This is a genomic window from Rhodanobacter sp. OK091 (genome assembly GCF_900142825.1).
In the GTDB taxonomy this organism is placed as follows: Bacteria; Pseudomonadota; Gammaproteobacteria; order Xanthomonadales; family Rhodanobacteraceae; genus Rhodanobacter.
In genome coordinates this window covers 229490-340129 of the sequence record NZ_FRCH01000003.1, presented here as the reverse complement: position 1 = coordinate 340129, position 110640 = coordinate 229490, and the positions used below count along the sequence as shown (strand labels likewise).

The following is a 110640-nucleotide window of genomic DNA, read 5'->3' as shown; positions in this document are numbered from 1 at the left end:
CAGCGTTCAAGGCACTCGGTGGTGGTTGGCAACCTCGTGAAGCCGAAGCGGTCGCCATCAAATAGAACTGTAGGCGTAGAACTAGGGTGGCACCAGTTGCGTCCCGATTGTGCGCTTCGTCCCAGGCCGCGAACCAGGAAAGCCCCAGTTCATGAGTCACCTACTCTGACGGGCGATGAATGGCCCGGTCGTCGCCGACTTCGGCTGTTCTCCGTGGTCGACGACCGCTCGCGTTGCAGCATGGTAGTCCACGGGGACCGGCTCGAATGACAGCTATGGGTGGTGGAAGCAGACGTCCCGCATGATACATCTCACGCAAAGCCGTCAGTCAGCTTGGTAGCGCTCCAGTCCGCAGTGTGGGCAGCTGCGTCCTTTGGTCAAACGAAGTGCGGTGGTGATATGAAACCGGTGACTGCAGCTTGGGCATCGAAAGAAAATGAAGTGCGTGGCCGCCCAAATCGTCGCGCACATTAGGGCAGCGGCCGGCATTACAACCAGGCTGTCGGAGTCGGTCACTCGTTCGATCCCCAACCCAATCAGGAAAACCAACGGAAGGAACCCGATAAATAGAAGCCCTGCAAGCCACTGTCGACGTCGATAGTCTGCCCAGCCGTGCGCAAGACGCTGAATCCTTTGGTCTGAGCTCACTACGCTGTCCAACACTGTCCCCTTTATGCATTGCGGGAGGTCTGCCGCGGATCGGCATGAGACCTCCGGTCGGATGGTCAACGGGTTGGCGATGTCGGTCAAGTTATGCGGCGAACCTGGTCAGCTGCGCTGGCAATGATTCGTCAACAAGCTGGCGTTCTGCAACAGGCAAACGCACTGGCCCGGCATGGTATGTGGCCCGCTCTTCGCCCACGTGGGTTTGCGAACCGCGCGCCTGCCCAAGCCTCTGCAATTCCACTTGGCGGATGATCTCGCGCACCGCCCTCGCGTCGTTGAAGATGGCATCCCCCAGCACCGACAGCGTGTGGTCGGCGAACTCGGCCTCATCACTGGCGATCACCACATCGCCATGGGCCACGATCATGTCGATCAGCCGGTTGAGCGTATCGATCTGCTCCATGGTCATGCCGAAGCGGTAGCGCTCATCCGCATTGCCGGGCATCTCCTCGGCGGCTTCAGGCTCCGCGCCGGCACCCAGCGCAGCCTCCCTTTCGGACCGGTAGGCCGGCCAAGACATCTCGTCCAGCACCAGCCCCACCTGCTCGGCCAACCATTCCAGGCAGACCGCCACTTCCCCCACGTTAATCTCGGGGATCCATTCCTGCTGCACGTCCGCCGTTCGCGGTTGCGCTATATGCGACAGGAATTCGACGTACTCACGTAGCTTCTTCAGCCGCAGCTGGCTGTCCTCCGGCAGGAAATAGCCCATCGTTGCCAAATCATCCGAATCGAACGTCGACATGGTCGCCTCCTGGTTCCATAGAAGTGCCCGTCCACGGCATGACGACGGACGGGGTGTCGGGAGGTTAGAAACCGCTCATAGACTTAGGGCGTTTTTCCCCGAAGGGTGTTTATTCGACGCAGGTATCGCATCGGTCCATGCCCGCAGCAACCACAGCGCATCTCCCAGACCCGATCCTAATATGTGTCGCCGAATTTGTCACTTATAGAGCGTGATCTTATAAGACGTGGCCTCATAACGCCCCACTCCCTAGGCTCGTCTACGACGAAGGAGGACAGCCCAAGATGGCCACAGATCCCAGAACAATCTTCGGCCAGCGCTTGGCAGAAGTCCGCAAGGCAAAGGGTTTTTCCCAGGAGAGCCTTGCACTCGAAAGCGGGCTCGCCCGCAGCTATCTCGGTGGCGTCGAGCGCGGTCAGCGCAACATTGCGCTACTGAACATTTATAAGCTTGCAAAAGCCCTGAAGGTCAGTCCTGCTCACCTGTTGGAGCCGGCTTCCGGACTCAAGCGAGCACAGGCTAAGGTCTAGCTTTGTAGAACTTGATTGCCCTCTGCCGCTGCGCAAAGGGCGCAAAGGGGACGGAAGTAGTTAATTCACCATCGCCCGCGCAGTAGGCACACCGTGTGCGGGCCAGGATGGCCCGCCGCTCTACCGGGGGCCCCTGTGCGGCGGCGAGCTGGGGACGACAGGCCGCGTAGCGGGCATCGACAGGGATGTCGATGCCTTTTCGCCCGGACAGGAGTCCGGTCGAAAAGCCCGGCCACAGCTCACGGACTTGCTGCCCATGGATGAGCGGCAAGCGCCAAGCGGGGTGGCCTTTTTCTTTGGTTACTTTCTCTTTGGCCACACAAAGAGAAAGTGACTCGGGCCGTGCAGCGGCACGAAAGCTCTTGCCTGTGGGTGCCGATGCAACAGCGAGCATAGAGCCAAAGGCACTGGACCCCAGCCTACGCTGGGGTGACGGACAGGTAGGATTCGAGCGAGTGCTTTACCGATTACGTTCCAGCGAACAAAGCCTGGATCCGCCCGTACGGCATCGCGCCATTGGCCAGCGACTCAGAGCACCCATTCTCGAGAAAATCCCGCGCCAGTGCTTCCGCCTCGCCCCACAGCATCTGCGAAATGCCGGAGCCTGCACTGAAGCGCCGCACGCCGAGCCGACCCAGTTCGTCGACCGGCATCAGGCCCGGCCACGCCATCACGTTGAGCGGCAAACCCACCCCGGCCACGATGGCCTTGATCTCCGCCGGATCATTCAGGCCGGGAACGAACAAGCCATCGGCACCGGCCGCGCGATAGATCGCACCGCGCGACAGCGTTTCATCGACCCGCCGCGAGGCATCGGCTAGGTTGGCCAGGTACACGTCGGTGCGTGCATTCACGAAGATGTCCGAACCCGCCTTGGCGACGGCGTTCCTGATCGCTTCGATTTTCGCGGCGAGCACGGCCGGCGCGTTGGCGCCATCCTCGATATTGATGCCGGCGACGCCGACATCGAGCAGTCGCCGTATCGTCTCGCCTACCGTCGCGGCATCGTCGGAGTAGCCGTTCTCCATGTCGACCGACAACGGTACCGTGAGGACGCGTGCGATGCAGGCGGCGGCGTGGACCGCGGCGTCCACCGGCAGCTTTCCCCCATCCGCGTAACCAAGCGCCCAGGCCAGACCCGCGCTGGTGGTGGCGATGGCCGCGGCGCCGAGGCTTTCGAACAACCTGGCACTGCCGGCGTCCCAGGCATTGGGCAGCCGCAACGGCTGCGGGCCACCATGCAGTTGACGGAAGATGGCTGCGTTCGCTGACATGTCGGGCTCCGATGCATCGCCAATGCGGATCGTGCATTCTGCTTGAAGTTTCATCGCGGCAACAGGCGCGTCCTTGGCTAACCTGGAGTGACGAACGGCGGAATTCTCGCGAGCACCCGCCCCTCACCGCAGCCCTCCTCCACCCGCAAGGAGACTCCCTTCGGTCGCCCATAGGGAGAGGGAGTAAAGAGACGAGCATTTAAACCGCTTGCCGTTGTCGCGCATCGAAGCGCGGGTCAGCCACGATTGGACGTGGCCGCGCAAGGGAGAAAGCCGCAATGACGTCGATACGCTGGTTGGCCGCTGTTGCGGCCTTTTGTTTGCTTGCGCTGGGGATGAGCGCTGCCGCTGCGAGCGAGGTGACCGCTAGACCGACCGCGTCCTCGGTGGACATAGACCATTTTTGGGAGGCCTATGACGCCGCGGTCAAGGTGGGCGATCCCGCGCGGCAGTTGCTGATCATGCAGCAGCAGTACATCGATCGCGGTACGCCGGGCTTGCACGCTTTCATGCAAGCCAAGGGGTATACCGCGCAGTCTTACGTTGACGCCATTCGCAGCTACCCGCACTACTGGATATCCATACGTCCGCATACGCTGCGCGCGCCCTCGGCCATTGCTGCGTTGGAGCCGCAGTTGCGCAGGTTTCAGGCGCTCTATCCGGCGATGCGTCCGGCCAGCATCTACTTCGCGATCGGTGCGCTGAAATCGGGCGGCACCACTCAGCGCGACAAGGTGCTGATCGGCGCTGAGCTGGCCACCGGCGACGATACCGTCGATATCAGCGAGATGACGCCGAAGACACAGGCCTGGTTGCGGACTTATTTTCACAGCCGCCCGTTCGACCATATGGAACTGCTGGTCGTGCATGAGTTCGTGCACACCCAGGAGCACGGCCAGGCAAAGGACTTGCTCGGTCAGTCGCTCTACGAAGGTATTGCCGACTTCGTCGCCGAGCAGGTCACCGGCCATCTGCCGCCCCTCGACTATGTAACCTACGGCCCCGGGCACGACGCCGTCATCCGCGACGCTTTCGTCCGTGACATGGACAAGGAAGACACCGGTGGCTGGCTCTACGCCAGCACGGGCGCTCCGTTCGGCGTGCGCGATCTCGGCTATTACGTGGGTTATGCGATCTGCCAGGCCTACTACCGCCAGTCCGCCGACAAGCGGCTGGCTATCAAGCAGATGATCGAACTCAACTTCGACGACAAGAAGGCCGTACGGGCCTTTGTAGACAGCTCGGGTTACCTGGGCAAGGCAGCGTCTCGATGATGGATTTGTGGCTGAGATGCACGCTCGACAGGGAGTGGAAGACGCTGGGTCCCAGCTTTCGCTGGGATGACGGATAGGTAGGATCCTGGCGAGCACGCGCCGCCCTCCCCTCTCATCAAGGGGAAGTGGGAGAAAAGAAAAGGCCCGCCGGATGGCGGGCCTTTTCATATCAGCAAGGCGCGCCGCGCCTTACCCCAGCAACACTCGATTCAACCTCTGCACGAACGCCGAGGGATCCGGCAACTGCGCGCCGGCGGCAATCTCCGCCTGCTCCAGCAGCAGCGTGGCCAGATCTTTCGCCTTCGCCTCATCGGCTTCGGCTTCCACGCGCTTGAGCAACGCGTGCTGCGGATTGATCTCCAGCGTCGGCTTGTTGTCGGGCATGTCGTGGCCGGCTTCGCGCAGCAGGCGGGCCAGATGCGGAGCCATTTCGTAATCGCTCAGCGCGAGGCAGGACGGCGAGTCGGTGAGGCGGGCGGAGACGCGCACGTCGCCGACGCGGTCGCCCAGCAGATCCTTGAGCTTCTTGACCAGCGGCTCGGCCTCCTTCGCGGACTCCTCCTGCTTTTTCTTGTCTGCTTCGTCCAGCGGCAGTTCGCCCTTGGCGACGTTCTGCAGTTTCTTGCCGCTGTATTCGCTTAAAGACCCGAGCATCCATTCGTCGATGCGGTCGGACATCAGCAGCACTTCGGTGCCCTTGGCCTTGAATGCTTCGAGCTGCGGGCTGCCGATGGCGGCGGCGTAGCTGTCGGCGGTGATGAACCAGATGGTGTCCTGGCCCACCGGCATGCGGCCAATGTAGTCGTCGAACGAGACGGTCTGTGCGCTGCCCTCGCCTTTCGTGGAAGCGAAGCGCAGCAGCCTGGCGATGCGCTCGCGGTTGTTGGCGTCTTCGCTGATGCCTTCCTTGAGGGTGTTGCCGAACGCCTTGTAGAAGGTGGCGAATTTCTCCGGCTCGTCCTTGGCCAGCTTCTCGATCAGGTCGAGCACGCGCTTGACGCAGGCGGACTTGATGCGGTCGAGCTGGCGGTTCTGCTGCAGGATCTCGCGGCTGACGTTGAGCGGCAGGTCGTCGGCGTCGACCACACCGCGCACGAAGCGCAGGTAGTTCGGCAGCAGCTCCTCGGCCGCATCCATGATGAAGACGCGCTTGATGTAGAGCTTGAGCCCCTTGCGCTCGTCGCGGCCGCCCATCATTAGATCGAACGGTGGCTGCGAGGGGATGTACAGCAAAGTGGTGAAGCTCTGGCTGCCTTCGACGCGGTTGTGCGTCCACGCCAGCGCGTCGTTGAAGTCGTGGCCTAGCGACTTGTAGAAGCTCTGGTAGTCCGCGTCGCTGATCTCCGACTTCGGCTTGGTCCACAGCGCCGAGGCGGCATTGATGGTTTCGAATTCGTCGGTGGGCTTGCCGTCTTTCTCTGTCGGCATGCGGATCGGGAAGGCGACGTGGTCGGAGTACTTGGTGATCAGCGAGCGCAGCTGCCAGCGCTTGAGGAATTCGTCTTCATCGGCCTTCAGGTGCAGGATGACGGCCGTGCCGCGCTCGGCCAGTTCGACCTGCTCCAGCGAATACTCGCCCTTGCCGTCGCTCTCCCACTTCACGCCATCACTCGCCGGCGCATCGGCGCGGCGCGTGATGACGGTGACCTTGTCGGCCACCACGAAGGCGGAATAGAAGCCCACGCCGAACTGGCCAATCAGCCGTGCATCGGCCTTCTGCTGGCCGGACATCGCTTCAAGGAAGCGCCTGGTGCCGGAGCTGGCGATGGTGCCGATGTTCGCCACCACTTCGTCGCGATTCATGCCGACGCCGTTGTCGCGGATGGTGACGGTGCGCGCGTCCGGATTCCAGCTCACGTCGATATGCAGCTCGCTGTCGCCGGCCATCAGCTCAGGCTTGGCGATCGACTCGAAGCGCAGCTTGTCGCAGGCGTCGGAGGCGTTGGAGATCAGCTCGCGCAGGAAGATCTCCTTGTGCGAGTAAAGCGAATGTGTGACCAGGTGCAGCACCTGGGCGACTTCGGCTTCGAATTTGCGGGTTTCGACGGGTGCGTTCATGCGTGGATGTTCCGTTGTTGCGTGGATGTTGAATTCTCTTGATCGTCATGCCGACGCAGGCCGGAATGACGAATCAGGGAAGTTTACGGTGCAATCGCGCCTATGCGGCGTTCCGCAGCGCGGCGATGCGCTCGTCCAGCGGCGGGTGGCTCATGAACAGTTTCTTCATCCCCTCGGCCAGCGGACCGGAGATGCCGAACGCGGCGATGGTGCTGGGCAAGGTGCTTTCGCCGTGATTGGCCTGCAGGCGTTGCAGCGCGGAGATCATCGCGCCGCGACCGGCGAACTGCGCGCCCGCGGCATCGGCGCGGAATTCGCGCCAGCGCGAGAACGCGGCCACGATCATCGAGGCGAACAGGCCGAACACCACTTGCAGCACCATCACCACCACGAAGTAGCCGATGCCGCCGCCGTCGCGACTGTCGCGACCGCCGGACAGCCAGCTGTCCACTACCCGGCCGACGATGCGCGCGGCCAGGATCACCAGCGTGTTGAGCACGCCCTGGATCAGGGTCAGCGTGACCATGTCGCCATTCGCCACGTGGCCGATCTCGTGACCGAGCACGGCGGTAATCTGCTCGCGATCCATCTGCTGCAACAGGCCGGAACTCACCGCGACCAGCGCGTGGTTCTTGCTCATGCCGGTGGCGAACGCGTTCATCTCCGGCGCGTCGTAGATCGCCACCTCGGGCATGCCGATGCCGGCTTGCTGCGCGTGGCGGCGCACGGTGTCGACCAGCCAGCGCTCGGTCTCGTTCTGCGGCTGGGTAATCACCTGCGCGCCGGTGGTCCACTTGGCGATCATCTTGGACATCGCCAGCGAGATGAAGGCGCCGCCCATGCCGAACACGGCGGCAAACGCCAGCAGGCCGCCCATGCCGCCATAGCCGCGACTGGCGGCCATCTGGTCGATGCCGAACAGGTGGCAGACGATGCTCAGCAGGAGCAGGACGGCGAGGTTGGTACCGATGAACAGTGCAATGCGACGCATGGCTGTCTCTCTCTTGGGTGTGGCAGTCATGAATGGGATACGCGCCGATGTCGACACTGGCACGTGAATGAAAATTCGGGGCACGGGTGCACAGTTTCAAGGGTCCACGGTGTCCGTCGACGGCCGATGTGTGGCTTAAAATGGCCGCATGACCTACTGCGGCCGCTTCGCCCCCTCGCCCACCGGGCAACTGCATTTTGGCTCGCTGGTGGCTGCCGTGGGCAGCTGGCTGTATGCGCGACACGCTGGCGGGCAATGGCTGGTACGGATGGAGGATATCGACCCGCCGCGCGAGGTCGCCGGCGCGGCGGCCGGCATCCTCGCGGCGCTTCCGGCGTTCGGGCTGCTGGCCGATGCGCCGCCGCTGTTTCAATCGCAGCGCATCGCGGCGTATGACGTGGCGTTCGAGCAGTTGCGAGCTGCGAGCCAGCTGTTTCCGTGCTGGTGCAGCCGCAGCGAGCTGGCGGCCGGAGGCGGTTTGCATCGGGATGGCCAGTGCATTGCCGCCGCCGACCCCGAGCGGCCGCCGGCGTGGCGCCTGCGCGTGCCGGATATCGAGGTGGATTTCAACGACGCTCTGCGGGGGCCACAGCATGAGAATCTGCGCGAGAGCGTCGGCGACTTCGTGATACGCCGCGCCGAGGGTTTCTATTCCTATCAGCTGGCCTGCGTGGTGGACGATGCGTTCCAGGGCGTCACCGAGGTGGTACGCGGCAGCGATCTGCTCGATTCCACCGCGCGCCAGATCTGGCTGCAGCGCTGCCTGAGCCTGCCGACGCCAGCTTATCGGCACCTGCCGCTGGTGATGGGGGCGGACGGTCGCAAGCTGTCCAAGTCCGAGCAGGCCAGCCCGGTCGATCCCGCCAATCCACTGCCCGCTTTGCGGCAGGCGCTGACCTTTCTGTCAGTACCGACTCTGGCAGCCGCGACGGACGTGCAGAATCTGCTGGCGCATGCGCTGGCGAATTTCGATCCCGCACTTTTGCCGCATTGCAGCGGTCACTCTGTCGCCTGAAACGCTATAAAGCAGGTTAGGTATCGGCATGCCGTGCGATTGCAGCAATGCCTTGGCATGATGCCGATATAACAGCCCTCTGCTTCACCTCACAGGAGATCAAGGATATGACCCAGCGTACGGCATTGGTCACCGGCGGCACCGGTGGTATCGGCAGCGCGATCGTTCGTTACCTGGCCGGCCAGGGACACAAGGTCGCCACCAACTACCGCGACGCGGCCAAGGCCGAGACATGGCGCCAAGCGATGGCGAAGGACGGTATCGAGGTGTGCATGGTGCCGGGCGACGTCTCCGATCCGGAAAGCAGCGAGACGATGATCCGGGCGATCGAGAAGCAGTGCGGGCCGGTGGATATCCTGATCAACAACGCCGGCATCACCCGCGATACCACCTTCCACAAGATGACCTATCAGCAGTGGATGGACGTGGTGAACACCAACTTGAACGCCTGCTTCAACGTTACCCGCCCGGTGATCGAAGGCATGCGCGCGCGCAAGTGGGGCCGCATCGTGCAGATCAGCTCGATCAACGGCCAGAAGGGACAGTACGGCCAGGCCAACTACGCGGCCGCCAAGGCTGGCATGCACGGCTTCTCGATTTCGCTGGCGCAGGAGAACGCGAAGTTCGGCATCACGGTGAACACGGTGTCGCCCGGCTACGTCGGCACCGACATGGTGATGGCGGTGCCAGAAGAGGTGCGCGAGAAGATTGTGGCGCAGATCCCGGTGGGACGTCTCGGCCGGCCGGACGAGATCGCGCATGCAGTGGCGTTCTTCACCGGCGACCAGGCGAGCTGGATCACCGGGGCGAACCTGGCGATCAATGGTGGGCATTACATGGGTTGGTGAGGAAGCAGGGGTGAGTGGAGAGGAGTGAGAAATGAGTAGAAGCTCGCTTTCTCTCTTTATCTCTCTCCTCTTCACTCACTTCTCGCCCTTCCCCAGCAGCTTCTCCAGCACCTTGCCCACCGCCGCGAAGGCGAATGCCCCGGTGACATGCGTGGCCGCACCAAGCCCGCCGCCGCAGGCGAGATTCAACGCGTCACCACCCGGCGGACGATTGCCGCACACCGTGCCGTCCGGCTGCGGGTATTGCACGTTCTGCAGCGAGTACACCGCCGACACGCCGAAGTAGCGATCGGGATTGCGCGGAAAGTTGAAGTCGGTGCGGAGCTTTTTGCGGATCAGGCTGAACATCGCGTCGTGTTCGGTGCGCGACAGATCGCGCACCCGGATCTGGGTGGAGTCGGTACGCCCGCCGGCCGATCCCACGCTGACGATGGGCAGTTTGCGCCGGCGGCACCAGGCGATCGTCTCCAGCTTCACGCGGAATGCGTCGCAAGCGTCGAGCACGACGTCGTAGCCGCGGTCGAGCAGTTCGTCCAGTGTCGATGGGGTGAGGAAGCGCTCGATCGCTTCCAGCCGGATCGTCGGATTGATCGCATGCGCGCGCGCCGCGATCACGCCTACCTTGGGCTTGCCGTATTCGCCGTCCAGCGCATGCAGCTGGCGGTTGGTGTTGGACACGCAGACCTCGTCGGCGTCGATCAGGGTGAGCCGGCCCACACCGCTGCGCGCCAGCGCCTCGGCGGCCCATGAGCCGACGCCGCCGATGCCGATCACGCAGACATGTGCCTGCGCCAGCGTAGCCACGCTGCCGTTGCCGTAGAGACGTTCGACGCCGGCAAAGCGCTCGGCCGGAAATGCCAGCTCGCTCATGCCGGCATGCTGCCGACGGGGAGCTTGATCGTGTTCGTGAGTATCACTGGCTTGGCCTGCTGCGGTGTGGCGGTCATTTTATCGTGCGCGGCATCGACGCGGGTTATTCTTGCGGTTCTCTTCGTCTGCCATGGAACCGAACCGATGCGCGTTGCTCTCATGATCTTGCTGGGACTGGTGGTTGGCGTGCTCGGCACAGCTCAAGTCATGAACGTGCTGGCTGCACGCAATCCGATGCCGAAGGCGGTGATGGAGACGATGGGCTACCACATGGGCGAACTGAGCCACGCGTTGAAGGCCAAGCAGTGCGACGCCGCAAAGATCCAGCATCACCTGGAGCGCGTGCAGTCCACTGCCACCGATATCGTGCCGGTGTTCGGGATCGGCGAAAAGTCGTTTACCGACAAGGCGGGTGAGTTGCAGACCCACCTGCAGCAGGCCGTGCAAGCGGCGCCTGCGGACTGCGCGGCACTGGCCGCGGCGGTCAAGCCCATCGGCGAAACCTGCAAGAGCTGCCATCAGCAATACCGCTGAAGCAACTGATACGCACACCGCAGAACCCGCCATTTCGGCGGGGAAAAACGCCATTTTCTGTGCCCTGCGCACGAGCCAAGCCGGGCTATGCTCGCCTCATTCCGCCCATCCGGCGTCCATGAGGATCACCCATGCGAGCGACCTTGCTGATCGTGCTGGGACTGGCCATCGGCATCATCAGCGCAGCCTTCGCAACCAGCGTGTTCCGGTCGCGCAACCCGCTGCCCAAGGCGTTGATGAACGTGATGGAATATCACATCGACGGGCTCAAGCAGTCCGTCGCTTCCGGTCAGTGCGAAGCCGGTGCGAGCCGCCTCAAACTGCAGCAGATGTCCATGGCCTCGATCGATGTGGCGCCGGCCTTCGCAGGCGCCGATCCGGATTTTCTGCACCTCGCGGGCAGACTGCGCGGCGTACTGGCGGATGCCGCACAGGCGTCGCCGGCCGACTGCCACGCGCTCGACGCCACCATCAAGCCGGTGCTGCAGGCCTGCCACGACTGCCATCGGAAATACGATTAAGGCTCGAGGGAGCCTCGCCGTTAGCGGTTTTTTCGAGATTCCCTAGAACTTGATCTTCCCGCTCAGCACCTGCCAATACATCACCCAGTCACCCATCAGGCTGTACAGCGGATGGCGGAACGTCGCGGGGCGATTCTTCTCGTAGACGTAATGCCCGACCCAGGCAAAGCCGTAGCCCGCGACCGGCGCCAACCACAGCCAGCGCGGCTCGCCGCTGACGATCGCCAGCAGCACTATCAGGATCACCAGTGTGCTGCCGATGAAATGCAGCCGCCGGCACATGCGGTTGCGGTGCTCGCCGAGGTAGTACGGATAGAACTCATGGAAACGGGTGAATTCGGACATGCGAACCTCCAGATGAAGCCGCTGCAACCAGCTCGGTGCGCAGAAGATCAGCGCTCCGGCAACGGAATGAACTCGACCTCGTCACCGGGGACCTTGCCGAAACGCTGCTCCCGCCATTCCGCCTTGGCCTGCTCGATGCGCTCGCGTGTGCTGGCGACGAAGTTCCACCACAGATGGCGCTCGCCATCCAGCGGCGCGCCGCCGAACAGCATCACTCGGCTCTCCGCGCGCGCGCGCAACGATGGCGCCGAGGATCCGGCCTGCACCGCCATCTGGGTGGCACCGACGTCCAGCGCGCCCCAGCTGACCGCACCTTCGACGACATGCACGCCGCGTTCGGCGTGCTCCTGCGGCAGCGCGAGTTCGGCACCAGCGGCCAAACGCGCTTCCAGAAAAAACATCGGCGCGAACACCTTCACCGGCGAGTGCTCGCCGTAGGCACTGCCGGCGATCAGCACGGCCTCGACACCGGGCTGACGTATCTGCGGCAACGCGGCGCGGTCGTGGTGATGAAATTCCGGCTCCACCTCGGCATCGGCCTGCGGCAGCGCCACCCAGACCTGGATGCCGTGAAGCTGCTGTCCGCTCTGGCGCTCTTCCGGCGGCGTGCGTTCCGAATGCACGATGCCGCGGCCGGCCGTCATCCAATTCACTTCGCCGGGATAGATGTCGGCCAGACTGCCCAGGCTGTCGCGATGACGGATCGCACCATCGAACAGCCAGGTCACCGTGGCCAGGCCGATATGCGGATGCGGTCGCACGTCCATGCCTTTGCCGGCAGTGAACTGGGCGGGCCCGATATGATCGAAGAACACGAACGGACCGACGTGGCGTACCTGCAGCACGGGCAGCATGCGTCGAACCATGAAGCCATCGCCGAGATCGTGCACGCGAGCGTCGGCAATCAGTGTGGGGGTGATTTCCATCAAGCTCTCCTTCGGCTCACCAGGCACGCTGATACTGCACCGGCGCGGTGATCTGCGCATCAAGCAACTGCGCTGCACGGCGCGGGAAATACGGATCGCGCAGACTTTCGCGAGCCATCAGCACGACATCGGCTTCGCCGTTGGCGACTATCGCGGCGGCCTGCTCGACTTCGGTGATCAGACCCACCGCACCGGTGGCGATGCCGGCTTCGCGCCGGATGCGCGCGGCGAACGGCACCTGGTAGCCCGGCCCCAGCGGAATCTTCACGTGCGGCAGCAGGCCGCCGCTGGAGACGTCGATCAGATCCACGCCGAGGGACTTCACTTCTTCCGCCAGCCGCACGCTCTGTTCGATGTCCCAGCCACCCGCATCGGCCCAGTCCGTGGCCGAGATGCGCAGCCACAGCGGCAGCTCGGCCGGCCATACCTCGCGTACGGCGACGATGATTTCGCGCACGATGCGGCTGCGATTCTCGAAACTGCCGCCGTAGTTGTCGCTGCGCTGGTTGCTCAGTGGCGACAGGAACTGGTGCAGCAGGTAGCCGTGTGCCGCATGCAGCTCGATCAACTCGAAGCCGGCCGCCAGCGACCGCTGCGCGGCGGCACGGAAGTCCGCCACCACCGCGCGGATCCCGGCTTCGTCCAGCGCCTGCGGTACGTTCCAACCCTTATCGAACGGCAATGCCGACGGCGCCACGGTCAGCCAGTCGCCGTGCCCGGCCGGCACCGGGCCATGGCCTTGCCACGGCCGCAGCGTGCTGGCCTTGCGCCCGGCGTGGGCCAATTGAATACCGGGGACCGCACCCTCCGCCTTGATGAAGCGGGCGATCGGTCGCCACGCTTCCAGCTGGGCCTGATTCCACAGGCCAGTGTCCTGCGGCGAAATGCGTCCCTGCGCCGACACCGCGGTGGCTTCGGCGATCACCACCGCCGCGCCACCGACGGCGCGGCTGCCCAGATGCACCATATGCCAGTCATTCGGCATGCCGTCGCTGGCCGAGTACTGGCACATCGGCGACACCACCAAGCGATTGCGCAAGCCGAGGCTGCGCTGGGCGAACGATTCAAACAGATTCATCTGTACATTCCAGCAGGGACAGCCCATCCAGATGCAGGCGGATGTCCCTGGAATCAAGCGACCGTGCCGGCGTGTGCGGTGACCACGGCATCTTGCGCCACGAGCCAGCGGGCGATGCGGGCAGCGATAGGGGCAGGCGTTTTCATCCAGCCAAAATGATCGGCCGGACCGCCCAGATCCTGCGGCGTGATCACGTCCACGCTGCGTTCGCCTGGCCCCAGCTTGCCCAGTAGCCAGTCCAGCGACGCCTGCGGTGCGAGCCAGTCGTCACGCAGGCGCAATGCCAGCAACGGCAGTTGCAGTAACGCCAGTTGCTGTTCGAAATCCTGGGGCATGCCGGCCGCCGCGTAGCGGCCGGTGCGCCCCGTGCGCGACCAGTCGGCAATCACGCCACGGGCCTCGTTGCCGCCAAAGCCGATCCGGCGGCCGGGCAGATAACCCAGCAGACCGGCCAGCCATGGTGCCAACACGTAAGCCGCACCGATCAGCCAGCGATGCCGGAACCGGCGCCAGTACGGCGCGCCGCTGGCCACCAGCAGCAGTCCGGCAAATTCGGCCGGATGCAGGCTGGCGTATAGCGAACCCAGTTGACCGCCCAGACTGTGCCCGCCCAGCCAGCAGGTTGCCTGCGGCCAGCGTGCGCGCAACACCGCCAACCCGGCGGGAAGGTCGTCCTGCAGCAGTTCGCGATAACCCCAGTCGCAGGCACGGCCGGCGCGCCGATTGCTGGATCCGATGCCGCGCCACTCGTGCACGGCCACCGCCACTCCGTGCGCCGCCAGCGCCTCGGCGAGCGGCAGATAATGCCGGGCCGGTATACCCATGGCGGGAATCCAATACAACAATCGACGCCAGTCGCCGGTGGGCTGCGCGCACAGCAATTCGGAACGGGAACCGTCGGCAACCGCAACCGGAATCACCACCGGTTGAATTCCTGCGGCAATGACATTTTCAGCAGAATGATCGGACATTCCGACAGGCTAGCGAATTGACGCGGCCACTACAAAAAAAGGCCGGCATATGCCGGCCTCTTCAAACAGGTTCCGCCACCGCAATCAAACGGGCGTGACGTCCTCAGCCTGCAAGCCCTTCTGGCCGTCGACGACCTTGAAGCTCACCTTCTGCCCTTCCTGCAGGCTTTTGAAACCCGAACCCGTGATGGCGCGGAAATGTACAAACACGTCAGGGCCATTATCACGGCTGATGAAGCCGAAACCCTTGGCGTCGTTGAACCACTTGACTGTACCTACTTCACGATCCGACATGACTCACTCCGATCCATTACCAGACGCTGAGACAAACCGGCCCCAATGGGCCGACGGTTTACTGAGCATGCAGGGGCGGGTGCAACGGCGGATTCAGGAAACCCTTACGGGGCACGCACGTAGCCAAGCAGACACAGTGGGCCAAGCATAACGGATTTCATGCCCGCAAGTGATTTGTCAAGCAGATTGTCATGGCCATTATCCGGGCAAGATAAAATCGGGCGACGCCGCCCGATTTTCCTTACAAAACGTGACGATCAGGCGGGGGTCACTTCGTCGGCCTGCAAGCCTTTCTGGCCTTGCACCACCTTGAAGGAGACCTGCTGGCCTTCCTGCAGGCTCTTGAAGCCGCCACCGGTAATCGCCCGAAAGTGCACAAAAACGTCCGGGCCATTGTCACGGGCAATGAAACCAAAGCCTTTGGCGTCGTTGAACCACTTGACGGTGCCAAGCTGACGATCAGACATATTTAATCACTCCACTGGGTTTATAGACCCGGTCCGCACCATGCGGCGGACCGGCTTACTGGCGTGCAAGGAAACAACCCTGGGGGTGAACGATGAGGCAGATCGCGGATCGGCTGCATCGGGTCACAAACTATGCTGACCCCGGCAAACTCAGTGGGCGGATCATAACGACAGAATGGAACCGAAGCGAGATCACGGAACCGGACATTGAAACGGGTCGATTCGCTCGATTTTGTCGATCGGGCGGTAAATTCAGATTTCCTTTACCTCAAACCTTGTTTAGTGTGGATAAATTCCACGATCCACTACCGGTATGCCCTTTTGGCCGCCGGCAAGGTCGCCAAGCTTGAGGAGTGCCGATAATGCCTATCCTGACCCGTCTGACCCTGGCTGCCATGGTCGGTGGTCTGTTGCTGACTGGTTGTGCCGAGCAAAAGGCCACCCGCACGACGACCACATCGACCGCCGAAACCTCATCCACTACCACCTCGAATGCCGCCGCCGGCGGCAAGACGACCCAGCGCCGGACCGTGAACGCCAAAGGCCATATCACCGTCACGGACGTCAACCTGCCCGACCACACCGGCATTCCCGCTTGCGACGATTATCTGTCCAGCTATCTCGCCTGCCATCGTGCAGCGGCCATTTATGCGCCGGATCAATTGCAGTCGCGTTACGATGCGATGCGCACCAGTCTGTTGCGCGACTCGGAGAATCCCGATATCCGGCCACAACTGGCGGCACGCTGCAATTCGCTGGCCAGCCAATTGCACGAGGCCCTGCACGGCAAGTCGTGCGCAGAGGCTCCCGCCACGAACAGCAGCGGCACCCCCTGATCCCAGGTACGCTTTGGGAATGGTCCGATCAATGGTCGCCGTCGCTCACTGATCCTTCAAGGCGGCGCGCAATGCCTTCGCCACCATCACCGGCTGGGTGCGGCCCAGCCGGATTTCCGGTGTGCCGTGCCAGCGGGCCGTGTCGACAATCGCCTTGGCCACCGCCTGCACCAGCGCCGGCGCGGGTGTCACGCCGGGTTCCAGGAACAAGGCCTTGATCTCGAAGACGCTGTCGCTGCGATGGGCCTTCGCGTCGAGCCGACCGATCAATTGGCCACGATGCAGGATCGGCAGCACGAAGTAGCCGTAGCGGCGCTTCGCCGCCGGTGTGTAGCACTCGATGGTGTACTCGAAATCGAACATCGCCAGTGTCCGCGCGCGATCCCATACCAGCGGATCGAACGGCGACAGCAACGCCGTATGCGTGGCGCGCAAGCGGCCCTGCCGCGCCTTGTCCAGCGCATCGCGGTGGTCACGGTGCACGTACCCCGGCGTGGCCCAGCCCTGCACCGGCACCGCCAGCAGTTCGCCGCTGGCCAGCAGCGGCGCCAGTTCGCGGTCGGTGACCTTCGGCTTCAGGCGAAAATAGTCGGCGATCCAGCCGGCCGGCGTCACGCCCAGCGCACGTACGCTGTCGATGATGAAGCGTCGCCGAAGGTCCGCCGCCGAGAATGCTTCGGCCGCGGGATCGAACGGTGGATCGAGCCGCGCCAGTACACGTTCGGCGAGGTCGTATACGCGCTGGAAGTTCTCGCGTCGCGCCACCATCAGCTCGCCCAGTGCGAACCATGCCTCCAGCCAGCGCTTCTCCGGCTTCCATTCCCACCAGCCCGGCTTGGCCACGCCGTCCTTGCGCACAAAGTCCGCCGCGCGCACCGGACCGGATTCGCGAATGCCTGCCAGCAGCGCATCCATGTCGGTGCGTTGTTCGCGATGCATGCGTGCCGCGTGCCGCTGCGCCCAATGATGCATGCGTTGATCGTGTCCGCCGCGATGCCATGCCACATCGGCGGCGCTGATGAAGCATGCCTCGTGCGCCCAGCATTCGGCCAGCCGACCTTGGGCCAGGGCCTCGTCCAGCCAGCTCATCGGGTAGTCGCCCAGCCGTGCATGCAGTACCAGATACGGGCTTCGCGCCACCACATGGATGGTGTCGATCTGCAGCAGGCGCATGCGCTCGATCATCGCCACGACATCGCTGCGCCGCGGGCGCCGCCGCAACGGCTGTAGCAGGCCTTGTGCGGCCAGTTGCAGCAGACGCGCCTGCGCCTGGCTCAACACCCTGCCATCACCTGAAGCTGGGCTCAACGACACGGCAGCTTCACGGCGTCGTGACCAAGATATTGAGCCGGCATTTACAAAGTCCCTGTTAGCGTGACCCCGAGTTGGGCACCGGCAACGGGGGTCCCGCCCGATGGATTGCGGATATCCGCACAACCTCACGCTATATATTCTGGCATGGAGTCTCGATCATGAAATCTCGCAAGCCACTGTTGTCCGCTCTTGCTACCGGCGCTTTTCTGCTCAGCGGTACGCTGATCGCCCAGAACGCACCGCCACCCCCGCAACCCCCGCCTAGCGGACAGGATGTAGCCCCCGCTCCGCCGCCTCCGCCGACCGGGCAGGATATGCCTATGCCTCCGGCCCCGCCGCCCGCGCCGGGCGGACAGAATATGCCGCCCGCCCCGGCGACCTCGACGCCACCCGCGCCCTCTGCCCAACCGATGCCCCCTCCTGCAGGGACGCCAACTAGCGATCAGGGTCAGGCGACGTCCCAGTCAGCGCAGGGTCAAGTGGTCGTGCGGAGCGTTCCGCCACCGGCGCCTACGATCGGCCCGGCGCCTCCGTTCGAACAGCTGTCCGGCGGCAAGAAGTCGATTTCGGAGGAACAAGCCGCCGCCTATCCACCGCTGGCCAACGATTTCATCCACGCCGACACCAACCGCGACGGTCACATCAGCAAGACCGAATACACCAACTGGACCAAGCAACCCTGACGGTCATCACCCGATCGAGCCGACCATGATCGCATCATGGCCGGCTCTCTTTTTGCCGGTCCCGGCCATGCTGTCCCGCCTCAGTTGCGGTGCATGACCTAGACTCCCGCCTCGATCGCCCGGGAACCCTGCTCTTGATGAAGCCTCATTCCGCTGTCCTGCCGCTGGCACTCATCGCCAGTCTGCTTTCCCCACCCAGCCACGCGCAGAATCCAGACCCTACCGATATCCGCGCCTGCACCGCGATCGAGAGCGACGCGCAAAGGCTTGCCTGCTACGACCATGCGACGGGACGGGTGAATCTGCCTGCCGCGCAGAAACGGGTGAACACGGCGACGGCCGCGCCGAACATTTTCAGCCGTGACCGCAAGGACACGACGGCCGCGGTGGAAACCAACAGCGAAGTGGCGCGACCGCTCTCGCTGCTCGACAGCCGCTGGGAACTGTCGCCCGAGAGCAAGCTCGGCACCTTCAACATCCGTGGCTACCAGCCGGTGTATGTGTTGCCGGTGTTCGCCACCAGCGACCAGAACAAGCAGCCGCACAGCCCCAACCGCGACAACACGGTGGCGCACAGCGAGCAGTTGGACAACGCCGAGATGAAATTCCAGCTCAGCCTGAAAACCAAGGTGTGGCAGGGGGTATTCGGCGATGCCGGCGACGTGTGGGTCGGCTACACCCAGTCCTCGCGCTGGCAGGTCTACAACACAAAGCAGTCGCGACCGTTCCGTGAAACCAATTACGAGCCCGAGGCGATGCTGGTGTTCAACACCGACTATCACCTGCTCGGCTGGGATGGCCGCTTGCTTGGCGTCGGCTTCGACCATCAGTCCAACGGGCGCGGCAACCCGCAATCGCGCGGCTGGAACCGGGTGATCGCAAACATCGGTTTCGAACGCAACGGCTGGACGGTGATGATTCGGCCATGGTGGCGCATACCCGAAGCGCGCATCACCGACGACAATCCCGACATCAGCGACTATGTGGGACGGGGCGAGATCCAGATCGTCCACGAATGGCGCGGCCAGGAGTTCGGCATGATGCTGCGCGACTCGTTCCGCGGCGGCAGCCGCCAGCACGGCGCCGCCAAATTCAGCTGGAGCTTCCCGATCGCGGGCAATCTGCGCGGCTATGCGGAAGTGTTCAAGGGCTACGGCGAAAGCCTGATCGACTACAACCACAACGCCACCTATGCCGGCGTGGGTATCTCGCTGCTCGACTGGTATTGAGCCCTACGGCTCAGCGCAACCAACTGGTTTTCATGCCGGCCAGGATCTTCAGCATCTGCCCCCTGGCCAACGGCATCCGGCCGAGCGGCCCGAAGGTGATGTCGCGCAATCGGGCCAGGCCATCGCGTTCGGACTGAAACAGCGGCGTCAGCCAGCGGCTGAGCCGCTGGTACACCGCCACGTGGTGCCGACGCGCGCGCGGATACAGTTGGAGTGCTGCCTCGATATCGTCGCTGGCGGCCAGTGCGTCGGCCAAAGCATGAGCATCCAGGAGTGCCATGTTTACACCCTGCCCCAGTTGAGGACTCATCGCATGTGCAGCGTCGCCGATGAATACCGTGCGTCCCTGCACCGGCGTGCGCAATACCACGTCACGATAGCGTGCCCGCTGCAATTGCTGAGGCACGCCAATCGACGCAAGCAGCGGTAACGCTTCAGGCCACAATACCGTTACGCGCTCGCGCAAACGCACCAGCGCCGCGTCATCGAACGCATCTATCTGTTCGCCAGGCAGGCTGAAATAAAAAGTGAGCCAGCGACCATCGCGATCGGGCCGCCGCCCTACCGGCAACAGTCCGATCATCTCGCGGGTGCCGCCGTAGCGTTGCTGAAGTACGTCGTGATACGGCCACTTCTCTGCCGGCAGCAGGCACCATATCGCACCCCACGGATAGGTCCGCTGGCGGCGCACCAGCTGCGGCACCGATGCGCGCAGCCGCGAATGTGCGCCATCCGCAGCCACGATCAGGTCGAACGGGCCATATCGCTCACCGGCACTATCGCGAAGGTGTCGACCATCCGCATCGATGGTTTCGATGCACGCCCCCGTACGGATCTGGGCGGAATCCGCATAAGCATCCCGCAACAGAGTGAAGAGGCTGCCGCGCGTCAGCCCAAGGCCGAAGCAATCGGCAGCGTGATCGGCGTAACGCATGTCCATCACACAATGACCGCTCACATTGCAGCCGTGCAGCCGCTCGATGCGCTGCCCCTGCGCCAAGGCCTGCTCATGCAGGCCGAGCCGGGCCAGCACACTCAGTCCGGTCGGCTGCAGCAGGAAGCCTGCGCCGACCGGACCAGGCGCCGCAGCCTGTTCGAACACAGTCAACCGATGGCCTTGCTCTGCCAGAAACAGCGATGCCGCCTGACCGGCGGCACCGTAGCCCACAATCGCAATATGCCAGCGTCCATGCATGGCGTAGACGTCAGTGGTGATGGCCGCCCGCGCCGTGCACGTGACCGTGTGCCAGCTCTTCTTCCGTGGCGGCGCGCAGATCGGTTATTTCGATCGCGAAATGCAAGGTCTTGCCGGCCAACGGGTGATTGCCGTCGATGAATACCTTGTCGTTTTCGACCTTGGTCACAGTGACGTTGATCTCACCCTGCGGGCCACGGCCCTGGAACTGCATGCCGGGCTGGATGTCCGTCACGCCCTGAAAGGCCTCGCGCGGCACTTCCTGCATCAGCTCGGCGTGATGCACGCCGTAACCCTCTTCGGGGCTTACGTCGGCGATGAATTTGTCGCCGACCGCACGGCCTTCCATCTGCTTTTCCAGGCCCGGCACGATCTGGCCACTGCCGTGCAGATAGGTCAACGGCTCGCGGCCTTCGGAACTGTCGATGACCTGGCCCTCGTCATCGGTCAGCGTGTAATGGAAGGCAGCAACGGAATTCTGGGCAATCTGCATGTGGATCTCGCGAATAGGTTCAAGTCCGCCGGCCAGGTGCCGACACGAACGCGCAAGGTTACCAGAACACGGCAAAACGCCTCCGGGCGCGGCGGAGTTGGCGATCGCCTACCCCTCAACCGCCCAACCGCACCAGCGTGTCCTTGCCGATCTTCTCCGGCGTATCGGTGGAGGCGTAGCGCTTCACCACCTGGCCGTCCGCGTCGACCAGGAACTTGGTGAAGTTCCACTTGATCGACTCGCTGCCCAGGATGCCCTTGCCCTCGCTCTTCAGCCACTTGTAAAGCGGATCGGCCTGTTCGCCGTTCACCTCGATCTTGGCGAACATCGGGAAAGTCACGTCGTATTGCGTGCTGCAGAACGTCTTGATCTCGATCTCATCGCCCGGCTCCTGATGGCCGAACTGGTCGCACGGAAAGCCCAGCACCACCAGCCCACGATCGCGCTGATCCTGCCACAACGTCTCCAGCCCCTTGTATTGCGGGGTGAAACCGCACTTGGACGCAACGTTGACGATCAGCAGGGTCTTGCCGCGCCATTCGGCGAGCGAGCGCTGATTGCCGTCGATATCGCGGGCGCTGAAATCGTAGACACTGGACATGGCCGGACTCCCTCTGATTGGATCAATCAGGCAGTCTACGCCATTGCGCGTGACGCCCGTGGCATAGAATGGCGCTCCCAGCCGCAGGCCAAGGTCCGTCGTGATCCGCTTTGTCGATGTCCACAAGTCCTACCGTGTCGACGGCAGGGACATTCCCGCGCTGCAACCCTTCAGCCTCGAGATTGCCGATGGCGAGGTGTTCGGCATCATCGGTCTGTCCGGCGCCGGTAAATCGACGCTTATACGGCTGATCAACCTGCTCGAACGGCCCAGCGGCGGCAGCATCTTCATCAATGACGTCGAGATGACCGCGCTGGCCGAACCGGCGCTGCGCGCGCAGCGGCGCAAAATCGGCATGATCTTCCAGCACTTCAACCTGCTCGCATCGCAAACCGTGGCGGACAACGTCGCGTTCCCGATGCGGCTGGCGGGCGAACGCGACCCGGCCGTCCTGCGTGCCCGTGTCGACGAACTGCTGGCAAGGGTCGGGCTCACTGCGCACGCCAACAAGTATCCGTCGCAGCTTTCCGGCGGCCAGAAGCAACGCGTCGGCATTGCCCGCGCGCTGGCCAACCGGCCCTCGATCCTGCTGTGCGACGAGGCCACCAGCGCACTCGACCCGCAGACCACTGCCTCGGTGCTCGATCTGCTGGCCGAGATCAACCGCGAACTGAAGCTCACCATCGTGCTGATCACCCACGAGATGGACGTGGTACGGCGCGTCTGCGATCGAGTGGCGGTACTGGATGCCGGCGTGATCGTGGAGCGTGGCGCGGTGGCCGATGTGTTCCTGCATCCGCAACACGCCACCACCAAGCGCTTCGTCAACGAGGCATTACCCGAGGAAGCGGCGAGCGAACTGGCGCCGTTCGCGCAGGTACCTGGACGCATCCTGCGGTTGAGCTTCCGCGGCGATACCACGTTGACCCCGGCACTGGGTCGGGTCGCGCGCGAGACCGGCATCGACTTCAATATCCTCGCCGGCCGCATCGACCGCATCAAGGACCTGCCTTATGGCCAGCTCACCCTGGCGATGCAAGGCGCCGGCGTGGATACCGCCCTGGTGGCGCTGCGCGAGGCCGGCATCGAGATCGAGGAGTTGAGCCGATGAACATGCTGCAAACGCTGTTTCCCAACATCGACGACTGGGGCGAGATCGGCCACGCCTGTATCGACACCTTGCTGATGCTTGGCGGCTCGCTGCTGCTCACCATCCTGATCGGCCTGCCGCTGGGCGTGCTGCTGTACCTCACCGGCAAGGGCCAGCTGCGTCCGATGCCCAAGCTCTATGCGGTCACCTCGCTGCTGGTGAACATCCTGCGCTCGGTGCCATTCATCATCTTGATGATCGTGTTGATGCCGGTGACGTATTTCCTGGTCGGCACCAAGCTCGGCATCCGCGGTGCGATTCCGCCGCTGGTGATCGGCGCCGCGCCGTTCTTCGCACGGCTGGTGGAAACCGCGCTGCGTGAAGTGCAGCAGGGCGTGATCGAGGCCAGCCAGGCGATGGGCGCCAGCTTGTGGCAGATCGTGCGCCATGTGCTGCTGCCCGAGGCTCGCGGCGGCCTGTTCGCCGGCGTCACGGTCACCGCAATCGCCCTGGTCGGCTACACCGCCATGGGCGGCGCGATCGGCTCCGGTGGCCTCGGCGACCTCGCCTATCGCTACGGCTACCTCAGCTACAAGTCCGACTACATGCTGGTCACCGTGGCGCTATTGATCGTTCTGGTGCAGCTGCTGCAGATGATCGGCGATCGCATCGTGACTCGTTATAAGCGAAGCTGATTTGGTTATTTGCGTTCGGCGGTGTCCGCGGCCAACCTTTGTTGGCCGTATATGAGAAATCGCCGCCATGAGTTTGCTGCTTGCCGCTGTCGCCTCCGTCCTGGCCCTGCTCCTGCTGGCAGGCTATGCCGCACCGAAAGCGTGAGGCATTGCTGGCAACGCCTGTCCCATCAGGTTGAGCCCATCGGTTTGTGTTTGGCGGTATAGACGGCTTATCATTGTGCACCGCACAAGCGAATATTCATCATGAGACTGCTGTTTGCCGCCACAGCCCTGACCCTGCTCTTGCTCACGGGCTGTTCCGCGCCGAAGGAGGATGGCCAGACGCTTCGCGTGGCTGCCACCGCGATTCCGCATGCCGAAATCCTCAAGCAGGCCAAGCCTCTGCTGGCGAAGGAAGGCGTGGATCTGCAGATCAAAGTGTTCGCCGACTACGTGCAGCCGAACACGCAACTGGTCGAGAAGAACATCGACCTGAACTATTTCCAGACCAAGCCCTTCCTGGACACGTTCAACCGAGAGCACAGCGCCCATCTCGTCACCATTACCGGTGTGCACATCGAGCCGTTCGGTGCGTATTCGCACAAATTCAAAAGCATCGATCAGCTGCCCGACGGCGCCAGCGTGACCATCCCGAACGATGCCAGCAACGGCGGCCGCGCGCTGCTGCTGTTGGCGAAGCACGGCCTGATTACGCTGAAAGACCCGAACAACGAGCTGTCCACGCCGAAGGACATCGCGGCGAACCCGAAGCATCTGCAGTTCCGCGAACTGGAGGCCGCGATGCTGCCGCGTACGCTGGACGAGGTGGACCTGGCGTTGATCAATACCAACTACGCGCTGGCGGCCGGCCTGAACCCCACCAAGGACGCACTGCTGATCGAAGACGGCAACTCGCCCTACGTGAACTATCTGGTCGGCCGCCTCGACAACCAGAACGACCCGCGCGTGCAGAAGCTGTCCAAGGTGCTGAACGGCCCGGAGATCAAGGCATTCATCGAGCAGAAGTACCGCGGCGCCGTGTTGCCGGCTTTCTGAGCGCCGCTGGCTTCCCAGAGAACGAACGAACTAAAGCCCCTGCGTCGCAGGTATCTGGAATACCTGGCGCAGATAGGCCACGTACGCCGTGTCCTCGCACATGTTCTTGCCCGCCGAGTCGCTGAGCTTGGCCACCGGCTGGCCGTTGCAGCGGATCATCTTGATCACGATCTGCAGCGGCGTCGGCCCCACATCGTTCGTCAGGTTGGTGCCGACACCGAACGCAAGCTGGCAGCGGTCGCGGAAATAGGCATACAGCTGCATCACCTTCGGAATATCGAGGCCGTCGCTGAACACCAGCACCTTGCTGCGCGGATCGACCCGGTTCGCGCGGTAATGCGCCAGCACCTTGTCGCCCCACGCGAACGGGTCACCGGAATCGTGGCGGGTACCGTCGAACAGCTTGCAGAAGTACATGTCGAAATCGCGCAGGAACGCGTCGAGTCCGTAGACATCGGACAAGGCGATGCCGAGATCGCCACGGTATTCCTTCGCCCATGCTTCCAGCGCCGCCACCTGCGAATCGCGCAGGCGCGGGCCGAGCGCCTGATGCGCTTGCAGGTATTCGTGCGCCAGCGTGCCCAGTGGAGTCAGGTTGAGCTGGCGTGCCAGCCATACATTGCTGGTGCCGGCCAGCTGTGCGCCCAGTCCGTCACGCAGCTCGGTTACCACTTCGCGCTGCCACACCCGTGAGTAGCGCCGGCGCGTACCGTAATCGGCGATCTTGCAGCCGGCGTAATCCGGCGCATCGCGCAACAACGCCATCTTCGCCTGCAGCCGCCGCCTGCCTTCGGCCAGATCGAGACCGGTGCTGGTATGGCGGAAATACACTTCGTTGATGATGGCCAGCAGCGGCACTTCGAACAGGATCGTATGCAGCCAAGGCCCGCGGATGCGGATCTCGATCTCGCCGTTGCCCGCCGCGGCCGGTGCGATCTCGACGTACTTCTCATTGAGCTGGAACAGCCCCAGGAAATCGACGAAGTCGCTCTTGATGAAGCGCCAGCCGCGCAGATAGTCCAGTTCGTCCGCTGCGAAGCGCAGCTGGCACAGCGCGGCCAGTTCGGCGCGGATCTCCTCGATGTACGGCACCAGATCGATGCCCGGGTTGCGGCACTTGAAGCGGTACTCGACCTGGGCGGCCGGATACTGGTGCAGCACCACCTGCATCATCGAGAATTTGTACAGGTCGGTATCGAGCAGCGAATCGATGATCATCAGTGGCCCAGGCGCGATAGTAGAGGTGCGCGTGAGCCATTATCCATGTCGAAGCGCATTCCACACGAACTGCTGACGGTTTCGCGCAAAAAAAAACTCCATCCGCCAGGGGAGGACGGATGGAGTTTGTCAGGTGGCCTCCAGGGGAGGTAAGGCCAGCCCCTCAGTGACACGATGTACTGTGCCACTTCCTGTCGCCATCACGGCGATACATGTGCTTAGTGTAGCCAGCGCGGCGTGAGTTCAACATGCAGGCTGTGATTTGTTCAGCTCTCCGACAGGCTCGCTGGACGATCACGGGAATGCACGTCATCGCCGCGGCGGCCCTTACAATTTATTTACGTCTTCGCCGGAACCCGCCATGAAGTTGCTCGTCCTTTACCTGCTCACGCTGTGCCTGATCTTCATGAGCATGATCCTGCCCGTGCAGGCCGCCGAGCTGAAGGTAGACCTCGGCCGCGGTGTCACCACTTACCGTACCGAAGCCCTGCTGAAACGCCACGACGTGCGCACGATCGACGTGCCCGGAGATGTCGCGTTCCATCGCACGATGCACTACCGCGCGGTGCCACTGACCGCACTGCTCGAGGGCATCGACACCAGCGATCACCTGCAGTTCGTCGCTGGCGATGGTTTTGCGGCCGAGATTCCCGCCGCATTGCTGTTGAACAAACAGGGCAGCGAAGCGTGGCTAGCGATCGAGGACCCGGCACAACCGTGGCCTGCGTTGGACAAGGGCCATGGCCACGCCGGGCCGTTCTACATCGTGTGGACCCAGCCGCAGGCCGCCCATGTGAATCCGGAACAATGGCCGTACCAGCTGGCAACGATCCGCAAGCTGGGTGGCGTGGCCGCGCGCTTCCCTGCGATCCTGCCCGATCCATCATTGCCTGCGAACAATCAGGTGCAGCGCGGCTTCGTGGTGTTCCAGCACACTTGTTTCGCCTGTCACACGCTCAACGGCGAGGGCGACGCGAGACTCGGACCGGACTTGAACCTCCCGCACAATCCCACCGAATATCTGCGTGCCGATCTGCTGCGCGCCTTCATCCGCAATCCGCAGTCATTGCGGCAATGGCCGCAGGCGAAGATGCAAGGATTCGACGCGAAGGCACTATCCGACGCCGATCTCGACGCCGTGCTCGCCTACCTGCGGCATATGGCCAAGCACAAGGCCGCCCATTGACGCCAGGCCAGCGGCTCAGCGGCGATTATCGGCCTTCGGAGTCATCTCACGGGTCAACCAGCGCCTGCAGCGATTTCTCGCGCTGTGCTTCCGGTTTGCGCGCCAGCTCGCGCACGCTGGCGTAAAACGCCGGCCATTGGCGTTCCGCTCGCTGGAACAGCACCGCGAACGCCGGCGTCCACTGTTCGTACAGGCCAAACGGCAGCAGCCGCGCGTTGTTGATCGGTTGCGCAACCCAGCTGTCGTAACGGTGATCTTGCGGCCAGCAGCGCTCGCGCCACTGCGAGTAGCGCGTACGGAACGCCTCGATCTCACGCTGCTTGCCGGCTGCCATTGCCGGCTCGTCCACGCCGCTGGCATAGAGCGTTTTCAGGCGTTCGCGCAAGTCCAGCACCAATCGGGTGAATCCGGCCTCCATCGTCTGCATGCGATCGTCCTGCGGCGGCAGGCCGCGTGACTGCCGCCACTCGCGCAAGCCCTCCGTCTGCACGAAGGTGGCGAAGGACTCGTTGAACGCCGTGTCGCCTTTCACGTAGATCAGCTGGTGCGCCAGCTCGTGGAAGATCGTGCCGTCCAGTTCGTCGTCGTCCCAGCGCAGCATGCTGGAGAGGATCGGGTCGGCGAACCAGCCCAGGGTGGAATACGCCGGCACGCCGCCGACCCAGACATCATCGCCACGCGCCTGCAGCCGCGCTGCATCTGTCTTGGCATCGACCTCGCTAAACCAGCCTCGGTAGGCTACGCATCCGGCGATCGGGAAACACTGCGGCACCGCCTTCACCGAATAGCGCGGTGCGGCAAACACATTCCACACTACGTAACGCCGATGCAGTTCGACGTAGCCGGTATAGCTGCGATTGTCCGGCAGCGCCAGTCGCTGCGAAGCGAACTGGCGTGCTTGCTGGGCCAGTTGCAAACGCGCGGCGAGCTTCGGATCGGTAGCTGGATCGCGCACCAGCTCATTCAGTGCGCGGCGGTGAACGATCAGCTCGCCCTGCCCGCGCGCCGCCTGCGCGTAGTAACGCAAGCTGCCGCACGCACACAGCACAAGGCCCATCGCCACGATGACGATGGGCCTTGGAAAGCGAATGCGCAAGGGCACGAAGCGGAATCGGGACATCCCGCGATTGTGCCCGAAGTGTCAGCGATACTCAGCGATGCTCAATGATGATCATCATGGCGGCGGGTATCGCCGCGACGACCACTCCCGCCGGACGATTGATGCCAACCATCGTGGCCTCGGTGGTCGCCACCGTGGTAGCCGCCACCATATCCGTGGTAACCGCCGTGGTAACCACCGCCGCCATAGTAGCGATAGCGCGGGCCACTGTAGTAGTCGATGCTCACGCCCGGCGCGTAGCAGCAGCCGTAATAGCCGCTACCGTAGTAATAATTGTCGTAGTAGCCCGGCGCCACATAGTAGGCGTTGCCACCGTAACCATAATAGGCGTCGCCGCTATAACCGCCGCCGCGCACGTAGCTGTAGCCCGGATCGTAATAGCAGCCTGACAACACCGCGGTGGCGGCGATCAGGGCAAAGCTGGCCAACAGGCGTTTCATGATCCGTCTCCACTGAGTGACGGTACTACGCTAGGACGCCGTGCTTGAACGCCTACTGAGCTTTCGGGGCATGGCCGACGGGCATTTACCTGCCAGCCATGTGGGATTGCCGAAGAGTCATCGTCCCAGGAGTGTTGTCGAGTGGAAGCGCCGATCAGTCCTTGCGCTTGCTCTGCTCGCCACGCTGTGGCGCCAGCACACGGCCACCGCCCGCGCCGCCTTCGGCCGATATCGGCGGATGCAACTCCGCGCCATTCGAGGCCGGATGCGCCTGATCGGCGTCCGGCCAGTTCGGCCCTTGCCGGACCCGCTCCTGCTTGGCTTCCAGCAACGCCTGGATCTTCGCTACCGCATCTTCCTGACTGATGTGCTGGATCGGCGCTTCCACCGGCATGACCGGTACGGGTTTGCGAACAGCGGACCTCGGACTGGCGGCAGCAGGCTTCCCGGACGGACGCTTGACGACGGCTTTGGGAGCCACCGGCCTGCTGGCTGCGGCCTTCTTCGCGACGGCTTTTTTCGTGGCAGTCTTCTTTGCGGCAACTTTCTTTGCCACAACCTTCTTGGCGACAGGCTTTTTGGTGACGGCCTTCTTCGCGGCAGGCTTCCCGGTCGCGGCCTTTTTCGCCACCACTTTCTTCGCAGCCGCCTTTTTCACCGCAGGCTTCTTCGCCGCGGGTTTGCGTACTGCCGCCTTCTTTGTCGCTGGTTTCCTGGCGGCGACCTTCTTCGCTGCCGCCTTGCGCGGCACCGTCTTGGTCGCGCTGCGTGGGGCTGCTTTCTGCGCAGACGTTTTCTTCTTGGCGGGTGCCTTCTTTGCCGCGGACTTCTTCGCAGCCGACTTGCGGGTCATAGCCATGCGTTCGTTCTCCTGCGGTGATCGATGGGACCGGACCAGTATGCGCGCATGCGCCACGGCAGGCACCCATCGCCGCAGGATTCATTCATCATCGGCGCATCGAAACGGCGGCCTCCGCCATGGACAGACGGCTCATCGCATGCCGGGATGCATCAGCGCGTCGAGAAAATGCGGCAATACCCGCTGGTTCACCAGCAGGGTGAAGACCACGCCGTACGCCGCACCCCACAGATGCGCGCTGTGGTTGATGTTGCCGTGCCCGCGCCGGTCCATGTAGATCGAGTAGCCGGTGTACAGCAAGGCATAGATGATCGCGGGAATGGGAATCGCGAAGAAGACGTTGATGGTTGCCCACGGCGCCAGCAGGATGAACGCGAACAGCACGGCCGATACTGCGCCGGAAGCGCCCAGGCTGCGGTAGTTCGGGTTGTCGCGATTCTTCAGATAGGTCGGCAGGATCGATACCACCAGGCCGCCGAGATAGAACAGCGCAAACCCGAAGATGCCCAGTGCCCGGGCGAAGAATCCTTCCATCGCCTGGCCGAAGAAATACAGCGTCAGCATGTTGACGAACAGATGCGAGAAGTCCGCGTGCACGACCCCGTAGGTCACCAGCCGGTGGTATTCGCGCTGACGGGTAATCGCCGGCGGCCATAGGATCAGGTCGTTCATCAACCGCATGTTCTTGAATGCCATGAACGAGACGATGCTGGTGATGGCGATGATGACCAGGGTAATAGGCATGAACATTTCCGGCGGCAGGTGCGCAAAGCTCGGCATCTTGGCGTGCCGGCTTGCGCTTGTCGACTTTCCACCTGCACCCCGCTGGCAATCGCTTATGTCCCGCCTACCGTGCTGATATTCCGAAAGATCACTGCCCAGAACACCATCACACCGCTATGATCAGGCGTTTTACGCGGCCGCTTGCCGCCCGACGGACCTATCGATGGCTTCGCTCCGTTACCTGCACCTGGACGTCTTTGCCGCCACTCTTGGCGGTGGCAATCATCTCGGCGTGGTGATCGGCGCGGATGGCTGGAGCGACCAGGCGATGCAGCGTTTCGCGCGCTGGACGGCGCTGGTCGAGACCACTTTCCTGCTGCCGCCGACCGACCCGAAAGCGAGCTATCGGGTGCGCATCTTCACCCCGTACAAGGAAATTCCGTTCGCCGGCCATCCCAGCATCGGCAGCGCCCATGCCGTGCTGGCCTGCGGACTGGCCGAAACGCGCGATGGCCTGCTGTGGCAGGAATGCGGCGCCGGCGTGCTGCCGATCCGCGTCGAAGGTAACGGCCCCGGCCGCGAGCTGCTGCTGCAGTCGCCCGGCGAACGCGTGCTGGACACCGGCCCCGCAGCGCATCCGCTGCTGCCGGCGGCACTCTCCGGCATCGAACTTGGCACATTGCCGCCGGCATTGGTCGACGGTGGCCGGCGCTGGTGGCTGGCCGAGGTCGCCGACGAAGCCAGCCTGCGGGCATGGCAGCCCGATCATGCAGCGATCGGTGCGCTGGCGCAGGCCAGCGACAGCATGGGGTTGTGCGCCTTCGCAAGAAGCGGCCATCCCGGCTATCAACTCGTCGTACGCGCGCTCCCATCTGGCGTCGGTATCGTCGAAGATCCCGCCTCCGGCGCCGCCAACGGCCTGATCGCCGCGTATATCGTGCATGCCGAACCGCACGGCACGCTGGCACGCGGTTATCAGGTCAGCCAGGGGCGCGAGATCGGCCATGATGCGCGGCTGATCGTGCGGATCGACGATACGTCGATCTGGGTTGGCGGACGCAGCCATACCGTAGTCGACGGTACGCTGGAGTGGGACCCGCAAGGCTGAGCGGCCGGTTCGCCCGACGACACCCGCCTCCATCTCGCCGTCGCAGGAGCGCACCCTGTGCGCGATCGCCGTTGACCAGGGTTCGGCCAACAGCTTTCGCGCACAAGGTGCGCTCCTACAGGGATTCGTCCAGGTGAGCGCGGCGCGCGGCCACCAACGCCAGCGCCGACCAGTCCAACTCCGCGTCACCGGCGGCCAGCGCCTCCAGCAAGCTGTCGCGCAACACGCCGGCGAACGGCAACGGCACCCGTGCCGCCGATCCCGCCGTCAATGCCAGCTCGACATCTTTCAGGCCCAGCGGCAGCGGGAATCCGGCAGGTTTGAAGCGCTGCTCGGCAATCAGCTTGCCGTAGCCCTGGTAAGCCGGCGCGGCGAACAGCGTATTCGTCATCACTTCGAGGAAATCCGCCGCGCTGACGCCGTGGGCGCGGGTGAGCGCGGTCGCCTCGGCCATGCTCTCGATCGCTGCCGCCAGCATGAAGTTGCCGGCGATCTTCGCCACGTTCGCGCGCTCCGGCGCGTCACCCAGCGGCCACAGCTTGCTGCCCATCGCCTCCAGCAACGGCCGCACTCTTTCGATGGCGGCTGGCTGGCCGGCGACAAGAATATTCAGCTTCGCCGCGGCCGCCATGTCCGGACGTCCGAACACCGGTGCAGCGACGTACTCCAGCCCCCGCTTCGCATGTTCCTCCGCCAGCTCTCGTGCCAGCGCCACCGAGATCGTTGCGTGATTTACATGCACCGTACCGGGATCCATCGCATCGAGCAGGCCGCCGTCGAGGAACACCTCGCGCACCGCCTGATCGTTCGCCAGCATGCTGCACAGCACCTCGCCCTGCGCGGCCCGATCGGCCGTGCGCGCCACCTTGGCGCCGAGCGAAGCCAATGGTTCGGTCGCAGCTTCGGAACGATTCCACACGGTCAGCGCATGGCCGGCCGCCAGCAGGTTGCTAGCCATCGCACTGCCCATCGATCCAAGGCCGATAAATCCGACTTTCATGCAGCTCTCCTCGTCGTCGACTGCCGCGCAGTGAAACATGCGACGTGTTCATGACGCGCGAAGCCGCGAGCTAAACCACTTCACCTGCAGCCTGCCCCGACGCCCACGCCCACTGGAAGTTGTAGCCGCCCAGCCAGCCGGTGACATCGACCACTTCGCCGATGAAATAAAGCCCCGGCATCAGCTTCGACTGCATCGTGCTGGAGGACAGGCCGTCAGTATCGACGCCGCCCAGGGTGACCTCGGCGGTGCGGTAGCCTTCGGTGCCGCTGGCGGTGATCGGCCACGCGTTGAGTTGCGCGCCAATCTGCTCCAGCTCGGTCTCGCGGTACTGGCGCATCGGTCGGCTCTCGAACCATTGCTCGCACAGGCGCTGCGCCAGCCGCTTCGGCAGCACGTCGCCGAGTACGGTTTTCAATTCCGCCAACGGCCGTGCCGTGCGCTGGTCGATCAGCCATTCGCCGACATGTTGATCCGGCAGCAGGTCGATGCGCAAATCGTCACCGGGTTTCCAGTACGAGGAAATCTGCAGGATCGCCGGCCCGCTGATGCCGCGGTGGGTGAACAGCAGGCCGGCGCGGAAGCCTTGCTTGCCGACACGCGTTTCCACCGCAGGCAGCGCCACGCCGGCCAGGTCCTGGTAATGCTCTTGATGCTTGCCGCTCAAGGTCAGCGGCACCAGTCCGGCACGTGTTGGCAGCACGGCATGTCCGAACTGGCGGGCCAGTTCGTAACCGAAACCGCTGGCGCCCATGCTGGGAATCGACAGGCCGCCGCTGGCCACCACCAGCGACTCGGCATGTACTTCGCCGCGCGCGGTGAGCACGCTGAAACCTTCCTGTGTCTTGCGTACGCGCTGTACCCCGCAGTTCGCTTCCACCGTAACCCCGGCGGCGGCACATTCGTCCAGCAGCATGCGCACGATCTGCTTGGACGAGTCGTCACAGAACAGTTGGCCCAGCTCCTTTTCGTGATACGCGATGCGGTGTTTCTCGACCAGCGCGATGAAGTCGGCCGGGGTGTAGCGCGCCAGCGCGGATTTGGCGAAATGCGGATTCGCCGAGAGATAGTTCGCCGGGCTCGCACCCGTATTGGTGAAATTGCAGCGGCCGCCGCCGGACATCAGGATCTTCTTGCCGACCTTGTTGGCGTGATCGACGACCAGCACGCGGCGCCCCCGCTGGCCCGCGGCGATCGCGCACATCAGCCCGGCGGCGCCGGCGCCGATGACGAGCACGTCGATTTTCACGAATCCGCATCCTCACGCCACACAAGTCGCGCATTATCGCCTAGCCGCATCGCTTACACTTTGCCCTTGTTTCCAGTGAGCCGCCGCCATGCCTTCTTTTGACGTGATTTCCGAAGTCGACAAGCACGAACTGACCAATGCGGTCGATCAGGCCAACCGCGAGCTGTCCACCCGCTTCGACTTCAAGGGGCAGGACGCGTCGTACGCGCTGGACGAGTTCGTCATCACGCAGAGCGCACCCAGCGAATTCCAGCTCCAGCAGATGCTGGATATCCTGCGTGCCCGGCTGGTGGCGCGGAAGATCGACATTCGCGCACTCGACGTCGGCGATCCGGAAACCAACCTGGGCGGCTCGCGGCAGAAGATCACCGTCAAGCAGGGCATCGAGCAGCCGATCGCGAAGAAACTGGTCGCCTCGCTGAAAGCTGCCAAGCTCAAGGTCGAGGCACAGATCAACGGCGACAAGCTGCGCGTCACCGGCAAGAAGCGCGATGACTTGCAGGACGCCATGGCCGTGCTGCGCAAGGCGGATGTCGAGCTGCCGCTGCAGTTCGACAATTTCCGCGATTGAGCCGGAGCGGGATCAGGCCTTCGAAAGCAGCCTGCCACCCATCGCGGCGTTGACTGCCACCACCACGGCCACCGCCAGCGCGTGCGTCAGCAAATCAGTGGCGGCGGCATCGAACGAGTGACAGATTTCCAGCAGGCTGGCCGACGCTGCCGCGCTGGCCAGGCCGATCAGCACCGCGGTGAGCACCGGCCGCAACGGGCAGGCGCGGCGCAGCAGCACGATCAGCAGCGCGGACAGCGGGATCGAGAAGCTGATGATGAAGATCAGGCAATCGGCAGATTGATGCATGCTGGCGACCTGGGTGCCTGGTGCGATCCAAGTGCGCAGGCAGCCGAGGCCGCTGGCACCGATCCACAGCAAGGCACCCGGCAGCGGCAGCCATGCCCACGCCGCGCGCCGTCCCGGCACACCCAGCGCGAAGGCGGCCCACGCCGCGGTGACCGCGGTGATTACCGCGCCCATGCCAGCCCAGCCAAGATCCGGCGTGCCAGCCCAGCGCCGCAACATCGGCTCCGCGCCGTAATGCATCAGCAGCACGGCAGCGACGGCCGCCACCACCAGCATCCAACCGACGGTGCGCAGCCACGGCGGCAGCAGACGCCGCACCGGCACCAGGTCGGTGCCAAGGCGGTCGATCAGTGCCTCATGGGATCGCAGGTCGGACATGGTCTCAGGATTCTCCATGGAAACGTTCGCGCAACGCCTTCAGCGCGCGATGCAGGTTCACTTTCAGAGCACCGGCGTTGCGCCCGGTCAGTTCGGCTGCCTCGCTCAGCGAGCGCTCGCGCAGGCCAAGCTGTTCCACCGCCTCGCGCTGCCCCGGCGGCAATTCGGCGATCGCCTCACGCAGACGTTGCGCGCGTTGCCCGCTTTCGGTGGCGGCGCTGGCATCGTCGACGTCGGGATGGCTGTCGAGCGCGAATTCGTCGTGCAACTCGCGACTGTCGCGACGACCGCGGCTGCGCAGCGCGTCGATCGCCCGGCGGTTGGCGATCGCGGTGATCCAGGCATCGTAGGAACGCGCCGGATCGTAGGTGTGACGCACGCGGTGCACGGTGATCAAGGTTTCCTGCACCACATCGTCCAGATGATCCTGCGCCACGCCCTGCCGCCGCGCCGCTGCGCGGATCAATGCCACCGAATCGGCCAGCAGCTTTTCGTAGGCACGCCGGTCGCCTGCCTGCGCAGCAGCCATCCACGCCGCCCGACGCTGATCGGGCGTTTCGCTGCTGCTGGCGGTGGCGGATGCAACAGGCATGGTCCAGACGAGACTCACCCCTTGGGAAAGTCCACTATCTAGACCCATGAAGCCGGTGGCGGTCAAGGGTTGCGACATGCTCGGTCCATAACGGAACACTTACATGACCTTCGCTGCATCCGCAGCCAGCGTTACTTCATGCCGGCAAGTAACCGCTGCCGGCGTGCCGGCGAATAACCAGACAACCTCCCTCGTGATGACGCTCCCATGCTCGTGTTGATCCTCGCCTACCTCGGCGGCGTACTGACCATCCTCAGCCCGTGCATCCTGCCAGTGCTGCCGTTCGTGTTCGCCCGCTCGGACCGCCCGTTCATGCGCAACGGCCTGCCGATGCTGCTGGGCATGGCGATCACCTTTGCCGCGGTGGCCACGCTGGCCGCACTGGGCGGTGGCTGGGCGGTGCATGCGAACCAGTACGGCCGCTACGTCGCGATGGTGGTGCTGGCCTTCCTCGGCCTGACCCTGCTGTCGACTCATCTGGCCGAATGGATCAGCCGCCCGTTCGTGGCACTGGGCAACCGGCTGTCGCAACGCTCGGCCGGCGATGGCGAATCGATCTGGGGCGCCGCCGGTCTCGGCGTGGCCACCGGTCTGCTGTGGGCACCATGCGCCGGCCCCATCCTTGGCCTGCTGCTGACCGGCGCGGCACTGAACGGCGCCAGCGTGCAGACCACCTTGCTGCTGCTCACCTACGCGGCCGGCGCGGCGACTTCGCTGGGGTTGGCGCTGCTGATCGGCGGCAAGGTATTCGGCTTGATGAAGCGCTCGCTCGGCGCCGGCGAATGGGTCCGCCGCGCGCTCGGCGTACTGGTGCTGTGCGGTGTCGCCGCGATCGCGCTAGGGCTGGATACCGGCCTGCTCACCCGCGTCTCGCTGGCCAGCACCGGCGGTATCGAACAGAAGCTGATCAATGCAGTGCGCCCGGCACCAGCGCCCGAAGCAGCATTGAAAGCCGGTGAGCCGCTGCCGGTGGAAGGCCAGATCCCGTCGCTGGCCGGCGCCACGCAGTGGCTCAACAGTCCGCCGCTGAGCACCGAATCGCTGCACGGCAAGGTGGTACTGGTCGATTTCTGGACGTACTCCTGCATCAACTGCATCCGCTCGCTGCCGTATGTGCGCGGCTGGGCCGACAAGTACAAGGATCACGGCTTGGTGGTGATCGGCGTGCACGCACCGGAATTCGCGTTCGAGAAGGATCCGGTCAACGTGGCCAAGGCGGTCAAGGATCTCGGCGTCGATTACCCGGTGGCGCTGGACAACGACTACGCGATCTGGAAGGGCTTCAACAACGAGTACTGGCCGGCGCATTACTTCATCGACCCCGCCGGACAAATCCGCCACCACCATTTCGGCGAAGGCAACTACCGGGAGAGCGAGGACGTGATCCGCCAGCTGCTGACCGCCGCGGGCCAGAAGGACCTGCCAGGCGGCTACGTCAGCGATGACCATCATGGCGTGGAAGCCGCCGCGTCGAACGATCCCACCCGCTCGCCGGAAACATACGTCGGTTATGCCCGCGCGCAGAACTTCGTCGGCGGACGCGTAGCGAATGACGAGGAGCAGGATTACCGCGCCCCCGGCACGCTGGCGGCCGACCAGTGGTCGCTGGGCGGACACTGGACCGTGCATGGCGAAAATGCGCAGCTGGGCCGGGCCGGCGGTGGCATCGTCTATCGCTTCCGCGGCCGCGACCTGCACCTGGTGCTTGGTCCCGCCGGCGACGGCAAGCCGATCCGCTTCCGCGTCACCATCGACGGCAAAACGCCTGGCGCGAACCACGGCATGGATACCGACGCCGACGGCAACGGCACCATCACCAGCCAGCGCCTGTATCAGCTGGTGCGTCAGGCCAACGGCAGCGGCGAGCGGCTGTTCCAGATCACCTTCCTCGATCCCGGCGTGCAGGCCTATGCATTCACGTTCGGCTGATCGCCTTGCTCATTGGCTCTTAAGCTCTTGTGGGAGCGACTTCAGTCGCGATGCTCTCCGCGACTCCAACGGCGATCGCGACTGAAGTCGCTCCCACAGAAACACGACCCCGGAGGTTGCCATGTCACGCATTGATGAAACCCTCGCAATGGATCGCCGCCGCTTCCTGCGCGCAACGCTCACTGGCGGCACGCTGCTCGTCGTCGGCGGCGGCCTGGTCATTCCGCGCCTGTTCGCGGCCGACAACACGCCGGTCGGTCGGCCCGGGAACGTGCTGCTGGAAATCTTCGGCGACGATGGCCGCGACCTCGGCCCGCGCCAGGTACCCAAACTGGTTCTGACCGACGCGCAATGGCGCCAGCGGCTGTCGCCGGCGTCGTACGAGATCATGCGCCGCGACGGCACCGAGCCAGCGTTCAGTGGCGAGCACGAAAAGCCCGCCGTCCCCGGCCTGTTTCGCTGCATGGCCTGTTCCACGGCGCTGTATGACGCCGCTACCGAATTCGATTCCGGCACCGGCTGGCCCAGCTTCTGGCAGCCGATCGCCAGACGCAACGTGATCGAGCGCAGCGACCGCATGTTCGGCATGGAACGCACCGCGATCAGCTGCGCCGGCTGCGACAGCCACTTAGGCCACGTCTTCGACGACGGCCCGCCCCCGACCGGGTTGCGCTACTGCATGAACTCAGTGGCGTTGCGGTTTGTGGCGCGGAAGACAGGCTGAGTAAACCATGAGGTAACCGCACCTGACCGGGCCCGATTCCATTGGCACTTCGCCAACGATTTCGTCACGTAGGCACGCGCATAAGTGAGGGCGACATCCACCCGCTGGAGATCGCCCGCATGAAACGTCTGACCCGGCTTGCTCTTGCATCACTGTCGCTGGCGTCAATGTCGCTGGCCTTCCCCGCGCTCGCGCAGGCGGCGGATGCCTATGTCACCGGCAACGTCTACCTGCGCGCCGGACCAGACCCGGACTACCCTCTGATCGACCAGATTCCGGCCGGCACCGAGGTCGACGTGCTGGGCTGCACCGACGGCTGGGAGTGGTGCGACGTGATCGTCTTCGGCGATCGCGGCTGGATCGCCGGCAACTACATCGAATACGAGTACGAGGACCGGCCGGTGCTGGTGCCGGAGTACGGACCGCAGATCGGCATCCCGATCGTCACCTTCGTGATCGGTGACTACTGGGACCACTATTACCGCAGCCGCCCGTTCTATCGCGACCGTGATCGGTGGTACAGCCGTCCCATGAGTCGCCGTCCACCGCCGCCGCCGATGAGTCACCCGTACTCGGGGCGGCCACTGCCCCCCGGGCAGCGGCGTGATCGCGACGAGGGCCGGCCTGCACCGCAATACCAGCGTCCTGAGCAAGCCGTTGAACGCGAGCAACCCCGGCGCGGCCCCAACGAGAATCGGCCAGCCCCGCCGTACCAGCGAGACCAGCGGGATCAGCGGGACCAGCGAGCGGAACAGGCCGGTGTACCGCAGCAACGTGGTCCGAACCCCGGCGCCCGCCCGCAGGAGCGCGCTGCCCCGGCGCATGGTGAGGCACAGGCACACGGTCACGAGGCCAAACCTGCCCAGCGCAAGAAGGACGATCACGACGACAACAACGGTCATTGATCACTGATCACGCGACGCGAACGTCGACCAGTCACGGGATCACAGCCAGACCCTCGACCACGCACTCGGCGATAGCGGCACCATTACCCGCTGGAACGGGGCGGCCCATGCCGCCCTTCCCGTAGCGCCCTCGGCGATCAATACTCCAGCATCGCAACTGACTGGCGTACTGCCCGATGGCCGACCTGTTTTCCCCCGACGTGCTTGCCGCGCAACCGCTCGATCATGCGCTGGCACTTTCCGCGCGTTACTACACCGACCCGCGCATGCCGCAACTCGACGCCACCGCGGTGTTCGCGCGGAGCTGGCAGCTGGTGTGTCATCAATCTCAGCTGAGCGGCGTGGGCGATCACGTGGTGACCCAGATCGCGGGTCTGCCGCTGCTGGTCATACGCAGCGATGAATCCACCATCCGCGCGTTCCACAACGTTTGCCGGCATCGCGCCGGCCCGATCGCCAGCTGCGACGGCCGCGGTGCCACCGCCCTGCGCTGCCGCTATCACGGCTGGACCTACGGACTGGACGGCATGCTCCGTGGCGCACCGGAAATGGGCCGCACGCCGGACTTCGATCCATCCACGATCCGCCTGCCGGAAGTACGCGTGCAGGTATGGCAGGGGTTGGTATTTGTCGCCACCGGCGAAGCGCCTCCCTTCGAGGATTTCGTCGCCGGCATCGATGAGCGGCTGGGGCCGGATCGTTCGCTCGCGGGCTACGAATTCCATCATCGCGCCAGCTGGGAAGTGGCATGCAACTGGAAGGTCTACGTGGACAACTACCTGGAGGGTTACCACGTCCCCCACATCCATCCCGGCCTCAACAGCGTGCTCGATTACCGCAGCTATATCACCGAAACGGCGGACTGGTATTCGTTCCAGTTCAGTCCGCTGGATAGCGGCGACGATCTCTACGGCAGCGGCGAAGCGCTGTACTACTTCCTGTATCCGAACGCGATGCTCAACATCCTGCCCGGCCGCCTGCAGACCAACCGAGTACTGCCGCTGGGCCTGGATCGCTGCCAGGTGGAGTTCGATTTCTACTACGCACCGGCAACCTCGCCCGAAGCACTGGCACGCCGCGCCAAGGACATCGCATTCAGCGATGAGGTGCAGGACGAGGACGTGACGATCTGCCAGGACGTGCAGCGCGGCCTCGCCTCCGGTTCGTACGAAGCTGGCCGCTTGAATCCGCTGCGCGAAAACGCGGTGCATCACTTTCACGAACTGCTGCGTCGCGCGTATCGCGGGCATGCATGAGTAGCCGCACGCGGCCGCTCGGGCTGTGGATGTTGATTGCGCTGGTGGTCGGCAACATGATCGGCTCCGGCGTGTTCCTGCTGCCCGCCGCACTGGCGCCGTACGGCGCGGCCAGTGTGCTCGGCTGGGCGTTCACCCTCGGCGGTGCCCTGCTGCTTGCGCTGGTCTACGCATGGCTGGCGCAGGCGATGCGCAATCACGGCGGCGGTTACGGCTATGCGCGCAAGGCGTTCGGTGACGGCATCGGCTTCGTCGCAGCGTGGAGTTACTGGGTCAGCGTCTGGACGGCCAACGCGGCAATCGCGGTGGCCTTCGCGGGCAGCCTCGGCGCGGTATGGCCGGCGGCAACCGCCACGCCGCTGCGCGGCGCATGCTGCGCGCTCGGTGCGTTGTGGTTCTGCACCGCGGTAAATCTGGCCGGCGTGCGCGAGGCCGCCCGCATGCAACTAGTCGCCACCGTACTCAAGCTGGTACCGCTGGTGCTGTTCGGCGTGATCGGCTTGGGCTGGATCCACGCCGGCGCTTACCAGCCGTTCAATCCCAGCGGGAAGCCCTTGCTGCAGACCACCACCGCGGTAGCCGCGTTGACGCTGTGGGCGCTGCTCGGCCTGGAATCGGCGACGGTGCCGACCGGCGTGGTGCACGATCCCGAACGCACGGTGCCGCGCGCTACCGTGATCGGCATGCTGATCGCCGGACTTACCACCATGCTGGCCTGCACCGTGGTGATCGGTCTCTTGCCAGTCGACGTGCTGCGAAATTCGGCGGCGCCGATGGCGGAGGCGGCGAGCCGATTGTGGGGGCCGCTGGCCGGTATCGGCGTCGGCGTGGTCGCCACGGTCTCCTGTTTCGGTGCGCTCAACGGCTGGGTGTTGCTTCAGGCGCAGACGCCGCTGGCGGCAGCGCAGGATCGGGTGTTTCCTGTGGCGTTCGCGCGAATGGATCGTCACGGCACGCCGCGTTTCGGCCTGCTGCTCAGCAGCGTGCTGGCCAGCGCCTTGATCGCCGCCAACTACAGCCGCGACCTGGTCGCGCTGTTCACATTCTCGATCCTGCTGTCCACCGCCACCTGCCTGCTGCCGTATCTGATCAGCGTGCTGGCATGGTGGCGCATCGATGTCAGTGCCGCCATCGTGCGCAAGCTGGTGGCCGCGGGGGCTTTGCTTTACAGCGCATGGGCGTTGTTCGGAACGGGTGTGGAGTCGTTGCTGTGGGGCGGCGTGCTGGTGCTGGCCGGGCTGCCGATTTATGCGTGGCAGCGTTACAACACAACGCTCAGGGAGGTTTAGGGACACTCTGCTTTTTTGCTCGTCATCCCGGAATCGCGAAGCGATATCCGGGATCCAGTGCCTTTGTGCATCAACGCGTTACACGAAGACAGGGATTGGTCAGACCATCCGTGGTGCTTGCGCGATTACTGCGGCAGGCTCAAGGTGGCGGAACGTGCGTGAACGCGAGTACAGACCCGGATCGTTACTGGACGGCACTTCAGGAGATGTCATCGATGAAACGTCTTGCATGGCTGGTTGTTTCTTCACTTGCACTGGTTGTACCCGCCCTGGCCCAGGCCGCCGACGGTTTTGTCACCGGCAACGTCAATCTGCGCGCCGGACCCGACTCGGAATACCCACTCATTCTTACGATTCCCGTCGGTACCCCGGTCAATATCCAGGGTTGCACCAGCGGCTGGGAATGGTGCGATGTGACCACCATGGGCGCGCGTGGCTGGGTCGCCGGCACCTTCATCGAATACCTGTATCAAAACCGGCCCGTGGTGGTGCAGGAGTACGGCGGAAGCATCGGCATTCCGATCATCAGCTTCGTGATCGGTACTTACTGGGGCAACTACTACAGCAACCGCCCGTTCTATCGCCAACGCAACTATTGGTATCGCCGGCCGATCATCAGTCGCCCGCCGCCGCGACCCATCCACCGACCGCCGCCGCGCCCGCAGCCGGGTAACGGAAACAGGCCACCGCCGCCGCGTCCCGGCATCGGTCATCCAGGCAATGGTCATCGGCCACCGCCCGGGCAGGGCAATCGCCCGCCACCGAATCAGGGCAACCGCCCCTCGCCAGGTCAAGGCAATCGTCCGTCACCGGGACAGGGCAATCGGCCTGGCCAAGGCCAGCGCCCCAAGCCACAGACCAAGCCGGCCCCTGCTGACAAGAGCAACAGCGGCAACTGACGGGTTCCTACGTGGTTGTCCTTGTGAAGCGCCGCGGACAAGCTGCGGTGCTTCACCGTTATCTATCCCACCAAGGCGAGATCAAGGCCACTGCGCCTGATCAGTCATGACCAGCCCATGGCCACCAGCCCCGCCCGCTTTGGGCATAGCGGTCTGCTGAGCGCTCGAACGGATTACGCGCGCTGACGCCGCCACATACTAGATACAACGGCAGAAACAACGGCCCCAGCAGCATGTACTGATAAACGTGGGCGCGCTCGTGATCGGCCAATGACACCGGCGGCTCCACGCCGTGGCCGGCGCGATGCGCATAGGTAAGGCACGTCGTATCCAACTGCTCACCCGTGTGCACGATCACGTTGCCGAGCGTCAGCGCGCCGCCCGTTCCCCATGGCCACCGGCGCACCACCAACGCCAGCTCGCGTCGCTGCCAGCGCATGCGCGCGCCGAACGCGAGCCCGATCAGCGCTGCCACCAAACCGATCAACGTGTTTGGAAGTGTCCAGCACATGCCTAGTGCGACGACGCCACGCCATATCGGGGGCGATAGCGGCGCGTTGGGTTCATGGAAATGTTTCTGTGTGCTCAACGGCTTTGGCCATCTGCCGACGGCTTGGGTTTGCGGACCGGCGCCGCCATCTTGTCGGCCATGGCGCTCGTGCGCCACCCATTGTCGGAGTCTGCCATGAGTACGCCGCTGACCATCCCTTGTCCGCATTGCAACGCGCTCAACCGCGTGCCGGCCGAGCGTGTCGGCGAACATCCGAACTGCGGCCGCTGCAAGCAGGCGCTGTTCGATGGCCACCCGGTGGAACTGACCACCGCGAATTTCGAGACGATCACCGCCCGCGGCGATCTGCCGGTACTGGTGGATTTCTGGGCACCGTGGTGCGGGCCGTGCGTCGGTTTTGCGCCGGTGTTCGTCCAGGCTGCTGGCAAGTTCGAACCGCGCCTGCGGCTGGCCAAGCTCGATACCGAAGCGCAGCCGCAACTGGCCCAGCGCTTCAACATCCGCAGCATCCCCACCTTGGTCATGCTGAAGCAGGGGCGCGAGATCGCGCGGCAGTCCGGCGCGCTGAGCGCGGCGCAGTTGCAGCAGTTCATCGAAGGATCGCTGGCGCGCGGCTGATCCGCGCCTTCAGTCCTCGGTCCTCAGTTCTTGCCCGCCGCAGGCTGCCGGGCGATCGGTCCGGCACCCGCCGCCTGCCAGTGCAGCCAGTCGATCACCGCCGCCACCGCCGCGCGCGGCTTCGCCGGCGGGCGCACGATCCAGTAGGACGGTCCCAGCGACAGGCTGAGATCGCCGAATGGCCGCACCAGACTGCCATTCGCCACGTCGTCCGCGGCCAGCCGGTGGCGCGCCAGCGCCACGCCCTGCCCCTGCATCGCCGCACGCAGCACCAAGTCGGACGAGGTGTAGCGCGCGCCGCCTTGCAACGCGAGCTTCGCCGGCCCATACGCCTGTCGCCACAGCTCCCATGCCGCCTGCGGGTCGCGGTCGTGCAGCAGGCGCAGACCGGCCAGTTTCGCCGGGTTCGATGGCCGTCCAGACGCCTGCCATAGCACCGGACTCATCACCGGGTAAAGCGCGTCGTCCATCAACGGTTCGACATGCAGTAGAGGCCATGGGCCCAGGCCCATGCGAATGGTCAGATCGATGCGGCCGTCATCCAGCGCGTCCAGCCGTTGCTCCACCTGCACCGACAGCTCGATCTTCGGATGCGCCTTCTCCAGCGCGGGCAATCGCGGCAGCAGCCAGCGGATCGCGAACGATGGCGAGGTGGACAAAGTCACCGCATGCGCGGGACGGGTTTCACGCAGCATCGCCACCGCCTGTTCCATCTCGCGCAGGCCGGCCAGCACGGCACGGCCCAGCGCCTCGCCCTGCGGCGTGAAGACAAGTGCACCACGACCGGCCGAAGCACGCAGCAGCGGCACGCCCAGCCAGCGATCCAACTCGCCAAGGTGCCGGCTCACCGAGGAATGCGCCATGCCGAGCTCGCGTGCGGCCGCACGTACGCCGCCATGCGCATAGACCATGGCAAACGCACGCAAGGCGTTCAGCGGCAGCTCGTTCATGGTCGGAATTCTAGACCATAAAACACCACGCACCGACCAGCCAACCGTTCGATCATGCACGCCATCCGACCCTACCCAAGGAGACATCACGATGGATCGCCTGCTCGCCCTGTGCGGCCTGCTATGCATAGCCGCCATCACGCCCGGCCCAAACAATCTGGTGGTGCTGCGCGCTGCGGGACGCGCGGGTGTGCGCGGGGCCATGCCAGCCATCCTCGGCATCGTGCTCGGTGGCTTGTCGCTGCTCGCCGTGATGATGCTGGGTGCCGGCACGGTGTTAGCGTCGCATCCGCCGCTGCGGCAATGGATCGGTCTGGGTGGCTCGCTTTATCTGGTCTGGCTGGGTATGTCGCTGTGCGCGGGCGGCATCAAGCCCCTGAGTACCAGCACCACAGCCCGGGAACCGACCCTGCCCGCGGGCACCCTTGGCCTGATCGGCTTTCAATTCCTCAACCCGAAGAGCTGGGTGATGGTGCTGACCGCGCTGGCGACGCTGCCGGGAAACGCCGTGCGCGACTACTTGCCGCTGGCTGGCCTGTTCGTGCTGATACCCACCTTTTGCCTGCTGCTATGGGCCGCGCTTGGCGCGTGGCTTGCGCAATGGCTGCTCCGACCCACGGTCCGCCGTAGCACCGACATTGTGATGGGCGCCCTGCTGGTCGCCTGTGCCGGCCTGCTGCTGACCGGACTTTGACCACCCATTCCCGGAGATATCGAACATGACCACCCATGCAACTCCTGTCCGTAACGTCCTGTGCCTTGCCGGCAGCCTGCGCCGCGACTCCTGGAACCGTCGCCTGCTGCGTGCCGCCGTAACCCAGGCACCCGCAACGCTGCATCTGGCCGTTTACGAAGAACTGCCCGCCGTGCCGCTGTTCGACGAAGATGTGGAGCAGAGCGAACCCACCGGTCCGGCTGGCGTGCAGGCCTTGCGCAAGGCGATCGCGAGGGCGGACGGCTTGATCATCGCCACGCCCGAGTACAACCACGCCATCCCAGGAGTACTGAAGAACGCGCTGGACTGGCTTTCGCGCGAAAGTCCCCAGGGCGAAGTACTGCTGGAGAAACCGGTAGCCGTGCTGGGAGCCAGCAGCGGCCCATGGGGCACCCGGTTGGCGCAGGCGTCCGTACGGCAGGTCCTGCATACCTGTGGCGCGCTGGTGATGCCGACCCCGACCCTGTTCATGGCCAATGCCGGCGCCCGTTTCGACCCGGATGGCATGTTGACCGATCCGGCCGCTACACAGTCGCTGCAGCGCTTCATGCAGGCGTTCTGGCATTGGATGGAGCGGGTGGCGCCTGCGGCAGGCGAACCGCAAGCCGCCGCGGCGGTGCTGCCTTGATCGCCAAGCTCCACCCATGCCTTTACGCACACTCCCACGGCCGCGCGGCCGGTTAGGCTTGGCGCTTTCGCCGACGAGGAGATCTCTGTGCGCAAGTCCCTGCAAACCGCCTTGCTGGCAGCCTTCGTGCTGACAGGGTTCGGCACCACGTCGATCTTCGCGGCCGATACCCACAAGCCTGCAGCGACCCAGGATGCTCCCAACAGCAACGGCTTCCATCTGCCGCCGTTCCCAGCCGATGCGCAGGTGTCGCAATCCACGACGGTGGATGGCAAGACGCTGAAGTACACCGTCACCGTGGGTTCGCTGCCGGTACGCGACGAGAAGGGCGAGATCACCGGCGAAGTGGTGTTCACCGCTTACCGCATGCCCGGCAAGGATAGGCCGGTGACGTTCGCACTCAACGGTGGCCCGGGCGCGTCGTCGGTGTATCTGAACTTCGGGGCGATCGGGCCGAAGAAGGTGAACTTTGGCGTCGAGGGCGACACGCCGTCGGCACCGGCGACGCTGCGCGACAATCCGGGCACCTGGCTGGGCTTCACCGACCTAGTGTTCATCGATCCGGTCGGCACCGGCTACAGCCGCGCCCTGGTCGACGACAAGGAAGCGACCAAGCAGTTCTACAGCACCGATAGCGACATCAAGTACCTCTCGCGCATCGTCTACGACTGGCTGGTCAAGAACGGTCGCATGACCTCGCGCAAATATCTGGTCGGAGAAAGCTACGGCGGCTTCCGCGGCCCGCGCATCACCGACTATCTGCAGACCCAGCTTGGCGTGGCGATGAACGGCGTGGTGCTGCTATCGCCGTACCTCGATCCGACCGCATCGGACGACGAGAACGTGTCACCGCTGCCGTGGATGCTCACCCTGCCATCGATCGCCGCCGCGCACCTGGAGCGCGAGCACAAGCTCACCCCCGAGACGATGGCGTCGATCGTCGAATACACCCGAGGCGAATACGCCAGCGACCTGATGCGTGGCCGCTCCGACTTGCAGGCGACCGATCGCGTGGTGAACAAGGTCACCGCACTGACCGGGCTCGATCCGCTGTTCGTGAAGCGCTCGGGCGGCCGGCTGGAGACTCAGGCCTATCTGCGCGAGGTGTATCGCGCCGAAGGCCGGCTCGGCAGCCGCTATGACTCCAACGTCACCGCTTGGGACCCGTTCCCGTACGCGCCGCATCAACAGACCGGCGATCCCATCCTGAACGGCATCATCGCGCCGACCACCAGTGCGATGGTCAATTTCGTCACCCAGACGGTGGGCTGGAAATTCGAAGGCCGCTATAACGCGCTCAGTTACGCCGTGAACAAGCTGTGGCACGAGGACGACGACGCCCGCCAGGGTTCGGTGTCGCAGCTGCGCGAAGCGGTAGCCAACGATCCGGGGCTGCGCGTACTGATCGCGCACGGTTGGGATGACCTGTCCTGCCCCTTCATGGCCTCGGTGCTGATCGTCGACCAGATGCCGGCCATGGGCGATCCGACCCGAGTGCAGGTGAAGAACTATCCGGGCGGCCACATGTTCTATGCGCGGGCCGATAGCCAAGCCGCACTGACCGCGGACGTGCGGGTGCTATACGGCGTGAAATAAACGGGGCAGACAAAGCACGCTCCATCACCATCCCGGCCCGCCATACGGGAAAGCCGACCGCACGTCGGCTTCCCAGCCGCAACTGGCTCAGCGGCCCAACGCCACCGCACTGGCGCGCACCAGATACTGCACGCTGAACATCTGTTCCGCATCGGTCCATACGCGCTGAACCGCCAGGCCGGCCCTTGCGGCCAGTGCGGCAAAATCCTCGAGCGAGTACTTGCAGCTGTATTCGACCTGGATCGCCTCGTCCGCGCGGAACGCCACGTTCACCCGGCCGACTTTGACCTGTTGCTGGCGGCGGCTGACGATATGCGTCTCGATGCGCCCGGCCATCGGGTTGTAATGCGCGCGATGCGCAAACGCCGACAAGTCGAAGTTGCTGCCGATCTCCCGATTCAACCGTGCCAGCATGTTGAGGGTGAACTCGGCGGTGACGCCGGCACGGTCGTTGTAGGCCGCCTCGATCACCGCCGGATCTTTCTTCAGGTCCACCCCGATCAGGATGCCGCCGGCGTCGCCCATCTCGTTGCGCATCTTGCGCAGCAGCGCGGCCGCTTCACGGTTCTCGAAATTGCCGATGGTGGAACCCGGGAAATACACCACAGTGCGGCGCGGCGCACGCGGCGGAATCGGCAGCCGCAACGGCTTGCTGAAATCCGCACATAGCGGCTGCAGCGGCAGCTGGGGAAACGCTCCCGCCAGCCGCTCGACACTCTGCCGCAACGGCTCGGACGAAATCTCCACCGGCACATAGGCGACCGGCGCTTGGAGATGATCCAGCAACATGCCGGTCTTGCGCGCATTGCCGCTACCGTATTCGACCAGCCGCACATCGCTGCCGAGCGTGTCGGCGATGCTCGCCGCATGCTCGTCCATCAGCGCGATTTCGCAACGGGTGAGGTAGTACTCGGGTTGCTCACAGATTTCGTCGAACAGAGCGGAACCGCGCTCGTCGTAGAACAGCCACGACGGCAACCGCTTGGGTTTGGCGCTGAGGCCACGCTGGGCGACTTCCAGCAAATCGTTTATCGGCGGACGACGATCGTCGTCGCTGACACAGGGTTGCACACTGCTCATCGGTCCTGTCCCAATCGCAGCCCGGCAAACTGCCAGCGGGCATGGGGTGGAAAGAAATTGCGGTAACTGGCGCGGATATGATCCCGCGGCGTGACGCAGGAGCCGCCACGCAACACCCACTGGCCGCACATGAATTTGCCGTTGTATTCGCCCAGTGAACCGGGCAGCGGGCGGAAGCCCGGATAATTGATGTAAGGCGAGGCCGTCCATTCCCACACATCGCCGTACAACTGCAGCAGAGCCGCGTCACCGCTCGCGGCACGCGGATGGAACCGTTGCCCGTCCTGCAGGTTACCGTCGATCACGACGTGCTGCGCCGCCGATTCCCATTCGGCCTCGGTCGGCAGCCGCGCGCCAGCCCAGCGGGCGAATGCCTCCGCCTCGTAATAGCTCAGGTGGCACACCGGCTCGTGCGGATCGAGTCCGCGCACGCCGGCAAGCGTGAACTCGCTGGCCAGGTCGTCCTGCCAGTAGATCGGGTGCTGCCAGCCCTCGCGCTGCACCGTGGCCCAGCCGTCGGACAACCACAGGCCCGGTTCGCGATAACCGCCCTCGCGCACGAACGCCAGGTACTCGGCGTTGGTCACCAGCCGGTTGGCCAGGGCGTGAGGATGCAGCAGGCTGCGGTGGCGCGGGGTTTCGTTGTCGAACGCAAACCCGTCACCGCGATGACCGATCTCGACAATGCCTTCCCGGCCGTTGACGAAGCGCAGCGGCACCGTTTTTGTGTTTGCCGCATCCGCCAGCTTGGCGCGGTACGCCGGCTGCAACGGATTGCACCAGAACGCGTGCTTGATGTCGGTCAGCAGCAGTTCCTGATGCTGTTGTTCATGCTGAAGGCCCAGCTCGACCAACGCGGTCAGCTCCGCGTCGTCATCTCGGTTCAGCAGCTCATTCACTGCGTCGTCGATGTATTGCCGGTAGTCGCGCACTTCGTCCAACGAGGGTCGCGACAACAGGCCGCGCAGCGGCCTCGCGTGCATCGGGCCGACCGACTGGTAGTAGGAGTTGAACAAGTAATGCCACGCCGGATCGCGCGGCCGGTAAGACGGGTCGCGCCCCAGCACGAACTGCTCGAAGAACCAGCTTGAGTGCGCCAGATGCCATTTGCCGGGGCTGGCGTCGGGCATCGACTGCAGCAGCATGTCCTCGGCGCTCAGGCCGCGGCAAAGTGCCAGCGTCTGCCGCCGCACCTGCCGGAAACGCGCCATCACGCTGGCTGGCGCTGTCGACTGCCAATTCGTCATCGCCGACTCTCCGGCACAGCCAGCAAGGCGGCCGCTATGCGGAGGGTCTCGCGGCAGGGATGGTTCAAAAACATGCCCGGCAGCATGCCGTGCCGACCGTTCACTTCTTGTGATATGTAGATGGCAGATACTTTGCAGCGACGCCTCCCCCCATGCCGGTGCAGATGCGGGTCGGCACGTAGATCGCCTGACTGCTGCAACGCGGTATGCGTATTACCCGAACCGAACGAGGTGACACCCATGAAAACGCTTATTCCCATCCTGTTGCTTGCCCTGACCGCCGGTGCTGGAGTCGCGCAGGCCGCCGAGACACCTTCGGCACTCACGCCGCTACCGCGCACTCCTTTACATACGTCCGACTGCATCGATACGAGCCAGATCAACGAATGGCATATCGTCGACGCGCGCACCGCCATCGTGCGTACCGGCCCGAAGCGTTATCTGGTGAAATTGCAGAGTGAGTGCCCGCGACTCGGGATGTCCCCCCCGGGCCTGATCTTCCGACCCAACAGGTCCAACGCCGTCGTCAACCAGGGGCGTATCTGCGGCGAAGTAGGCGAGACCGTGCGCTCACGCAATCAGCCGCCCTGCCCGATCGAGTCGGTCAGCAAGATCGACAAACCGCGCTTCGATGAGTTGAGTGCCCACGCGATGCGCCATGGCAGCGGTGCAGACCAGCCGACAACCATGCCTGCCCATTGAATCCGGGACACCTGAATAGCAAAGAGCCCGACAAATGCCGGGCTCTTTGTTTTTGTGTGCCGCCTACTGCAGCGATGACTGATCAGTCGTCGTCGTCATCACGCACGTAGCGCGTGGGGTAGCCGTTGTCGTACACCACGGTGCGGGTGACCACGCGATGTGTGACGATCGGCGCATCCTCGTAGATCACCGTGGGCTCGCGATAGACCACTCGCGGCTGCTCGTAGTAGACCGGCTCCGGGCGCAGCGAATCGGCGACGATGCCCGCCACTGCACCGGTGATGATCGCACCGGCAATCCAGCGACCGCCGCTCCAGTGGCCACCGCCGTGCCGATAGTAGCCACCGCGATCCCAGCCACCGCCGCGATCCCAGCCATGCCCACCACCGTGACCCCAGCCCCCATGACCGCCCCAGCCATCATGCGCAGACGCACTCAGCGGCATCGCCACTGCTGCTGCGACCGCCAGACTGATGGCTGCCAGCTTGCCTGCACCACTGAAACGTTTGGTCATGACACCTCTCCGGTTGATACGGGGCCTATGCTCGGCTCGATCCGCTTAATGCGGTCTGAAGGGTTCACTTCTTGATGCGCGCGGTATCCCAGGGGTTGATCCCCGCTTCAGCTTTGCGCCGCCGCAGCAGCCAGCAGCCGTGGATGTCGGCGCGACGGGCGAAGTCGAACGGGATGCTCGGTGCGGTCCAGTCCTCGATCTCGAAGCGTTGTTCAAGCTCCGTGCGGTCGAGCTTGAAGCGGCGGAAATTGTTGGAAAACACAATCACGCCGTCACGGGTCAGCCGCTCGTTGCAGGCATCGAGCAGTTTCACGTGGTCGCGCTGCACGTCGAAATCGTCGGCACGCTTGGAATTGGAGAAAGTGGGCGGGTCGACAAAGATCAGCCCGTAATGGCCGCGGTCGCGCTGCAGGAATTCCAGCGCATCGAACTGCATCAGCCGATGACTCGATCCGCTGAAGCCGTTCAGAGCAAGATTGCGCGACGCCCATTCCAGATAGGTGGCCGACAAATCCACGCTGGTGGTTTCCAACGCGCCGCCGGCCGCCGCATACACGCTGGCAGTGGCGGTATAGGCAAACAGGTTGAGGAAACACTTTCCGTCGGCAAGCTCACGTACCTTCGCGCGCACCAGCCGGTGATCGAGGAACAGCCCGGTGTCGAGATAGTCGGTGAGGTTGACCAGAAACTTCAGGCCACCTTCGTCCACCTCGATGAACTCGTTGCGCTGATCGAGCTGGCCGTACTTGGAACCGCCCTTGCCCCGTTCACGTGTCTTGATTGCGATGCGCTCGCGCGGCACGCCAAGCACTTCGCCGGCGACACGGGCGATCTCGCGCAAGCGCAGGCGGGCGACGTCCGCAGGCACATCGGCCGGCGCACGGTATTCCTGGATGTGCAGGTGGTCGTCGCCGTTCGTGGCACCGTACACGTCGATTGCGGCGGCGTACTCAGGCAGATCCTGATCATAGGCACGCCAGCAGTGGATACCTTCGCGAGTCAACCGCTTGCGCAGGTGTTTGAGGTTTTTCTCCAGCCGATTCTTCAGCATCTGTGCGCCGGCCGACAACGGCTTCGGCTCGCGCGGCGCTTCTTCGCGCTTGCTCAGATCGAAGGTCAGCAGCACGGTTTCCAGCGCGCCGTTGTACAGCGCATAGCGCTTGTCCGCGTGCAATTGCATCGCCCGGCCCAGCTCCACGTCGCCGGCCAGCACGGCGGCGCGCCAACCGCTGAAGCGGTTGCGCAAGGTGTCGCCCAGCGCGCGATACAGCTTCGGCATTTCGGCCCGCTCGCCAAGCCGCTCGCCATATGGCGGGTTGGTGATGACCAGGCCGTAGTCGACACCCGGCGGTGGTGCTGCGTGGGTCATATCCTGCTTGTCGAGGGTGAAGAAACCGGCCACGCCCGCTTCCTGTGCATTGCGTTTGGCCGTCTGCACCATGCGCGGGTCGGCGTCGCTGCCGAAGAAGATGCTGCGCAATCCGCGCAGGCCGGCCTCGGCACGTTGCTTCGCCTCATCGAGCAGGCCGCGCCATAGCGCGATGTCGTGTTGCTGCCAGCCAAGAAAGCCGAAGTACTCGCGGCGCAGACCCGGGGCCACGTCGGCGGCCATCAGCGCGCCCTCGATCAGCAGCGTGCCGGAACCGCACATCGGATCGAGCAGCGCACCACCGGCGGCGTACACCTCCGGCCAGCGCGCGCGCAGCAGCATTGCGGCGGCGAGGTTTTCCTTCAGCGGCGCCTCGCCCTGTTCTTCGCGCCAGCCTCGGCGGTGCAACGGCGAGCCGGCAAGATCGAGCGACACGGTCGCGCGATCTCGCCGCAGACGCAGGTTGATCCGGATGTCCGGCTCATCGGTATCGATACCCGGCCGGTTGCCGTCGCGCTGGCGAAACTGGTCGACCACCGCATCCTTGGTGCGCAGACCGATGAACTGACTATGGGTGAGCTTGCTCATCGCCGTGCCGGCGTCCACCGCAAAGGTGGCATGCGCGGCCATATGTCGGCTCCAGTCGATCTCCTGGACGCCGCGATACAGCGCATCATCGTCAGCCGCATCGAACTCGGCCAGCGGCAGCAGAATGCGGCTGGCCAGGCGCGACCACAGGCAGGCACGGTATGCCGTTTCCAGCGTGCCGGAGAAATGCGCGCCAGCCAGCGCCTCGCGCACGTCGCTGGCGCCGATCGCGATCAGTTCGTCGCGCAGCAGGTATTCCAGCCCCTTCGGGCAGGTCGCGAAATAATGGCTCATGCCTTGGCCGCCACTTGATCGAGCATGTGCCTGAACTGGGCGATGATCATATCCATGCTCGCACTCAGCCGATGGTCGTCGTCCAGCACCAGCAGCGGCAGGCGACGCTGGGCAGCGAAAGCCTGCACGCCCGGCAGCGGGCACACGTTGTCGCGCCAACCGTGAATCAGCAGCGTAGGCACGTCACGGCGCAGGTCGAACGCGCGCGCGTAACCGGGAATCTCGCTGGGCGTGGCCAGCAGCAGCAAACCGGCCACCGGCACATCCAGCGAGACCAGCCCGGACACGAACGCACCCATGCTGGAACCGACCAGCAGCGGCGGCGCATCCAGCGCCTCGATGGTGGCGCGCAGGCGGGCGATCCGCGGCGCCACCGAACCGGCGTGGCCGCGTGCATCGTCGGTGCCGTAATCCGGCCGCTGCGTATGCCAGCCCAGCGAGGCAGCCAATGCGGCCAGTGCGCTGACCTTGGTGGCGTCGGGACTGGACTCCGAACCGTGCGAAAGAATGATCTGGCCGCGCATGGCGGTCTCCATGAAACTGCTGAAAGCAAGGCCCGCATGGTAACAGGCGACGTTTCCGGGCGGCCCTGGTGCGTGCGAGACTTGGCCGATGCCTCTGACCATTCACGACCAACCGCTGCCTTACGTCGCCCGCCTGCCCGAGCGGCCCGCCGACGCGGTGGAACTGGTGGTGATCCACTGCACCGAGCTGCCGGACCTGGCCACGGCCCGCGAATACGGCGAGAAAGTGCTGCACGCCAGCGGCGCCGGCAACAGCGGCCACTACTACATCGACCGCGACGGCGCGGTTTACCGCTACGTTCCTGGCACCCGCGTCGCCAATCATGTGCGCGGCCACAACCCGAACTCGATCGGCATCGAGCTGGTCAACCTGGGCCGCTACCCGCACTGGTGGGACTCGCGGCACCAGCAGATGACCGAGCCGTACAGCGCCGCCCAGATCGGTGCGCTGCGCGCCTTGCTCGCCGGGCTGCGCCGCGATTTCCCGAACCTGCGGCAAATCGCCGGGCATGAGGAACTGGATACCGCGCTGATGCCGGCCAGTGACGACCCCGCACGGGAAATCCATCGCAAGCTCGACCCCGGCCCGCTGTTTCCATGGACCGAAGTGTTGGAAGGCAGCGGGTTGACCCGGATCGGCACGCACTAGGCTTGCCCCCTGCGGGCAGCGCAGGAGCACAAGGCCGCGACCGCTATAATCGCCGCTTCCCGCCTTGTCGAGCCGTTCGCCCATGTCGCCAAACCACGTCACCGAACTGGTCGATCTTCTGCAGCTTGAACGGCTGGAGGACAACCTGTTCCGCGGCCAGAGCCGCGACATCGGCACCCGATTCGTGTTTGGCGGCCAGGTGCTGGGCCAGGCGCTGGCGGCGGCCCAGGAAACGGTGGACCCATTGCGCGAAGCGCATTCGCTGCACGCCTATTTCCTGCGCGCCGGCGATATCGACGCGCCCATCGTGTACAGCGTGGAACGTGCACGCGATGGCGGCACCTTCTCGTCGCGGCGGGTGCTGGCTATCCAGCACGGTCAGCCGATCCTGAACGGCTCGGTCTCGTTCCATCTGCCTGAAACCGGCGTCGAACATCAGACCTCGATGCCCGAAGTCCCGGCACCGGAAGATCTGGAGCCGCTGCACCCGCTGCCGCCGGAGGAACTGGCCCGGCTGCCGGTGAAGCTGCAGCGCTGGCTCGGCATCGACGGCCCGTTCGAGTTCCGCCAGGTGTGGCCGCGTGACGAGTATCGGCCGGCCAAGCGGCCGCCGATCCAGCACATCTGGTTCAAGCTGACCTCGCCGATCAGCGATTCGCCGATCCTGCACCGCGCGCTGCTCGCCTATGCGTCGGACTTCCACCTGATCGGCACGGCCACGCTGCCGCACGGCATTTCCTACCTCACCCACAACGTGCAGATGGCCAGCCTCGACCATGCGCTGTGGTTCCATCGCCCGTTCCGCGTCGACGAATGGCTGCTGTATTCGTTCGACAGCCCGACGGCGCAGGGCGGCCGCGGCCTGGCCCGCGGGCAGATCTTCAGCCGCGATGGCCGGCTGGTCGCCTCCACGGCACAGGAAGGCCTGATCCGCGTCCGCGGCGACTGAGCCGATCGCGTAAACTGCGCCTATGCGCCAGATCTTTACCTCACCCCGTAACGAAAGCATCGATCTCGTGGTCGCCCTGATGGCCGAACACGGCATCGAGGCCACCGTGGTCAATCGCTCCAACTACAACCGCCCGACCTGGCAGCGGTTCAGCTACTCGCAGCGCAACGACGACCGCAGCAGCTGGGCGCAAGTGTGGATCACCAGCGCCGATGACTACACCAAGGCCCGGGCGCTGCTGCGCGAGATCGGTATCGAGCCGGTGATCCGCCACGGCGAGGAACTGGCCGCCGCCCGCAATCCCACGCCCGAGATGCGGCGCGAGCACACCGCGGCCAGAGTGCGCCGCATCGTGCTGTTGCTGGTGCTGGCCGGGTTCGCCATGGTGGTCATGCGCTACCTGCACGTGATCTGACACCCGATGGTGCGTTGCCGCTGCGCAGGCATAGAATCGGGATATGCGCCGCTCCGACCAAGTCCGCCTGTTCCAGACCCTGCCCCATGCGTGCGGCTACTATGCCGACCGCACCGCGCAGAATCTGGTGCTGGATCCGGCCGCGCCGCAACTTGACCAGTTGTATGGCCCGGCACTGGAACGCGGCTTTCGCCGGGCCGGCGGCCATCTGTATTTTCCGCATTGCCCGCAATGCCATGCGTGCACGCCATGCCGCATCGACGTGGCGAACTTCTTGCCGGATCGTGCGCAGCGCCGTTGCCTGAAGCGCAATGCCGACCTCGTCGTCAGCGAATCGATCCCCGGCTACAACCGTGAACGCCACGCGCTATACGAACGCTACCTGCAAAGCCGCCACGCCGGAGGCGGCATGGACGATGCGGAAGCCAGCGACTTTCGCCGCTTCCTCACTGCGCCGTGGAGCCCCACCTTGTTCGTGGAACTGCGCCTCGGCGAACGTCTGCTCGCGGTGGCCGTCACCGACATCTGCATCAATGGCATCTCGGCCGTCTATACGTTTTTCGACCCCGACGAAACCGCGCGCAGCCTGGGCACCTTTGCGATCCTGCAACAGCTGGCGCTAGCCCGCCGCCGCGGCATGCCATGGCTGTATCTCGGTTTCTGGATCGATGGCCATCCGAAGATGGATTACAAGCGACGATTCAGACCGCTGCAGATTCGTACGGCCGAAGGCTGGATCGCAATGCCGTAAGCGCCCACTTTGTCGGTAGGAGCCCGCTGGCGGGCTCCTACCGCTGTCATTCGGCCGCGGCGGGTTGTGGATACGGAAACAGCTTCTCCAGCGGGATCGACAAGCCGTCATCGCCCACCACGCGGCAATGTCCGCGATTGAGCTGACGCGGCTCGCTGACGCCACAGCTGTGCGCGATGATGCCTACTTCCTTCATCACATTGGTGGCGTAGTGGTAGACGCGCTCGCTCTTGTCCATTACCACCAGGCCGCGCTGCAGTTTCGGATTCTGCGTGGTGATGCCGGTGGGACAGGTATTGCGATTGCACTGCAATGACTGGATGCAGCCCAGCGCCAGCATGAAGCCGCGGGCGGAATTGACGAAGTCCGCACCGATCGACAGCGCCCACGCCACGTCGTAGGCGGTGATGCACTTGCCCGAGCAGACCACCTTGATGCGTTCGCGCAAGCCTTTGACGATCAGCATGTCGAGCAGCGCCGGCAAGGCCTCGTGCAGCGGCAGGCCGACACCTTCCATCAAGGTCTGCGGCGCGGCGCCGGTGCCGCCTTCGGAGCCGTCGACGATGATGAAATCCGGCGCGCTCTCGATACCGCGCCGGTGCACCTCATCGCACAACTCGCCGATCCATTCCACACCGCCGAGCACTGCCTTGAAGCCCACCGGCTTGCCGGTGAGCTCGCGGATGTGGCGGATGCTATCCATCAGTTGCGACACGTTGCCGATGTCGAGGTGGCGGTTCGGGCTTTGCGAGTCCTCGCCAACCGGTATGCCGCGGATCGCCGCAATTTCCGCGGTGACCTTGGCACCGGGCAGCAGACCGCCCATGCCCGGTTTGGCGCCCTGGCCCAGCTTGATGCTGACCATCTTCACCTGCTTGTGCGCGCAGATCGCCAGCAGCTTGCCGTCGTCGAGCTTGCCATCGGGCGTGCGCACGCCGTACTTGGCGGTGCCGATTTCGAAGATGATGTCGCAGCCGCCTTCGAGGTGATACGGCGCCAGACCGCCTTCGCCGGTATCCATCCATATCCCGGCCTTGGCCGCGCCGCGCGACAGCGCACGCACCGCCGGTGCCGACAGCGCGCCGAAACTCATCGCAGAAATGTTGAAGAACGGTGCATGGCTATACGGCTCGCGTGCATACGGGCCGATCGTCACCGGAACCGGCTTGACGTGATCCACGCCGAGATCCGGAAACGGCGCATTGACGAAGAACGGCACGCCTTCGGCGCGCAGGTCGCGGCTGGAACCGAACGCATTGGTGTTGTCGACGTTCTTCGCGGCGCGATACACCCAGGTACGCTCGGCGCGATTGAACGGCATCTCCTCGCGGTCGCTGGAATACAGGTATTGGCGAAAGAATTCGCCCAGGTGCAGGAACCAGTAGCGGAAGTGGCCGATCACCGGGAAATTGCGCAATACCGCGTTGCCGGTCTGATTGCGGTCGACCACCCAGGTCACCAGCACCACCATGACCGCCAGCGCCAGCAGCAACAGGGCGAACGCCGTGCAGAGCTCCACCACGACTACCAGCCAGTGCGCAAACCCGGTTGACTCCATACCTGCTTCCTCTCAATCAGCTGTTGTGTCTTTCAGCCTAGCGCATCGCCTACGCTTACAACTCGACGCGCAGACGGCCCGCCGCACGCACCGCTTTACCCACCGCCGCCTCCAGCGACTCGGCGCGCGCCAGCGTCACCGCCATGCGCCGGCGACCGCTGACGGTCGGCTTGCCGAAGATGCGCAGTTGCGTGTCCGGCTCGGCCAGCGCCTCGCCGACACCGTGGTAACGCGGTGCCGCACCATCACCCTCAACCAGTACCGCACATGAGGCGGACGGCCCGTACTGGTGGATCACAGGAATCGGCAAGCCAAGGATCGCCCGCGCGTGCAGCGCGAACTCGGAAAGCTCCTGCGAGATCAGCGTGACCAGGCCGGTATCGTGCGGGCGCGGACTGACTTCGGAAAAGATCACTGCGTCGCCCTTGATGAAGAACTCCACGCCGAACACGCCCCAGCCACCCAGCGCTCCCGTCACCGCCGCGGCCTGCCGCTGCGCCTCGGCCAGCGCGACCTCGCTCATCGGCTGCGGCTGCCACGACTCGCGGTAATCGCCTTCTTCCTGGTGATGGCCGATCGGCGCACAAAAGCTGACGCCGCCGGCATGCCGCACCGTCAGCATGGTGATCTCGTAGTCGAAATCCACGAAGCCCTCGACGATCACCCGGCCTTTGCCGGCGCGACCGCCGGACTGTGCGTAGTCCCATGCATGCTGCAATTCATCCTCACTGCGCACCACGCTCTGACCCTTGCCGGATGAACTCATCACCGGCTTGATCACGAACGGGTAACCGATCGCGGCCACCGCATTGCGGTACTGCGCTTCGCTGTCGCAGAAGCGATACGGCGAGGTCGGCAGTTTCAGCTCCTCGGCAGCCAGTCTGCGGATGCCTTCGCGGTCCATCGTCAGCCACACCGCACGGGCGGTCGGGATCACCCGCTGGCCCTCCTTTTCCAGCTCGATCAGGGTCGGTGTATGGATCGCCTCGATCTCCGGCACCACCAGATCGGGCTTTTCCAGCTCGATCACCGCGCGCAACGCCTTGCCATCGAGCATGTCGATGACGTGGCTGCGGTGGGCGATCTGCATTGCCGGTGCGTTCGCGTAGCGGTCCACCGCGATCACCTCCACCGCATAGCGCTGCAGTTCGATCGCCACCTCCTTGCCCAGCTCGCCGGCGCCCAGCAACAGGACGCGCAATGCATGGTCGGAATGGGGGGTGCCGAATGGCTTCATCGAGTTCTCCGCTGCAGGCAAATCGGCATTGTATGCGGCCGGGCACGGGACGGCCCGTCCGGCATAGGCAAAGCGTGCAGCATCCGCTTGCATTAGATATCAAATTGATATCTAATATTCTCACTTAAGGGAGACGACACATGAACGAACGCAATGGTTTTTCCGTCGCCGGCATTCCTTTCATCGGGCTGTGCGTCGTGCTTGCCGCGATCGGCATCGCACTGGTCCTGCCTGCTGCGCAAGGGCAGCCGGCAGCCTCGGCGATCGCCGGCGTGATCCTGCTGGCCTTTTTCGGCTTCATGCTGAAAGGCTTTTTCCAGGTCGCGCCGAATGAAGGCCAAGTGCTGCAGCTGTTCGGCAAATACGCCGGCACGGTACGCACAGAAGGCCTGCGCTGGAGCAACCCGTTCTATAGCCGGCGGCGCATCTCGCTGCGCGTGCGCAACTTCGAGAGCGGCAAGCTGAAGGTCAACGACAGCGACGGCAATCCGATCGAGATCGGTGCCGTGGTGGTGTGGCAGGTACTGGATACCGCCGAGGCCGTGTTCTGCGTCGACGACTACGAGAACTACGTGCACATCCAGAGCGAGTCGGCGCTGCGGCAGATGGCGCAGAGCTATCCCTACGATGCGCATGACGACGGCAAGCCATCGCTGCGAAGCCATGGCGACGTGATCAACTCGCACCTGCGCGACGAGATCCAGACCCGCCTCGGCAAGGCCGGCGTGCAGGTGGTGGAGGCGCGCATCAGCCACCTCGCCTATGCCCAGGAAATCGCCCAGGCGATGCTGCAGCGGCAGCAGGCCGGCGCCATCATCGCGGCCCGTACCAGAATCGTCGAGGGCGCGGTGAGCATGGTCGAGATGGCGCTGGACCAGCTCAGTAAGCGCGGCGTGGTCCAGCTCGACGAAGAGCGCAAGGCGGCGATGGTCAGCAACCTGCTGGTGGTGCTGTGCGGCGAGCGGGGCACCCAGCCGGTGCTGAATACCGGCACGTTGTACTGACGCCCCGCGATGGCCGGAGAGAAAAAAGCCTATCCGCTGCGCATCAGCGCCGCCGTACTGGATGCCATGCAACGCTGGTCGGACGACGAGTTGCGCAGCGTCAACGCGCAGATCGAATACGTGTTGCGCGAGGCGCTGCGCAAAGCGGGCCGGCTGAAGCCCGGCAAGAGCGAGCCGGTGACGGACGACGACAACTGAATTTTCCAGCGAGGAGAACCCGATGTCTGCGACGTGGGAATACAAAGTGATCACCTTGAAACATGGCGGCGGCGGCCTGCAACTCACGCTGACGCCGACCGATGAAGAGACCCTGGCCGTACTCAACCGCGAAGGCGCGCAGGGTTGGGAACTGGTCACCGCCGTTTGTGCCGGCATTGCTCAGCCGACGCTGCTGTACTTCAAACGGCCGCGCTGAGCAGCTTCATCCAGGGGAAGCGCCAAGCCGCAGCAAGGAGTGATGCCATGACACAGTCTGATCCATCGACACGCGGACCCCATTCGAACGGACCCCACCTGAAGCTGGCGCTGCTGTTCGGCGTCGCGGGAATTCTGGCCACGCTGGCGCTGAGTCCTTATCTCGTCGCGGTGATGCCTCTGAAGCTCGCTGCCGCGCCGGTTCCGCTGTGGGTGTTGCTGGCTGCCCAAGCGCTGCAGGCAGGTGTGTTGTGCTGGGCGCTTGGCTGGCTGGGCCTGTTCCTCGGCGCGCGGTTCGGGCTCGATGCGCCATGGCTACGCGCCTGGGTCTATGGTCAACCGCGCGATCCGTCGCGGCAGGCACGCTGGTGGCTGGCTGCACTGCTCGGCGTGCTGGCCGCGTTGCTGGTGGTCGGCATCCAGTTGATCGGATCACCGTGGCACCACGCCCCCGATATGGGTGCCGGGCTCGGCTCCGCCTGGCGCGGTGCGCTGGCCTCGTTCTACGGCGGCATCGTCGAAGAGATCGAATGCCGCCTGTTTCTGGTCAGCCTGTTCGTATGGCTGCTGGCATGGATCACCCGGCAACAGGCGCGATCGTGGATGTTCGTCGTGGCGATCGGGCTGGCCGCGCTGCTGTTCGGCGCCGCCCATCTGCCCGGTGCATTTGCCATCGGCATAGCGCACACGCCACTCGCGATCGCCCGCATCGTGCTGCTCAATGCCCTGGTCGGGCTGCTGACCGGCACGCTGTTCTGGAAGTACGGACTGGAGCACGCGATGCTGGCGCACTTCTGCGCGGATCTGGTGCTGCACGTGGCGGTACCGCTGGCAGCGCACCTCTGACCTCGGTGTGTCAGTGCGCGCTGGAGGCAACCGTCTTCAGTTGCGGCAACTTGAGCTCATTCCGCGTGCCGTCATCGTCCACGACGAACAAGCGGCCATCGCGCTGGGCCAGCGCCGCGACATTGCCCACGGCGCTGGGGCCGAGACGTTGCAGCAGCCGTCCATCGGCAGCGTCATACACGGCCAGCTGGTTGGCCTCGTCATCGGCGACTACCAACAAGTCGCTGCCGGCATCGCGCCAATGCATCAACGCGCCTGATCTTGGCAGCGGACGAACCAGGCCAAAGCCGTTCAGCACGATGGTCAGCAGCGCCGCCAGCATGCCGGCAGCGGACAACCAAGGATGCGTGCGGAGAATCGCGGCCAGCTTCATGCGCGCATGCTGACTCAGCGGCATGACAGGCGAATGACGGGCCTGCCTGCGTCAATCCTCGCGTAAGTCGTCTCCGGGCAAGCCCAGCGACAGGCCCAGCGCGATCCAGCCAGCGATGAAGGCCAGTCCGCCAAACGGTGTGATGATGCCAGTCCAGTGTGGCGCACCGAGCGCCAGCGCGTAGAGGCTGCCGCTGAACAGCACGATGCCGATGGCAAACGCGGCGAGCGCGAAACGTCCGCTGCGGCCACGCCCCAGTCCCGCCGCCAAGGCCAGCGCCAGCGCATGCCAGACGTGATAATCCACTGCGGTGTGCCACAACTCGCGGCTCGGCGCATCCAGCACGTCCCGCAAGGCATGCGCACCGAACGCGCCCAGCAATACCGCGCTGGCGCCGACCAGGCCGACCAGCAGGCCGGCTCGTGCATGGACAGGTTGTCGCATCATCGTGGAATTTCCCGTTTGCCGGACCTGCGTCCCGACCACTGTCGTATGCTTGACCGGTTGAAGATCCGGATTCTCGCATGAAGCTCCGCCGCGCCTTTCTCCCTGCCCTGCTGCTGGTCGCCGGCCTATTGCTGGGTGGCTGCCGACACGATGAGCTGCCGTTCCGGCTGACCAACATCAGCGGCCACATGCCCGACCTCGATTTCAAGCTCACCGACGATCACGGCAAGGCGGTGACCGGCGCGGACTACCGCGGCAAGGTGGCGCTGCTGTATTTCGGCTACACCCACTGCCCCGATGTCTGCCCGTTGACCCTGGCCCAGCTGCATGTGGTGATGCAGCGGCTGGGGCCGCTGGCCGATGGCGCGCGGATCCTGTTCGTCAGCGTCGATCCGGCACGCGACACGCCGGCGGTGATGCATGCCTATGTCAATGCATTCGACCCGCGCGCGGTTGGCCTCACCGGCGACGCGAGGGCGACCGAGGCGCTGAGCAAGCGCTATCGCTCGGCGTTCACCCGCGAACCCGGTTCGGCCGACGGCAGCTACGAAGTCAGCCACAGTTCGGCGATCTATGTGTTCGACCGCGACGGCAAGGCGCGCGTGCTGGCCACGCCGTCCGCCTCGCACGATGATCTCGTGCACGATCTGCATCTGCTGCTCGATACCGGAGCCACGCCATGAAGTCACCCGCGTTGTCGATCCTGTTCGCCGGTTGGTTGCTGACCGGCGCCGCACATGCCGGCGCCGCCGACCACGTCCATGCCAGTCATGCCTGGATCCGCGTACTGCCCGGCAACTTGCCCGCCGGTGCCTACGTCACACTGCGGAACGATGGCGATCAAGCGATCGCGCTGAGCGGCGCCAGCAGCACGGTCTACGCCGACGTGATGCTGCACCGGAGTTCGACCGCCGGCGGCATGAGCCGCATGACGATGGTCGATGCGCTGAGCGTGCCGGCACATGGCGAAGCGGTGCTGGCGCCGGCCGGCTATCACCTGATGCTGATGCAGGCGAATGCAACGGTGAAGCCCGGCGACACGGTCAGGCTGACGCTCAACTTCACCGATGGCAGCAGGCTAGCCACCGACTTCCTCGCGCGTCCGGCCAATGCCATGGATGCCGGGGATGATCACTCTGGACACTGAGGTCGCGGCGCATTTATCCACGCATCTGGCTATCCGGTAGGAGCCCGCCAGCGGGCTCCTACGACGGGCGGCCTGCATTGACTCTGGCAGCTGCAGCCGCCGAATGTTGACGCAGCGGCCTGCGCGGCAAGCGGCCATTGCGTGACAGACGCAGCCACTGACGCAGCGCCATCAGGCCACCGATCGATTCCAGCAACGCCGACGGCACCCAAATGATCACGCCGCCGATCAACTGACCGGTGAGCACGTTGAAGGTGAACGCACGCCCGCAGATCTCGAAGATCGGATACAGGTCGGTCTTGGAGAATGTGATGATCGCGCCGGCCAGGATCTGCGGCATCATCGTGATCGCCGGGGACAGCACGCGCAGCCCGGTGGTCATCCGTCCCGGCGGATGCGGCCGGTGGTCGAGCACCAGCGACCAGTAGGCAAAGCCGCTGATCAGCATGCTCCAGTTCATGAAACGGTAGATGCGCCAGTCCAGCATCGCCAGCGTCTGCATGGACGGGATCAGCCAGATCACGATGAAGCCGATGAACAGCAGTGTCGCCACCGTGGGATTCAGCAGCACGCCGCTGACGATCCGCCACGGCCACCAGCGGCGCAGCGGTTGCAGCACATGCACGCGCCACGCCAGCGGCATGCCGGCACGCAACACCGTGCCCGGAAACGCGGTGACGATCAGCAGCGGCGCCAGATGATGCAGCAGCAGCTGCTGGATCCGGTGCATGAAGAACTCATGCTCGGCGTAATAGTCCAGGTAAGTGTGCAGCGACAGGTAGATGATCGCCATGCCGGTCCAGAACGCCAGCTGGCGGCTGAAGCTCACCGACCGTCGGCGGCTGCCGCGCAGGTACAACACGCAGGTCAGCAGGAAGCCCGCGAGGAATACCCACGAAAACTCCCACGGCACGATCCATTTCAGCAACGTTGCGATCACGATGACGGTACCAGCGATCCGGTTCGCACCGGCAACTGCCGGCGACCGCCCAGCATAATGCCGCACGTCGACGGAATCTGCCGCACCGATGCGCCGAGCTTGCGGCAGATTGCCGCTTTCAGCGGCGCTGGCGGCTGTAGCGGTTGCGGCGCCAGCCGTAGAGCAGGCCGATCAGCACGACCAGCGCCGGCACCAGTACGATGTTGATGAACTTCAGGCGCAGACCCAGCGCGTCGATCTCGGCGTTGAGCTGGTGCTGCACGTCGCGCAGTTCCTTGTTGATCGCCAGCTGCCGCTTCCGGAACTGTTCGATCTCGCGGCGTTGTTCCGCGGTAGCCGTGCTGGCGTGGCTGCCCTTGGCCGGCTGCAGCTCGTCCAATCTCCGCCGGGTATCGGCCAACTCCTGTTCCAGCTCCTGCTCCTTCTGCAGGAACTTCTGGTCGGCCACATTGCGCAGTGCCTGCACCCGCGTGAACGGCCGCTGCGAGGTGGAGCGCCCGCGGATCGACAGCAATGCCGAGGAGCCGCTGAGGTTGTCCACCAGATTGATGGCGAAATCGCCGTTATTGGCGAAGACCCGCATCATGGTTTCGCCGAGGATGGTCTGCGGCTCCACCCACAACCGGTCGCTGAGCAGATCGGTATCGGCAACCAGAATCACTTCCGCATTGGGCGCGGAGTGCACCAGGTGGCCCGGTAGGGCCGCTCGCTCGGGAAACGCGCTGCCGAAGGTGCCACGCAGGCGCGCTGCCAGCACGTAATGGGCGCCGTCTGCCTTGTAATTCTGCAGCAGCGTGGCGGGATCGTTGCTGGCATCGAGCACCCGCTGCGTGGGTACCACCTCGGCTTCGGCACTGCTCTGCAACAGCGGGATCAGCCGCGTGTGCGCATCCGGTGCGAGGTCGAAGTAGCCGGTGGTGGACACGTTGAGGCGCTGCAGGCTGGCGGTGACGACATCGTTGCGGTTGAGCTCCTGCTCGCCGAGATCGAGCATCGCCGGATGATTGAGGCTGCTGCCGGCCAGCTCGATCTGCAGTGCGCGGGCGCGATCCAGCACGATCTTGTTCGGGTCGTAACTCACCCCCCAGGCAGCGAACAGGCGCGGCAGATCCGAGCCGTGATCGGGGAACGTGGGGCTGTCGGCGGTGTACGGCGTGTTGTCGAGCTCCGCATCCGGATCGACGAAAACCACCAGATGGCCGCCCCGCAGCACGTACTGGTCGATCGCGTACTGCGCATCGGGCGGCAAACGCTTGGGCTGGATCAGCAGCAGCACCTTCATGTGCTCATCGACCTGTTTCAGCGTCGCCGGATTCAGCGTCTTCACGTCGAACAACTGACCGAGTTGCTGCATTACGGTCCACGGCTGCTCACTGAGCACGGGATTGCCATCGACCGGCAGCGAGCTGATCACCCCGATCGACGGCTTGCTGACCTGATTCAATTCATACAGCAGCTTGGCGATGTCGTACTCGAGGAACGCCTCGCGGGCCGGATCGAAGAACGCGATCGCCAGTGTCTTCTCCGGCACGCGGTCCTCCGCGTTGTCGCCGTCGAGGTTGCCGCCGGACATGGCGCTGCCGGCAAGTCCGAAAAACACCCGCTCACCGTTGCTGCCGCCATTGGCGGCGGTCAGCCCACCGCCCTCGGCGCTTGCCTCGTCGTCGGAGTACGGTACCGGATCGATGACCTGCAGACGGATACGGCCATGCGAGCGCGCCACCATCTCCTGCAGCATTTCACGCACGCGCTGTTCGTAGCTGCGCAGCTGCGGCAGGTCGCGGGTCGCGTGATCGGAGAAATACAAGGTCAGCCGCAACGGCCGCTGCAAGGTGTCGACGATATGCAGCGTACCCGGCGTCAGCGTGTACAGCTGGTCGGTGGTGAGATCGATCCGCGACGCATGCAGCCAGCGGCTGCTGGCCACGATCAGCGGCACGAAAACCAGCACCAGCAGCACCAGCCCGGCGTACAGCACGGCGCGGCGGGTGAGCCGCAGCGGCGTGGAAAATATGCGGTGCAGGCGCGAACCGGGCATGGCGTCAGCGCGTCCGTTTCAGATCGAGCAGCAACACGCCGGCCAGCAGCCAGCCGATCATGCTGAGCAGGAAGTACAGCAGGTCGCGGACATCGAGCACGCCACGGGCGATCGCCTCGAAATGCCGCAGCATGGACAGATGTGCCACCGCATTGATCAATCGGCGCGGCAAGGCGCCCGAGAAGAAATCCAGCACCTGCGGTTGACCGACCAGAATCAGCAGCACGCATACCAGTGCGCTGAGAATGAACGCTACCACCTGGCTGCGGGTCAGTGCGGACAGGCACGCGCCGATCGCGATGAAGCTGCCGGCCATCAGCCAGCTGCCCAGATAACCGGCCACGATCACGCCATTGTCCGGCGAGCCGAGGTAGTTGACCGTGATCCAGATCGGAAACGTCAGCACCAGCGCCAGCCCGATGAACAGCCACGCTGCGAAAAACTTGCCGAGCATCGCCTGCCACAGCGTCAATGGGAGTGTCAGCAGCAACTCCAGCGTGCCGCCCTTGGATTCTTCGGCCCACATGCGCATGGTGATCGCCGGCACCAGGATCAGGTACAGCCACGGATGCATCGCGAAGAACGGCTGCAGGTCGGCCTGGCCGCGTTCGTAGAAATCGCCGACATAGAAAGTGAGAATGCCGGCCAGCACCAGGAAGATCACCAGAAACACGTAGGCCACCGGCGTCACGAAGTAACTGCGCAACTCACGGCGCATCACGGCGCTGACCGGATTCATGCGGGGCTCCCGGCAGCGCCGCTGTCTGCCGTGGTGATCTGGCGGAATACCTCGTCCAGCCGGCCACGTTCGAGCTGGATCTCCGAGACCTCCAGTCCCTGCTCGCGCAACAGCGTTTCGACCGACCCAAGGATGCGCTCGCCCGGTTTCGGAAACACCGTGATGCGGCCGTCCAATGGGTCGACCTCGATCGCCGCGACCTGCGGCAACCGGCCCAGCATCTCCTGTGACATGCCGCTGCCCGGCGCGCTGAACGATACGGCACCGTGATAGCGCGAGCGCGCCTCCAGTTCGGCCGGCGTGGCATCGGCCAGCAGCTTGCCGCGGGCGATGATCACCACCCGATTGCACAGCGCATGCACCTCCTCCAGCAAATGAGTGGAGATCAGGATCGTGCGTTCGCGCGCCATCACGTCGATCAGCTGACGCACCGCGTGCTTCTGGTTCGGATCAAGGCCGTCGGTAGGCTCGTCCAGCATCAGCACCGGCGGATCGTGCAGGATCGCCTGGGCCAGTCCGACACGGCGGCGCAGGCCCTTCGACAACGTGTCGATGCACAGCTCCAGCACTTCCTCCAGCTGCAACTGCTGCACCACCGCATCGAAACGCCGATAGCCGGCATCCGGCTTGAACCCGCGCATGCGGACGATGAATTGCAGGAATTCGCGCACCGTCATCTCGCCGTAGCTCGGTGCGCCCTCGGGCAGGTAGCCGAGGGCGCGCTTCGCCTTCAGCGGTTCGCGGCTGACGTCATGGCCGCACACCCGCGCAGTACCCGAAGTGGGTACCAGAAACCCCGCGATCATGCGCATGGCGGTGGATTTGCCGGCGCCGTTGGGGCCTAACAGACCCAGCACCTGGCCGGGTTCGACACGAATGCTCAGCGCATCCACGGCGGTCAGGTTGCCATAACATCGGGTGAGCTGGTCGGTTTCGATCATGTCCGGTGACGGGCTGTGACGGGCATCGAGCGCTGGCAGGTGACACCGCCGATCGCCCTGCAATGTACCGCAAGACATCGACAAAGTTCGGCGTGGCCCATGCGCCGGCCCCCTGCGTCCGGGTCGCCGGCTGCCGCCACCGAAAAAGAAAAGGCCCTTCCTTGGTGGAAGGGCCTCTTGCCGTACTGCACAGTCCGCGGTCGGCTTATTTGCCGGCGCTGGCGCCCGCGGCCGGCGCTGCCGCCGTGCCGGCCGGAGCCGGCGCCGAACCCGAGGCCGCCGGTGTCTGAGTGCCATCGTCAAGCGACGGTGGCTGCAGGCCAGCTTCCTGCTCCGGGGTCTTTTCCGGCGCATTGCTGATCGGCAGGTATACGTTGTACTTCGCGTACGCCGTGATGTTGCCGCTGGCGTCCTTCACTTCCGGCTTCGCCACGATGTCGTAGGCGCGGTTGACCACGTCGTCGAACTTGTAGCCATGGGTCTGCGCATAGGCCTTGAGCATGTCGCGCGTCTGCGGCACACCCGCGAAAGTGCCATTCCAGACGCCTTTGAGCGCTGCACCGCCAAACGCCAGCGTGGCGCGCACGTTGCCATCCACCGCCACGCGGCCGTAACGATCGCGGCTGCCCACGGCCACGTTGTCCGAGGCGGCAGCGGCTGCGGTACCGGCTTCTGCCGGTGCACTGGTGTCCAGCGACGGCGGGGTTGCCGCGGTCAGCTGCACGCTCTGGCCATTGACGGTCAGCGTGCTGGAATCGATCGGCAGTGCCACATCGAAGGTGTAGGTCTGGTCGCCATAGTTGGTGGTGATCAGGATGCGCGGGCCAGTCACGTTCACGCCCAGCTTCTTGGCCGCAGCCTGAATCTCGGTGGTGGCCTTGGCGACGGCGTCGTCCAGGCCTTCCAGCCCTTCCTTGCGCTCGATCGAGGTGGACACCAGCAGCACCGGGGTCGGCTGGGTCTGCTCGATGGACGGGATCAGCTGGCTGTAGTCGATGTTCGGCACACCGGCCAGCACGTTCTGCAGGTTGTTGAGACTGAACTGGATGAACGAGTCGGGATCGCCATGGATGTACAGGTTGGCGAACCGGTTGACCAGGTTCCAGCCATAGGACACGTCATACGACCAGGTGACCTGGGTCAATTGCCCACGACTGCCCTGACGCTCCAGGTCCAGCGTGAAATGCTTGTCCAGGCCGCGCCAGCTGTTATCCAGGTTCCAGACGATGCTGGCGTTCTTGGTGTTGTTGTTGATCTTGTCGAATTCCGGCGTGGCGCTGGCGATGGTCAGGCCGCCATTGCCGAGCTTGAGATCGGTGCTGACCCAGCTGACTTCGGCACCCGGGCCGTAGGCCTTGCCGGAAAAATTGAACTGCACGTCCTTGTCGAGCGAACGCAGCACCGAGTAGTCGGGCAGCCGGCGAAAATTGTCGAGCATGTCATAGACCTGCCGCATGTCCTTGCCGACGACCAGCGCGCGTTCCACATGACCACTGCCGGGCATGACTACAGCCGCCAGGACACCGAGTGCCGCAACGATGACCAGGGCAACAAGAAATTCAAAGACACGCATCATTCCAGAGTTCTCCGAAGCGTCTTTACGCCAAACCTAAGATGTCGCCCCAGCCGCCGCGCGGGTCTCCGCGGGACCGTGACAGGGGGTCGGCAAACGCCGAAGCTACGGATGTTACTTGCTCGCGGGCTGGAACGCTATCCGCTGACGCCGGCACAGCCGGACGGCCAAAAAACGAGCAGCGGCGCGGCGCCCGACGGCCATGGTGCGTAACCGGTCAGGCCCCTGACGGGCTCAAACGATGCCCATCTCCAGCGCCTTCAGGACCGCGCGGGTGCGATCGCGCACACCCAGTTTGGACAGGATGTTGGAAACGTGATTTTTCACCGTGCCCTCGGCGACCTTCAGCGAGTTGGCGATTTCCTTGTTGCTGTAGCCGCCGGAAAGCAGGCGCAGGATCTCGGTCTCGCGTTCGGTCAGCGGATCGGGCTGCTCCAGACTGGTGAAATGGTTCTGCATCCGCGCCACGCCGGCCATCAGGCGCTGGGTGACCATCGGCGCCACCAGCGAACCGCCGGCGGCCACCATGCGCACGGCTTCCACCAGTTGTTCCAGTGAGACATCCTTGAGCAGATAGCCGCGCGCACCGGCCTTGAGGCCTTGCAGTACCAGCTGATCGTCGTCGAAGGTGGTGAGGATGATGGTCGGCGGCAGTTCATTGCGTGCGGAAAGCGCCTGCAGCACTTCCAACCCGCTCATGTTCGGCATGCGCAGGTCCAGCAGCACCACATCGGGCTTGATCCGCGGAATGTCCTGCACAGCCTGTGCGCCGTCGGCGCACTCGGCCACCACCCGGATATCCTCAGCCAGATCGAGCAGCGAACGAACCCCCTGGCGCACCAGATTCTGGTCGTCGACGAGACAAACGGAAATCATCGCGAATCCTCGGACAAACGTGACTCAGGCAGTGGCACTGGAACCGGCAAACGCAAGCCGCTCCCGACGATGGCGCATTCTCGCACGCCGGCGCGAACCACCAAGATTACGACACATTCAGCGCTGGCGGTTCAAATCGCGACGGCGCGTGCGCCAGCGCGGAGTGCTCGCCCAGCGGCAATCGCACGGTCAACGCGAAGCCTTGGTTCGGGCCGGTTTCCAGCGTCACACTACCGCCGAATTCGGTCAGACGTTCGCGCATGCCGGACAGGCCATTGCCCGGCTCGACCCGCTCGGCGCCGCGACCATCATCGCGCGCATGCAAGCCCAGCAGGCTTTCTCCGGCGTAGGCAAAGTTGAGCCACAGATTGCGCGCGCCGGCATGCTTGGCGGTATTGGTGATGATTTCCTGCGCGCAGCGCAGCAGCACCTGCGCCCGGCGCGGGTCCTCGACGCTGAAACGCGGCGGCATGACCACGTGCACGCTCAAGCCGGGCACGCCTTCGGTGAGACTGCGCAACGCCTGGGTCAGATCGATCGCATCGTCCTGGCGCAACTCGCTGACCACCTCACGCACATCCGCCAGCAGCAGCTTGGCGGTGCTCTGCGCCTTGCGCACATGCGCGCCGGCCGCCTCGTTGGTGAGGTGGCTGGCCACTTCCAGATTCAGACTCAGCGCGGTCAGGTGATGACCGATCAGATCGTGCAGGTCGCGCGCGATGCGCATGCGTTCGGCGATGCGGCTGGACTCGGCCAGCAAGGCCCGGGTGGCGCGCAGCTCGGAATTCAACCGCCGCTGCGCCTCGCGTTGCTCGGCCTGCTGGCTCGCCACCGTCGAAGTGATGAAAACCAGTACCGAAATGCCCAGGTACAGACTGGCCTGCAGGAAACTGACCATCACGCTGTGGTCGTATTCCGGGAACGTGACAAAAATCGCCACCAGAGTCAGGTGCTGCAGTACCAGCCAGAAAACACCCGGCCAGAACGGCAGCAACCACGGCAGCACCAGCGAGACGACCACCATCAGCATGGCCGAAAGCCCGCTGTGGCTGTACCAGCCTACCGCCATGGCGGCTGCCGTCATCAAAGCCAGTCCCAGCAGCTTCAGAACCGGATAGCGGCGCGAACCCAGGTTCTCGGTCAGCATCCAGTACATCAGGCCGAAGATCAGGTAGCACAGTGTCCAAAGAAGCAACGAGAAGTTCGGGCGATGCAGCTGATCGAACCGCTCGGTGATCCAATAGGGAATCAACGGCGTGCCGGCCGACAGATAGGTAAAGAAGCCCGCGTAGCGGAACAGGCGGATGTGATTGAAGAAGGGCCAGCGCATACCCCGCATCATTGGGCGTGCGGGCGTTTCACGCAATGCGCGAGAAGTCATGGACGGCGGCGTCCGCAGCTTGCCGTTTTACGAAGCTTTTACATGTGCCATCGCGAGATGTAAGGGGCACGGCCGCATGTCATAATGAACCATTGTGCAAGGCCGCTGGTCGACCTTGTTCCCGAATCCATCATTGCGGAGCAACGAATGGCCCTTGCCATCCGCGACGTGTGCGAGCACGACCTGGATGCCGTACTGGCGCTCAACAACGCCGCCGGTCGCTCCATCCTCGCCCTCGACGCCAGCCAGTTGCGCTACTTCTACGAGCACGCCGAGTATTTTCGCGTGGCCGAAATCGACGGCCACCTGGCCGGCTTCCTGATCGCGCTGCGCGAAGGCGGCAATTACGAAAGTCCCAACTACCGCTGGTTCGCCGAACATTACCCGCAGTTCGTCTACATCGACCGCATCGTGATCGCGAACGCCTACCGGCGTCATGGCCTGGGCCGGATCTTCTATTGTGACGTGCACAGCTACGCCGAAGTGCGTGTGCCGCTGCTCGCCTGCGAAGTGTTCCTGGAGCCACGCGACGACGTGGTGGTGCTGTTCCACGGCACCTACGGATTCCAGGAAGTCGGCCAGCAGCGCATGGGTGAACACGGCCCGCAGGTCAGCCTGCTGGCCCGCGATCTGCCCAGCTACGCCTATGTGCGCGACACCTGGCTCGAGCATGGTGGCCTGCCGGATGTGCCGTGGCTGGCCGAGCGCGAACGCCCTTTCCTGCATGATTCTTCCCCACGCCGCCTCGCTGGAGAGCGGCGTCCATGAATGCAAAAATCGAGACAACCGACGCCTGTGACTTGCGCTTCGGCCAGGTCGGTATTGCCTGTGTGCGTGTACGCCGGGTCGACGCCGCCGCACTGTGCGATGAACTGGAACGCCGCGTGCGTGCCGCGCCGCAGATGTTTGCCCGTGCCGCGGTGGTGCTGGACCTGAGCCACCTGCTCGACCTGCCCGATGACGGCGCCGTCGACGCGCTGCTCGAAGCCGTGCGCAGCGCCGGCATGCTGCCGGTGGGCCTGGCCTATGGCACCAGCGAGACCGAAGCACTGGCCAAGCGCATGGGGTTGCCGCTGATCGCCAAGTTTCGCGCCGCCTATGAGCCGGTCAACAGCGGTCCGGTCGCCGCCGAATCGGCCAGGCAAGCCGAACCGGCCGCTCCATCGGTGCAGCGCGAGCCGATCCTGTCCGCGCCGCCTCCCGGCAGCATGCAAGGTGCCCAGCACCATGCCGGTTCGGTGCGTTCGGGCCAGCAGGTCTATGCGCGCGACCGCGACCTGATCGTCACCGGCGCCATCGCCAACGGCGCCGAGGTGATCGCCGACGGCAACATCCACATCTACGGCGGCTTGCGCGGGCGCGCCATGGCTGGCGCGCAGGGCGACCAGAAGGCACGCATCTTCGTGTCCGATTTCCGCGCTGAACTTGTGGCGATTGCCGGGCAATATCGCGTGTTCGAACAGATTCCTGACAACCTCGAAGGCCAGTCCGTGCAATGCTGGCTCGATGGTGAAAAGCTGATGATCGCCAAGCTGTGATCACTTACAACAAGAACAATCATGCGGAGATGGGCCCTTGACTGCTGAGATTATCGTTGTCACCTCAGGCAAAGGCGGCGTCGGCAAGACGACGACCAGCGCCTCGCTCGCCACCGGCCTGGCGATGGCCGGGAAAAAAGTCGCCGTGATCGATTTCGACGTCGGCTTGCGCAACCTCGACCTGATCATGGGCTGCGAACGGCGCGTGGTGTACGACTTCGTCAATGTCGTGCACGGCGAAGCCACGCTGAAACAGTCGCTGATCAAGGACAAGCGCCACGACAACCTTTACGTACTGGCCGCCAGCCAGACCCGCGACAAGGACGCGCTGACCCAGGAAGGCGTCGAGAAAGTACTCGACGGCCTGTCCGAAGACGGCTTCGACTACGTCGTGTGCGACTCGCCGGCCGGCATCGAGAAGGGCGCGCATCTGGCGATGTACTTCGCCGATCACGCTGTCGTGGTGGTCAACCCGGAAGTCTCCTCGGTGCGTGACTCCGACCGCATCCTCGGCCTGCTCGCCAGCAAGACCCGGCGTGCCGAGCGCGGCGAGGGCCCGGTCACCCAGCACTTGCTGCTGACACGCTACAACCCTGCCCGCGTCGCCATCGGCGAAATGCTCAGCGTCAAGGACGTCGAGGAAATCCTCGGCATCGAAGTGGTCGGCGTGATCCCCGAATCGGAAAACGTGCTGACCGCTTCCAACAACGGCATTCCGGTTATCGTCGATGCCAATTCGCATGCCGGTCAGGCTTACAGCGATACCGTGGCCCGCATCCTCGGTGAGGAGCGCCCGCTGCGCTTCATCGACGTGCCCAAGAAGGGCTTTCTCCAGCGCGTGTTCGGAGGTTGATCACGATGGGTATTCTTGATTTCCTGAAGCGCAAGCCGGAGGCCACCGCCACCGTGGCCCGCGAGCGCCTGCGCATCATCGTGGCACAGGAGCGTTCCAGCCGCGGCGCACCGGACTACCTGCCGATGATGCGTAACGAGTTGCTCGAAGTGATCAAGAAATACGTTCACGTCGACCTCGATGCGATCAACATCAATTTCGAGCGCGACAGCGGCCACGAGATCCTCGAACTCTCGGTGACCTTGCCGGAAGGCAAGCAGGCTGCCAAGAGCGAAACCAAGAGCGAAGCCAAAACCGGTTGAGTCTGCGCCGGGACGGCCGGCCTGGGCGGTAATCGCTGCAGCCTGTCCGCGGGGCGATCCAGCATCGCCCGGCGTTATACCCCACCTCGATCATCTGCGCCAAGCGCGCACGCAAATGCATTCCGCCACCTACCCCCCTTCCGATTCCGACAAACCGGCCAGCACCGTGATGCGGATGGAGCAGATCGGATTCGAGGCGCCCACCGCCCTGCTCGCCCGCCACGGGTTGCAGTTGCAGCGCGTGGCCGCCGGCGAGCCGATCCCCGGCAGCTTCTGGGGCGATGAGGAAGCCGGCATCATCGGCAATACCGTCTATGCGCGCGACGACACGCCGGTGCATTCGCTGCTGCACGAAGCCGGCCACCTGATCGTGCTGCCGCAGGAAAGACGTCCGGACGTCCATACCGACGCCACCGATTCGATCGAGGAAGAGGACGCTACCTGCTACCTGCAGATCGTATTGGCTGACCAATTGCCCGGCGTGGGGCGCGCGCGGCTGATGGCCGACATGGATGCCTGGGGCTATTCGTTCCGGCTCGGGTCGACGCGTGCGTGGTTCGAACAGGATGCAGGCGAAGCGCTGAAGTTTCTGCAGGAGCGCGGGCTGATCTGAGCGTTCGCCCGAGTCCTAGCGTGCGTGCCAGTCACCGTCAGCGCCCTTGCTGTATTGCTTCTTCACCGCCGCCCAAGCGACCTTGTGGGCAGCCTCCTCGCGCGATTCATCGCCACGCCGCTCGTCCTCGTCGGCATATTCGTTCCACGCGTGATTGAACGCTTCCTTGTAGATTTCCTGCGCGTGTGCGGGCACGTGATTGCGTACCGAATCAGGCAGGTCGCTGATGGCTTTGTACGGCATGGCGAGACTCCGCTGGTCTGGATAACACCACTCATCGCCCATGTGCAGTCAAGTGGCCGTCAACGTCGTGTCGTCTTTGTGGCAATTCCCGTACACCATTCTTTCGCCGACTCTGCTGAACAGCGCGATCATGCCGGGCACTAGCCTCGCCGCGCATCGCGGCCTAGAGTCGACCCGGAATGACTACGACAGCGCTGGAGGCGTCATGGCCACACGCAGGTTGGTGCTGCTGTTCGATGGCACCTGGAACAAACCGGAGTCCAATACCAGTGTGGAACGGCTGCGCCAGCTGATTGCGCGGCGCGACGCGGCCGGCATCGAGCAACTGGTCAATTATCTCCCCGGTGTCGGTGTGTCGCCGGGCCTCACTCACCTGCTTGGCGGCGCGTTCGGCTACGGCCTTTCCGACAACGTGATCGAGGGCTACCGCTGGCTGTGTGCGGTGTGGCAACCCGGCGACGATATCTATCTGTTCGGCTTCAGTCGCGGCGCATACACGGCGCGCAGCCTCGGCGGGATGATCCGCAAGTGCGGCCTGCTCAGGCGCGGCGCCGATGGCAGTGTGGCCAAGGCGGATATTTCCGGCGCCTACGATTTCTACCGCGATGTCGGGACCAAGCCGGACGACCCGGCCGCAGTGGCGTTCCGCGCCAGCCGTTCGACCGAAATCGAGATCCACTTCGTCGGGGTATGGGATACGGTCGGCTCGCTCGGCATTCCGGACACGGCTTCGTGGTTCCCGTATGCCCGCGCCCGCTATCGATTCCACGACACCGAGCTCAGCAAGATCGTCAAATACGCGTATCAGGCACTGGCGCTGGACGAGCACCGCGCCGATTTTGCGCCGGCGGTATGGACGCGTAACCCCTATACGCTGAAACCCGGCGAAACCCTGACCTCGAAGAAACCCGAACAGGTCGAGATCGAACAACGCTGGTTCATCGGGTCACATGCCGACGTCGGTGGCGGCAACGATTGCGATGCAGCCGGCCGCAAGCCCGATCCGCTGCCTGATCTGCCATTAGCGTGGATGCAGCGCAAAGCGATGGCCGCTGGCCTGGCATGCGACTCACTGATCGCTCCGGCTATCGATGCCGACATGGGCATGGCACGCAATTCGTATGCTGAATTCATGTACGGCCTCTACAAGGAATTCAAGCCGCCGTTCGACCGCACGCTGGGCACCGGCGTCAACGAAAAAGTGGACGACTCGGTCTGGCAGCGCTGGCTCGCCGATGCGAGCTACCGCTCACCTTCGCTGGTACAGGCGCTGGCGCGCGCGACCGTGCTGATGTCGACGGATGCCGTTGTGCAGAACACACCCTCCGATCCGGACCCGCCGGCGCCACCGGTGTAGTTCCCGCTCAGCGCGGCTCGGCAATCTCTGCCTGCATCTCCGTGGCCGGGTCGACGGCTGCCGCTGGTCGATCGGGCGAACGACGCATGATCGCGTGGTACCACCGCCAAGCCAGCACGCCGATGACGGTCAGCACCGATGCGCCGAGTGCGAGATGCAGCATGCTGACCGACAGCAGTGGCGACAGCACGCCGGCCACCACGCTGCAGAGCAGCAGACTGGCGAACGCCTGCACCGAGGAAATCCCGCCACGCTGCCGCGGGAAACGATCCAGCAGCAACAGCGTCAAGGTGGGAAACGCCAGCTGCACGCCGACGCCGTGCAGGATCAGCGGCAGCATCGACCACGGCAGCCGCGGCGCGGGAAACACCCACGCCAGCAGCAGATGCAGGGCACAGGCCAGCAACATCACCGCATAGCCCAGATTCAGCGTGAAAGTTGCAGTGTGCCGTTCGGCCATCCGCCCGGACAGCCACGCACCACCGATCAGGCCGGTCACCACCGGCAGGAACAGCCACGGAAAATCCGCCGCCGAAAGATGCAGCAGCTGGCGCACGATGCGCGGTGCTGAAGCGATATACAGGAACAGCCCGGCAAAGTTGACCGAACTGGAAATCAGCAGCGGCCAGAATGGCCGATCGCGGCCAAACGACAGATAGCTGGCCAGCAGCGGCCGCGGCGCGAACGATGTACGCCGCGCCGGTGGGTGGCTTTCCGCAAGCAGCAAGGCCAGGGCCAGTGCCAGCAGCGTGGTGAATCCCGCCAGCACCCAGAAAATGCCGTGCCAGCCACCCAGTGGCAGCAGCAGCGCGCCGACCATCGGTGCAATCACCGGCGCCACCCCGAAAATCATCATCACGTGCGACATCAGCCGCTGCGCGGCAGCGCCCTCGTGGGTGTCGCGGACTATCGCGCGCCCCACGACCAGACCCGCACCGGCGCACATGCCTTGCAAGCCGCGGCAGGTCAACAACATCGCGAACGAGGTCGACAGTGCGGCGCCCGCCGAAGCGAGCGCATAGACCAGCATGCCAGTAACGATGACCGGCTTGCGCCCAATCGCATCGGAGATCGCACCGTGGAACAGGCTCATGGCCGCATACGTGATCAGGTACACGCTGAGCAGTTGCTGCAGCCCGGTGTCATCCACCGCAAAACGTGCGCCGATCAACGGAAACGACGGAAACACCGCATCGATCGAGAACGGCCCGATCATCGACAACGCCGCCAGCAACCAGGGCAAGCTGCGTCGCATGGTGCGATGGGGTGGGTTCATGGGGCACAACAGTGTCGGCGGGTCGCGCAGTATAGAGCCGCCGCAACCACGCGCCACGCTTGACGGCGGGACCGCCTGATCGACTAGGATGGTTGCCAGGGGAGATGGCATGCCTCCCGTTTCGGGCATTCTTCGGCATCCCGTGACAAACCACCTCTCGTCCGTCGTTGAGGTTGATGATGCCTGCACCACCGGCTTCCGGCGGCGCAGGCGTGCCTGCCACCGCGGCAACCGGACACTTTCATTGTCAGGAGACGCGCTCGTGGGCTTTAGTGGATTTGTTGCAATTGGTGTCGGCGGAGCCATCGGCTGCTGGCTGCGCTGGGGCTTGGGCGTCATGCTCAACCCGTTGTTTCCCACCTTGCCGCTGGGCACGCTGGCCGCGAATCTCGTCGGCGGCCTGCTGATGGGCTGCGTGATGGGCCTGTTCGACCATTTCCAGACCCTGGCGCCGGAACTGCGGCTGTTCGTATTCACCGGCTTCCTGGGTGGCCTGACCACGTTCTCCACCTTCTCGGCCGAATCCGCCACGCTATTGCTACGTCAGCAATACCTGTGGTTCAGCGGTCACGTGGCGGTGCATGTGGTCGGCTCACTGGCGATGACCGTGCTCGGCATCTTCCTCACTCGCAGCCTGCTGCGCCATTGATCCGGGGAATCGCATGAATCAGGAAAACCTGCAACAAGGCGTGCATCTGTATTTTTACTGCCACCTGCGCGCGAAGCACGACGGCATGCTGCTGTCCGAGTGGCTGCTGGAACAGGCCAAGCAGCATGGCCTAGGCGGCGGTTCGGTATTCCGCGCGATCGCCGGTTTCGGCCGGCACGGCGTGCTGCACGAGGAACAGTTCTTCGAGCTGGCCGACGACCTGCCGGTCAAGGTCGAATTCCTGCTGCGCGAAGACCAGGTCGAATTGCTGCTGCAGCTGGTACGCGCGGCCGGCGTCGATGCGACGTATGCGTATTCACCGGCAAGCTTTGCACTGCTCGGCAAACACTGATCAGCACGAACCGCCCAACGACGAGGCAAGCATGAGCCAGGACGATCTGAAAAACCGCGCCAGCGAACTGCTCGAACAGGCCGGCATCCACATCGACGGCGATGCTCCGATCGACCTGCGCGTGCATGACGGACGCCTGTACAACCGCGTGTTCGCCCGCGGCTCGCTGGGCCTGGGCGAGGCGTACATGGACGGCTGGTGGGATGCCGACGACCTGCCCGGCCTGTGCACGCGATTGCTTACCGCCGGGCTTGATCAGGAACTGAAAACACTAGACACCTTGCTTGCGCATCTGAAGGCCCGTTTCATCAATCTGCAGCGCGGCGAGCGCGCGTTCGAGATCGGCAAGGCGCATTACGATCTCGGCAATGATCTGTTCCAGGCCATGCTGGGCCGGCGCATGGTGTATTCCTGCGGTTACTGGGCGAAAGCCGACAACCTCGACGACGCACAGGCGGCCAAGCTCGATCTGGTCTGCCGCAAACTGCAGCTCAAGACTGGCCAGCGCGTGCTCGACATCGGCTGCGGTTGGGGCGAGGCGTTGAAGTACGCCGCCGAGCATTACGGCATCGAGGGCGTCGGCATTACCGTCTCGCAGGAGCAGGCCGAGTACGCGCGCGAAATGTGCGCGGGGCTGCCGATCGAGATCCGCCTGCAGGATTACCACGACATCAACGAGCGCTTCGATGCGGTGTATTCGCTGGGCATGTTCGAGCATGTCGGCGGCAAGAACTATCGCGCGTATTTCGAAACCGTGCGCCGTTGCCTGAAGGAGGACGGCCTGTCGCTGCTGCATTGCATAGGCAGCAACAGCGCGCCGGCACAGCCCGACCCGTGGATCGAGAAATACATCTTCCCGAACTCGATGATCCCCGCCGCCAGCCAGGTGGCGGCCGCGCTGGAGGACCTGTTCGTGGTCGAGGACTGGCACAACTTCGGCGCCGACTACGACCGCACCCTGACGGCGTGGCGCGCCAACATCGAAGCGGCGTGGCCGTCGCTGCCGGGAACCTACGATGAACGCTTCCGGCGCATGTGGCGCTACTACCTCGCCGTGTCCGCCGCCGTGTTCCGCAGTCGTCGCGACCAGCTGTGGCAGATCACGCTGAGTCCGCATGGCGTTGCAGGCGGCTACCGCGTCCCGCGCTGAAGTTGCTGTTCGCCGGAGTCCGGCCTTTTGCGGCGTCGTATCTGCCAGCACGATGCAAATCCAACGGAAGCGAACCATGAACCAGCAAAGTCCACTCTCCGAATACCTCGTCCTCTCCCGCGGCCAATGGGACAAGGACGCCTCGCGCGAAGATATCCAGGACGCGATCGACCGGTTCTACGCGTGGTATGACCGGCTCCTTGGCGAGGGCAGGATCGGGGTCGGCAAACGGCTGGCGCGCGAGGGCAAGGTGGTGTCGCGGCGAACGACCATGGACGGCCCGTTTGCCGAGGCCAAAGAGGTGGTCGGCGGTTACTGGTTCATCCTCGCGAACAGCTTGGACGAAGCAGCACGCATTGCGGCGGAAAACCCATGCCTGGCTTACGGCCTGGTCTGCGAGGTCCGGCCGATCGACCCCGCACGCGGCAGCGCCTACGCATTGACCAACGAAACCCCGACCTAGGAATACGGCGGAACCCATGCACATCCGCCTCGACGACCTCACCGGCTCCGACATCATCCAGCTGCTGCGCGAGCATCTGCAGGGCGTGGCGCAGCATTCGCCGCCGGAGAGCATCCATGCGCTCGACCTCGACGGTCTGCGCCGGCCTGAGATCACGTTCTGGAGCGTGTGGCACGACGGCGAACTGATGGGTTGCGGCGCACTGAAGGAGCTCGATCGCCGGCATGGCGAGATCAAGTCGATGCGCACTTCCGCGGCCCATCTCCGCAAAGGCGTGGCGGCGAGGCTGATGCAGCACATCCTGGAGGAGGCCGACCGCCGCGGCTATGAGCGCGTGAGCCTGGAGACCGGCTCGATGGAAGGATTCGCGCCAGCCCGCCGTCTGTATGCGCGCTTCGGTTTCGTAATGTGCGGGCCGTTCGCCGACTACGTCGAGGATCCCAACAGCGCGTTCATGACCCGTGCGATACGCGCGACAATGTCGACATGAAACCGTCCTTGCCTGCGCGCCTGCTGTTTTGCCTATTTCTGTTGCTGCCCGCGGCAACCATCGCCCGCCCCGCGCTATGGGTGGTGAAGGACGCCGACACCACCATCTACCTGTTCGGCACCGTGCACCTGCTGCCTAACGACACCGCGTGGCACTACCCGGCGCTGGACCGGGCGGTGGCGGACAGCAAGACGCTGTATATCGAACTGACCAACGACGACCAGGCGAACATGATGGCGCTGGTGCTGCGCTATGGCGTGGACGTGGCCCATCCGCTGCCGAGCTTGCTGAACCCGTCCGAACAGCTGCGGCTGACGATCGCGGCGAACAAGGCCGGTGTACCCGGCGGCGTGCAGGCGCTCAACGTGATGCGCCCATGGCTGGCCGCCTTGACACTGGCGACGGCGCCGCTGCTGAAGGCCGGACTCGACCCCGAGCATGGCGTCGACAAGCAGCTGAAGGCGCAGATGGCCGGCGACGGCAAACAGGTGCTGGGGCTGGAAACCGCCGAGCAGCAGATCCGTTTTCTCGCCGACATGCCGCCGTCGGTGGAACTGGCCTTCCTGCGTTCCAGTATCCGCGATGTCGACAAGGGCCCGATCGAACTGACCCAGCTGATCGACGCGTGGAAGAACGGCGATGTCGCCACCATCGCCCGCCTCGAAGACGAGGACTTGCGGCAGACCGAACCGAAGCTGTATCAGCGCCTGCTGGTGCAACGCAACCAGAACTGGGCCGCCCGCATCGGCGACCTGCTGCGCAACCACAGCGGCACGATCTTCATCGCCGTCGGCGCCGCCCACCTGGCCGGGCCGGACAGCGTGCAGGCACAGTTGCACAAGCTGGGTATCGAGGCTGCCCGCCAGTAGTGGAAAGCTTGCGGCGGATTGTCTGCTGAAGGAGCGGTTCCGAATGGTTGCGTTGCGACGTAAAGCCCCTCTCCCGCCGGGAGAGGGTTCGGTCGGAGCGCAAGAGTGATATTTCCCGCTCCGTGCGTACCCTCATCCGCCTGTCGGCACCTTCTCCCAGCGGGAGAAGGACCCCTTCTTGCAGATTGACGGCTTGCGCAGGCGACGGCTCGATGGTCGGCCGAGAATCGACACCTATCAGATCGCCCCATGAAACCCGATGACCAGCCCTTCGGCTGTTAAGAGCCCCGCCTGACCCTCCGTCTCGATCAGTCGATGCCAGCGACTGCGTGCGGCACGTAGCGCGCCTCAAGCGCCTCGATCTCGGCATCCGGCAACCTGACCGCCAGCGCCGCCACCGCTTCTTCCAGATGGTGCGGCTTGGTCGCGCCCACGATCGGCGCGGTCACCGTGGGTTTGTGCAGCAGCCAGGCCAGCGCCACCTGTGCGCGGGGCACGCCGAGTCGCGCGGCGACCTCGCCGACACGTTCCACCACCGCCTTGTCCGCTGCCTTGCTCGCGGCATACACGCCATCGCCCCACGGGTCGGAGCCACCGCGCACGGTGCTGGGTTCGTCCTCCCACGCCCGCGCCAGCCGGCCACGCGCCAGCGGGCTCCACGGCACCACGCCGATGCCTTCCTGCGCGCACAGTTCCAGCATCTCGCGCTCCTCCTCGCGATAGAGCAGGTTGTAGTGCGGCTGCATGGAGATGAAACGCGTCCAGCCGTGCAGGTCGGCGGTATACAGCGCTTTGGCGAACTGCCACGCCGACATCGACGAGGCGCCGATATAGCGCGCCTTGCCCGACTTCACCACGTCGTGCAGCGCCTCCAGCGTCTCCTCGATCGGCGTGGCCTCGTCCCAGCGGTGAATCTGGTAAAGATCGACATAATCCGTGCCCAGCCGGCGCAGACTGGCATCGATCTCGGTCATGATCGATTTGCGCGACAAGCCTCCGCCGTTCGCATCGGCACGCATCGGATAGAACACCTTCGTCGCGATGACGACTTCCTCGCGCCGGGCGAAATCATGCAGTGCGCGGCCCAGCATCAGTTCGCTGTCGCCGCCCGAATACATGTTGGCGGTGTCGAAATAGTTGATGCCCAGCTCGATTGCGCGCCGGATGAACGGCCGGCCGTGCTCCTCGTCCAGAGTCCATGGCCTCTCGTCGGTAGGTGTTACCGAATAGCTCATGCATCCAAGGCAGATGCGCGAGACCTTGAGACCCGACTTGCCCAGATTGATGTAGTCCATGGTGAATTCTCCTCTTGGCTTCTCGAAATACGCGAAAATTAGGCGCGAAAATAGGCGCGACGCTCACCGGCGACTCGCCCGGTGCAGGTTGACGCCGGCGATGACCAGAGCGATGCCGGTCATCTCGACGGGACTCGGTATCTGGTGCAGCACCACGATGCCGATCATGCTCGCCGTGGCAGGCAACAACGCAAGCAGCAACGCGAACGTGGCACGCGGCAGGCGCGCCATCGCCAGCTGGTCGCATATATAAGGGATCACCGACGACGACACGCCGATGCCGATGCCGGCGGCCAGCAGGGCCGGACTGGCGAAAGCCACCGCCGCGTCATGCAGACCCAGCGGCATCACCAGCAACAGCGCCACCAGCATTGCCGCGGCGAGCCGATCGACGCCTGCGCTGCCGCCGTCCCTGGCGACACGATGCCCGAGCACGATGTAGAGCATGAAAAGGCCGCAGTTCGCAAAGGCGAACAGGAAACCCATCGGCGCGTCCGCGATCCGGAGGTGAGTCAACATCCAGACGCCGGCCACCGCCACGGCGAGCGCGACGATATTGCGCTGCGTGCGCGTGCCCGCCAGCGCCAGCGCGATGGGGCCGATGAACTCGATCGCGCCCACGGTGCCCAACGGCAGTCGTGCGATCGCCAGATAGAAACAGACATTCATGCAGCCGAGTACGGCGCCCAGCGCCACGATGTTCCACCGTACGTTCGCGTCCTGCCGCATGAAATAGCGCCACGGCCTTCGCCATAACGCAAAGATCAAGCCGGCGCTGGTGATCCTCAGCCATGCCACGCCCAGTGGTTCCACGCGGGAAAAGAGCAACACGGCAAACGCCGGGCCCAGATAATGGAACACCGCGCTGACGACGAAATACAGGTGCGGCGGCAACCGTTCGTCGAGAGAAGCGCCAGGAAGCGGCGACCGTTCCAGCGTTGATGTTTGCGGTTCATTGTGCATGGCTCTACTTTTACAAGTAATAAGCGCATGATCCATCCATACACAAAGGATTTATTGGCTAATTTTTTACTTGTTGTAGGTTTGGTGAGCCATATGCCTCAGATTTCCAGTCTCATGTCCGATCCGCGCAATATCGCGTTGATTCACGCCCTGCAGGCGGACCCGCGCCAGCCTGTGACCAAGCTGGCGACCACCGTCGGCATGTCGGCTCCCGCGGTGAAGGAACGATTGAACCGGCTGGAAGATGCCGGCGTGATCCGGGGCTACCGGCTCGACCTGGATCCGAAGGCGATGGGCTGGCCGATCACGGCGTATGTCCGCGTGCGGCCGGTGCCGGGGCAATTGCCGAAGATCGCCGAACTGGCGCAGAAGATGCCGCAGGTCGTGGAGTGTCATCGCGTCACGGGCGAGGACTGTTTCATCATCAAGGTGCATCTGGATGCACTGGAAAATCTCGACCTGATCCTCGACCGCTTCCTGCGCTACGGCCAGACCACCACCTCGATCGTGCAATCCACTCCGGTCCCCTTGCGCGCGCCGCCCCTGCCCGCCATCAAAGGCAAAACCCGATGAAGCGTGGCAGCCGGCACCTCACAATAGTCGCCGCGAGGCAAGCTGTCCCGCGACGGCATGATCTGGCACCATCGACCGGTTATCCGCGCACCGCGCGCAACTCATCAGACATCGCCGCATGAACCTGCAAGCCAATTACGAACAAATCCCGCTGAAGGAATACGCCGAGCGGGCCTATCTCGACTACTCGATGTACGTGGTGCTGGACCGCGCGCTGCCGTTCGTGGGCGACGGCCTGAAGCCGGTGCAGCGGCGCATCATCTACGCGATGAGCGAGCTGGGGCTGGCCGCCACGGCGAAACCGAAGAAATCCGCGCGCACCATCGGCGACGTGATCGGCAAGTTCCATCCGCACGGCGACAGCTCCTGCTACGAAGCGATGGTGCTGATGGCGCAGCCGTTCTCGTATCGTTATCCGCTGGTCGATGGCCAGGGCAACTTCGGCTCGCCGGACGATCCGAAGAGCTTCGCGGCGATGCGCTATACCGAGTCCAAGCTCAGCCCGATCGCCGAGGCGCTGCTGGGCGAGCTGGGCCAGGGCACGGTCGACTGGGTGCCGAATTTCGACGGCACGCTGGAGGAACCGAGCTGGCTGCCGGCACGCGTGCCGCATGTGCTGCTGAACGGTTCGATGGGCATCGCGGTGGGCATGGCCACCGATATTCCGCCGCACAACCTGCGCGAGCTGGCCAGCGCCTGCATCCGCCTGCTGGACGATCCGGACGCCACCGTGGCCGACCTGTTCGAGCATGTGCGTGGACCGGATTATCCGACCGAGGCGGAGATCATCACGCCGCGCGCCGATCTGCTGGCGATGTACGAGAGCGGCATGGGCTCGGTGCGTGCCCGCGCGGTGTACCAGCGCGAGGAAGGCAACATCGTGATCACCGCGCTGCCCCACCAGGTCAGTCCGTCGAAGATCCTCGAACAGATCGCTGCGCAGATGCGCGCAAAAAAGCTGCCGATGATCGAGGACTTGCGCGACGAGTCCGATCACGAGAATCCGATCCGGCTGGTGCTGGTGCCGCGTTCCAGCCGCGTCGATGCCGACGAGCTGATGCCGCACCTGTTCGCCACCACCGATCTGGAGAAGAGCTTCCGCATCAATCTCAACATGATCGGCCTGGACGGCCGGCCGCAAGTGAAGAACCTCAAGCGCATCCTCAGCGAGTGGCTGACCTTCCGTACCAGCACGGTGACCAAGCGACTGGAACACCGGCTGGCGAAAGTCGAACGCCGCCTGCACTTGCTGGAAGCGCTGCGCATCGCCTACCTCAATCTCGACGAGGTGATCCGCATCGTGCGCAGCGAGGACGAGCCCAAGCCCGTGCTGATAGCGCGCTTCAAGCTCAGTGAGGAACAGGCCGACTACATCCTGGAAACCCGCCTGCGCCAGCTGGCGCGGCTGGAAGAGATGAAGATCAACGCCGAGCGCGACCAGCTCGAAGAGGAACGCGCCAAGATCACCGTGCTGCTGAAATCGCCGGCCAAGCTGAAGGGGCTGATCAAGGAAGAACTGCGCGCCGACGCCGCCAAGTTCGGCGACGACCGCCGTTCGCCGCTGGTGCAGCGCGAAGCGGCTCAGGCGCTGGACGAAAGCGCGCTGGTCGCCAGCGAGCCGGTCACCGTGGTGCTGAGTCAGAAAGGCTGGGCGCGCGCGGCGAAAGGCCACGACATCGATGCCGAAGGCCTGAACTATCGCGAGGGCGACGGTCTGCTCGCCACCGTGAAGGCCCGCACCACCCAGCAAGTGGCGTTCATCGACTCCACCGGGCGCAGCTATTCCACCCCCGCGCATACCCTGCCCTCGGCGCGCGGCAACGGCGAGCCGCTAACCGGGCGCTTCAGCCCGGCCGCCGGCGCCAGCTTCGACGCGGTGATCGCCGGCGACAACGACACGCGGCTGATCCTCGCCACCGATTTCGGCTACGGCTTCGTCGCCCGCTTCGAGTCGCTCACAGGCCGCAACAAGGCCGGCAAGCAAATCATCAGTCTCAGCGACGGCGCGCATGTACTGGCGCCCCAGGTCAGCCCCGACCCCGCGCGCGACCGTATCGTGGTGGTCACCACCGAAGGACATCTGCTGATGTTCTCGGTGGCCGAACTGCCCGAGCTGGACAAGGGCAAGGGCAACAAACTGATCGAGGTGCCGAAGGCCAGGCTCACCAGCGGCGACGAGCGCGTGGCCGGCATCGCGGTGGTCGGCGAGGGCAAGGGCGAGGTCACCTTGTACGCCGGCCAGCGCAAGCTCACCTTGAAGTGGGCGGATCTGGTCGAATACGGCGGCAACCGTGCCACCCGGGGCGGCCTGCTGCCACGCGGCCTGCGTCGGGTGGAGCGGATCGAGACCACCGGCTGAACGGCGCGGCAGGAACTTCCTGCCGCCGCACGCTTCGAAGGTGGAGGTGCACGCCGACGCGCGTGACGCGTTGAGCACGTCATACCCCGGAGTCAAGCATGAACATCAAACGGCACCTCACCGCCCTCGCGACCACCTTGCTGGTGGCCTCGGCCTGGGCGCAGACGCCCGCCAAACCGTTGAACCTCAAGCTGTCGCCCAGCGATATCCCCGCCGCCAGCAGCACCGCCGCCAAACCCGCCAGCAGCACGCCAGGCGTGTATTACGGCGATACCAGCGGCCGCATGGGCAACAACGACACCACAGCGGCCGCGACCACCGACTGCGACGACTACCGTTACAACCAGCCGCAGGTCCACGGCAGCGTCGGCATGGGCGTGGTCAGCGGCAACCATGTCGGCGGCAGCTACCAGACCGGCACGGTCAACCTCACCAAGGCGTTCGGCAGTTGCGATCACCCCACTGGAGGCGTCAGCATCTCGATCGGCGGCGGCACCGGCAGTTTCCACGGCCGCGGCCACTGATCGATCGGCAACACAACGCAGACGGAAGCCGTCCATGCATGGCGAATACAAGATGCTAGGCGGCAAGCTGGTGGTCGTCGACCTGGAAGTGCGCGACGGCCGGCTCGCCGATGTGCGGCTGAGCGGCGATTTCTTCCTGGAACCGGATAGCGCGCTGCGCACCATCAACGCCGCGCTGGAAGACCAGCCGGCACAGGCCACCGAAACCGAGCTCGCCAACGCCGTGCGCGACGCACTTCCGCTCGACGTGATGATGTATGGTCTTTCGCCGGAAGCCATCGCGGTCGCCGTGCACCGCGCTTTGCACGGGGAAGCCGAGGCATGATGCGTACCGATTGGCGCGACCACGACTGGCGGCTGATCCACACGATTCCGCAATCACCATCGCTGCATATGGCGTTGGATGACGTGCTGACCCATGAAGTCGGTGCCGGTCGCCGCAAGCCGACCCTGCGCATCTGGGAATGGGCTGCCCCGGCGGTAGTGATCGGCCGCTTCCAGTCGCTGCGCAACGAGGTCGATGCCGACGCGGCAGAGCGCTACGGCATCGAAGTGGTGCGCCGGGTCAGCGGCGGCGGCGCCATGTTCATCGAGCCGGGCAACACGATCACCTATTCGATCTACGCGCCGCAGTCGCTGATCAAGGGGCTGTCGTTCCAGGAAGCCTATGCCTTCTTCGACGAGTGGGTGCTGCAGGCGCTGGGCGAACTGGGCATCAAGGCGTGGTACCAGCCGCTCAACGACATCACCTCCGAAGGCGGCAAGATCGCCGGCGCCGCGCAAGTGCACCGCGGTGGCGCGGTACTGCACCATGTGACGATGGCGTATGACATCGACGCCGCGAAGATGCTGGATGTGCTGCGCATAGGCCGCGAGAAACTGTCCGACAAGGGCACCGTCAGCGCGGCCAAGCGGGTCGACCCGTTGCGCAGCCAGACCGGCCTGCCGCGCGAGGCGGTGATCGAGCGCATGGTCGCCACCTTCCGCCGCCTGCACGGCCTCAGCGACGATGCCGTGCGACCGGATGAGCAGGCGCGGGCCGAAGAGCTGGCGCTGGGCAAGTTCTCCAGCGCCACATGGCTGGCAGACGTGGCCTAGCGCCTCCTGCGTTCCCGCAACATCAAAGCGCTACAGCCGCGCATACGACCATGACTGCATGCGGCCGTCCTTGTACGGCATCACACCGTGGAACGGACGCGGATCGGCGTCGAACACCAGCGGCAGGAAGTGGCGGTCGCCTTCCCACATCGGCAGCGTCGGCAGGCGCTCCAGCGCCACCCACTCCAGCGTCCCTTCGGCATTGGCCTCGAAGGGTATGCCGGTATAGCGCTCGATCACGAAGATGAAGCCGAGCCAGTCCTCACCCTGCTTGCCGAAGCCGGGCCAGTTCAGCGTGCCGCGCAATTGCATCGACTCGCAGTTGATGCCGGCCTCCTCGAGGATCTCGCGCCGCATGCAGCTCGCGATATCCTCGCCCGGCTCCATCTTGCCGCCAAGGCCGTTGTACTTGCCCAGGTGCTGGTCATCCGGGCGGGCATTGCGATGAATCATCAACACTTCGCGGCGGTCGGGCGACAGCACATAGCCGAGGGTTGCCACTATCGGGGTATAGGGCATCGCAGAAGCACCGTAAAAGAAATCGAGTTTAACGGCTGCCGCACTTCCCCACAGAATAGGCTGAACAATCGCCTTCGCCGGGCTTGCGCCCACGTAGCGGGGCGGCGACCATCCACAGATGTACCGATCCGCCTCACTCCCGCCGCACACCTGCACCACGCCACGATGGCCGCGCAGGCTGCTGCATGTGTTGCTGCCACTGGCCCTGGTTGTGGGCGCACCCGGTTGCACGCCGACCGCGAAGGCGCTGGACAGTGGCGAACTGGCGTTCGAGGGCCAGAACTACCGCGTCGTCCAGCTGGATCTCAAACGCGAACAGCTTGGCCTGTACTGGCGCGATCCGCAGAGCGGCCAGCCGTTCAGCAGCATCGAATCCTTGCGCCAATGGGGCGAGGCGCACGGCCGGCGACTGCTGTTTGCGACCAATGCCGGCATCTACGACCACAAGTTCGCCCCGCTGGGCTTGTACGTCGAAAACGGCAAGACCGTGGTGCCGTTGAACCTGGCGCATGGCAACCCCGCATCCGGCAATTTCTCGCTGCTGCCGAATGGCGTGTTTGCGATCTATCCGAACGGGCATGCAGCGGTACGCACCAGCGCCGCGTTCAAGGCCGAAGGCAAACCGGCGCAATGGGCCACCCAGTCCGGCCCCATGCTGCTGATCGACGGCAAGCTCAACGAGCAGTTCGTCGATGATTCGTCCAGCCTGAAATGGCGCAGCGGCGTCTGCGTGAAAACCTCGACCGAGGTGGTCTTCGCGGTAAGCGAGGCGCCCGTGAACTTCCATACGTTTGGACGTCTGTTCCGCGACCGGCTCGGTTGCCGCGACGCGCTGTACCTGGACGGCAGCATCTCGCAGCTGTACGTCGACGGCGAGGGCTACACCGGCGCACCGGCTTTCATGGTCAAGCCGTACGCCGGGATCTTCGCGGTATTCGCCAAGCCATGACGACGCGGCGCTGGCGTGTCCTGCGCGCGCTGCTGCTCGCCCTGCTGGCGCTGTTGTTGATCGCATTGGCGGCTGGCTGGTGGCTGCTCGCGGGCAGCCGGGCCCAACTCGACGGCGCACGCCGCATCGCGAGCCTCTCGGCGCCTGTCAGCATCAGCCGCGACGCGCTGGGCACGGTCACCATCGAGGGAAAAAACCGCACCGACATCAGCTACGCGCTTGGCTTCGTGCACGCGCAGGAGCGCTTCTTCGCGATGGACTTGATGCGTCGCATGTCGGCCGGAGAATTGTCCGCCCTGGTCGGGCCGGCGGCGCTGGAAACCGATCTCAACCATCGCCGCCATCGCCTGCGCGCCGTGGTCGAGGCGGCTTATGCGCAGTTGCCGGCGACGCAAAAACACGAGCTCGACCGCTACCGCGACGGCGTCAACGCCGGACTCGCCGACCTGCGCGTACGGCCATGGGAATACCTGCTGCTGGGCGTCCAGCCGCGGCCGTGGCGTTCCGAAGACAGCGCGCTGGTGATCGCCGCGATGTACCTCGATCTGAACGGCGACGGCCGCAACGAGCGCGAACTGCGCTTTGGCCAGATGCGCTCGGTGCTGCCCGGTCCACTGGTGGATTTCCTGCTGGCGCCCGACCCCGATTGGGAAGCGCCGCTGAGCGGCCAGCTGTCGCACTCGCCGGTGATCCCCGCGGCCGACGTGTTCGACCTGCGCCATCTGGCCGCGACCCAACCTTCCGCCAAACTGACCGCTGCGCTGGCGCCGGCGCTCGACGCGCGGCGTCCCGGCAGCAACAATTTTGCGGTCGCCGGAACACTCACTGCCACCGGCGCGGCGATGCTCGCCAACGACATGCACCTGTCCCTGCGCGTGCCGAACATCTGGTTCCGCACCCGGCTGCGCTATCCCGACGCCAGCGCACCGAACGGACGGCGTGACGTCAACGGCGTCAGCCTGCCCGGTACGCCCGCCGTCGTGGTGGGCAGCAACGGCCAGATCGCCTGGGGCTTTACCAACAGCTATGGCGACTGGCAGGACTGGGTGCGTGTGCTGCGCGATCGTGCCGACCCCATGCGCTACAAAGTGCCCGACGGCTGGGCGACGATCGAAAGCCACGACGAGCACATCCAGGTCAAGGGCAGGCCCGACACCGTCCTCAAGGTCGAGGACACCCGCTGGGGGCCGATCATGGGCAAGGACGCCGACGGCACGCCGCTGGCATCGGCGTGGATCGCCGGCCGCCCACGCAGCTACAACCTCGACCTGATGGAGCTGGAACACGCACGCGATGTGCCTGCTGCGTTGAACCTGGCACCACGACTCGGCATGCCGCCACAGAATCTGCTGGTCGCCGACAGCGCCGGACATATCGGTTGGACGATCGCCGGCAACGGCATTCCGCTGCGTGCAGGCATCGATCCGCTGCTGCCGTCGGACTGGTCGATACCCGGCAACGGCTGGCAGGGCTGGGCCGCATCCGCGCAATACCCACGCATCGAAAATCCCGCCGACGGCCGCCTGTGGACGGCCAACAACCGTACCGTCGACGGCGATGCGCTGACCCTGCTCGGCGACGGCGGCTACGACCTCGGCGCCCGCGCCCAACAGGTCCGCGACGACTTGCAGGCGCATGCCGGTTTCACACCCGGCAACCTGCTCGACATCCAGCTGGACAACCGCGCGCTTCTGCTGACCCGCTGGCAGCAGTTGCTGCAGCAGACATTGATCAATGCCAAGACGCCGGCGCTGCAGCAGTTGCGCCAGCTCACCCGGACGTGGCGCGGACGCGCCGCCGTCGACAGCGTCGACTACCGGTTGGTGCGCGCATTCCGCGAGCGGGTCAGCGAGCTCGTGCTGGCGCCGTTCGTGGCGCGGGTGAACCGGCGCTATCCCGACTTCAGCTGGCCCGCCCACCACAGCGCCGAGGCCGCGGTGTGGGAATTGATCCGCGGCCAGCCGCCGCAGCTGCTCGATGCGAAATATCCTGACTGGAACGCCTTGCTCACCGATGCGGCCAGCCAGGTGGCGGCCGAGCTTGGCCAGCAACCCGGCGGCCTCGCCGCACGCAACTGGGGCGAGTACAACCGCAGCCGTATCCGTCACCCGCTTTCCGCTGCATTGCCGAACTGGCTCGGCCGCTTCATCGACATGCCCACTCAGCCACTGCCCGGCGACAGCAACATGCCGCGCGTCGACACCCCCGGCTTCGGCGCGTCCGAGCGGCTCGACGTATCGCCCGGTCACGAAACCGAAGGTGTCCTCGAAATGCCGGGCGGCCAGAGCGACAACCCGCTGTCGCCGTACTTCGGCGCGGGACATGAGGACTGGGTCGACGGCCGACCCACACCGTTGTTGCCGGGGCAGACCCAGCACACGCTTACTCTGGAGCCCGGCCACGTACTGACACACTGACGCGGCGAACGGCTCCCCTTACCAGGAACCCCGCACGCCTCAGTTACGGTCACGCCGTCCCTGCCACGAAGCTTTGCTCGCGGGGCTCGGACCGGAAGGCCTGTGCGGCATTCGACCACACGGGCGGTCCGGGCTTACCTGATCGAGATCAAACGCCCCGCCTCCGTGCGCACGCATGATCCGCCCAGTCCACAAGGCGGATTCGTCCCATGATCAACTGCAATGCCGTCATTATCGGGGCGGGACCGGTCGGCCTGTTCCAGGTTTTCGAGCTGGGCCTGCTCGGGCTGGATGCGCACGTGATCGATTCCATGCCGCATGCCGGCGGGCAATGCATCGAGCTGTATCCGGACAAGCCGATCTATGACATCCCGGCGGTGCCAGCGTGCAGCGGACGCGAGTTGATCGCGCGGCTGCAGCAGCAGATCCGCCCGTTCGCGCCGCAGTTCCATCTGGGCAACACCGTCACTTCGCTCGAGCGCATGGAGAACGGCCGCTTCCGCCTGCATACCAGCACGGGGCTGGCGTTCGATGCCGGCGTGGTGATCATCGCCGGCGGGCTGGGCGCGTTCGCTCCGCGCACGCTCGACCTGCCGGAGGCCGCATCATTGGTTGGCCGCGCGCTGCATTACAAGGTGTCGCAGCCTGCACTGTTCGACGACCAGGACATCGTGATCGCCGGCGGTGGCGATGCGGCGTTGGACTGGGCGCTGACCCTGGTCGACCGGGTGCGCAGCCTGGTGCTGGTACACCGTTCGTCCACCTTCCGCGCCGCGCCGGCCAACGTGGCGCGCATGCATGCATTGTGCGACGAGGGCCGCATGCAGCTGTGCGAGGGCGACATCGTCGGACTGGAGACCACCGACGACACGTTGGCGCAGGTGCGCGTGCGCACGCGCAGCGGCATGGTCCAGCGCATCGAGGCTTCCCACCTGCTGGTGTTCTGGGGCCTGCATCCGGCACTCGGGCCTATCGCCGACTGGGGACTGGCATTGGAACACCAGCAGCTGGTGGTGGATCCGTCGACGTTCCAGACATCCATCCCCGGCGTCTTCGCGGTGGGCGACATCAATACCTACCCAGGCAAGAAGAAGCTGATCCTCTCCGGCTTCCACGAGGCGGCGCTGTGCGCCTTCGCCGCGCACGCGCACCTGCATCCCGGCGACAAGGTAAACCTGCAGTACACGACCACCAGCCCGGCGCTGCAGCGACGCCTCGGTGTGCGCGCCGCCGCCGGGCACCCGCCGCCGCGGGTGGCCGTCGCCGCGACGTGAACCCGGCAGATCGCCTTCGTCATGCACACGTTCACTGCCACGGCAGATATCCCACGCGTCGCTACTGAGGCGGAGGTTGGGTGGTACTCAAGCGCGGGCGGCGCATCACGAACGATCCCGCCGGATGCCGGCGGCGACCAGCAGACCTGATGCGCTGATCCATTCAACGCAACCTGCAGCGCTGGCCTGCAGCTGCGCCGGCCAGGGGCTATCGCACGGTCAGGCCCCGATCAGCAGGCGCTCGCAGACGGCGCGATACAGCTGCGGCAACTGCTCCAGTTCCTGCAGGGCCACGCACTCATCCACCTTGTGGATCGTGGCGTTGACCGGACCGATCTCGACCACCTCGGTGCCCATCGGCGCGATGAAACGACCGTCGGAGGTGCCGCCGCCGGCGCTTTGCTCGGGATCGATACCACACAGCTCGCGGCAGACCGCCACCACGGTTTCGCGCAGCACGCCGCCGGGCGGAGTGAGGAACGGTTCGCCGGAGAGGTTCCAGTCCAGCGCGAAGTCCAGACCATGGCGGTGCAGGATCGCCTCGGTACGCGCGCGCAGATCCTCGGCACGGCTCGCGGTGCAGTAACGAAAATTGATCAGCGCCTTGAGCTCGCCGGGAATCACATTGGTGGCGCCGGTGCCCGCGTTGAGATTGGAGACCTGGAACGAGGTGGGGGGGAAGTCGCTGTTGCCTTCATCCCAGCGCTCGGCAGCCAGCTCGGCCAGCGCGGGTGCGAAGGCGTGGATCGGGTTCAGTGCCTTTTCCGGATAAGCCACATGCCCTTGTACGCCACGCACGCTGAGCGTGCCCGACAGCGAGCCGCGCCGGCCCACGCGAACCAGGTCGCCGAGCTGCTCTTTTGCCGACGGCTCGCCGACCACGCACCAGTCGATGTGCTCGCCGATGGCACGGAAGTGCTCGACCACCTTGCGCACACCATCAAGATTGGTCGGCCCCTCCTCATCACTGGTCAACAGCAGCCCAACCCGCCCGCGATGATCCGGATGCGCCACGACGAACTGCTCCAACGCCACCACCATCGCCGCCACCGAGCCTTTCATGTCGGCGGCGCCGCGGCCGTATAGACGGCCATCGCGGATCGTCGGTTCGAACGGCGGGCTCTGCCATGATGCCTCGGGGCCGCTGGGCACCACGTCGGTATGGCCGAGGAAAATCAGCGTCGGCCCAGCCGTGCCATGCACGGCCCATAGATTGTCGACTTCGCCATAGCGCAAATGCTCGACGCGGAAGCCCGCGGACACCAGCCGTCCGCCAATCAACGGCAGGCAACCGGCGTCTTCCGGCGTCACCGAGCGGCGGCGGATCAGATCACAGGTGAGATCGAGAACGTAGGACATGCGGCAAGGCTGATGATCGGCGGTGCTGCAGCATATCAGGCGGCCCAACAACCACTGAGTGCCATCCTTCGGGAAATCGCCATATAATTGACTGCGTCAACTATTATGCCGATGTGGGAAACTCGAAAAACCCGTGATTTGGACCGTCATCCCAGCGAAAGCTGGGACCCAGTGACTCTCATTTATCGAAGCCCAAGGACACTGGATCCCAGCTTTCGGTGGGATGACGAGCAATGGCCAGTTTTTCCGAGGTCCCATACGTCACGTCCAATATTCCCCGGAGAGGAGCCGCCGTCATGCCGAGTGCCGTACCTGCCACACACGTGGAAACGTTCCGCGAATTCAATCGTTTCTACACGCACCGGATCGGCGTGCTGGAAAAAGGCCTTCTGTCCAGTTCGTTCACCCTCACCCAGGCCCGTGTCCTGTTCGAGCTGGCACAACGCGCGCAAGCCAGCGCCAACGAGATCGGCGACCTGCTGGGATTGGATGCCGGCTACCTCAGCCGTATCGTGCAGGGCTTTGCCGACAATGGACTGATCACGCGCAAGCCCTCGCCGGACGATCGCCGGCGCATGTTGCTGTCACTGACCGCCGCCGGCAAGCGGGCGTTCGAGCGGCTCGACCGCAGCTCCCGCGCCCAGGCCTCGGACATCCTGGGCGGACTTTCACCCGATGCACGTGATCGCCTGCTGTCCAGCATGCGATCTATGCGGGGCCTGCTGGCAGGCGCGGAGCCCCGTGCCCGCGGCCGCGTCACCATTCGCACTCATCGCCCGGGCGACATCGGCTGGGCGATCGAACGGCATGGCCGGCTGTACACCGACGAGTACGGTTGGAACGAGGAGTTCGAAGCGCTGGTGGCCACGCTGTTCGCCGACTTCGCCACGCGCCACGACCCCGCCCGCGAGCGGATGTGGATCGCTGAGGTCGACGGCGTGCGCGCCGGCTGCGTTTTCGTGGTGCGGAACGCGGACGACCCCACGCTCGCCCAGTTGCGCTGCCTGCTGGTCGACCCCAGCGGACGCGGCCATGGCATCGGCCGCCGTCTGGTGGACCGCTGCATTGCCTTCGCCCGCGCTGCCGGCTACCGGGGGATGATGCTGTGGACCAACGACGTGCTGGTTTCCGCCCGGCGCATCTACGAGGCCACCGATTTCACGCTGGCGAAGGAGTATCGCCACCACAGCTTCGGCCACGACCTGGTCGGCCAGATATGGACACGCGATCTCTGAGAGTCGGTTTACGATCGGGCTCGCAGCATCAGCCCGCGATCATCGTACCCAGCAGGTGGCCCACGGTATAAGTGATCGCCGCAGCTGCCGTCGTGATGGCCAGTTGCCGGGCGATCGAGAACAGCATGCTGCGGCCGGTGAACAGCGAGGTGCCGATACCGATCAGCGCCAGCCCGGCGGCGGTGGAACAGGCGCTGGCCAGCAACGCGGCATGACCACCCAGGAAGAAGTACGGCGCCACCGGAAACAATGCGCCACACGCGAACAGGCAGAACGACGAAACCGCCGCGCCGTAAGCCGAGCCACCCAGCTCTCCCGGATCGACGCCCAGATCCTCGAGCACCATCATGTCCAGTGCCGCCCTCGGAGTATCGGCGAGATGTCCGGCCAGGTGCTCGGCGGCGGCCTGCTCCATCCCCTTCTCGCGATAGATCCCCGCGATGTGCCGCAGGCCGTCCTCCGGCGCCACGGCGAGACGCTCGGCGCGTTCGGTGATCTGCGCCTGGTAGAACTCGCGTGAACTGTTCACCGACAACCATTCGCCCAGCGCCATCGAACAGGCCCCGGCAACCAGGCCCGCCAGACCGGCCAGCAACACGGCACGGTCTCCCGACGCGGCGCCGGCCATGCCCATCACCAGGCTGACGTTGGAGACCAGCCCGTCGTTGGCGCCCAGCACCGCCGCCCGCAGGGTATTGCCGCTCTGCGTGCGATGCCGGTGACCGTGCACACCGAGTTCGCGCGGCGCCACGAAATGATCGCGGTGGCCGCTGCGGTCCACCGGCGTGTCGTCATGATCGGCATGCTCCAGCCGCACCACCGTCGGCATCACGAATTCGGTGCCGAAGCGCTGTGCGAACCAGCTCAGCGCACGCACGCGCGCGCCGATGCGGATCGGCGGCACGGCCAGACCCAGGCCACGCAGACGCGTTTCCCAGAACTGCGCATTGCTCTGCTCGCCCTCGGCAATGCGGCGATAGACCTGACTCAGTCGCGGATCGGTCGCCAGCTCCGCCAGCCGCGTATACAGCGCGGCGTTGTCGCGTTCGATGCGCAGGTTGCTGCGGAATCTGCGTGCAGGATGACTGCCCATCTCGGTGCCCGTCATGGAGCGTCGAGCTCGTCGTCACGCTGACCAAGACAGACCAGCGCAAGCAGCAGCACGACGACGAAACGGAAAGCGCTTTCCAACCCATTCCACTGGCTGGACATCCACATGCCGAACCACTCGCCGCCGATGGCCATGAAACCGCCCAGCCACAGCAGCAGGCCGGCAGTCAGTCCGTATATCGCAACGCGCTTCGCACGACGGAATGTCGACGCCGGCGCCCGACGTGCACGCCACATGTGCCAGGCGCCGATCCAGCACAGCATGGCGGCTACGCTTTCGGTGCCGATGATCAACGCATACGCAACGTGCTGCAGCAGCGGCGAATGGATGGCACGGTAGTGAATGCTGGCGTCGGGAAAGATCGAATCCATCGCCAACACGTGCTGCACGAATACCAGGTTGCTGCCGTAGTCGGTGAGGTTGCCGAACGCGACCAGCGTCAGCCACAGCGCGATCGCGGCCATCAGCAGGATGCCGGAAAGCCGCATCGCCATCTCAGCGCCCGAACAGCTTCTTGAAGCCGTTGTCGGTGAAGCCCACGCTCACTGTGCCATCGGGCTGCACCACCACCGGACGGCGGATCAGCGCGGGATACTCCTTCAGCAGCAAGGTCCACTCCGGATCGCTGCCCGGGTTCTTGCGTTGCGGCAGCAGGTTGCGCCAGGTGGTGGACGACTTGTTGACCAGTTTCTCCCAACCGCCCAACTGTTGCGCCCATTCCTTCAACGTCGCCGCCGCCACCGGGGCGGCGCGGTAGTCGACGAAGTCATGCGGCACCTCGAAGCGGGCGAGCCAGTTGCGCGCCTTTCTGCAGGTGTCGCAGTTTGGAAGTCCATACAGGACGGGATTCATTCGCCGCTCCGCAGCAGTTCGTTGATGCTGGTCTTGCTGCGCGTTTTCTCGTCGACCTGCTTGACGATGATGGCGGCGTACAAGCTGTGGCTGCCGTCCTTGGCCGGCAGGCTGCCGGACACCACCACGCTGCCGGCCGGCACACGGCCATAGCTGACCTCGCCGGTGGCGCGGTTGTAGATGCGGGTGGACTGACCGAGGAACACGCCCATGCCGATCACGCTGCCGCGTTCCACCACGACGCCTTCGACGACTTCCGACCGCGCACCGATGAAACAGTTGTCCTCGATGATGGTGGGGTTGGCCTGCAGCGGCTCCAGCACGCCGCCGATGCCGACGCCGCCGGACAGGTGCACGCCCGCACCGATCTGCGCGCAGGAACCCACGGTGGCCCAGGTATCGACCATCGTACCGGCACCGACATACGCGCCGATGTTGACGTAGCTCGGCATCAGCACGGCGTCTTTCGCGATGTGCGCACCGCGGCGTACCAATGCGCCGGGTACCACGCGTGCGCCGAGATTCTGCAATTCGGCGTCGTTGCCGTGAGCGAAGCGCAGCGGCACCTTGTCGAATGCCTGCGCCGGGCCGCCATCGACCACTCGGCTGTCATTGAGGCGAAAGTACAGCAGCACCGCTTTCTTGATCCACTGGTTCACCGTCCAGCCGCCATGGCCATCCGGTTCGGCGACGCGGCGTTCGCCCGATTCGAGCAGGTCGATGACCTGACCGATGGCGGGCCGCAGGTGGGTTTCGATCTCGGCCTGGGTCAGTTCGTTGCGGCGCTCGAAGGCGGCGTCGATCAGGGTTTCAATGGTTTGCACGGGATTATTCACCGGTTGAAGTCGGACGGAAGGCGGCAGCTGGCCACAAAGAGTACACGCTGCCGGCATCGATTCGATGCCGTTGCTGAATTCATCGGCCTTTAACGCGAGTCGGCAGTACATTGCATGCCCCCTCGGCACCAGCGCGAGATTTCCGTTGACTCTTCGAGACGCAGGCGCGTTCGACCTGTCGCGAACCACTGCCCCGGCGCCCGCTGGTCGCCGAAGCTGCCCAACCCTTTCAAGGAGTCAGATATGAGCCAGTTGAAGATCGCCGTCCTTGTCGGAAGCCTGCGCGCGGATTCGTTCAACCGCCGGCTTGCCCGCGCCGTGGAGAAACTTGCACCGACCGAATTCGCGTTCAGTCACATCCAGATCGACGACTTGCCGTTGTACTCGCAGGATTTCGATGCCGCCTACCCTGCTGTCGCCACCCGACTGAAGAAAGATATCGAATCGGCCGATGCCTTGTTGTTCGTCACGCCCGAATACAACCGTTCGATTCCCGGCGTGCTGAAGAACGCCATCGACATCGCGTCGCGCCCTTGGGGCGCCAACTCGTTCGCCGGCAAACCCGCCGGGGTGATCGGCACCTCGATCGGCGCCACCGGCTCGGCACTGGCGCAACAGCACCTGCGCAACGTGCTCGCCTACCTCGATGTACCCACGCTGGCGCAGCCGGAAGTATTCGTTCATTTCAAGGATGAGCTGATCGCCGACGACGGCACCATCCGCAGCGAAGGCACCACGAAATTCCTGCAGGGTTTCGTGGACCACTATGCCGCCTGGGTCAGGCGCTTCGCAGGTTGAACAGAATCAGGCCGGGCTGCCGGCCTGACGGGACCGGCGCGCCGTTTTCACCGTGCCAAAACGACGGGTGTGCTCATCTTGCGTTGCCCCTCTTGCGCCGCGGGAGCCGAGGACGGCAAGCCCGCTCATCATGAAACCACGACGCGAGATTCTCTCCCTCATCTGTCGCAGGGCCGCATCATGCGTGAACAAATCAGCGAAGGATTCATGGTCTTCATCGCCGATGGCGACGAAGGCATTGGTTCCGTCCGCGAGATCAGGCCCGGACTGCCCGAATTGGTCGTCTATATCGAGAATGCCGGCGACTTCGTAGTGCCACTCTCGGCGGTGAGAGACGTCCATTCCGACAAGGTCGTCCTGAACTTCGATCGCCTGGATCTCCGTCTGCGCGATGCGATTCGGCATGCTCGCGATTCGGAAGATCCGAACTACGAGTCGCCGGTTTCAACGGAAGACGACGACGTATGACCGATGGAGAAAGCTCTCGGTCCGGGCAGGCGGATGACGTGCCGGCACCGAGCTCGCCGCGCGCCGGCCGAACAGGTCACCGATCCAGCCCAGCAGGACAGGTCGCCGGCGGCGCATCTTCCACTCGTGTGCCCCAGCCGGACACGTCCGGGCCATCGGCCAATTGGTATTTCAGCGTGCCGCCGCGCTCAAGCCGATCGACGTCGATCCACACCGCAGTTTGTGGCCGGCCATCGAAACTGGCCCCGCGAACGTAGCGCGTGTGCGGCGCGTTCGCGCCGTCGGCTTCGACCACCAGCTTTCTGCCTTCGGCCAGCGCGACTTCGACGCGCTCGAAACGCGGTGGGTGCAGCAGCAACTGGCCGCTGCCAGGCATCAGCGGCGAAAAACCCATCGCACTGAACAGGTAGAAGGCTGACATGGTGCCGAGATCGTCGTTGCCGGTGACGCCGTTCGGCGCGTTGGTGAACAAGGTCTGCACCGCGGACAGCACCGTCGCGGTCTTCCAAGGCTGGCCGACCAGACTGTACAGCGTGGGCACGTGCATGGTCGGTTCGTTGTTGGGGTTGAAGCGATACTGGCCGTAGTACGAATACGGGCCGCCGACCCAGGCCTTGCGCGCGGCGTTCTGGGGATCGGCCAGCAGTTCGTCGTAGGCGAAAAAGGCATCGAGGCGCTTCGCCATGTCCTCGCGGCCACCCATCGCCGACGCCAGCCCTGGCACGTCCTGTGGCACCAGCCACTGGTACTGCCAGGCTGTGCCTTCGTGGAAACCGTAACTCGAACGCGGGCTATAGGTGCCGGTCGGCGGCGTGAACCAGCCGCCGCCCTCCATGCGGGGGCGCGGGAAGCCGGTGAAGGCGGATTCCTTCTCGCCCAGTTGTGCATCCCACAGCTTGCGCCAATTGCCGCCGCGCATGCGCAGTTGCGCGGCGTCCGCCTTCTCGCCGAGTGCGTCGGCCATCAGCGACAGCGAGCAGTCGGACAAGGCGTATTCCAGCGTTGCGGAACCGCCGTTGCGCGGGTCCACGTCCACGTCCGAGCCCTTGGACGGGAAAGTGCGGTCGAAGAACACGAAACCGTTCTTGAGGTAGTTGACGTTGCCGGCGCGGCCCTCGAAGCGCGACTGCAGCGGCGGGACGCCCCAGGCGTTCTTGCGCAGCGCCTTCCACGCCTCGCCTTGCAAGCCCTTCAGCGCGCCATATCGCCACAGGTCGACCAGGAACGGCGTGACCGGATCGCCGGTCATCGTGTTGGTGTCGAAATTCGCATAGCCCCAGCGCGGCAGCCAACCACCTTGCGCGTCGATGGCCAACAGCGAGCGCCCGATGTCGCGCGCGCGCTGCGGTTCGATCAAGGCCAGCAACTGGTTCTGCGAACGGTAGGTATCCCACAGCGAGAAGAATTCGTAATACGTCCAGCCGTCGGCGACATGGATCGCGTCGTCATAGCCGCGATAGCGGCCGTCGGCGTCGCTGCCGGTCAGCGGTTGCAGCAGCGCGTGGTACAGCGCGGTGTAGAACACGGCACGGTCGTCATGACTGCCGCCGGTGATGCGCACCTTCGACAATTCGTCGCGCCACGCCTGCTGTGCGGACTTACGCATGGCATCGAACGGGATCAGCTTGCCGTCCTTCATGCCTTCGGCGCGCAGGTTGATGCGCGCGCCCTCGGCGTCGACATGCGAAATCGCGGTGGTCGCGGTGATGCTGCGCCCCTTCGACATATTGAAACTGAGCCACGCGCCATTGAGCGGCTCGTGTTCGCTTTCCATGCTGAAACGCGCACCCGGCGTGCCGCCGGCCTGGCCCCAGACACCGAAGGCCTTGAACGGGCGGTCGAATTCGATGCGGAACCAGGTGGCGTATTCGTGCCCGCCGCAGAAGCTGAGCGTGGTGATCTTGCCTTCGACCGCCCGGTCGCCGACCACGCGCACCTCGCTGCCGATCACACGGTGCTTCTCGTTGGCCTGGCTCACGTCGACCAGCAAGTGTCCGGTCTTCGCGTCGGCAAGGAAGGTGTAGCGCTCGGCCGCGGCGCGGGTGAGCGCGGCAGCCTCGACGTCGATGCCGCCGTAGTCGGTCAGCCGCACCTTGTAGTAACCGGCCTGGCCGGCGCCGCCGTCCTGGGTATAGCGCGAACCGTACTTGCCGTTATCGAAATTCTTCGCGTCGCTGGTGTCGAAGTCGCCGCCGAGGCCGATGCTGCCGGTGACCGGCAGCACCACGAGCTGCCCGCCCTGTTCCCAGCAGCCGGCGCCGGACAGGAAGGAGTGGCCTATGCCACGGATCTTTTCATCGCCGAAACGCCAGCCGGCGTAGTGCGAACCCACCGGACTGGCCTGGACCAGCCCGAACGGCGCGGATGCACCGGGATAAGTATTGCCTTCGTCCTGGGTACCGATGAAGGTGTTGACCAGAGCGGGCAGATCCTCGCTACCGCGGGCCGAAGCAGACGCGAATGGCGTCGTTGCCACCAGCAGCGCTCCAGCCAGAACGGTTTTCAGCACTGTGGCGGACAAGTCGAACCTGCTCATACGTCTCCGGATGGTCTGCAGACCACGTTGGTCCATGGATGGCGTCGCGAGGGGCAATCGCATTGCCGATAGAGCACAAATGCCAAAAAACGCAAATTGCTTGCTTTTTTCATTTTAGAACGATCTAAAATCCAAAAACAATCGATCCCAGGCACGCCCCCGACGCCGCACCCCGATCGAGAGAACCGCTAGTACAACGAGAAGAATTCCACCGGCAAGACCGGCTAACCGCACGCATCGCCCCACATCGAGAGTTGAAACGAATGAAAAAAATCGCTCCCCTCTTGCTCATCGCACTCTGCACCGTCTTCACCGCGAAGGCATCGCCTCCCTCCCCCGGACCCAAGGCCATTTCCGCCGATACGGCGATGACCGACGCGCAGGCCGCAAAAATGGCCTTGCGCGTTCGCGCCGAAGCGCAGCACGCATGGCAGGGCTACCGCAAATACGCCTGGGGCCACGACGACGTGAAGCCGCTGAGCAGGCAGCCGCACGACTGGTATGCCGAAACCTTGCTGATGACCCCGGTCGACGCGCTGGACACGCTGATCCTGCTTGGTCTGAAGGACGAAGCGGACGATGCGCACAAGCTGATCGTGGACAAGCTGTCGTTCGACAAGGACATCTACGTCAGCCACTTCGAGACCACGATCCGCGAACTCGGCGGCCTGCTTTCGGCCTACCAGCTGACCGGCGATCCGAAGCTGCTGAAGCTGGCCGACGACTTGGCCACGCGCATGCTGCCGGTGTTCGATTCGCCGACCGGTCTGCCGTGGACCCAGGTCAACCTGCGCACCGGCCAGGTGCGCGGCTACGAGAGCAATCCCGCCGAAACCGGCACCTTGCTGCTCGAATACGGCACGCTGGCCCGCCTGACCGGCAAGCCGGTGTATTACGACAAGGCCAAGCACGCGCTGGTCGAGACCTTCAAGCGCCGCGCGCCGAAGACCGGCCTGGTCGGCGACGCCATCGACGTGCGCACCGGCGCGTGGACCCATACATCGGCGCATGTCGGCGGAGGCATCGATTCGTACTACGAATACCTGTGGAAGTGCTGGAAGCTGTTCGGGGACAAGGACTGCCTGGCCATGTGGAAGACCAGCATCGCCAGCATCAACACGTACCTGGCCGACGACGTCGACGGCTCGCTGTGGTACGGCCATGCCGACATGGCCACCGGCCAGCGCACCGAGTCTTATTACGGCTCGCTGGACGCGTTCCTGCCCGGTCTGCTGGCGTATTCGGGCGACGTGCCGCGCGCCGCGCGCCTGCAGGATTCCGGTTTCCGCATGTGGCAATTGCACGGTATCGAACCCGAAAGGCTGGACTACCGCAAGATGAAGGTGGTCTCGGCCGGCTATCCGCTGCGCCCGGAGATCATCGAGTCGGCGTGGTACCTGCAGCGGCTGGACGGCAATCCGAAGTGGCGGCTGCAAGGCAAGCAGATGTTCGACGACTTCGTGAGGTACGCGCGTACCGATGACGGCTACACCGCGATCGCGAACGTGGTCACCAAGCAGCAAGCCGATCACATGGAGAGTTTCGCCCTGGCCGAGACCTTCAAATACTTCTGGCTGCTGTTTTCGCCGAAGGACGCACTGAACCTCGACCAGGTCGTGATGAACACCGAAGCGCACCCGCTGCGGCGAGTCGAAGCCGGGAAATGAGCCATATGCGCCACGCGGTTCCGGCCCAACCGGCCCACCGCGTGGCGCACAGCTTCCAGCGCCGATGATCCAGCGGCACCTTCTGCCAACGGGGTTGAGGTACGAGTCATGGAAACCCATAAGCACATCCTCGCGGCGTGCGCGGGCCTGCTGCTTGCCGCAGCCGCACTGCCCGCCGCCGCGGCGTTGCGTACGCTGGGCGCGGTCGAACAAGTGACGACCAGCAGAGACTCGGTGACGCTATCCACCGCCGGCGGCGCGAAACTGCGGATCGGCTTCGTGACACCCGACGTGGTGCGTGTACGGATGAACCCGCGCGGCGATTTCGACCGCGACTTCTCCTACGCGATCGAAGGCGCGGTGCCGCGGGCAGACGCCGTGATCGCCGACACCGACGATCAGTTGGAACTGCGCTCGGCCAACGGCTCGCGCGTGGCCATTCGCAAACGGCCGGAACCGGCGATAACGGTATACGACGCCGCCGGTCGCGTGGTCGTCGCCGACGACCCGGCGCGTCCGACCGCGTTCGACCCGGTCGACGGCGCGATCCAGACTTTCAAGCGGCGCGAAGACTACGAGCTGTACTACGGCTTCGGCGAGAAGGCGCTGCCGATCTCGCGGCAACAGCAGTACATGGCGATGTGGAACACGGACACGCCCGACTACGCGCCGGGCACGGACCCGCTGTACCAGACGATCCCGTTTTTCATCGCGCTCGACGACGGCCGGAGCTACGGCGTGTTCTTCGATAACACCCGGCGCAGCTGGTTCGACATGGGCAAGACCGACCCGCACCGCTACGGCTTCGGCGCCGACGGTGGCGAACTGGACTACTACGTGTTCACCGGCGGCGCCGAGCGTACGCCGGCCAATGTGCTGCGGGACTACACCGCGCTGACCGGCCGTGGTGCGCTGCCGCCGCTGTGGGCATTGGGCTACCAGCAGTCGCGCTGGTCGTACATGAGTCAGCAGCGCGTCATGGAAATCGCGCACAGCTTCCGCGAGAAGCGCATCCCGGCCGACGTGATTTACCTGGACATCGACCACATGGACGGTTTTCGCGTATTCACCTGGAATCCGAAGACCTTTCCTCAGCCGCGACGGATGCTCGGCGACCTGCACGCGCAAGGCTTCCACGCAGTGACCATCGTCGACCCGGGCATCAAGTACGACGAGGGCTACCCGATCTACCGCGATGGCCGCGAGCGCAGCGTGTACGTGCGCAACGCCGACGGCAGCGAACTGCACGCAAAGGTGTGGCCAGGCGTCTGCGCCTTCCCCGACTTCACCTTGCCGGCGGCGCGCGAATGGTTCGGCGAACTGTACGCGGCGGCGCTGGACGACGGCGTGGATGGCTTCTGGAACGACATGAACGAGCCGGCGACCTTCACGCCCGACGGCTTCGACAAACCGGAGACCAACCACGGGCCACAGAAGACCTTTCCGCTCGATGCACAGCACGCCGGCGATGGTGTGGCCGGACCGCACGCGCGCTACCACAACGTCTACGGCATGCAGATGGCGCGCGCGACCTTCGAGGGATTGCGCAAGCTCCGCCCCGGCCAACGCCCGCTGGTACTGACCCGGGCCGGCTACGCGGGCGTGCAGCGCTATTCGGCGGTGTGGACCGGCGACAATTCGGCTAACTGGCCGCACCTGGCGCTGACCATCCCGATGCTGACCAACTTGTCGGTATCGGGCGTGCCCTTCGTCGGCGCCGACGTCGGCGGTTTCATGGGCGATCCCAGCGCCGAGTTGTACACGCGTTGGCTGCAGGCGGCGGCGCTGACGCCGTTTTTCCGCACCCATTCGACCGACACCTCCGCCCCTCGCGAACCGTGGGTCTTCGGCGCCGAATACGAGCGCATCAATCGTGCTGCGATCGAACTGCGCTACCGGCTTCTGCCGTACCTGTACTCGCTGTTCGCCGAAAGCGAAAAGAGCGGGCTGCCGCCGATGCGGCCGCTGTGGTTCGTCTATCCAGGCGACGCTGGCGCGAGTCTGGTCGAGGACCAGTACCTGGTCGGCGGCGACCTGCTGGTGGCGCCTGTAGTGCGCGAAGGGATGGTCAAGCGCACCGTTTATTTCCCGAAGGGCGATGCGTGGATCGACTGGTGGGATGCCACGCGCCACGAAGGCGGCACGCGCGTGCAGATCGACGCGCCGCTGGGCCGGCTGCCTCTGTTCGTGCGCGCCGGGGCCAGCATACCGACCCAGCCGGTCGTGCAGCACACCGGCGAGATGAAGAGTGCGCCACTGACGATCACGGTCGCGGCGGGCGCCGATGGCAGCAGCCGCTTCTTCCAGGATGCCGGCGACGGCTACGGCTACCGCAAAGGGCAGTCGCGCACCATCGTCGTGACTCAGGACGAAACCGGCGTGCGCCTCGACATCCCACGCAACCGCGGCTGGCAGCGGATCGAAGCGGTCGAATTCGTCGGCATCGGCGCCGCACCGGCGTTGGTGCGCATCGATGGCAAGCCCGCCCGCGATGTGCGATTCGACGCCCAGACGCGGCGCCTGCGCGTCGCACTGCCGAACGAAGGCGTGAAGCGGATCGAGCTGTTGCGCTGAGGCGGGGCGCGCGCCATGCCGGATAACGCGAAGGCACCCCCGAGCAGCGTCGCGCCAGGTCTGCGACGAGACTTATCTGCGTGCGTCCCCTCAGGGACAAACAAAAGGGGAACCCTCTCGGATTCCCCTCTTAGGCCCACCAGATCCATGGGCCAGAAATTGGTGGGCGGTACAAGGATCGAACTTGTGACCCCTACCATGTCAAGGTAGTGCTCTACCGCTGAGCTAACCGCCCGTCTCGCGCAAACCAGCTACGCGAGCCGCGCAGTATACGGGAGCTGCCGGCGCCCGACAATATCCCGGCAGGCGGCCCCGCTGCCGGTTCAGCGCAGGACCTGTTCGCGCAACTGGTGGATCTGATCGCGCAGGCGGGCGGCCTCTTCGAACTCCAGATTCTGCGCGTGCTTGTACATCTGCGCCTCGAGCTTCTTGAGCATGCCGGCCGTCTGTTGGGGGTTGAGCGCGCCGTAATCGGCAGCCTGCTCGGCCACCGCGCGGCTGCGCGAGGATTTGTTGCCCCGGCGATTGCCTGCCTCGCTGCGCGCGCCTTCCATGATGTCGGCAATACGCCGCACGATGGTGGTCGGCACGATGCCTTGCTGCTCATTCCACGCCAGCTGTTTCTCGCGGCGGCGTGCGGTTTCGTCGATCGCCGCCTGCATCGAGCGGGTGATCTGGTCGCCGTACAGAATCGCCTTGCCACGCACGTTGCGGGCGGCGCGGCCGATAGTCTGGATCAGCGAGCCGGTGGAACGCAGGAAGCCCTCCTTGTCGGCATCCAGGATCGCCACCAGCGATACCTCCGGCATGTCCAGCCCTTCGCGCAGCAGGTTGATGCCGACCAGCACGTCGAACTCGCCCAGGCGCAGATCGCGGATGATCTCGCTGCGCTCGACCGTCTCGATGTCCGAGTGCAGGTAGCGCACCTTCACGTCGTGCTCGGCCAGATATTCGGTCAGGTTCTCCGCCATGCGCTTGGTCAGCGTGGTGACCAGCACGCGATCGCCGATCGCCACGCGCTTGTGCACTTCGCTCAGCAGATCATCGACCTGGGTACGCACCGGCCGCACTTCCACTTCCGGATCGACCAGGCCGGTCGGGCGCACCAACAGCTCGACCACCGCCTCGCCGGATTTGTCCAGCTCATAGGCGCGCGGCGTGGCGGAGATGAAGATCGAGCGCGGCACGCGCTGTTCCCACTCCTCGAAACGCAACGGCCGATTGTCCATCGCCGACGGCAAGCGGAAACCGAACTCCACCAGGGTTTCCTTGCGCGACCGGTCGCCTTTGTACATCGCGCCCAGCTGCGGCACGGTGACGTGCGATTCGTCCACCACCAGCAAGCCATCGGATGGCAGGTAGTCGAAAAGCGTCGGCGGCGGCTCACCGGGCGCGCGCCGGGTCAGGTGCCGCGAGTAGTTCTCGATGCCCTGGCAGTAACCGACCTCGGCCATCATCTCGATATCGAAACGTGTGCGCTGATCCAGCCGCTGCGCCTCGACCAGCTTGTTGTCCTTGTACAGCTGCTCCAGCCGCTCCTTCAACTCGACCTTGACCGTCTCGATCGCGTTCAACACACTCTCGCGCGTGCTGGCGTAATGCGTGCGCGGGTAGACCGTATAGCGCTGCACCTTGCGCACCGTCTCGCCAGTGAGCGGATCGAACAGCGACAGGTTCTCCACCTCGCCGTCGAACAGCTCGATACGCAACGCCTCGATTTCCGACTCGGCCGGGAAAACGTCGATGATCTCGCCGCGCACGCGGTAAGTACCGCGACGCAATTCCATCTCATTGCGGGTGTACTGCAGTTCGGTCAGCTGATGGATCAGCTTGCGCTGGTCGATGCGCTCACCCTTGGCAAGGATCAGCCGCAGCGACAGATAATCTTCCGGATTGCCCAGGCCGTAGATCGCCGACACGGTCGCGACGATGATCGAATCGCGCCGCGACAGCAGCGCCTTGGTCGCCGACAGTCGCATCTGCTCGATGTGCTCGTTGATCGAGGCGTCCTTCTCGATGAAGGTGTCCGACGCCACCACGTAGGCTTCCGGCTGGTAGTAATCGTAATAGCTGACGAAGTACTCCACCGCATTGTGCGGGAAGAATTCCCTGAACTCGCCGTACAGCTGCGCTGCCAGCGTCTTGTTCGGCGCCATCACGATGGTCGGCCGCTGCACTTTCTCGATCACGTTGGCGATCGTGTAAGTCTTGCCTGAGCCAGTGACGCCTAGCAGGGTTTGCGCCGCCAGACCCGCCTCGAAGCCCGCGGAGAGACTCTGAATCGCCTGCGGCTGATCGCCCGCGGGTTGATAAGGTGCAACGAGTTGGAAGCGGTCAGTCATCGGCTACAGATGTGGGCGCGGTAGTGCATTTTAAATCGGGCCTGCTGACAAGGTGCGTCAGCAGAGGCCGACCCACGCACCGTCACCGGGCTACTGGCTGGTTGGCACCAGCGTCCTAGCATGAGCCTCCCGGACAACGTAGGACGCGACCCCGTGACACCCCTCCGGAACTTCAAGTTTTCTCGCCAGCAGCATGGCGTGACCCTGATCGAGCAAATCATGGTACTCGCCATCGTCACAGCGCTTACCGGCATGGCCATACCATCCGTGCGGAAGCTGCTGGGCCGGAACCAGTTGCAGGTCGCCCAGACCGACTTCATGGCGGCACTTCGACACGCTCGTGAAACCGCCATCGTCAGCGGCAAGCGCACCTTGTTCTGCCCGACCCGCGACGGCAGCCGTTGCAACGACGATACGCGCTGGGACAACGGATGGCTGCTTGGCCACGACGCCGACGGTGACGACCAGCCAGACAACAGGCCGCTTTATGTCAGCCAAGGCCATAGCTACCACGGCAAGCTGATCATAAGCAGCACCACGGGCAGGCACCTCGTGCGTTTCCATCCCGACGGCAGCGCCAGCGGCAGCAACATCACCTTGCTGTTCTGCCAACCATCCAATGCGAACCACACGCTCAGCGTGGTGGTCTCCAATTCCGGCCGCATCCGTGGCGCCCCGGCCAGCAAAAATCAGATCGCAAGCTGCTCGCAAATGAACTGATCGGATGTCATCGCCGCAGAAAAGCAAAAAGCCGGCAATATGCCGGCTTTTCATCAAACGTGGCGCCCGAAGCTGGACTCGAACCAG

117 protein-coding genes, 2 tRNA genes and 1 riboswitch (2 of these 120 only partly in view) are annotated in these 110640 nt (G+C 64.6%); of the genes, 63 read left to right on the top strand and 56 right to left on the bottom strand.

The genetic code is table 11. The features are described 5' to 3' along the window. Positions 1-65 carry the 3' portion of an efflux transporter outer membrane subunit gene (locus BUA26_RS16285; RefSeq protein WP_072761906.1) on the top strand. It extends 1396 nt beyond the left edge of the window, so 65 of the gene's 1461 nt are visible here — the last part of the coding sequence; its start codon lies beyond the left edge, outside the window; its stop codon occupies positions 63-65. A gap of 686 nt (positions 66-751) precedes the next feature. Here the strand turns inward: BUA26_RS16285 and BUA26_RS16280 are convergent. Further along, positions 752-1411: an XAC0095 family protein gene (locus BUA26_RS16280; RefSeq protein ID WP_072761905.1), complete on the bottom strand. Its 660-nt coding sequence runs from the start codon at positions 1409-1411 to the stop codon at positions 752-754. A 284-nt stretch (positions 1412-1695) separates the two neighbouring features. Here BUA26_RS16280 and BUA26_RS16275 point away from each other — a divergent pair, with 284 nt between their 5' ends. Next, the gene (locus BUA26_RS16275) at positions 1696-1941 is read left to right on the top strand and encodes a helix-turn-helix domain-containing protein (RefSeq protein ID WP_072761904.1); all 246 of its coding nucleotides are present in this window, start codon (positions 1696-1698) and stop codon (positions 1939-1941) included. Positions 1942-2408: 467 nt separating this feature from the next. Here BUA26_RS16275 and BUA26_RS16270 read toward each other — a convergent pair whose 3' ends face one another. After that, positions 2409-3215, bottom strand: coding sequence for an isocitrate lyase/PEP mutase family protein (locus BUA26_RS16270; protein ID WP_072761997.1), 807 nt, complete (start codon positions 3213-3215; stop codon positions 2409-2411). A gap of 335 nt (positions 3216-3550) precedes the next feature. Between BUA26_RS16270 and BUA26_RS16265 the strand changes: the two genes are divergently transcribed. Beyond that, positions 3551-4489 (top strand): DUF2268 domain-containing putative Zn-dependent protease, encoded by a 939-nt coding sequence (locus tag BUA26_RS16265; protein ID WP_072761903.1) that lies wholly within the window; start codon positions 3551-3553, stop codon positions 4487-4489. Positions 4490-4678: 189 nt separating this feature from the next. On the opposite strand, the gene htpG is transcribed toward BUA26_RS16265, so the two are convergent. Next, on the bottom strand, positions 4679-6547 hold the full coding sequence (gene htpG / locus BUA26_RS16260; protein WP_072761902.1) for a molecular chaperone HtpG: 1869 nt from the start codon (positions 6545-6547) through the stop codon (positions 4679-4681). Between the two features lie 100 nt (positions 6548-6647). Continuing rightward, entirely contained in the window at positions 6648-7538 is an 891-nt protein-coding gene (gene htpX, locus BUA26_RS16255; protein WP_072761901.1) for a protease HtpX, read from the bottom strand. A 148-nt stretch (positions 7539-7686) separates the two neighbouring features. Between htpX and gluQRS the strand changes: the two genes are divergently transcribed. Both gluQRS and phbB read left to right on the top strand, forming a co-directional pair. After that, positions 7687-8553, top strand: coding sequence for a tRNA glutamyl-Q(34) synthetase GluQRS (gluQRS, locus tag BUA26_RS16250; protein ID WP_072761900.1), 867 nt, complete (start codon positions 7687-7689; stop codon positions 8551-8553). Positions 8554-8660: 107 nt separating this feature from the next. Beyond that, the gene (gene phbB / locus BUA26_RS16245; RefSeq protein WP_072761899.1) at positions 8661-9401 is read left to right on the top strand and encodes an acetoacetyl-CoA reductase; all 741 of its coding nucleotides are present in this window, start codon (positions 8661-8663) and stop codon (positions 9399-9401) included. A gap of 75 nt (positions 9402-9476) precedes the next feature. Here the strand turns inward: phbB and BUA26_RS16240 are convergent, their stop codons facing one another. Next, entirely contained in the window at positions 9477-10271 is a 795-nt protein-coding gene (locus BUA26_RS16240; protein WP_072761898.1) for a tRNA threonylcarbamoyladenosine dehydratase, read from the bottom strand. 144 nt (positions 10272-10415) lie between these two features. Here BUA26_RS16240 and BUA26_RS16235 point away from each other — a divergent pair, with 144 nt between their 5' ends. Next, positions 10416-10805: a cytochrome c gene (locus BUA26_RS16235; protein WP_072761897.1), complete on the top strand. Its 390-nt coding sequence runs from the start codon at positions 10416-10418 to the stop codon at positions 10803-10805. A 131-nt stretch (positions 10806-10936) separates the two neighbouring features. After that, on the top strand, positions 10937-11326 hold the full coding sequence (locus tag BUA26_RS16230) for a hypothetical protein (protein WP_072761896.1): 390 nt from the start codon (positions 10937-10939) through the stop codon (positions 11324-11326). Between the two features lie 42 nt (positions 11327-11368). Here the strand turns inward: BUA26_RS16230 and BUA26_RS16225 are convergent, their stop codons facing one another. The 6 genes from BUA26_RS16225 to BUA26_RS16200 all read right to left on the bottom strand — a co-directional run bounded on the left by BUA26_RS16225 (position 11369) and on the right by BUA26_RS16200 (position 15407). After that, entirely contained in the window at positions 11369-11671 is a 303-nt protein-coding gene (locus tag BUA26_RS16225) for an Mpo1-like protein (protein WP_072761895.1), read from the bottom strand. Between the two features lie 47 nt (positions 11672-11718). Beyond that, a complete protein-coding gene (locus tag BUA26_RS16220; protein WP_072761894.1) occupies positions 11719-12597 on the bottom strand; it encodes a pirin family protein in 879 nt (292 codons plus the stop codon). A 16-nt stretch (positions 12598-12613) separates the two neighbouring features. Further along, on the bottom strand, positions 12614-13675 hold the full coding sequence (locus BUA26_RS16215; protein WP_072761893.1) for an NADH:flavin oxidoreductase/NADH oxidase: 1062 nt from the start codon (positions 13673-13675) through the stop codon (positions 12614-12616). 53 nt (positions 13676-13728) lie between these two features. Further along, a complete protein-coding gene (locus tag BUA26_RS16210; protein ID WP_072761892.1) occupies positions 13729-14646 on the bottom strand; it encodes an alpha/beta hydrolase family protein in 918 nt (305 codons plus the stop codon). A gap of 84 nt (positions 14647-14730) precedes the next feature. After that, positions 14731-14940, bottom strand: a complete 210-nt coding sequence (locus tag BUA26_RS16205) for a cold-shock protein (RefSeq protein WP_072761891.1) — start codon at positions 14938-14940, stop codon at positions 14731-14733. A 257-nt stretch (positions 14941-15197) separates the two neighbouring features. Continuing rightward, positions 15198-15407, bottom strand: coding sequence for a cold-shock protein (locus tag BUA26_RS16200; RefSeq protein ID WP_072761890.1), 210 nt, complete (start codon positions 15405-15407; stop codon positions 15198-15200). 362 nt (positions 15408-15769) lie between these two features. On the opposite strand from BUA26_RS16200, the gene BUA26_RS16195 reads away from it, so the two are divergent. Beyond that, on the top strand, positions 15770-16243 hold the full coding sequence (locus BUA26_RS16195) for a hypothetical protein (RefSeq protein ID WP_072761889.1): 474 nt from the start codon (positions 15770-15772) through the stop codon (positions 16241-16243). 45 nt (positions 16244-16288) lie between these two features. On the opposite strand, the gene BUA26_RS16190 is transcribed toward BUA26_RS16195, so the two are convergent. After that, the gene (locus BUA26_RS16190) at positions 16289-17524 is read right to left on the bottom strand and encodes a winged helix-turn-helix domain-containing protein (RefSeq protein WP_072761888.1); all 1236 of its coding nucleotides are present in this window, start codon (positions 17522-17524) and stop codon (positions 16289-16291) included. 518 nt (positions 17525-18042) lie between these two features. Here BUA26_RS16190 and BUA26_RS20765 point away from each other — a divergent pair. Then, positions 18043-18240, top strand: coding sequence for a hypothetical protein (locus BUA26_RS20765; RefSeq protein WP_255368400.1), 198 nt, complete (start codon positions 18043-18045; stop codon positions 18238-18240). A 137-nt stretch (positions 18241-18377) separates the two neighbouring features. Next, entirely contained in the window at positions 18378-19469 is a 1092-nt protein-coding gene (locus tag BUA26_RS16180) for a phospholipase A (protein WP_072761886.1), read from the top strand. A 10-nt stretch (positions 19470-19479) separates the two neighbouring features. On the opposite strand, the gene BUA26_RS16175 is transcribed toward BUA26_RS16180, so the two are convergent. The 3 genes from BUA26_RS16175 to BUA26_RS16165 all read right to left on the bottom strand — a co-directional run bounded on the left by BUA26_RS16175 (position 19480) and on the right by BUA26_RS16165 (position 21758). Continuing rightward, complete coding sequence (locus tag BUA26_RS16175; protein WP_143154307.1) at positions 19480-20664, bottom strand: FAD-dependent oxidoreductase; 1185 nt, start codon at positions 20662-20664, stop codon at positions 19480-19482. A gap of 10 nt (positions 20665-20674) precedes the next feature. Then, positions 20675-21157 carry an FKBP-type peptidyl-prolyl cis-trans isomerase gene (locus BUA26_RS16170; protein ID WP_072761885.1) on the bottom strand — a complete coding sequence of 161 codons (483 nt, stop codon included), beginning with the start codon at positions 21155-21157 and terminating at the stop codon, positions 20675-20677. A gap of 115 nt (positions 21158-21272) precedes the next feature. Further along, the gene (locus BUA26_RS16165; RefSeq protein ID WP_072761884.1) at positions 21273-21758 is read right to left on the bottom strand and encodes a glutathione peroxidase; all 486 of its coding nucleotides are present in this window, start codon (positions 21756-21758) and stop codon (positions 21273-21275) included. 100 nt (positions 21759-21858) lie between these two features. Here BUA26_RS16165 and BUA26_RS16160 point away from each other — a divergent pair, with 100 nt between their 5' ends. From BUA26_RS16160 to BUA26_RS16150, 3 genes are all read left to right on the top strand, one after another. Beyond that, the gene (locus tag BUA26_RS16160) at positions 21859-22869 is read left to right on the top strand and encodes a methionine ABC transporter ATP-binding protein (protein ID WP_072761883.1); all 1011 of its coding nucleotides are present in this window, start codon (positions 21859-21861) and stop codon (positions 22867-22869) included. Next, entirely contained in the window at positions 22866-23543 is a 678-nt protein-coding gene (locus BUA26_RS16155) for a methionine ABC transporter permease (RefSeq protein ID WP_072761882.1), read from the top strand. The genes BUA26_RS16160 and BUA26_RS16155 overlap by 4 nt, the downstream gene beginning before the upstream one ends. Before the next feature lie 246 nt (positions 23544-23789). Continuing rightward, on the top strand, positions 23790-24581 hold the full coding sequence (locus BUA26_RS16150; protein ID WP_072761881.1) for a MetQ/NlpA family ABC transporter substrate-binding protein: 792 nt from the start codon (positions 23790-23792) through the stop codon (positions 24579-24581). 30 nt (positions 24582-24611) lie between these two features. Here the strand turns inward: BUA26_RS16150 and pncB are convergent, their stop codons facing one another. Then, positions 24612-25799 (bottom strand): nicotinate phosphoribosyltransferase, encoded by a 1188-nt coding sequence (gene pncB, locus BUA26_RS16145; protein WP_072761880.1) that lies wholly within the window; start codon positions 25797-25799, stop codon positions 24612-24614. Positions 25800-26160: 361 nt separating this feature from the next. On the opposite strand from pncB, the gene BUA26_RS16140 reads away from it, so the two are divergent. Next, on the top strand, positions 26161-26985 hold the full coding sequence (locus BUA26_RS16140) for a c-type cytochrome (RefSeq protein WP_072761879.1): 825 nt from the start codon (positions 26161-26163) through the stop codon (positions 26983-26985). A 46-nt stretch (positions 26986-27031) separates the two neighbouring features. On the opposite strand, the gene BUA26_RS16135 is transcribed toward BUA26_RS16140, so the two are convergent. The 4 genes from BUA26_RS16135 to BUA26_RS16120 all read right to left on the bottom strand — a co-directional run bounded on the left by BUA26_RS16135 (position 27032) and on the right by BUA26_RS16120 (position 30148). Beyond that, on the bottom strand, positions 27032-28042 hold the full coding sequence (locus BUA26_RS16135) for an aminopeptidase (RefSeq protein ID WP_072761878.1): 1011 nt from the start codon (positions 28040-28042) through the stop codon (positions 27032-27034). Positions 28043-28146: 104 nt separating this feature from the next. Then, positions 28147-28545 carry a hypothetical protein gene (locus BUA26_RS16130; protein WP_072761877.1) on the bottom strand — a complete coding sequence of 133 codons (399 nt, stop codon included), beginning with the start codon at positions 28543-28545 and terminating at the stop codon, positions 28147-28149. Between the two features lie 154 nt (positions 28546-28699). Continuing rightward, a complete protein-coding gene (locus BUA26_RS16125; protein WP_255368391.1) occupies positions 28700-29461 on the bottom strand; it encodes a histone H1-like repetitive region-containing protein in 762 nt (253 codons plus the stop codon). A 75-nt stretch (positions 29462-29536) separates the two neighbouring features. Continuing rightward, positions 29537-30148, bottom strand: a complete 612-nt coding sequence (locus BUA26_RS16120) for a rhomboid family intramembrane serine protease (RefSeq protein WP_072761996.1) — start codon at positions 30146-30148, stop codon at positions 29537-29539. A 202-nt stretch (positions 30149-30350) separates the two neighbouring features. On the opposite strand from BUA26_RS16120, the gene BUA26_RS16115 reads away from it, so the two are divergent. Beyond that, positions 30351-31235, top strand: coding sequence for a PhzF family phenazine biosynthesis protein (locus tag BUA26_RS16115; RefSeq protein ID WP_072761875.1), 885 nt, complete (start codon positions 30351-30353; stop codon positions 31233-31235). Positions 31236-31350: 115 nt separating this feature from the next. Here the strand turns inward: BUA26_RS16115 and BUA26_RS16110 are convergent, their stop codons facing one another. Together BUA26_RS16110 and BUA26_RS16105 are read right to left on the bottom strand one after the other, a co-directional pair. Continuing rightward, positions 31351-32235, bottom strand: a complete 885-nt coding sequence (locus tag BUA26_RS16110) for an NAD(P)-dependent oxidoreductase (RefSeq protein WP_072761995.1) — start codon at positions 32233-32235, stop codon at positions 31351-31353. Between the two features lie 70 nt (positions 32236-32305). Continuing rightward, positions 32306-33484: a BaiN/RdsA family NAD(P)/FAD-dependent oxidoreductase gene (locus tag BUA26_RS16105; RefSeq protein WP_072761874.1), complete on the bottom strand. Its 1179-nt coding sequence runs from the start codon at positions 33482-33484 to the stop codon at positions 32306-32308. An 88-nt stretch (positions 33485-33572) separates the two neighbouring features. On the opposite strand from BUA26_RS16105, the gene BUA26_RS16100 reads away from it, so the two are divergent. After that, positions 33573-34055, top strand: a complete 483-nt coding sequence (locus BUA26_RS16100; protein WP_072761873.1) for a YajQ family cyclic di-GMP-binding protein — start codon at positions 33573-33575, stop codon at positions 34053-34055. Between the two features lie 12 nt (positions 34056-34067). Here BUA26_RS16100 and BUA26_RS16095 read toward each other — a convergent pair whose 3' ends face one another. Then, positions 34068-34721, bottom strand: a complete 654-nt coding sequence (locus tag BUA26_RS16095) for an NrsF family protein (RefSeq protein ID WP_072761994.1) — start codon at positions 34719-34721, stop codon at positions 34068-34070. A gap of 4 nt (positions 34722-34725) precedes the next feature. Then, entirely contained in the window at positions 34726-35313 is a 588-nt protein-coding gene (locus BUA26_RS16090; RefSeq protein WP_072761872.1) for an RNA polymerase sigma factor, read from the bottom strand. A 207-nt stretch (positions 35314-35520) separates the two neighbouring features. Here BUA26_RS16090 and BUA26_RS16085 point away from each other — a divergent pair, with 207 nt between their 5' ends. The 6 genes from BUA26_RS16085 (at position 35521) to BUA26_RS16060 (ending at position 42315) form a co-directional block, all read left to right on the top strand. Further along, a complete protein-coding gene (locus BUA26_RS16085) occupies positions 35521-37242 on the top strand; it encodes a cytochrome c biogenesis protein DipZ (RefSeq protein WP_072761871.1) in 1722 nt (573 codons plus the stop codon). A 121-nt stretch (positions 37243-37363) separates the two neighbouring features. Further along, positions 37364-37966 carry a peptide-methionine (R)-S-oxide reductase MsrB gene (gene msrB, locus BUA26_RS16080; RefSeq protein WP_072761870.1) on the top strand — a complete coding sequence of 201 codons (603 nt, stop codon included), beginning with the start codon at positions 37364-37366 and terminating at the stop codon, positions 37964-37966. A 119-nt stretch (positions 37967-38085) separates the two neighbouring features. Continuing rightward, positions 38086-38871, top strand: a complete 786-nt coding sequence (locus tag BUA26_RS16075) for an SH3 domain-containing protein (protein WP_083573050.1) — start codon at positions 38086-38088, stop codon at positions 38869-38871. 176 nt (positions 38872-39047) lie between these two features. Then, positions 39048-40127, top strand: a complete 1080-nt coding sequence (locus BUA26_RS16070) for an aromatic ring-hydroxylating oxygenase subunit alpha (protein ID WP_072761868.1) — start codon at positions 39048-39050, stop codon at positions 40125-40127. Continuing rightward, positions 40124-41416, top strand: coding sequence for an amino acid permease (locus tag BUA26_RS16065; RefSeq protein WP_072761867.1), 1293 nt, complete (start codon positions 40124-40126; stop codon positions 41414-41416). Before BUA26_RS16070 ends, BUA26_RS16065 begins: the two co-directional genes overlap by 4 nt. A gap of 215 nt (positions 41417-41631) precedes the next feature. Next, complete coding sequence (locus tag BUA26_RS16060; RefSeq protein ID WP_072761866.1) at positions 41632-42315, top strand: SH3 domain-containing protein; 684 nt, start codon at positions 41632-41634, stop codon at positions 42313-42315. Positions 42316-42415: 100 nt separating this feature from the next. Here BUA26_RS16060 and BUA26_RS16055 read toward each other — a convergent pair whose 3' ends face one another. Beyond that, on the bottom strand, positions 42416-42826 hold the full coding sequence (locus BUA26_RS16055) for a hypothetical protein (RefSeq protein WP_072761865.1): 411 nt from the start codon (positions 42824-42826) through the stop codon (positions 42416-42418). A gap of 174 nt (positions 42827-43000) precedes the next feature. Between BUA26_RS16055 and trxC the strand changes: the two genes are divergently transcribed. Beyond that, positions 43001-43444 (top strand): thioredoxin TrxC, encoded by a 444-nt coding sequence (gene trxC, locus BUA26_RS16050; RefSeq protein WP_072761993.1) that lies wholly within the window; start codon positions 43001-43003, stop codon positions 43442-43444. Between the two features lie 23 nt (positions 43445-43467). On the opposite strand, the gene BUA26_RS16045 is transcribed toward trxC, so the two are convergent. Continuing rightward, positions 43468-44394: a LysR substrate-binding domain-containing protein gene (locus BUA26_RS16045; protein WP_072761864.1), complete on the bottom strand. Its 927-nt coding sequence runs from the start codon at positions 44392-44394 to the stop codon at positions 43468-43470. 91 nt (positions 44395-44485) lie between these two features. On the opposite strand from BUA26_RS16045, the gene BUA26_RS16040 reads away from it, so the two are divergent. From BUA26_RS16040 to BUA26_RS16030, 3 genes are all read left to right on the top strand, one after another. Next, positions 44486-45088 (top strand): LysE family translocator, encoded by a 603-nt coding sequence (locus BUA26_RS16040; RefSeq protein ID WP_072761863.1) that lies wholly within the window; start codon positions 44486-44488, stop codon positions 45086-45088. Positions 45089-45113: 25 nt separating this feature from the next. Continuing rightward, the gene (locus tag BUA26_RS16035) at positions 45114-45737 is read left to right on the top strand and encodes an NADPH-dependent FMN reductase (protein ID WP_072761862.1); all 624 of its coding nucleotides are present in this window, start codon (positions 45114-45116) and stop codon (positions 45735-45737) included. A gap of 87 nt (positions 45738-45824) precedes the next feature. Beyond that, positions 45825-47333, top strand: coding sequence for a S10 family peptidase (locus BUA26_RS16030; protein ID WP_072761861.1), 1509 nt, complete (start codon positions 45825-45827; stop codon positions 47331-47333). A gap of 87 nt (positions 47334-47420) precedes the next feature. Here BUA26_RS16030 and egtD read toward each other — a convergent pair whose 3' ends face one another. Both egtD and egtB read right to left on the bottom strand, forming a co-directional pair. Next, positions 47421-48413: an L-histidine N(alpha)-methyltransferase gene (gene egtD, locus BUA26_RS16025; RefSeq protein WP_072761860.1), complete on the bottom strand. Its 993-nt coding sequence runs from the start codon at positions 48411-48413 to the stop codon at positions 47421-47423. Further along, positions 48410-49660 (bottom strand): ergothioneine biosynthesis protein EgtB, encoded by a 1251-nt coding sequence (gene egtB, locus BUA26_RS16020; protein WP_072761859.1) that lies wholly within the window; start codon positions 49658-49660, stop codon positions 48410-48412. The genes egtD and egtB overlap by 4 nt, the downstream gene beginning before the upstream one ends. A 240-nt stretch (positions 49661-49900) precedes the next feature. Here egtB and BUA26_RS16015 point away from each other — a divergent pair, with 240 nt between their 5' ends. Continuing rightward, positions 49901-50362 carry a DUF6491 family protein gene (locus BUA26_RS16015; RefSeq protein WP_072761858.1) on the top strand — a complete coding sequence of 154 codons (462 nt, stop codon included), beginning with the start codon at positions 49901-49903 and terminating at the stop codon, positions 50360-50362. Positions 50363-50444: 82 nt separating this feature from the next. Here BUA26_RS16015 and BUA26_RS16010 read toward each other — a convergent pair whose 3' ends face one another. The 3 genes from BUA26_RS16010 to BUA26_RS16000 all read right to left on the bottom strand — a co-directional run bounded on the left by BUA26_RS16010 (position 50445) and on the right by BUA26_RS16000 (position 53651). Beyond that, positions 50445-50876: a hypothetical protein gene (locus tag BUA26_RS16010; protein ID WP_072761857.1), complete on the bottom strand. Its 432-nt coding sequence runs from the start codon at positions 50874-50876 to the stop codon at positions 50445-50447. A gap of 64 nt (positions 50877-50940) precedes the next feature. After that, entirely contained in the window at positions 50941-53127 is a 2187-nt protein-coding gene (gene rlmKL / locus BUA26_RS16005) for a bifunctional 23S rRNA (guanine(2069)-N(7))-methyltransferase RlmK/23S rRNA (guanine(2445)-N(2))-methyltransferase RlmL (RefSeq protein WP_072761856.1), read from the bottom strand. Beyond that, entirely contained in the window at positions 53124-53651 is a 528-nt protein-coding gene (locus tag BUA26_RS16000) for an alpha/beta hydrolase (protein WP_072761992.1), read from the bottom strand. Before BUA26_RS16000 ends, rlmKL begins: the two co-directional genes overlap by 4 nt. An 88-nt stretch (positions 53652-53739) precedes the next feature. On the opposite strand from BUA26_RS16000, the gene BUA26_RS15995 reads away from it, so the two are divergent. From BUA26_RS15995 to BUA26_RS15980, 4 genes are all read left to right on the top strand, one after another. Beyond that, positions 53740-54300: an N-acetylmuramoyl-L-alanine amidase gene (locus tag BUA26_RS15995; RefSeq protein ID WP_072761855.1), complete on the top strand. Its 561-nt coding sequence runs from the start codon at positions 53740-53742 to the stop codon at positions 54298-54300. Positions 54301-54382: 82 nt separating this feature from the next. Continuing rightward, complete coding sequence (locus tag BUA26_RS15990) at positions 54383-55249, top strand: acyl-CoA thioesterase (RefSeq protein WP_072761854.1); 867 nt, start codon at positions 54383-54385, stop codon at positions 55247-55249. Positions 55250-55271: 22 nt separating this feature from the next. Continuing rightward, positions 55272-55664 carry a hypothetical protein gene (locus tag BUA26_RS15985; protein WP_072761853.1) on the top strand — a complete coding sequence of 131 codons (393 nt, stop codon included), beginning with the start codon at positions 55272-55274 and terminating at the stop codon, positions 55662-55664. A 43-nt stretch (positions 55665-55707) separates the two neighbouring features. After that, the gene (locus BUA26_RS15980) at positions 55708-56415 is read left to right on the top strand and encodes an arginyltransferase (protein WP_072761852.1); all 708 of its coding nucleotides are present in this window, start codon (positions 55708-55710) and stop codon (positions 56413-56415) included. A 46-nt stretch (positions 56416-56461) separates the two neighbouring features. On the opposite strand, the gene BUA26_RS15975 is transcribed toward BUA26_RS15980, so the two are convergent. After that, positions 56462-57973 (bottom strand): FMN-binding glutamate synthase family protein, encoded by a 1512-nt coding sequence (locus BUA26_RS15975; RefSeq protein WP_072761851.1) that lies wholly within the window; start codon positions 57971-57973, stop codon positions 56462-56464. A gap of 55 nt (positions 57974-58028) precedes the next feature. Further along, on the bottom strand, positions 58029-59210 hold the full coding sequence (gene purT, locus BUA26_RS15970) for a formate-dependent phosphoribosylglycinamide formyltransferase (protein ID WP_072761991.1): 1182 nt from the start codon (positions 59208-59210) through the stop codon (positions 58029-58031). 140 nt (positions 59211-59350) lie between these two features. Between purT and BUA26_RS15965 the strand changes: the two genes are divergently transcribed. The 4 genes from BUA26_RS15965 to BUA26_RS15950 are packed head-to-tail and all read left to right on the top strand — an operon-like array spanning position 59351 to position 61474. Beyond that, a complete protein-coding gene (locus BUA26_RS15965) occupies positions 59351-60214 on the top strand; it encodes an SPFH domain-containing protein (RefSeq protein WP_072761850.1) in 864 nt (287 codons plus the stop codon). A gap of 9 nt (positions 60215-60223) precedes the next feature. After that, on the top strand, positions 60224-60412 hold the full coding sequence (locus BUA26_RS15960; RefSeq protein ID WP_072761849.1) for a type II toxin-antitoxin system antitoxin: 189 nt from the start codon (positions 60224-60226) through the stop codon (positions 60410-60412). Between the two features lie 22 nt (positions 60413-60434). Continuing rightward, positions 60435-60629, top strand: a complete 195-nt coding sequence (locus BUA26_RS15955; RefSeq protein WP_072761848.1) for a DUF4177 domain-containing protein — start codon at positions 60435-60437, stop codon at positions 60627-60629. A gap of 47 nt (positions 60630-60676) precedes the next feature. Further along, on the top strand, positions 60677-61474 hold the full coding sequence (locus BUA26_RS15950) for a CPBP family glutamic-type intramembrane protease (protein WP_072761847.1): 798 nt from the start codon (positions 60677-60679) through the stop codon (positions 61472-61474). A 10-nt stretch (positions 61475-61484) separates the two neighbouring features. Here the strand turns inward: BUA26_RS15950 and BUA26_RS15945 are convergent, their stop codons facing one another. After that, positions 61485-61847, bottom strand: coding sequence for a hypothetical protein (locus BUA26_RS15945; RefSeq protein ID WP_143154305.1), 363 nt, complete (start codon positions 61845-61847; stop codon positions 61485-61487). Positions 61848-61898: 51 nt separating this feature from the next. Further along, on the bottom strand, positions 61899-62291 hold the full coding sequence (locus BUA26_RS15940) for a DUF423 domain-containing protein (RefSeq protein WP_072761990.1): 393 nt from the start codon (positions 62289-62291) through the stop codon (positions 61899-61901). Between the two features lie 80 nt (positions 62292-62371). On the opposite strand from BUA26_RS15940, the gene BUA26_RS15935 reads away from it, so the two are divergent. After that, positions 62372-62977, top strand: coding sequence for an SCO family protein (locus BUA26_RS15935; protein WP_072761845.1), 606 nt, complete (start codon positions 62372-62374; stop codon positions 62975-62977). Further along, positions 62974-63441, top strand: a complete 468-nt coding sequence (locus tag BUA26_RS15930) for a copper chaperone PCu(A)C (RefSeq protein ID WP_072761844.1) — start codon at positions 62974-62976, stop codon at positions 63439-63441. The genes BUA26_RS15935 and BUA26_RS15930 overlap by 4 nt, the downstream gene beginning before the upstream one ends. A 58-nt stretch (positions 63442-63499) precedes the next feature. Here the strand turns inward: BUA26_RS15930 and BUA26_RS15925 are convergent, their stop codons facing one another. The 7 genes from BUA26_RS15925 to BUA26_RS15895 all read right to left on the bottom strand — a co-directional run bounded on the left by BUA26_RS15925 (position 63500) and on the right by BUA26_RS15895 (position 71878). Next, the gene (locus BUA26_RS15925; RefSeq protein ID WP_072761989.1) at positions 63500-64381 is read right to left on the bottom strand and encodes a cytochrome c oxidase assembly protein; all 882 of its coding nucleotides are present in this window, start codon (positions 64379-64381) and stop codon (positions 63500-63502) included. A 118-nt stretch (positions 64382-64499) separates the two neighbouring features. Further along, a complete protein-coding gene (locus BUA26_RS15920; RefSeq protein WP_072761843.1) occupies positions 64500-66419 on the bottom strand; it encodes a GldG family protein in 1920 nt (639 codons plus the stop codon). A gap of 4 nt (positions 66420-66423) precedes the next feature. After that, positions 66424-67158, bottom strand: a complete 735-nt coding sequence (locus BUA26_RS15915; RefSeq protein WP_072761842.1) for an ABC transporter permease subunit — start codon at positions 67156-67158, stop codon at positions 66424-66426. Beyond that, positions 67155-68099 (bottom strand): ABC transporter ATP-binding protein, encoded by a 945-nt coding sequence (locus tag BUA26_RS15910; protein ID WP_072761841.1) that lies wholly within the window; start codon positions 68097-68099, stop codon positions 67155-67157. The genes BUA26_RS15915 and BUA26_RS15910 overlap by 4 nt, the downstream gene beginning before the upstream one ends. Before the next feature lie 205 nt (positions 68100-68304). Continuing rightward, positions 68305-69675 (bottom strand): SRPBCC family protein, encoded by a 1371-nt coding sequence (locus tag BUA26_RS15905; RefSeq protein WP_072761840.1) that lies wholly within the window; start codon positions 69673-69675, stop codon positions 68305-68307. A 231-nt stretch (positions 69676-69906) separates the two neighbouring features. Beyond that, the gene (locus BUA26_RS15900; protein ID WP_072761839.1) at positions 69907-70548 is read right to left on the bottom strand and encodes a response regulator; all 642 of its coding nucleotides are present in this window, start codon (positions 70546-70548) and stop codon (positions 69907-69909) included. Between the two features lie 106 nt (positions 70549-70654). Next, positions 70655-71878 carry a sensor histidine kinase gene (locus tag BUA26_RS15895; RefSeq protein ID WP_072761838.1) on the bottom strand — a complete coding sequence of 408 codons (1224 nt, stop codon included), beginning with the start codon at positions 71876-71878 and terminating at the stop codon, positions 70655-70657. 198 nt (positions 71879-72076) lie between these two features. On the opposite strand from BUA26_RS15895, the gene BUA26_RS15890 reads away from it, so the two are divergent. The 5 genes from BUA26_RS15890 to BUA26_RS15870 all read left to right on the top strand — a co-directional run bounded on the left by BUA26_RS15890 (position 72077) and on the right by BUA26_RS15870 (position 75235). Next, on the top strand, positions 72077-72697 hold the full coding sequence (locus BUA26_RS15890) for a GNAT family N-acetyltransferase (protein WP_072761837.1): 621 nt from the start codon (positions 72077-72079) through the stop codon (positions 72695-72697). Then, on the top strand, positions 72694-73467 hold the full coding sequence (minC, locus tag BUA26_RS15885) for a septum site-determining protein MinC (RefSeq protein ID WP_072761836.1): 774 nt from the start codon (positions 72694-72696) through the stop codon (positions 73465-73467). The genes BUA26_RS15890 and minC overlap by 4 nt, the downstream gene beginning before the upstream one ends. Positions 73468-73504: 37 nt before the next feature. Further along, positions 73505-74320 carry a septum site-determining protein MinD gene (gene minD / locus BUA26_RS15880; RefSeq protein ID WP_072761835.1) on the top strand — a complete coding sequence of 272 codons (816 nt, stop codon included), beginning with the start codon at positions 73505-73507 and terminating at the stop codon, positions 74318-74320. Between the two features lie 5 nt (positions 74321-74325). Then, on the top strand, positions 74326-74622 hold the full coding sequence (minE, locus tag BUA26_RS15875; protein ID WP_072761988.1) for a cell division topological specificity factor MinE: 297 nt from the start codon (positions 74326-74328) through the stop codon (positions 74620-74622). A gap of 115 nt (positions 74623-74737) precedes the next feature. Then, positions 74738-75235 (top strand): hypothetical protein, encoded by a 498-nt coding sequence (locus tag BUA26_RS15870; RefSeq protein WP_072761834.1) that lies wholly within the window; start codon positions 74738-74740, stop codon positions 75233-75235. A gap of 15 nt (positions 75236-75250) precedes the next feature. Here the strand turns inward: BUA26_RS15870 and chaB are convergent, their stop codons facing one another. Further along, complete coding sequence (chaB, locus tag BUA26_RS15865) at positions 75251-75478, bottom strand: putative cation transport regulator ChaB (protein WP_072761833.1); 228 nt, start codon at positions 75476-75478, stop codon at positions 75251-75253. Positions 75479-75683: 205 nt separating this feature from the next. Here chaB and BUA26_RS15860 point away from each other — a divergent pair, with 205 nt between their 5' ends. Beyond that, positions 75684-76835, top strand: coding sequence for a DUF2235 domain-containing protein (locus BUA26_RS15860; RefSeq protein WP_072761987.1), 1152 nt, complete (start codon positions 75684-75686; stop codon positions 76833-76835). 7 nt (positions 76836-76842) lie between these two features. Here BUA26_RS15860 and BUA26_RS15855 read toward each other — a convergent pair whose 3' ends face one another. Beyond that, entirely contained in the window at positions 76843-78111 is a 1269-nt protein-coding gene (locus BUA26_RS15855) for a multidrug effflux MFS transporter (RefSeq protein WP_083573048.1), read from the bottom strand. Between the two features lie 91 nt (positions 78112-78202). Further along, positions 78203-78304, top strand: a riboswitch (Fluoride riboswitch). A 69-nt stretch (positions 78305-78373) separates the two neighbouring features. Here BUA26_RS15855 and crcB point away from each other — a divergent pair. From crcB to BUA26_RS15825, 6 genes are all read left to right on the top strand, one after another. After that, positions 78374-78760 carry a fluoride efflux transporter CrcB gene (gene crcB / locus BUA26_RS15850; protein WP_072761831.1) on the top strand — a complete coding sequence of 129 codons (387 nt, stop codon included), beginning with the start codon at positions 78374-78376 and terminating at the stop codon, positions 78758-78760. A 13-nt stretch (positions 78761-78773) separates the two neighbouring features. Beyond that, positions 78774-79112 carry a DUF190 domain-containing protein gene (locus BUA26_RS15845; RefSeq protein WP_072761830.1) on the top strand — a complete coding sequence of 113 codons (339 nt, stop codon included), beginning with the start codon at positions 78774-78776 and terminating at the stop codon, positions 79110-79112. Positions 79113-79143: 31 nt separating this feature from the next. Beyond that, a complete protein-coding gene (gene cfa / locus BUA26_RS15840; protein WP_072761829.1) occupies positions 79144-80262 on the top strand; it encodes a cyclopropane fatty acyl phospholipid synthase in 1119 nt (372 codons plus the stop codon). Positions 80263-80338: 76 nt separating this feature from the next. After that, the gene (locus BUA26_RS15835) at positions 80339-80725 is read left to right on the top strand and encodes a YciI family protein (RefSeq protein WP_072761828.1); all 387 of its coding nucleotides are present in this window, start codon (positions 80339-80341) and stop codon (positions 80723-80725) included. 16 nt (positions 80726-80741) lie between these two features. Continuing rightward, positions 80742-81215, top strand: a complete 474-nt coding sequence (locus BUA26_RS15830) for a GNAT family N-acetyltransferase (protein WP_072761827.1) — start codon at positions 80742-80744, stop codon at positions 81213-81215. Further along, the gene (locus BUA26_RS15825; protein WP_072761826.1) at positions 81212-82084 is read left to right on the top strand and encodes a TraB/GumN family protein; all 873 of its coding nucleotides are present in this window, start codon (positions 81212-81214) and stop codon (positions 82082-82084) included. The genes BUA26_RS15830 and BUA26_RS15825 overlap by 4 nt, the downstream gene beginning before the upstream one ends. Positions 82085-82392: 308 nt before the next feature. Here BUA26_RS15825 and BUA26_RS15820 read toward each other — a convergent pair whose 3' ends face one another. Both BUA26_RS15820 and BUA26_RS15815 read right to left on the bottom strand, forming a co-directional pair. Next, entirely contained in the window at positions 82393-83379 is a 987-nt protein-coding gene (locus tag BUA26_RS15820; RefSeq protein ID WP_072761825.1) for an aldo/keto reductase, read from the bottom strand. Between the two features lie 63 nt (positions 83380-83442). Continuing rightward, on the bottom strand, positions 83443-84342 hold the full coding sequence (locus BUA26_RS15815) for an EamA family transporter (protein WP_072761824.1): 900 nt from the start codon (positions 84340-84342) through the stop codon (positions 83443-83445). A 27-nt stretch (positions 84343-84369) separates the two neighbouring features. Between BUA26_RS15815 and BUA26_RS15810 the strand changes: the two genes are divergently transcribed. From BUA26_RS15810 to BUA26_RS15795, 5 genes are all read left to right on the top strand, one after another. After that, on the top strand, positions 84370-84915 hold the full coding sequence (locus tag BUA26_RS15810; protein ID WP_255368390.1) for an Lrp/AsnC family transcriptional regulator: 546 nt from the start codon (positions 84370-84372) through the stop codon (positions 84913-84915). Positions 84916-85033: 118 nt separating this feature from the next. Further along, positions 85034-87274: a DNA topoisomerase IV subunit A gene (parC, locus tag BUA26_RS15805; RefSeq protein ID WP_072761822.1), complete on the top strand. Its 2241-nt coding sequence runs from the start codon at positions 85034-85036 to the stop codon at positions 87272-87274. 98 nt (positions 87275-87372) lie between these two features. After that, entirely contained in the window at positions 87373-87798 is a 426-nt protein-coding gene (locus BUA26_RS15800) for a hypothetical protein (RefSeq protein WP_072761821.1), read from the top strand. Positions 87799-87832: 34 nt separating this feature from the next. Next, a complete protein-coding gene (locus BUA26_RS20635; protein ID WP_083573047.1) occupies positions 87833-88123 on the top strand; it encodes a lipoate-protein ligase small subunit in 291 nt (96 codons plus the stop codon). Next, complete coding sequence (locus BUA26_RS15795; protein WP_083573046.1) at positions 88120-88896, top strand: lipoate--protein ligase family protein; 777 nt, start codon at positions 88120-88122, stop codon at positions 88894-88896. Before BUA26_RS20635 ends, BUA26_RS15795 begins: the two co-directional genes overlap by 4 nt. A 30-nt stretch (positions 88897-88926) precedes the next feature. Here the strand turns inward: BUA26_RS15795 and BUA26_RS15790 are convergent, their stop codons facing one another. After that, positions 88927-89415, bottom strand: a complete 489-nt coding sequence (locus tag BUA26_RS15790; protein ID WP_072761820.1) for an NUDIX hydrolase — start codon at positions 89413-89415, stop codon at positions 88927-88929. A gap of 178 nt (positions 89416-89593) precedes the next feature. On the opposite strand from BUA26_RS15790, the gene BUA26_RS15785 reads away from it, so the two are divergent. The 3 genes from BUA26_RS15785 (at position 89594) to BUA26_RS15775 (ending at position 94055) form a co-directional block, all read left to right on the top strand. Then, entirely contained in the window at positions 89594-90364 is a 771-nt protein-coding gene (locus BUA26_RS15785; RefSeq protein ID WP_072761986.1) for a phosphodiester glycosidase family protein, read from the top strand. Next, positions 90361-92781, top strand: coding sequence for a penicillin acylase family protein (locus BUA26_RS15780; RefSeq protein ID WP_072761819.1), 2421 nt, complete (start codon positions 90361-90363; stop codon positions 92779-92781). Before BUA26_RS15785 ends, BUA26_RS15780 begins: the two co-directional genes overlap by 4 nt. A 209-nt stretch (positions 92782-92990) precedes the next feature. Continuing rightward, entirely contained in the window at positions 92991-94055 is a 1065-nt protein-coding gene (locus tag BUA26_RS15775; RefSeq protein ID WP_072761818.1) for an NAD(P)/FAD-dependent oxidoreductase, read from the top strand. Between the two features lie 219 nt (positions 94056-94274). Here the strand turns inward: BUA26_RS15775 and dapE are convergent, their stop codons facing one another. Continuing rightward, positions 94275-95414, bottom strand: a complete 1140-nt coding sequence (gene dapE, locus BUA26_RS15770) for a succinyl-diaminopimelate desuccinylase (protein ID WP_072761817.1) — start codon at positions 95412-95414, stop codon at positions 94275-94277. Between the two features lie 296 nt (positions 95415-95710). Between dapE and BUA26_RS15765 the strand changes: the two genes are divergently transcribed. Then, positions 95711-96649, top strand: coding sequence for a bifunctional helix-turn-helix transcriptional regulator/GNAT family N-acetyltransferase (locus BUA26_RS15765; protein WP_072761816.1), 939 nt, complete (start codon positions 95711-95713; stop codon positions 96647-96649). A gap of 28 nt (positions 96650-96677) precedes the next feature. Here BUA26_RS15765 and BUA26_RS15760 read toward each other — a convergent pair whose 3' ends face one another. From BUA26_RS15760 to dapD, 4 genes are read right to left on the bottom strand one after another with little or no spacing between them, the layout of a single operon-like run. Then, a complete protein-coding gene (locus BUA26_RS15760) occupies positions 96678-97757 on the bottom strand; it encodes a VIT1/CCC1 transporter family protein (protein ID WP_255368389.1) in 1080 nt (359 codons plus the stop codon). Continuing rightward, complete coding sequence (locus tag BUA26_RS15755) at positions 97754-98248, bottom strand: DUF2165 family protein (protein WP_255368388.1); 495 nt, start codon at positions 98246-98248, stop codon at positions 97754-97756. Before BUA26_RS15755 ends, BUA26_RS15760 begins: the two co-directional genes overlap by 4 nt. A 7-nt stretch (positions 98249-98255) precedes the next feature. Further along, positions 98256-98612, bottom strand: a complete 357-nt coding sequence (locus BUA26_RS15750; protein ID WP_072761814.1) for a Spx/MgsR family RNA polymerase-binding regulatory protein — start codon at positions 98610-98612, stop codon at positions 98256-98258. Beyond that, positions 98609-99436, bottom strand: coding sequence for a 2,3,4,5-tetrahydropyridine-2,6-dicarboxylate N-succinyltransferase (gene dapD, locus BUA26_RS15745; protein ID WP_072761984.1), 828 nt, complete (start codon positions 99434-99436; stop codon positions 98609-98611). Before dapD ends, BUA26_RS15750 begins: the two co-directional genes overlap by 4 nt. A 255-nt stretch (positions 99437-99691) precedes the next feature. Between dapD and BUA26_RS15740 the strand changes: the two genes are divergently transcribed. Both BUA26_RS15740 and BUA26_RS20760 read left to right on the top strand, forming a co-directional pair. Next, the gene (locus tag BUA26_RS15740) at positions 99692-100246 is read left to right on the top strand and encodes an NADPH-dependent FMN reductase (protein ID WP_072761813.1); all 555 of its coding nucleotides are present in this window, start codon (positions 99692-99694) and stop codon (positions 100244-100246) included. Positions 100247-100426: 180 nt separating this feature from the next. Further along, positions 100427-100714 carry a hypothetical protein gene (locus BUA26_RS20760; RefSeq protein WP_072761812.1) on the top strand — a complete coding sequence of 96 codons (288 nt, stop codon included), beginning with the start codon at positions 100427-100429 and terminating at the stop codon, positions 100712-100714. 76 nt (positions 100715-100790) lie between these two features. Here BUA26_RS20760 and BUA26_RS15730 read toward each other — a convergent pair whose 3' ends face one another. Beyond that, positions 100791-103250: a GH92 family glycosyl hydrolase gene (locus tag BUA26_RS15730; RefSeq protein WP_072761811.1), complete on the bottom strand. Its 2460-nt coding sequence runs from the start codon at positions 103248-103250 to the stop codon at positions 100791-100793. A 368-nt stretch (positions 103251-103618) separates the two neighbouring features. On the opposite strand from BUA26_RS15730, the gene BUA26_RS15725 reads away from it, so the two are divergent. Continuing rightward, complete coding sequence (locus BUA26_RS15725; RefSeq protein WP_255368387.1) at positions 103619-104917, top strand: glycoside hydrolase family 47 protein; 1299 nt, start codon at positions 103619-103621, stop codon at positions 104915-104917. 108 nt (positions 104918-105025) lie between these two features. After that, on the top strand, positions 105026-107491 hold the full coding sequence (locus tag BUA26_RS15720; protein ID WP_072761809.1) for a glycoside hydrolase family 31 protein: 2466 nt from the start codon (positions 105026-105028) through the stop codon (positions 107489-107491). A 160-nt stretch (positions 107492-107651) separates the two neighbouring features. On the opposite strand, the gene BUA26_RS15715 is transcribed toward BUA26_RS15720, so the two are convergent. Further along, positions 107652-107726 (bottom strand) — tRNA-Val (locus tag BUA26_RS15715). 88 nt (positions 107727-107814) lie between these two features. After that, entirely contained in the window at positions 107815-109833 is a 2019-nt protein-coding gene (gene uvrB, locus BUA26_RS15710; protein ID WP_072761808.1) for an excinuclease ABC subunit UvrB, read from the bottom strand. A 153-nt stretch (positions 109834-109986) separates the two neighbouring features. On the opposite strand from uvrB, the gene BUA26_RS15705 reads away from it, so the two are divergent. Further along, on the top strand, positions 109987-110553 hold the full coding sequence (locus tag BUA26_RS15705) for a GspH/FimT family pseudopilin (RefSeq protein WP_255368386.1): 567 nt from the start codon (positions 109987-109989) through the stop codon (positions 110551-110553). Positions 110554-110613: 60 nt separating this feature from the next. Here the strand turns inward: BUA26_RS15705 and BUA26_RS15700 are convergent. Then, a tRNA-Asn gene (locus BUA26_RS15700) sits at positions 110614-110640 on the bottom strand; it runs 50 nt beyond the window's last position.

Excerpts from the sequence above, each read along its gene's own strand:
- BUA26_RS16280 (WP_072761905.1), bottom strand. The coding sequence starts at position 1,411 with ATGTCGACGTTCGATTCGGATGATTTGGCAACGATGGGCTATTTCCTG.
- BUA26_RS16275 (WP_072761904.1), top strand. The coding sequence starts at position 1,696 with ATGGCCACAGATCCCAGAACAATCTTCGGCCAGCGCTTGGCAGAAGTC.
- BUA26_RS16270 (WP_072761997.1), bottom strand. The coding sequence starts at position 3,215 with ATGTCAGCGAACGCAGCCATCTTCCGTCAACTGCATGGTGGCCCGCAG.
- BUA26_RS16265 (WP_072761903.1), top strand. The coding sequence starts at position 3,551 with ATGAGCGCTGCCGCTGCGAGCGAGGTGACCGCTAGACCGACCGCGTCC.
- htpG (WP_072761902.1), bottom strand. The coding sequence starts at position 6,547 with ATGAACGCACCCGTCGAAACCCGCAAATTCGAAGCCGAAGTCGCCCAG.
- htpX (WP_072761901.1), bottom strand. The coding sequence starts at position 7,538 with ATGCGTCGCATTGCACTGTTCATCGGTACCAACCTCGCCGTCCTGCTC.
- gluQRS (WP_072761900.1), top strand. The coding sequence starts at position 7,687 with ATGACCTACTGCGGCCGCTTCGCCCCCTCGCCCACCGGGCAACTGCAT.
- phbB (WP_072761899.1), top strand. The coding sequence starts at position 8,661 with ATGACCCAGCGTACGGCATTGGTCACCGGCGGCACCGGTGGTATCGGC.
- BUA26_RS16240 (WP_072761898.1), bottom strand. The coding sequence starts at position 10,271 with ATGAGCGAGCTGGCATTTCCGGCCGAGCGCTTTGCCGGCGTCGAACGT.
- BUA26_RS16235 (WP_072761897.1), top strand. The coding sequence starts at position 10,416 with ATGCGCGTTGCTCTCATGATCTTGCTGGGACTGGTGGTTGGCGTGCTC.
- BUA26_RS16230 (WP_072761896.1), top strand. The coding sequence starts at position 10,937 with ATGCGAGCGACCTTGCTGATCGTGCTGGGACTGGCCATCGGCATCATC.
- BUA26_RS16225 (WP_072761895.1), bottom strand. The coding sequence starts at position 11,671 with ATGTCCGAATTCACCCGTTTCCATGAGTTCTATCCGTACTACCTCGGC.
- BUA26_RS16220 (WP_072761894.1), bottom strand. The coding sequence starts at position 12,597 with ATGGAAATCACCCCCACACTGATTGCCGACGCTCGCGTGCACGATCTC.
- BUA26_RS16215 (WP_072761893.1), bottom strand. The coding sequence starts at position 13,675 with ATGAATCTGTTTGAATCGTTCGCCCAGCGCAGCCTCGGCTTGCGCAAT.
- BUA26_RS16210 (WP_072761892.1), bottom strand. The coding sequence starts at position 14,646 with ATGTCCGATCATTCTGCTGAAAATGTCATTGCCGCAGGAATTCAACCG.
- BUA26_RS16205 (WP_072761891.1), bottom strand. The coding sequence starts at position 14,940 with ATGTCGGATCGTGAAGTAGGTACAGTCAAGTGGTTCAACGACGCCAAG.
- BUA26_RS16200 (WP_072761890.1), bottom strand. The coding sequence starts at position 15,407 with ATGTCTGATCGTCAGCTTGGCACCGTCAAGTGGTTCAACGACGCCAAA.
- BUA26_RS16195 (WP_072761889.1), top strand. The coding sequence starts at position 15,770 with ATGCCTATCCTGACCCGTCTGACCCTGGCTGCCATGGTCGGTGGTCTG.
- BUA26_RS16180 (WP_072761886.1), top strand. The coding sequence starts at position 18,378 with ATGAAGCCTCATTCCGCTGTCCTGCCGCTGGCACTCATCGCCAGTCTG.
- BUA26_RS16175 (WP_143154307.1), bottom strand. The coding sequence starts at position 20,664 with ATGCATGGACGCTGGCATATTGCGATTGTGGGCTACGGTGCCGCCGGT.
- BUA26_RS16170 (WP_072761885.1), bottom strand. The coding sequence starts at position 21,157 with ATGCAGATTGCCCAGAATTCCGTTGCTGCCTTCCATTACACGCTGACC.
- BUA26_RS16165 (WP_072761884.1), bottom strand. The coding sequence starts at position 21,758 with ATGTCCAGTGTCTACGATTTCAGCGCCCGCGATATCGACGGCAATCAG.
- BUA26_RS16155 (WP_072761882.1), top strand. The coding sequence starts at position 22,866 with ATGAACATGCTGCAAACGCTGTTTCCCAACATCGACGACTGGGGCGAG.
- BUA26_RS16150 (WP_072761881.1), top strand. The coding sequence starts at position 23,790 with ATGAGACTGCTGTTTGCCGCCACAGCCCTGACCCTGCTCTTGCTCACG.
- pncB (WP_072761880.1), bottom strand. The coding sequence starts at position 25,799 with ATGATCATCGATTCGCTGCTCGATACCGACCTGTACAAATTCTCGATG.
- BUA26_RS16140 (WP_072761879.1), top strand. The coding sequence starts at position 26,161 with ATGAAGTTGCTCGTCCTTTACCTGCTCACGCTGTGCCTGATCTTCATG.
- BUA26_RS16135 (WP_072761878.1), bottom strand. The coding sequence starts at position 28,042 with ATGGGCCTTGTGCTGTGTGCGTGCGGCAGCTTGCGTTACTACGCGCAG.
- BUA26_RS16130 (WP_072761877.1), bottom strand. The coding sequence starts at position 28,545 with ATGAAACGCCTGTTGGCCAGCTTTGCCCTGATCGCCGCCACCGCGGTG.
- BUA26_RS16120 (WP_072761996.1), bottom strand. The coding sequence starts at position 30,148 with ATGCCTATTACCCTGGTCATCATCGCCATCACCAGCATCGTCTCGTTC.
- BUA26_RS16115 (WP_072761875.1), top strand. The coding sequence starts at position 30,351 with ATGGCTTCGCTCCGTTACCTGCACCTGGACGTCTTTGCCGCCACTCTT.
- BUA26_RS16110 (WP_072761995.1), bottom strand. The coding sequence starts at position 32,235 with ATGAAAGTCGGATTTATCGGCCTTGGATCGATGGGCAGTGCGATGGCT.
- BUA26_RS16100 (WP_072761873.1), top strand. The coding sequence starts at position 33,573 with ATGCCTTCTTTTGACGTGATTTCCGAAGTCGACAAGCACGAACTGACC.
- BUA26_RS16095 (WP_072761994.1), bottom strand. The coding sequence starts at position 34,721 with ATGTCCGACCTGCGATCCCATGAGGCACTGATCGACCGCCTTGGCACC.
- BUA26_RS16090 (WP_072761872.1), bottom strand. The coding sequence starts at position 35,313 with ATGCCTGTTGCATCCGCCACCGCCAGCAGCAGCGAAACGCCCGATCAG.
- BUA26_RS16085 (WP_072761871.1), top strand. The coding sequence starts at position 35,521 with ATGCTCGTGTTGATCCTCGCCTACCTCGGCGGCGTACTGACCATCCTC.
- msrB (WP_072761870.1), top strand. The coding sequence starts at position 37,364 with ATGTCACGCATTGATGAAACCCTCGCAATGGATCGCCGCCGCTTCCTG.
- BUA26_RS16075 (WP_083573050.1), top strand. The coding sequence starts at position 38,086 with ATGAAACGTCTGACCCGGCTTGCTCTTGCATCACTGTCGCTGGCGTCA.
- BUA26_RS16070 (WP_072761868.1), top strand. The coding sequence starts at position 39,048 with ATGGCCGACCTGTTTTCCCCCGACGTGCTTGCCGCGCAACCGCTCGAT.
- BUA26_RS16065 (WP_072761867.1), top strand. The coding sequence starts at position 40,124 with ATGAGTAGCCGCACGCGGCCGCTCGGGCTGTGGATGTTGATTGCGCTG.
- BUA26_RS16060 (WP_072761866.1), top strand. The coding sequence starts at position 41,632 with ATGAAACGTCTTGCATGGCTGGTTGTTTCTTCACTTGCACTGGTTGTA.
- BUA26_RS16055 (WP_072761865.1), bottom strand. The coding sequence starts at position 42,826 with ATGTGCTGGACACTTCCAAACACGTTGATCGGTTTGGTGGCAGCGCTG.
- trxC (WP_072761993.1), top strand. The coding sequence starts at position 43,001 with ATGAGTACGCCGCTGACCATCCCTTGTCCGCATTGCAACGCGCTCAAC.
- BUA26_RS16045 (WP_072761864.1), bottom strand. The coding sequence starts at position 44,394 with ATGAACGAGCTGCCGCTGAACGCCTTGCGTGCGTTTGCCATGGTCTAT.
- BUA26_RS16040 (WP_072761863.1), top strand. The coding sequence starts at position 44,486 with ATGGATCGCCTGCTCGCCCTGTGCGGCCTGCTATGCATAGCCGCCATC.
- BUA26_RS16035 (WP_072761862.1), top strand. The coding sequence starts at position 45,114 with ATGACCACCCATGCAACTCCTGTCCGTAACGTCCTGTGCCTTGCCGGC.
- egtD (WP_072761860.1), bottom strand. The coding sequence starts at position 48,413 with ATGAGCAGTGTGCAACCCTGTGTCAGCGACGACGATCGTCGTCCGCCG.
- egtB (WP_072761859.1), bottom strand. The coding sequence starts at position 49,660 with ATGACGAATTGGCAGTCGACAGCGCCAGCCAGCGTGATGGCGCGTTTC.
- BUA26_RS16015 (WP_072761858.1), top strand. The coding sequence starts at position 49,901 with ATGAAAACGCTTATTCCCATCCTGTTGCTTGCCCTGACCGCCGGTGCT.
- BUA26_RS16010 (WP_072761857.1), bottom strand. The coding sequence starts at position 50,876 with ATGACCAAACGTTTCAGTGGTGCAGGCAAGCTGGCAGCCATCAGTCTG.
- rlmKL (WP_072761856.1), bottom strand. The coding sequence starts at position 53,127 with ATGAGCCATTATTTCGCGACCTGCCCGAAGGGGCTGGAATACCTGCTG.
- BUA26_RS16000 (WP_072761992.1), bottom strand. The coding sequence starts at position 53,651 with ATGCGCGGCCAGATCATTCTTTCGCACGGTTCGGAGTCCAGTCCCGAC.
- BUA26_RS15995 (WP_072761855.1), top strand. The coding sequence starts at position 53,740 with ATGCCTCTGACCATTCACGACCAACCGCTGCCTTACGTCGCCCGCCTG.
- BUA26_RS15990 (WP_072761854.1), top strand. The coding sequence starts at position 54,383 with ATGTCGCCAAACCACGTCACCGAACTGGTCGATCTTCTGCAGCTTGAA.
- BUA26_RS15985 (WP_072761853.1), top strand. The coding sequence starts at position 55,272 with ATGCGCCAGATCTTTACCTCACCCCGTAACGAAAGCATCGATCTCGTG.
- BUA26_RS15980 (WP_072761852.1), top strand. The coding sequence starts at position 55,708 with ATGCGCCGCTCCGACCAAGTCCGCCTGTTCCAGACCCTGCCCCATGCG.
- BUA26_RS15975 (WP_072761851.1), bottom strand. The coding sequence starts at position 57,973 with ATGGAGTCAACCGGGTTTGCGCACTGGCTGGTAGTCGTGGTGGAGCTC.
- purT (WP_072761991.1), bottom strand. The coding sequence starts at position 59,210 with ATGAAGCCATTCGGCACCCCCCATTCCGACCATGCATTGCGCGTCCTG.
- BUA26_RS15965 (WP_072761850.1), top strand. The coding sequence starts at position 59,351 with ATGAACGAACGCAATGGTTTTTCCGTCGCCGGCATTCCTTTCATCGGG.
- BUA26_RS15960 (WP_072761849.1), top strand. The coding sequence starts at position 60,224 with ATGGCCGGAGAGAAAAAAGCCTATCCGCTGCGCATCAGCGCCGCCGTA.
- BUA26_RS15955 (WP_072761848.1), top strand. The coding sequence starts at position 60,435 with ATGTCTGCGACGTGGGAATACAAAGTGATCACCTTGAAACATGGCGGC.
- BUA26_RS15950 (WP_072761847.1), top strand. The coding sequence starts at position 60,677 with ATGACACAGTCTGATCCATCGACACGCGGACCCCATTCGAACGGACCC.
- BUA26_RS15945 (WP_143154305.1), bottom strand. The coding sequence starts at position 61,847 with ATGAAGCTGGCCGCGATTCTCCGCACGCATCCTTGGTTGTCCGCTGCC.
- BUA26_RS15940 (WP_072761990.1), bottom strand. The coding sequence starts at position 62,291 with ATGCGACAACCTGTCCATGCACGAGCCGGCCTGCTGGTCGGCCTGGTC.
- BUA26_RS15935 (WP_072761845.1), top strand. The coding sequence starts at position 62,372 with ATGAAGCTCCGCCGCGCCTTTCTCCCTGCCCTGCTGCTGGTCGCCGGC.
- BUA26_RS15930 (WP_072761844.1), top strand. The coding sequence starts at position 62,974 with ATGAAGTCACCCGCGTTGTCGATCCTGTTCGCCGGTTGGTTGCTGACC.
- BUA26_RS15920 (WP_072761843.1), bottom strand. The coding sequence starts at position 66,419 with ATGCCCGGTTCGCGCCTGCACCGCATATTTTCCACGCCGCTGCGGCTC.
- BUA26_RS15915 (WP_072761842.1), bottom strand. The coding sequence starts at position 67,158 with ATGAATCCGGTCAGCGCCGTGATGCGCCGTGAGTTGCGCAGTTACTTC.
- BUA26_RS15910 (WP_072761841.1), bottom strand. The coding sequence starts at position 68,099 with ATGATCGAAACCGACCAGCTCACCCGATGTTATGGCAACCTGACCGCC.
- BUA26_RS15905 (WP_072761840.1), bottom strand. The coding sequence starts at position 69,675 with ATGATGCGTGTCTTTGAATTTCTTGTTGCCCTGGTCATCGTTGCGGCA.
- BUA26_RS15900 (WP_072761839.1), bottom strand. The coding sequence starts at position 70,548 with ATGATTTCCGTTTGTCTCGTCGACGACCAGAATCTGGTGCGCCAGGGG.
- BUA26_RS15895 (WP_072761838.1), bottom strand. The coding sequence starts at position 71,878 with ATGCGCTGGCCCTTCTTCAATCACATCCGCCTGTTCCGCTACGCGGGC.
- BUA26_RS15890 (WP_072761837.1), top strand. The coding sequence starts at position 72,077 with ATGGCCCTTGCCATCCGCGACGTGTGCGAGCACGACCTGGATGCCGTA.
- minC (WP_072761836.1), top strand. The coding sequence starts at position 72,694 with ATGAATGCAAAAATCGAGACAACCGACGCCTGTGACTTGCGCTTCGGC.
- minE (WP_072761988.1), top strand. The coding sequence starts at position 74,326 with ATGGGTATTCTTGATTTCCTGAAGCGCAAGCCGGAGGCCACCGCCACC.
- BUA26_RS15870 (WP_072761834.1), top strand. The coding sequence starts at position 74,738 with ATGCATTCCGCCACCTACCCCCCTTCCGATTCCGACAAACCGGCCAGC.
- chaB (WP_072761833.1), bottom strand. The coding sequence starts at position 75,478 with ATGCCGTACAAAGCCATCAGCGACCTGCCTGATTCGGTACGCAATCAC.
- BUA26_RS15860 (WP_072761987.1), top strand. The coding sequence starts at position 75,684 with ATGGCCACACGCAGGTTGGTGCTGCTGTTCGATGGCACCTGGAACAAA.
- BUA26_RS15855 (WP_083573048.1), bottom strand. The coding sequence starts at position 78,111 with ATGAACCCACCCCATCGCACCATGCGACGCAGCTTGCCCTGGTTGCTG.
- BUA26_RS15845 (WP_072761830.1), top strand. The coding sequence starts at position 78,774 with ATGAATCAGGAAAACCTGCAACAAGGCGTGCATCTGTATTTTTACTGC.
- cfa (WP_072761829.1), top strand. The coding sequence starts at position 79,144 with ATGAGCCAGGACGATCTGAAAAACCGCGCCAGCGAACTGCTCGAACAG.
- BUA26_RS15835 (WP_072761828.1), top strand. The coding sequence starts at position 80,339 with ATGAACCAGCAAAGTCCACTCTCCGAATACCTCGTCCTCTCCCGCGGC.
- BUA26_RS15830 (WP_072761827.1), top strand. The coding sequence starts at position 80,742 with ATGCACATCCGCCTCGACGACCTCACCGGCTCCGACATCATCCAGCTG.
- BUA26_RS15825 (WP_072761826.1), top strand. The coding sequence starts at position 81,212 with ATGAAACCGTCCTTGCCTGCGCGCCTGCTGTTTTGCCTATTTCTGTTG.
- BUA26_RS15820 (WP_072761825.1), bottom strand. The coding sequence starts at position 83,379 with ATGGACTACATCAATCTGGGCAAGTCGGGTCTCAAGGTCTCGCGCATC.
- BUA26_RS15815 (WP_072761824.1), bottom strand. The coding sequence starts at position 84,342 with ATGCACAATGAACCGCAAACATCAACGCTGGAACGGTCGCCGCTTCCT.
- BUA26_RS15810 (WP_255368390.1), top strand. The coding sequence starts at position 84,370 with ATGATCCATCCATACACAAAGGATTTATTGGCTAATTTTTTACTTGTT.
- parC (WP_072761822.1), top strand. The coding sequence starts at position 85,034 with ATGAACCTGCAAGCCAATTACGAACAAATCCCGCTGAAGGAATACGCC.
- BUA26_RS15800 (WP_072761821.1), top strand. The coding sequence starts at position 87,373 with ATGAACATCAAACGGCACCTCACCGCCCTCGCGACCACCTTGCTGGTG.
- BUA26_RS20635 (WP_083573047.1), top strand. The coding sequence starts at position 87,833 with ATGCATGGCGAATACAAGATGCTAGGCGGCAAGCTGGTGGTCGTCGAC.
- BUA26_RS15795 (WP_083573046.1), top strand. The coding sequence starts at position 88,120 with ATGATGCGTACCGATTGGCGCGACCACGACTGGCGGCTGATCCACACG.
- BUA26_RS15790 (WP_072761820.1), bottom strand. The coding sequence starts at position 89,415 with ATGCCCTATACCCCGATAGTGGCAACCCTCGGCTATGTGCTGTCGCCC.
- BUA26_RS15780 (WP_072761819.1), top strand. The coding sequence starts at position 90,361 with ATGACGACGCGGCGCTGGCGTGTCCTGCGCGCGCTGCTGCTCGCCCTG.
- BUA26_RS15775 (WP_072761818.1), top strand. The coding sequence starts at position 92,991 with ATGATCAACTGCAATGCCGTCATTATCGGGGCGGGACCGGTCGGCCTG.
- dapE (WP_072761817.1), bottom strand. The coding sequence starts at position 95,414 with ATGTCCTACGTTCTCGATCTCACCTGTGATCTGATCCGCCGCCGCTCG.
- BUA26_RS15765 (WP_072761816.1), top strand. The coding sequence starts at position 95,711 with ATGCCGAGTGCCGTACCTGCCACACACGTGGAAACGTTCCGCGAATTC.
- BUA26_RS15760 (WP_255368389.1), bottom strand. The coding sequence starts at position 97,757 with ATGACGGGCACCGAGATGGGCAGTCATCCTGCACGCAGATTCCGCAGC.
- BUA26_RS15755 (WP_255368388.1), bottom strand. The coding sequence starts at position 98,248 with ATGCGGCTTTCCGGCATCCTGCTGATGGCCGCGATCGCGCTGTGGCTG.
- BUA26_RS15750 (WP_072761814.1), bottom strand. The coding sequence starts at position 98,612 with ATGAATCCCGTCCTGTATGGACTTCCAAACTGCGACACCTGCAGAAAG.
- BUA26_RS15740 (WP_072761813.1), top strand. The coding sequence starts at position 99,692 with ATGAGCCAGTTGAAGATCGCCGTCCTTGTCGGAAGCCTGCGCGCGGAT.
- BUA26_RS20760 (WP_072761812.1), top strand. The coding sequence starts at position 100,427 with ATGCGTGAACAAATCAGCGAAGGATTCATGGTCTTCATCGCCGATGGC.
- BUA26_RS15730 (WP_072761811.1), bottom strand. The coding sequence starts at position 103,250 with ATGAGCAGGTTCGACTTGTCCGCCACAGTGCTGAAAACCGTTCTGGCT.
- BUA26_RS15725 (WP_255368387.1), top strand. The coding sequence starts at position 103,619 with ATGACCGACGCGCAGGCCGCAAAAATGGCCTTGCGCGTTCGCGCCGAA.
- BUA26_RS15720 (WP_072761809.1), top strand. The coding sequence starts at position 105,026 with ATGGAAACCCATAAGCACATCCTCGCGGCGTGCGCGGGCCTGCTGCTT.
- uvrB (WP_072761808.1), bottom strand. The coding sequence starts at position 109,833 with ATGACTGACCGCTTCCAACTCGTTGCACCTTATCAACCCGCGGGCGAT.